Below are 115343 nucleotides of genomic sequence, written 5' to 3'. Positions count from 1 at the left end.
CGCATCCTTATGAAGAAGTCGCTTACGATGTTTATCCGCTTGATAATCAAGGAGAATCATACGGCCTCGGTAGAATTGGACAATTAGAGCACGAGATGACACTACGTGAGTTTGCTCAACATGTGAAAAAATGCTTAGATGTTGATGGTGTTCGCGTAGTAGGAGATTTAGATGATAAAGTGAGAAAAGTAGCTGTTCTTGGTGGAGACGGAAATAAGTATATTACCAATGCAAAGTTTCAAGGTGCAGATACGTATGTTACAGGAGACCTCTATTTTCACGTCGCTCACGATGCGATGATGATGGGATTGAATGTTGTTGATCCAGGTCATCATGTTGAAAAGGTGATGCGACAAGGTGTTGTTCGTGTATTAGAAAATATATTTAAAGAGAAGAACTTTGATTGTACTATTTTTGCATCAGAAGTAGATACTAATCCTTTTACATTCATGTGAAAAGGATGATTATTCGAACTAAAAAAGAAGCCGAATCCAAAGGTTATACACCTGATTCAGCTTCTTTTTTTATGACATTTTTTTTGCTTTTACTTTAGGTAAAATTTTTGAAAGCGGTACATTTCGCTCGCGCTTCCAAGTGGTTTCGTCTTCGTATTCAAATTGATCTAAGAACGAAATAACCTCTTTTGTAATAGGTGTTGGTGTAGATGCACCTGAGGTTACAGCCACTGTTTCTGCGCCTTTTAGCCACTCGATATCAAGTTCGGATAAGTCACTAATACGATAAGCTTTTGTGCCTGCAATTTGTTCTGATACTTGCGCTAGGCGATTTGAGTTATTACTTTTTGGATCTCCAACAACAATGGTTACATCAGCATCGCCAGCTTGCTCAGCCACTGCTTCTTGGCGAACTTGAGTAGCTAAACAAATTTCTTTATGAACTTCTGCATGAGGAAAACGTTCTTTTACCTTTTCCATTACATCAGCAACATCCCACTGGCTCATAGTTGTTTGGTTCGTCACAATGATTTTATTAGCTTTCACAGTTAGCTGTTCAACATCCGCTTCTTTTTCAATTAGATGGACAATATCCGGTGCAACTCCGAGGGCACCTTCAGGCTCAGGGTGTCCTTTTTTACCAATATAGATGACTTCATAGCCTTCTGCTTTTTTCTGACGGATTAGGTCGTGTGTTTTTGTTACATCAGGACAAGTTGCATCTAATGTTGTTAATCCTTTTTCTTTCGCACGTTTCTTTACTTCAGGTGATACGCCATGAGCAGTAAAGATAACAGTTCCACTGTTGATTTGATCAAGGATTTCAAGACGATTTGCTCCATCTAACGTTATAATTCCTTCTTCTTCAAACGCATCGGTCACATGTTTATTATGAACAATCATTCCAAGAATGTAGATCGGTCTAGGCAGTGATTTATCTAAAGCAGCGTTGCGTGCAATGACCATTGCGTCGACAACACCATAACAATAACCACGTGGTGCAATTTTCATTACTTTCATATAATAGCATCCTCCTCATTTTACTCTGAAGAGTAACAATAAACTCTTATCTATTATATAAAAGAGCATTGAATAATACAAAGATTAAATAATGTAGCTAGCCAATCGTGTGTAACACCTAATACATAAGCGGGAGACAAGAGCTTTGTAAGTTCTTGTCTCCCGCTTATGTAAGTAGAGTAATACGTTGTACTCTGAACTTGTTTCTTTAAATATAAAGCTTTGGTGTCGAAGAACCTTTCGAAGGTTGCACAGTGAACTCTTCTTCAAACGTTGCATCAGTGTTATCCATTGGTAACGTGCTGACGATACCTACTGGTGTTGTGTCTTGTTCTGTTTCGTTTGCGTCTTCTGTCACATCAACAGTTTCTGCTTCTAAAACCGTTTCTTCAGAATCATCGCTCGTTCTTAAGGCTTGATAAACTTTAATTAGCGAAGGAAGGTTTCGAACGAGTGGACCATATTGTTGAACCATGGGTCCCATTGATTCTGCTACTTTTAATACTCTTTGAATATTGCCCATCATCGAGCTAATAGAAGAAGGATTGGCTAGGTTTTGTAAGTTGCTTAACATCGAGGTCGATGTGCCAGGGTTCATCATTTGTTGCACTGGTGGTACGGCTCTACCTCCACCGAATATGCGTGATAATAAACCGCCTGGTCCTCTACTCATTCCTTGTGGGTTCATCATTTGCCTAGTTGGGTAAAATGATTGTTGTGGTGGAAAGCCTCTTTGAATATTTGGAGGAAATGGTGGTTGTCGCCTCATCAAAGGTAAGCACCCCCTTATCGTAATAAGATTCATTCATACTATGTTATGCGTGTGAAGCATAAAATGAAACTTATACTTTTTGTAAGTTTCATTCACAATGTATTTACTATATACTATGTGAAAATACAAAGTGCGTAACTTTGTTAGAAGAAATAAGAAGAAAGTGAGTCGGTTATCTCAATTATTATGAATGAGAAGTAGTCATAAAGGCTAAAATCGACTATAATGATATATTGTGCTAAAAAAATTGAACGTGAGCAAGAAAGATAAAGGAGAAGGTTATGAAAAAAACAAATTTTGAACGTTTTGAATTTCAACCGTTTTTAATAGATGCAATTAAACATTTAGGTTTTTATAAACCAACAGAGATCCAAGAGCGTCTAATTCCAACATTATTAAAGGGAGATAGTGCAATTGGACAGTCTCAAACAGGGACGGGTAAGACACATGCGTATTTGCTTCCACTTTTAGAAAAAGTAGATTCAAGCAAGCAAGAAGTACAAGTTGTCATTACAGCTCCTACGAGAGAGTTAGCTTCTCAGATTTATAAAGAAGTGTTAAAAGTCACTCAATTCTGTGAAGAAGACAAGCAAATAACGGCTCGTTGCTACATTGGTGGTACGGATAAACAACGTACGATTGAGAAGTTAAAAACGCAGCCACAAGTAGTTGTTGGAACGCCAGGTCGTATTAAAGATTTAGTACAAGAGAATGCATTGTTTGTTCATACAACATCATCATTAGTTGTTGATGAGGCGGATTTAATGCTTGATATGGGATTCATTGAAGATGTAGACATCGTGGCATCTAGTATGCCTGAAGAGCTACAAATTCTGGTCTTTTCTGCAACAATCCCTGAAAAATTAAAGCCATTCTTAAAAAAATACATGGCAAATCCTAAATATACACATGTTGCTCCAAAACAAGCAACAGCTGCAAAAATTGAGCATGTGCTAGTTCCAACTAGACATCGAAATAAGTTAACCCTCTTGCACAATATGTTGCTATCATATAATCCATATTTAGCGATTGTTTTTACAAATACGAAAAAAATGGCAGAAGAAGTAGCAACTAGCTTAGCGCAAAAAGGCTTACGCGTTGGCCGCATTCACGGAGATTTAGCACCACGTGAGCGTAAGAAAATGATGAAGCAAATTAGTGACTTAGAGTTTCAATATGTAGTAGCAACAGATTTAGCTGCACGTGGAATTGATATTGAAGGGGTCAGTCATGTTATTAACTTTGAGCTACCATCTGATTTAGATTTTTACATTCACCGTGTAGGACGTACAGCACGTGCTGGCTACTCAGGAATCGCTGCGACACTTTATGATTCAAGTGATGAAGATGCAATTGCAAGATTAGAGAAAATGGGAATCGAATTTGTAAATAAAGATTTACAAAAAGAAGAATGGATTAGCCTTGATGATCGTAATCGACGTAAAAACCGTCAAAAACAAGTAGATGAAGTCAGTGTACAAGCACAACGATTCATTCAAAAGCCTAAAAAAGTAAAGCCAGGTTACAAGCGCAAAAGACAAGAAGAAATTAATAAGTTTGTAAAGAGACAAAAGCGTACAAAGCGTAAATAATTAATCGGTTATCTTGTAGAAGAGACTATAAAATCCCTTGCTTTTACCATCCCGTTAAAGTGGATTGTAGGACAAGGGATTTTATGTAGTATGCTCTTAGTTTTGAATCTTGTTATTTGCTTATGGTAAGATAAGCATGTTTTTATTTGATTGTTATTTATGATAGATAGAGGTGTCAAAATGTTGAAAATCGGCTCTCATGTTTCAATGAGTGGAAAGAAAATGTTACTCGGAGCAAGTGAAGAAGCAGCTTCATACGGAGCAAATACATTTATGGTATACACAGGTGCTCCACAAAATACTCGTCGTAAAAAAATTGAAGACTTAAACATTGAAGCAGGACTCAAGCACATGATGGAACATGGCATGAGTGACATTATTGTTCATGCTCCTTATATTATTAATATTGGAAACACAACAAACCCAGCTACATTCGAATTAGGTATAGAATTTCTTGCATCTGAAATCCACCGTACAGCAGCCATTGGTGCAAAACAAATTGTGCTTCATCCAGGAGCGCATGTAGGAGCGGGAGCAGAAGTAGGGATTAAACGTATTATTGAAGGACTAAATGAAGTGCTAATACCTGAACAGGAAGTGCAAATTGCGTTAGAAACAATGGCCGGCAAAGGGTCTGAGTGCGGACGTAGCTTTGAAGAATTAGCTATGATCATTGATGGTGTTACACATAATGAAAAGTTATCGGTTTGCTTTGATACATGCCACGTTCATGATGCAGGATATGACATCGTCAATGATTTTGATGGAGTGTTAAATCAATTCGATAAAATCGTTGGAATTGACCGAATTAAAGTGTTACATGTGAACGATAGTAAGAACGTTTGTGGAGCAAAAAAAGATCGTCATGAAAACATTGGCTTTGGTCACATTGGTTTTGATGCACTTAACTACATTGTTCATCACGATTCTTTAACAAGTGTTCCTAAAATTTTAGAAACACCGTATGTAGGAGAAGATAAAAAGAACAAAAAGCCACCTTACAAACTAGAAATTGAGATGTTAAAAGCTAAAACATTTGATTCCACATTACAAGAAAAGTTAATGCAATAAAAAGGTTGAGCGAAAAAGAAACTAATAAGCTTTTTCGCTCAACCTTTTTTACATAAGCTGTTGAAACAGTTCGTTCACTTTCTTAGCAGTTTCGGGATTTGTCACTTGAGAAATTTTTTTGATGAGTTCTCGGCGTTCGGCTACATTATAAATGTCAATTGGTTTTTCTCTAATCACTGAAACTAATGCCTTTGCTTGTTGTTCTGTAAGGGCAATGTTGTATTGTTTACTATATTTAAGTAATTCTGTTACGTTAATGTTATTAACTTTATGATTCACTACTTTTTGAATGATGTTCATGGTGCGCCTCCTTATGATGTAGATATCACTTGAAAAGTCACGTATAAACATTATATGAAGGCACTAATATTTATGTGCTATAAAATCAGTTAGTTTACATTCTAAGCTGATTGTTGTATACTACATTATTGATTAAATCGTAACAATTCTGATGGATATAACAGGTCATTCATAAAGGTAGCAATGCAAGATGTATGGGCAACGAGATTCTTAGGAACCGTGGCCCATTCTCATTGTTTACATGAAAATTCAATTAAAAGAATGGTGAGGTAAATGAGCGAGAGCGTCATTGAAATCGAAAATGTATCTTTTCGTTATGATCGACAAGTGGTGTTAGAAGATATTAACCTTTCGATCCCAAAAGGTTCTTTCCTTGGTTTAGTAGGCCCAAATGGTTCTGGTAAATCGACACTAATTAAATGTATTTTAGGCTTACACAAGCCATATAAAGGGACAGTTCGATTATTCGGAAAAGACATTCAAAAATTTCGAGATAAAAGTCAAATTGGTTATGTATCACAAAAAGCAAATAGTTTTAATACAGGTTTTCCAGCCACTGTGTTTGAAGTAGTATCTACAGGATTGACATCAAAAATTGGTCTTTTCCGTTTTATGAATAGTGAGCATAAAAAGAAAGTACTAAAAGCAATCGAAGCAGTAGGAATGACTGAATTTGTCAATCGTAATATTGGTGAACTATCAGGAGGTCAACAACAACGTGTATTTATTGCAAGGGCACTTGTGAGTGAACCTGAACTTCTTATCTTAGATGAGCCAACGGTTGGGGTAGATAGCCAAAATGTACACAATTTTTACTCATTGCTGGAGTCTTTAAACAAAGATCATGGCATTACATTATTATTGGTGACGCATGATGTTGGAACAATTACAGAGAAAGTGACGCATGTAGCGTGCTTAAATAAACATCTTCATTTCCATGGAAAAGCAAAAGAGTTTGAACATTTATGCGAGCACGAGCTTTCAATGTTTTATGGCCACCATGTTCATGTTTTAACACATGATCATAACCACGGAGGTCAATTAGTATGATTAGCAGTTTGTTGCAGTTTGAATTTCTACGGAATGCCTTTTTAACAGGTATTTTAATTGGTTTTTTAGCGCCGTTATTAGGTGTATTCATTGTTGTTCGTCGACTTTCACTTATTGCAGATGCGCTAAGTCACGTAACACTTGCTGGTATTTCAGCTAGTTTGCTGTTAAGTCAAAAAATCCCTGCATTACAAGGTCTAAACCCTTTGTATTTAGGGATGGTGTTCTCTGTTGGTGGTTCTTTATTTATCGAGAAGCTAAGAGGCGTTTACAAACATTATCAAGAACTGGCAATTCCCATTATTTTATCGGGTGGAATTGGGTTAGGTGTTATTTTTATTTCTTTGGCAGAGGGCTTTAATAATGATTTATTTAATTATTTGTTTGGAAGTGTGAGTGCGGTAAGTCGTTCTGATTTATATACAATCACTGGGATAGCCGTCTTAGTATTAGGATTAATTGTTGCATTTTATAAAGAACTGTTTATTTTGTCATTTGATGAGGAGCATGCTTCTGCTTCAGGTGTGAAAGCGAAATGGATTCACTTTTTATTTGTTATTATGGTTGCGTTAGTCATTGCCGCCTCTATGCGTGTAGTCGGAATTTTATTAGTTTCTTCGTTAATGACACTACCAGTAGCAGCTAGTATTCGTCTAGCGACAGGATTTAAGCAAACGATCTTTTTGTCCGTCTTATTTGGAGAAATATCTGTACTTGGCGGATTATTCCTTTCTTATTACTTAGATTTAGCTCCAGGTGGTACAATTGTTATGATTGCTGTCTTGATTTTAATTATATCAATTGGTGTAAATAAAGGATGGGGTGGAAAAAGAAAATGAACTTATCAGAAGCCATTCATTTGTTGAAAAACGAAGGGTATAAGCATACGGGAAAACGCGAAGAAATGTTAGCGTTATTTTCGAAAACAAATAAATATTTAACGGCGAAAGACGTATTAGAGTATATGAAGGGTGATTACCCGGGTCTTAGTTTTGACACGATTTATCGTAACTTATCGCTTTTTGTTGATCTTGGAATTTTAGAAATGACAGAACTCTCAAGTGAAAAGCATTTTCGTTTTAAATGTGCCATGTCTGAGCATCATCATCACTTTATCTGCTTAGACTGTGGAAGAACAAAGGAAATCATTACGTGCCCAATGGAAAGTTTGAACGAAGACTTAAAAGGTTTTGATGTAACAGGTCATAAATTTGAAATATATGGAAAGTGCGATGAGTGCAATAAATAAGAGTGAGCATATGTGCTCACTCTTATTTGTGTTCCAGAAGCCAATTATTTACCCATTGTTTCGCTTCTATCCAATTATATACTCTTATGACGTTTTTAGGGATCGGATCGCGGTTATATGGAGTGTCAAATAAAATAACTGGAATCTGACATTCTTCACTAATATCGCAGGCGTTATCATGCTTATCCTCAAAGAAAATATCCACACCAAGACGCTTTGCTGTTTCTACTTTATAATGAGAGCCAATCAATTCGATATGATGAAATGACAAGTTTTGCTTTGTGAACCATTCCTTTGTGACATCTAATAATTTATCGTGACGCGCGCTAATGAAAAAGAGCTCATGTTCAGCTTGCCAATCACTAAGAACCTTTTTTGCATCTTGTGCAAGTGGAGCATTTGAGTAAATATGGGATTCGTTTTCTAAAAACCACTTTCCAAGTTCCTCTTGTGTCACACCGACAAACGGTGTAAGGTCATACTCCGTAATATCGTCTAGTGTTAAGTCTAACTGAAAGGATTCATTTAAATAGGGGATAAATGTAGTCGGACATGTTACTGTTCCGTCAATGTCGATTCCAAAACGTTTAGTCAAGTGTACGCACTCCTTCTAATCTTTTCGTTTTTAGTGTATCATATCTTTTTCACTTTGATGGAGTAAGAAAACATTAACATCTATATTTCTTTACAATTGATTCATACTATAAATGCTCCTTACAATGAAAGCGAGGGATAGCAATGGAGAATGAACGCCATAACAGAGAGTATGATGAAAAGAAATACGAGTCTGATTTTATGGAAGAAACAGCTGCTGAGGTAGCTGTACCTGTGCATCCACGTCATGAACGTATTGAGCGTGAACATGCACATGAACGTGAAGTTGTCGGAAGCGATGAAGGAAAAGGATATGGTCGATTAGCATTAATCTTATCCATTCTTTCGTTATTCTTTCTGCCAATTATTCTAGGTGCTGCTGGAATTATATTAGGATTTATCGCACGTAGAAAAGGGGCAACAACGCTTGGAGCATGGTCGATTGGTATTGGGGTTGTGTCAATATTAATTGGGACATTCATCTTACCGTTCTTTTAAGCATAAAAAAAATCTTGGCATTACGCCAAGATTTTTTTATGGTTGTTGTTCAGCTGCTTGTTTTGCGAAATGTTCTTCCGCAATTTTATCGATTTCTTTTTTCAGTTCTTCAACCATGACTTCTTCAGGTACTTTACGAACAATTTCTCCTTTGCGGAACAGAAGGCCTTCACCACGAGCACCAGCAATTCCGATATCTGCTTCACGAGCTTCTCCAGGTCCATTTACTGCACAACCTAAAACCGCTACTTTAATTGGTGCTTTAATTTTCGAAATATATTCTTCTACTTCGTTTGCGATGCTAATTAAGTCAATTTCAATACGACCACAAGTTGGACATGAAATCAATGTCGCTGCATTAGCAGCTAATCCAAATGATTTCAATAATTCACGTGCAACTTTTACTTCTTCTACAGGGTCTGCACTTAATGAAACACGAACTGTGTTTCCAATTCCTTTAGATAAAATAACGCCTAATCCAGCTGCACTTTTCACAGTTCCAGCAAACAGTGTTCCAGACTCGGTAATACCTAAATGTAAAGGATAGTCAAATGCTTTTGCGGCTTTTTCATATGCTTCAATAGCTAAGTTAACATCTGAAGCCTTCATCGAAACAATAATATCATGGAAGTCAAGATCTTCTAAGATTTTAATATGATGAAGAGCACTTTCGACCATTCCATCTGCCGTTGGATAGCCGTACTTTTCTAAAATGCGTTTTTCTAATGAACCTGCGTTAACACCAATTCGAATTGGAATACCTTTTGCTTTTGCAGCATTTACGACTGCTTCTACTTTCTCACGGCGTCCAATGTTACCAGGATTAATACGAATTTTATCTGCTCCACCTTCAATCGCTTTTAAAGCAAGGCGATAGTCGAAATGAATATCGACAACAAGCGGGATGTTAATACGCTTTTTAATTTCAGCAATTGCATTGGCTGCTCGCTCATCAGGACAAGCTACACGAACAATTTGGCAACCTGCTTCTTCAAGACGGTTAATCTCAGCAACTGTTGCTTCAATGTCATGTGTTTTTGTTGTTGTCATACTTTGAATAACGACTTCATTATTGCCCCCAATTGTTAAGTTTCCAACCTTAACAGGGCGTGTTTTAGTACGATGTATAATTTCACTCACGTGTTAATCTCTCCTTCGAAACGAAATCAAGAAATTGAATTCATTAATAGAATAACGTGTTATTGAGAAAATAACTAGTATAAAATCTTCACTGTTTTTATTTTATCAGTGATTGTATTTAACGTACAACTATTAAGGTTCCATTACTTGTAAGTTGGGAATTTATATTCTTTTCCGACTTGAATAGTTTCTGCTTCAATTTCATTTAACTCCTTAAAATCTTTCACGAGTTGATTAATGGGTACAGGAAGTGGACCTTTTAATTGTTGTTCCATAATAGACAGGACGGTATCTCCAGCACGTACTTTTACAATATTATACGATTTTGTGTTTTCGTCAACTGATTGCTTTGTCATATTCATCACTTCTTGAGCGGGTTGTTCTTCATAACTAGAAGGAATTGTTCCATGTTTAATATCGTAATGACAAATATATCCAATGAAGACAACAGCTGCTAACACTGATAATCGTTTCATTTGTATCCCCCTAAATCGTTCTATTTATTACACCATATGCTTGTCCAATTTAAACTATGAATAAGAATGGAGGACAATATAATGAGGGAAAAAGTAACAATTATGACTCTGGGGCTATTGCCGTTCATTATGGTATTAGGTAATTCAATGTTAATTCCGTTACTCCCAACGATTCAATCCTCGTTAAACTTAAGTACTTTTCAAACTGGGCTTATTTTAAGTTCTTTTTCAGTTCCAGCTGCATTGTTAATCCCATTTGTTGGAATAGCTTCAGATCGGTACGGGAGAAAGCGAATCATTATTCTGTCATTAGTCATTATGATAATTGGCAGTGTATATGCATGCGTAAGTGGTTTTTCAGTAGATCATGAGCAAGCATTTCAGTTATTAATGACAGGTAGAGTGTTGCAAGGGATAGGTGCAGCAGGTACAACGACGTTAGCGATGGTGCTAGCCGGTGATATCTTTCAAAATGAAAAGCGATCCAAGGTATTAGGGGTATTAGAAGTATATAACGGGGTAGGGAAGGTTATTTCTCCAATTCTAGGAGCAACCGCGGCTCTTATAACGTGGTATAGTGCTTTTTTTGTCTATCCGGTTGTTGCGCTCGTTGCTTTAATAGGAATTATTTTATGTGTAGGAGAATCAACAGAGGGCAAGGATGTTATGACATTTAACGTGTATATCCAAAAGGTACGAAAGGTGTTAAAGCGAGAGAAAAGTTGGCTTTTTCCGTTGTTTTCAATTGGGGGATTAGGGTTATTTCTATTGTTTGGCACATTGTATTATTTGTCATTTTTAATTGAAGAAACGTATCACATTGATGGATTCTTTAAAGGAACGGCTTTTGTATTTCCTTTAGGGGCAATGACTTTAACTTCTTATTGGACAGGGAAACGGATCAAGAACAATCACGAATTAATGAATCACTTGATGGTGTTGGGGTTATGTTTGCTGTTAATTATGTTTGCGCTATTGATTTTTCTTCATTCTTTATCGTTTATCATGTTTTTTTTAACCATTGCATTTGGAGGATTAGGTTTTGTACTTCCTTGTCTTAATATGTTCATTACTTCAAGTGTAAAAGATGAAGAGCGAGGCTTTGTTGTTTCGCTTTACGGTACGGTCCGTTTTATAGGGGTAGCGTTAGGGCCGATTGTTTTTGGTTATTGGATGCAAGATACGAAGCTGATGTTTATTTTTAGTTTTATGTTCCTTTGTAGTAGTGCAGGTTGGATAGGGTATGAAATGAGAATGTTTTCGAGGTTACCAATCTTTAGATCTAGAGAAGTGGGAAGGTAATATAGTTCTTTTTAACTAAAATTCACACTCTGTTTACAATCTCTTTACATCTATCTGTCATAATTTGTTGAGGATAGAAAATAGGGGGTTTACCATGAAGTTAAACATAAAGATCAAACATTGGCGTTTTTCTCAACAAAAAAAGAAAAAGAGTGTGTTAAAGATCAAAAAAAATGCAATGATTAAAAACCTGACGAATCACATTTCTTTACAAGTTCGGTTATTGATTCTTGTTTTATCTTTACTCATTCTTTCAACGAGTGTTGTTAGTTTTATTTCATATGGGAAATCAAAAGAAACAACCGTTCAAATTATCGAAAATCGACTAGAGCGAGAAGCGCAAACAACATATGAAATTTCTCAAAATTTAATGTATATGTATGTGAATGATGAAGAGAGTTTTATGAAGCAATTTAATCAATCAATAAAATCACAAGACGCTCAACTCACACAGGATGGATTAAAAGCACATTTTTTTTTGATTCAAAACAATAAAGTAAACCCTTTCTCAGTCAGTGTACATAGTCAATTAGCTTTTTCTAATGACACATTAAAGCAAGTGAACGATAAAAAGCATGGTGTTTTACATATCAATCAACAGCAAACGGCATATACCCTTGCCTTCAAAGAAATTCCAGAATTAAAAGGTATATTCTTAATTGCTGTTCCGTCAGAAAACTACTTAGGTACAATTCAACAGTTAGGTTTATTCATGGTAGCGGTGGTTGTCATAAGTGTAGCCATTACATCCGTAGTCGTTATATTTTTAGTGAGAAGTTTAACAAACCCATTAACTCAACTGCGCCTCACGATGAGAAAAGTGAGGGAAGGGGATTTAAGTCAACAAATAAATATCAAAACCTCTATACCGGAAATTGCATCACTTAGTAAAACGTTCAACTTAATGATTGATCACATGCGTACTATTTTGTCTCAAATCGATCAAACAACAAATGAGTTACATGAAACGGGAACAGAACTGCAGAAAGCTTCTCAAAGCTCTTTGTATTATAATGGTCAATTAGATGAGGCTATTTCCGTTGTGAAACATGGAGCTGAACAAACAGCGGCAAGCTCTGAGAGTAATATTCAAGTATTTCAATCAATGAAACGAGATATTCATTCCATTACCAATTATATGGATTCGATTGTTAACACAGCTGAGCAGATGAATGTAAAAGCATATGAAGGAGAACAAAGTATTTCAAATATTATCGATTCAATGACCACGTTTGAAAAAGAGTTTTTTGATATGACTGAAACGATGAAAGAAGTTGAACAACACTCAAGGTTAATTGCACGTATCGTGAGCTTAATCCAAGATTTTGCGGAACAAACAAAACTGTTAGCGTTAAATGCGACAATTGAAGCAGCTCGTGCCGGAGAAGCAGGAAGAGGCTTTGCGATTGTAGCGAATGAAGTTCGGAAATTGGCAGATCAATCAACGAATGCAACGGAAGAAATAAAAGAATTAATTACATCGATGGAAGATAGTTCATTGAAAGCCTCGGTAGAATTTAATGAGATGCTTCATAAGAGTAAATACAATGTAGAGGTTGCACAAAGATCGAAAATTACATTTAACCACTTACTAAAGGAAATTGGACATGTCAGTAATCAATTAACATTAGTGAAGGAGGAATGTAATGAATTGTACAATATGGTACCAGGAATGGAACAATCTGCAGAAAGCTTTGTTTCGGTGTCACAAGAAACATTAGCAAGTGCCGAACAAATGCTAGGAACTTCAAAAGAGCAAGTTGAACATGTAAATAACACCCATAAAATAGGTGTTCAATTAAGAGAGTTATCAATGTCCCTTACAGCCATTACTAGTCAATTTTATATCAAGAAAAAGTAAAATAAACAGGACTGTCACGTCATCCTCCACAAGGGGAAGAAAACGGACAGTCCTTTTTTACATGTTTGTTTTAGAGGCTTGCTTTCGGATAGGAACACGTTTAATGACGAAAACTAAAAACAGTAAGGTCACAAGCCAGTGAACAAGAAGACTGTAAGATACTTCAATTTGTAAGGCATCTGTTAAAGTAAATAAAATGGTCATAACTGTGCTACTGTAGGCTGACATCACCCAGACGTGTTTGTATGTAAGTGTACGGTTAAGTCCTTTTGCCATTCCTAAAGCTATAAAAGCAAGTAGGCTAATTTCAATAAACTTTACACTTGATGTGACTACATACAATAAACCAATCGCTAATGGAATAAGAATAGTCAGTAGTTGTTTAGCTTGGTCAAATAAAGTAACAAACCGTTCTTTTGTTAACCCATTCATTTGTAAAAGAGAGTAGCTATATGTTTGTGTATTGTGATTTGTTGTAATAAATAGATCATTTTGTAGAAAGCCAATTGCTTGGTTGTAACCGTTCGTATCCTCGGTCGTGATGGAACCTGTTGAGTCAAAAATAAAAGTGGTTTGGTTTTTTGATGTAATGAGTGGTTCGTCTAGTGATGAATCAAGAGTATCATTGTTAATTGTAAATTCATTTACGTCTGTTAATAATGTGGTTTTTGCTTGTTCATAACCAGTTACAATGGTTTGAGTAAGAAAGAATATCGTTGGTAATAATGAAAGAAATGCTAACAAGAATACATATAGTATGGTTTTTCCGATCCCCTGAAAACGTAACATGGCGACCACTTTTGGTGAGTATAAGCTATAAAATAATTGCTGAAATACGTTCACTATTTTCACTCCTTGTCTGTCTACTGTTCATTTTATCGAGAGGGCTAGATGAATACAAGAAGTTTTCAATACAAACAATAAATGAAAGAGCTGAGAAAAAATGTGAAGCTAATGTTAAGAAATTGTAAATGTTGAAATAAAAATATTTACATTAACTTCACTTTAAGTTAATAATGAAAAAGGACTTGTAGATATATGTCGAAAAAACATAGTTAGGGGTTGAATTTTTGTGGAACTTGATGTTCAAAAGATGATATTCGAATTCATTGGTGGCCTTGGGATTTTCCTATTCGGTATCAAGTTCATGGGCGATGGCTTGCAAAAATCAGCAGGTGATAAGCTCAGAGATATATTAGATCGTTTTACAACCAATCCGTTAATGGGTGTACTAGCCGGGATCATTGTAACAATTTTAATTCAAAGTAGTTCGGGAACCACTGTTATTACAGTAGGATTAGTTAGTGCCGGCTTTATGAATTTACGTCAAGCAATTGGTGTTATTATGGGAGCAAATATCGGAACAACGGTTACAGCTTTCATTATTGGAATTAAAGTTTCCGATTATGCATTGCCAATTTTAGCAGTTGGTGCTTTACTATTGTTCTTCTTTAAGAGTCCTAGAATCAATAACTTTGGCCAAATTGTGTTTGGGTTCGGAGCGTTATTCTTTGGGTTAGAATTAATGGGAGAAGGAATGAAGCCATTACGCTCATTACAAGCGTTCCAAGACTTAACAGTTAGCATGAGTGATAACCCAATTTTAGGTGTGTTAATTGGTACTGTATTTACAGTAATTGTTCAAAGTTCAAGTGCCACAATTGGTATTTTACAGGAGCTATTTGGACAAGGTGCAATAGACATTTATGCAGCGTTACCTGTTCTATTTGGTGACAACATTGGTACAACGATTACAGCAATCTTAGCATCCATCGGTGCAAGTGTAGCAGCAAGACGTGCAGCGTTAACACACGTTATGTTTAATGTCATTGGTACAACGCTTTTCTTAATTATCTTACCGCTTTATACAAAGTTAATCATTTATTTACAAGGTGTATTAAGCTTAAATCCAGAAATGACGATTGCGTTTGCACACGGTATTTTTAATACATCAAATACAATTATTCAATTCCCGTTCATCGGATTGCTTGCGTTAATTGTAACAAAGGTTATTCCGGGTGAAGATTCATTAGTGGAGTTTAAAGCGAAGCATTTAGATCCAGTGTTCATTCAACAGTCTCCATCGATTGCATTAGGTCAAGCGAAAGAAGAATTAATTCGTATGGGACAATTTGCAACAATTGGTCTAGATGAAGCTAATAAATATTTAAAAACAAAGCAACATAAACATGCTGAAATGGCACTGCAAGTTGAAGATGCCATTAACAACTTAGATCGTAAAATTACGGATTATCTTGTAATGCTTTCTTCAAGTTCTATGTCTGTATCTGAAAGTGAAGAGCATTCAATGTTCTTAGATTCAGCTCGTGATATTGAACGTATTGGAGATCACTTTGAAAACATTGTTGAGTTAGTGGATTATCAAATTGCAAACAAAGTGAAAATGACAGATGAAGCAAATGCAGATCTAGAAGAAATGTTTGAATTAACAATTTCAACTGTTAAAGAAGCAATGTCTGCTTTAGAAAACAATGATCGTGAAAAAGCAGTAAAAGTAATGCAAAAAGAAGATCAAATTGATAGCATGGAACGCACACTTCGTAAGCAACATATTATTCGTGTAAACGAAGGTTCATGTACAGGTTCAGCTGGTATCGTGTTTGTTGATATCATTAGTAACTTAGAGCGTATTGGTGACCATGCTGTGAATATTGCAGAAGCAGTATTGGGAGATCGTCATTCAAAAGCGAAGTAATTGCAAGAAGCCGCACTTTTTGAAGTGTGGCTTTCTTTTTTTATTTGAATCGATTTCATAATTGCTCTTTTAAAAAAAGCCAATAAAGCGCCTGTTCTCTAAAATCGATATTTTTTAATCTTTCATTTGAAGCTTAAGCAGTTTGTTGATTTGCCATTTCACCTTGTAATAAACGATTAATCCGATCTTTAGATGCATTGAATAAAAGCGTGATCAAGCTTAAATGCAGCTTCGCTTTCTTTCCGGTACGGTGTCTAACATTATTCAACTGAAAAAATTCTTTCAGATAGGCATTTACACGTTCAACAGCGGTTCGTTCGGCAAAAAGTGCTTTCCATTTTTTCGATCCTCTCGCAGGTACTGTATAACGCCTCAGATCGCTTTCGATTTTGAACTTAAATGTTTTCTGGCAAAGCGAATCCTTTGCGAGTGGACAATCGGCACATTCCTTCGGACGTGTGAATTTAATGGTTTTCCAATTTGGATCAAAGCTGTCATACCGATAGGCGTGCTCTCTGACACAGGTTGGGGCAAAGTGTTCATTGAACCCAGGCACTTCCTTTTCACGGCGCTTATTATAAGCGATAACAGATTGAGCATTTATCCGAAACAACTGTTGGTAGATCGCCGGCACATCATAACCTGCATCCATACAGCCAACTTGAATAGGAAGACCAAGCTTTTCAATCCCTTTTAACAAAGGGATCGCTGCTTTACTGTCATGCAGGCTGCCTGAACTCATCAGAGACTGAAAGATATACTGACTCTTTGTTCCAACTGCGAGATGTGCTTTATAACCGAACCAGTAAGCATTTTTCCCTTCACTGTTTTTCTTGACGCCCCACTGTGGCTCGATTGGGATATCAGAACGTAGTTCTTCATAAGTGGCATCCAGTTGTGCAGCGACTTCTTTTTCAAATAGCGTCTGATTCAGTTCAGCTTCTTTCTTTAATTGATCAAACACAGCCTGTTCTTCTTTTGTTTTACGGCCGCGCTTCTTTGGTTCAGACTTTGGCTTTTCTTCTTTCGCTGGTGCCTGATCACGTGCTTCAAAGTGAGAGGCATCAATCGCTACATTTTCATCCGTGATAAATTCTTCGGTAAATGCCTGAAGAATCATGGCGTCATTTTCCTGATCAAATACATCGGAAACTGATAGTTTTTGAATCATTCTTGAATAAGATGCTTCAGGTGGGACGTGATCAGAAATCAAAAAGCCGCAATTCAAACGAAACAGAATATCATATTTTAAACGTTTTAATAAATCTTTAATCGTCGGAATACGCTCGACCAGCCTAACGATTAAAGAACAGACCATGGCAGGATAATTCAGTTCTACCGGGGCACCGCGCCACGATTTCTTTGAAACAACAGCGACGATTTTCTCAAGATCCAGCGCCGAAAAAATGGCTTCGTATCGTTGGGTAGGTTCCAGGTCATATAATTCCTGGATGCCAAACAGGCTCACTTGTCTTATAATAGGCATAAGGGGATTTCCTCCAGTCTGAGTTTGTTTCGTCGCTTACTCTTTTCGACTGTTTGGGGAGGTTCTCCTTTTTTATGCGCTAAAACCCTTAAGAGTGTTGGGCTGAGAATTATGAAATTCATTCATTTACGATAAAATAATAAAAGATCGAAAATATAGGAGTGGCTAAAGAGTAATGGACATCGTGTATTGGAGCTTGATTATTATTGCGTTTATCATCTCGTTCGTAGGGGTGGTTTATCCGATTATTCCAAGTGTGTTATTTATTGCTGTAGGTTTTATTTTATATGGCGTTTTTTATACATTTGGAGAGTTTTCAATTCTATTTTGGATTATACAAGGTTTGTTAATCGTAGCTTTGTTTGCTGCTGATTATGTGGCCAATTTAATGGGTGTTAAAAAGTTTGGTGGAACAAAAGCGGGTATATGGGGAAGTACAATTGGTTTATTGGTGGGTCCTTTTGTTATTCCTGTTCTTGGAATTATTATTGGCCCTTTTATTGGTGCGGTGTTAGGAGAATTACTCGTTCATAAAACATCCTTTCAACAAGCGTTAAAAATTGGGTTCGGTTCTCTTGTCGGTTTCTTTAGTGGTGCAATTACAAAAGGGGTTATTCAATTATTTATGATTGGGTATTTTTTATATGCTGTTCTTTAAGAGATTGTATTGACACGGTAGCGGAATCATGATAAAGTTTCTATGTCGTTAGTTATTGTTTCATTGTTCCACAGTAGCTCAGTGGTAGAGCAATCGGCTGTTAACCGATTGGTCGCAGGTTCGAGTCCTGCCTGTGGAGCCATGGCGGTGTAGCTCAGCTGGCTAGAGCGTACGGTTCATACCCGTGAGGTCGGGGGTTCGATCCCCTCCGCCGCTACCAAATACATATATAGTTTTTCATTCCACAGTAGCTCAGTGGTAGAGCAATCGGCTGTTAACCGATTGGTCGTAGGTTCGAGTCCTACCTGTGGAGCCAGTGGACCCTTAGCTCAGCTGGTTAGAGCAGACGGCTCATAACCGTCCGGTCGCAGGTTCGAGTCCTGCAGGGTCCACCAGTAATGAAAAACAGTACACGGAGGAATACCCAAGTCCGGCTGAAGGGATCGGTCTTGAAAACCGACAGGGGTGTTAAAGCCCGCGGGGGTTCGAATCCCTCTTCCTCCGCCATACATATACATTCAAGCTTCCTTATTATAATAAGGAAGCTTTTTTATGTTTATCTCGAATAGAAGAAGGGAAAACGGTAATTATATAGAAGTAATTAAATGCTTTTTCATTGAAAGAGTAGGGTAAATTTGCTAATCTTAAATTATTGGTGCTTTGCACCATGTATTCAGTCTACATATTTTAAAGGAGGAATTTTCATGGCATACGAATTACCACAATTACCTTATGCATATGATGCACTAGAGCCGCATATCGACAAGGAAACAATGAACATTCACCACACGAAACATCATAACACATATGTAACAAACTTAAACGCTGCAGTAGAAGGCAAAGCTGACTTAGCAAGCAAAAGTGTGGAAGAATTAATTGCTGACTTAGATGCACTTCCAGAAGATATTCGTACAGCAGTACGTAATAACGGTGGAGGCCATGCTAATCACTCTTTATTCTGGACAATTTTATGTCCGAATGGTGGCGGTGAACCAACTGGTGAATTAGCAGATGCAATTAACAGCAAATTCGGAAGCTATGACAATTTCAAAGCAGAGTTTGCAAAAGCTGCTACAACTCGCTTTGGTTCTGGTTGGGCTTGGTTAATCGTCAACAACGGCGAGTTAGAAATTACAAGCACTGCAAACCAAGATAGCCCATTAATGGAAGGTAAAACACCAGTTCTTGGCTTAGACGTTTGGGAGCATGCTTACTACTTAAACTACCAAAATCGTCGTCCAGACTACATTTCAGCTTTCTTTAATGTAGTAAAATGGGATGAAGTGGCAAAACGTTACGCAGAAGCGAAATAATAAGAATCTGACCAGAGAAGGAGTGTATTCCTTTTCTGGTTTTTTCATTATGTACATAACTCCTTTTCTTTTTGACACACTAGGTGATAGAAGAGAAAAGGAGTTTTTTACATGCCTTTATTAAAAAAAGTCGTTGGAGATGTAGAAGTTAATAAAGATTTAGTATTACTCTTATTAATTGGTGGGCTATATGCTCTATCCATTTCAATATCTAATTCATTTGTAAACGTTTATTTGTGGAAGCAATCAGGAGAATTTTCTGATCTTGCTATTTATAACTTAGCGGTTGTGGTGTTACAACCCATTACATTTATCGTAGCAGGAAAATGGGCTAAGAAAATTGATCGAGTCATTGTGTTAAGACTGGGTGTTTCTTTTTTAGCTGTTTTTTATTTAGTCGTCTTGTTTGTTGGAACAAATGCGTCTAAGGTGCTAGTCATTTTAGGAGCGTTGTTAGGGATAGGGTATGGATTTTACTGGTTAGCTTTTAATGTTCTAACATTTGAAATTACGGAACCTGATACACGAGATTTTTTCAATGGATTTCTCGGTGTTCTCAATTCATTCGCTGGCATGATTGGGCCATTGGGAGCAGGTTTGGTGATTTCGACCTTTTATGAGTACATCGGTTATCGAATTGTCTTTGGTTTTTCACTTGCTTTATTTGTCAGTGCTGTGATTCTAAGTTTGTTTCTTCAAAGAAGGCCAGCAGAAGGACAGTATATGTTCAAACAAGTATTGGCTGAGCGAAAACATAATAAGGACTGGCGTCGTATTTTAAATGCTCACTTCTTTCAAGGGTTGCGTGAAGGTACATTCATTTTCGTTGTATCGGTTCTTGTGTTTATTACAACAGATAGTGAATTGGCTCTTGGTACATTTGGGCTTGTAAACTCTGCTGTAGCCTTTGTTGGATATTATGTTGCTTCAAGGTTTATTAAAAAAGAACATCGATTAAAGTTTATTTTAATAGGCGGTATAATCTTATATGGATCTGTCTTTTTGTTAATTTTTGAACTGTCCTATGCAAAACTGATTTTGTATGCGATTTGCATCGCAATTGCTTATCCTATTTTGCTTGTACCTTATATGTCATTAACTTATGATGTCATTGGAAGAGTAAAGGATATTGTTCAAAAGCGGATTGAATACATTGTTGTGAGAGAGTTGTTCTTAAACATTGGTCGAATTGTCTCTATTTCATCTTTTTTAATAGCAGTTACTTTCTTTGATGAACAAAGAAGTATTCCTATTTTATTATCCATTATTGGAATTGGTCATAGTGTTATTTACTTTTGTGTCAAACGAATTCCTCAACATGTTGGTGTGAAAGAAGAGGAAGGACAAAAACCTGTCACTCCTCCAACTTTAAATGAAGGCGATGGAGAATCTCCAGCATGAAGGATTGAAGTTTGTCGGGTGAAAGGATAAACATTTTTTACTATAGAAATCTTCGTTCATTTCTTTTACAATAATAGTTGAGCATGGGATTAGTTAAAAATGTTTTTTTGAGCAGAGCTTTCAAAGTTAGCTCTTTTCAATTTCTTTAAACATTAACAAATGATTTTTCACTAGCAACAAAGTGTGTGAAAGTGATTTAACAATAAATCTTTAAATGTATTTAATAAGAATGGAAGTTAAATAAAGATGGAACGTTGCATCATTCCTTTTGTAATGGAATGGTGTTTACGTTCCTTTTTGCATGATGGACACACTTGGTTATTATTGGATGTGTATTTACAGAGTTCTTACTTTACGAGCAGAAAATAACGTGATATGAATGATTTAGTATCATAAAGTGTAGGTGTTTAAATGAAAAAGAAAAGGAAGAAAAGAACGCATGTGCCGTTTCGGTTGAATTTGTTGTTTTTTGTTGTGTTTTTATTATTCTCTGTTCTGATTTTGCGTTTAGGTCTTGTGCAAATTGTTTATGGAGAAAACTTTCAAAGGGAAGTAGAAAAAACAGAAGATGTAAAAATTAACACGCCTGTTCCACGGGGGCGGATTTACGATCGTTACAATCGTGTCATTGTTGATAATGCACCGTTAAATGCGATTACATATACGCGTTTTCAAGGAACAAACGCAGAAGAACGCCTAGAGGTTGCTAAAAAGTTAGCCAAACTCATTTACGTTCCGCTGTCTGCAGAATTTATTGACATCAAAGGTTCGGGTGATCGAGAAATTAGACAAAAAGAAGTACGATTAACAGAACGAGATCTAAAAGATTACTGGATTTTAACTCGTCCAAAAAAAGCTGAAAAGAAGATTACGAAAGAAGATCGTGATTTGCTTGAAAAGGGCGAACTAACAGATCAAGAGGTATATGATCGCCAACTAAGTCGCATTACGAAAAAAGATTTACTAGAGCTTCAAGATGAAGTGAAAGTGATTGCAATTAAAAGGCAAATGGAAGCGGGGTATGCTCTGACGCCACAAATTATTAAAAGTGGTGTAACAAAAGAAGAGTTTGCTGTTGTCAGTGAAAACTTAGAGCAACTACCAGGTGTTGACACGACAACATACTGGGAACGTTTTTATCCAGAGGACCGTACTCTTCGTACGTTGTTAGGAAACGTTTCGTCTGCAAACGAAGGGTTGCCTCGTGATCGAATTGATTATTACTTATCAAGAGGATATAACCGCAATGATCGTGTTGGAACAAGTTATCTTGAAAAGCAATACGAACATGTATTAAGTGGTCAAAAAGCGCAAGTGAGACATGTGACAAATAAGGATGGAAGCTTGTTAGAGACGATTCAAGTTTCAGAAGGTCAACGAGGTAGTGACTTAGTTTTAACAATTGATGTGGAGCTACAAAAAGAAGTAGAAAAAGTATTAGAGGAAGAGTTATTAAAAACAAAACGCAAGCCGGGCACACAGCATCTAGATCGTGCCTTCGTCGTGTTAATGGACCCTCGCACTGGAGAAATTCTTACGATGGCTGGTAAGCAATATACCATTGATAACACAACAGGAAGACCGAAGATTGATGATTTTGCTTTGGGCAATATTTCAAGTTCTTACACGATGGGATCGGTTGTCAAGGGAGCCACCATTTTAGCTGGTTTTGATTCCGGAGCGATTTCACCAGGAGATGTGTTTGTCGATCAGCCATTAAAGTTTGCTGGAACGAAAGAGAAAAAATCGGTTCGTAATTTTGGTGCTATTAACGATTTAACAGCTTTACAACGCTCATCGAATGTTTATATGTTCAGAACGGTGATGGAGATGGCGGATGTTAAGTATCGTCAAAATGGAACGTTACCGATTAAACCATCTACATTTGCTCAATTACGCTCTTATTATAGTCAGTTTGGACTCGGTATCTCTACTGGAATTGAACTTGATAATGAATCAACTGGTTTTCAAGGTGGCAGTGATATCCCTGGTACCGCACTAGACTTAGCCATTGGACAGTATGATACGTATACACCCTTGCAGTTAGTGCAATATGTATCGACCATTGCAAATGGTGGTTATCGTATTAAGCCACAAATTGTCAAGGAAGTGCGAGAGCCTACAATTCGTGAAGAAGAAATTGGTGGTGTACAGCACTCATTTGAGCCAGAAGTGTTAAACCGAGTAACAATGAGTACAGAAGAAATTAAACGTGTGCAAGAAGGATTTAGACAAGTAATGCAATCTCAAAATGGAACAGCTTACGGTGCTTTTGCGAATGCGCCTTATAAACCGGCTGGAAAAACAGGGACAGCAGAAGCATTCGTTCCAAATAAAGTGAAAGGGGCCAAACCAATTGAAGTCCGTAACTCGACGTTAGTTGGATATGCTCCTTACGACAACCCAGAAGTGGCTTTTGCCGTTGTTGTTCCTTCAGCTTACACACCTAACAGTTCTCATAGTATGAGTCGAGATGTGGGAAGAGCAGCTTTAGATGCATACTTTGATTTGAAGAAACAAGGCGAAGAAGAAGTCATAGAACAAGAAGAGCAAGAAGAATTGCAAAACCTAGAAGAATAGAAAACGAAAAGCGTGGAAGCTCAAGGTGGCTTCCATGCTTTTTTTATGTATGAACTTATAAATAAAACAAAAGATAATAGTGTGTCCTTTTATGTTGTAGATTTATAAGACAAATTTTGCGCCTTTACAAAAGCTTAACATGTGATTAAAACAGCATTAATAGTTAAGCTTTATTCTATAACTCGTAGGACAAAACAACCAAATGTCGTAGGGGGAATTAAAGAATGAAAAGCTTTAAGTTTCTAGCATTATCAGTCATGATCGGAGCAGTATTAGCATTTACAACTGCATGTGGTCAATCTAACGGAGGTAACGGAGCATCTGGACAAGAGCAAGAACAGTCTGGGGAAGAAAACAAACAATTAGAAGGTAACGTTGCAATTGACGGATCATCGACTGTTTATCCAATTATGGAGGCAATTGGTGAAGAATACATGGCTACACAACCAGGTGTAAAAGTAGCAGTTGGATTATCTGGTACAGGTGGCGGATTCGAAAAGTTTACAAAAGGTGAAACAGACTTCAGTAATGCTTCTCGTCCAATTAAAGACGAAGAGAAAAAAGCAGCTGAAGAAGGTGGAATCGACGTTCAAGAATTCCAATTAGCATATGACGGTTTATCAGTTGTTATTAATAAGGAAAATGATTGGGTAGATCACTTAACTGTTGAAGAACTGCAAAAAATGTGGGTGAACAGTGGTGAAAAAGTAAAATGGTCTGACATTCGTGAAGGTTGGCCAGAAGAAGAAGTTAAGTTATATTCTCCAGGTCATGATTCTGGTACATTCGATTACTTTGATGAAGTAATTTTAGACGGTGAAGAAATGAACGAATCAGCAGTTCTTTCTGAAGATGACAACGTATTAGTAAATGGTGTAACAGGTGATAAAAATGCAATTGGTTACTTTGGTTATGCTTACTATGCAGCAAACAAAGATAAGTTAAAGGTTGTTCCAATTGATGGTGGTAACGGACCTGTAGAACCAAATAATGACACTGTAATGTCTGGTGAGTATGCACCATTATCACGTCCTTTATTCACATATGTAAATACAGCTGCAGTTAAAGATAAAGAGCAAGTATATGATTATGCAAAATTCATGCTTGAAAATGCTGGAGCGCTTGCAGAAGAAGTTGGTTATGTAAGCTTGAAGCAAGAAGAGTATGATGAGCAATTAAAAACGCTTGAAGAATTAAAGAAGTAATAGACAAATGAAGATGAGAAGCGTGGATGTGCTTCTCATCTTTCCATGCAATGGAAAGGGGTTACGACATTGGCTTTCGTAAAGAGTGATGAAAAGAAAGTTTCCATTCGAGAAATGATTAAAGAAAACAAATCGAAAAAAGGTGCATCTACAATTATAGAAAAAGTGATGCCCATCATCCTACTGTTAACAGCGATTGTTTCTGTATTAACAACAGCAGGAATTTTATTTACGTTAATCTTTGAAACAGCTACATTTTTTTCAAGAGTACCATTCTTAGATTTTATTACAGGTACAAAGTGGTTACCATTTGTTGATGCAAAAGGAAACTATGGTGTACTACCTTTAGTAACAGGTACATTATTAATCACAGCTATTGCAATGGTTGTGGCAATACCTGTTGGATTAGGGGCAGCTATTTTCTTGAGTGAGTATGCTTCAGATCGTACAAGACGAATTATTAAACCGATTTTAGAGGTTCTTGCTGGGATTCCGACAATTGTCTATGGATTCTTTGCTCTAACGTTTGTTACTCCTATATTGAAACAGTTTATTCCAAGTTTAGGGTTATTTAATGCATTAAGCCCAGGGATTGTTGTTGGTATTATGATTATTCCGATGATTGCTTCCTTATCTGAAGATGCAATGAGCTCTGTACCTAAATCAATGCGTGAAGGTGCATTAGCTTTAGGTGCAACACGCTTTGAAGTAGCCATTAAAGTTGTGCTTCCTGCTGCTTTATCAGGAATTATCGCCTCATTCGTATTAGGTATTTCTCGTGCAATTGGAGAAACGATGATTGTAACAGTTGCCGGTGGAGCAACGCCGACAATGGCGACAGATGTGACATCTTCTGTTCAAACAATGACTGCGTATATTGTTCAAGTAGCAACAGGTGATGCGGGTTATGGTACAACGGTTTATTACAGTATTTACGCTGTTGGAATGACATTATTCGTATTTACTCTTGTGATGAACTTGCTTGCACAGTTTATTACGAAGCGCTTTAGGGAGGAATATTAATCATGTATGTAGATCGACAACAAGTACAAAAGCGAATGGGTGGAAGATTAGTTCAAAATAACATCTTCAGATTCATTTTCTTTTGTGCAACGATTTTTGGATTAGCTGTTTTAGCAATGCTCTTATATCGGATATTGACTCAAGGGTTAGGCTGGTTAAATATTGATTTTCTTCAAAATTACGCATCGAGAAGACCTGAACAAGCAGGTGTTAAAGCAGCACTTGTTGGCTCGTTATGGTTAATGGCGGTTGTTGCTCCTGTATCGTTATTTCTGGGAGTGGGAGCAGCACTTTATTTAGAAGAATATGCAAAGAAAAATAAATTTAATGATTTTATTAAGCTGAATATTTCTAACTTAGCAGGTGTACCATCCATCGTATTTGGTTTATTAGGTTTAACCATTTTTGTTCGAGAACTGTCACTAGGAAGAAGTATTTTAGCAGCAGGTTTAACAATGAGTTTGCTTATTTTGCCTGTTATTGTTGTAGCAGCGCAAGAAGCCATTCGTTCTGTTCCGAAAGAATTACGCGAGGCATCCTTCGGAATGGGGGCGACAAAGTGGCAAACAATTTATCGAGTTGTACTACCAGCAGCGATTCCGGGTATCTTAACAGGAAGTATTTTAGCGTTATCTCGTGCAGTAGGTGAAACAGCACCGTTAGTAGTTGTTGGGTTACCCACATTCATTGCGTATTTACCAGCGGGTGTTTTAGACACAGCGACTGTATTACCAATGCAAATTTACAACTGGACGAGTAGACCGCAAGCTGATTTCCAAAGTGTAGCAGCAGCGGGGATTATCGTATTACTCACATTCTTAATCCTAATGAACTCAATTGCCGTGTTTATTCGAAATAAATTTCAAAAGCGTTATTAATAAAGAAGCGTACCTATTAATTTTCAACTTGGATGAAGGAGGACCATTTTATGGCCATCACAATTGAAACTCAAGATAAAAAAGAGACAACAGGAGTGCAAGGTGTAAAGAAAGACATTGTGTATAACACAAAAGGATTGAATTTATGGTATGGAGAAACTCATGCACTAAAAAGCATTGACTTACCTATTTATGAAAACGAAGTAACAGCCATCATCGGACCATCAGGGTGTGGAAAGTCAACTTATATTAAAACGTTAAACCGTATGGTTGAGATGACACCAACTGTTCGTACATCTGGAGAAATTGAGTATCGAGGTCGTAATATTTTTGATCGTTCATATCGTGTAGAAGATTTACGTACACAAGTAGGAATGGTGTTTCAAAAACCAAACCCATTCCCAAAATCAATTTATGAAAATGTGACATACGGTCCAAAGATTCACGGTATCCGCAATAAAAAGGTACTAGATGAAATTGTTGAAAAAAGCTTAAAAGGAGCCGCTCTTTGGGATGAAGTCAAAGATCGCTTGCATGAAAATGCATACGGGTTATCAGGAGGACAGCAACAACGTTTATGTATCGCTCGTTGTTTAGCTATTGAACCAGATGTTATTTTAATGGATGAGCCAACGTCAGCGCTTGATCCAATCTCTACATTAAAAGTAGAAGAGTTAGTACAAGAATTAAAGAAAGATTTCAGTATTATCATCGTTACTCATAACATGCAGCAAGCTGCTCGTATCTCAGATAAAACGGCGTTCTTCTTAAATGGTGAAGTAGTTGAGTTTGCTGAAACGGATAAAATCTTCTCAAATCCATCAGATAAGCGTACAGAAGATTATATTACAGGTCGTTTCGGTTAAGACAAACATCATTGAGGAGGTACGGGATATGGTCGTACGTGAAAAGTTTCATGGAGAGCTAAAAGTGCTTCGTGAAAAACTATTAGAAATAGGACGCTTAACAGAATTAGCATTAACAAAATCAATTGAAGCTTTAGAAACAAAAGATGTTGATTTAGCTCTACAAGTTATTGATGAAGATTATAAGGTGGATCAGCTTGAAGAAGAAATCAATGATTTAGCAATTTTGTTAATTGCGAAACAACAGCCAGTAGCCATCGATTTACGCCGTGTTGTAGTAGCAATTAAAATCGCATCTGACTTGGAGCGAATGGCTGATTTCGGTGTTAACATCGCCAAGTCTACGATTCGTATTGGAGAAGAGCCGCTTATTAAACCATTAGAGCATATTAAAGAAATGAACAGAATTTCCATTGATATGCTATCTACGTGTTTAACTGCTTATCAAGAAGAAGATGTGTTACTCGCGAAACAAGTAGCGGAAATGGACGACCAAGTTGATGATTTGTACGGTATTACCATTAAAGAATTACTTCGACTTGCTCAAAGTGAAAAGGATTCGATGAATCAAATTACTCAACTAATGTTTATTGGCCGATTTTTAGAGCGTGCAGCAGACCATGCAACAAACATCGGAGAAAGCGTTCTTTATCTTGTAAAAGGTAAACGATATGATTTAAATGAATAACAAAAAAGTGGTTGCACAGTGATGCAACCACTTTTTTTGTATTAGTTATTTTTCGTGAGAATGGCAGCGATTTCTTCGTGTGTCATGTCTGAAGAAAGAGTGTACGTACCAAGTTGGATCTTAGTTGTCAAATCGCGTTTAGTGAGATAAGCATTAAATTCGGTCGAGTTTTTAATAATTTCTGATTCTAAAAGTTGAGAAGCAATATCTATACTTGTCATGCCAGGTTTAATGACTATTTCCTTGTGGACAATTGTTGCTTTGTCTTTTGACTCTTTTTTTATAGGAAGTGTAGACTCTTCTTGTTCTGCTCGTTTCAATTGAAGTAATTGGTTGTATTCGGCTGTTTGAACCGTTACATACCCTTCATTTTGCAATAACTGTTTTGCCTGTTGAAGAGAAAAAGTACGATTATACTCTTGGTTACGATCTCCCGTGTAATAGACAATTCCTAAGACAGAGGTGGCTAGTAATAGCCCAACCGAAAATGCTCGGATAGTTGAACGGTCCAAGTTATTGTTCCTCCCGTCTAACATGGTTTATAAGTAAACGTACTTCTTCAATGGGAATAGCTAATTGCTTCGCAATTTCATCAACTGTCATTCCGCTGTGAAACAACTCAAACACGTGTTGATGAATGGAAGAAGATTTTAAGCTCCTTTTTGGCGAGTGAACGACAGTAGAAGTAGGCGCTAGTCGTTGTTCATATGTAGAAGAAAATAATAGCTCTTCTTCTAGTCGTTCAAAACGTTTATTTGTTTGATATTGTTCCTGTAGGGCGTTTAAAGAGAGTTGTTCAACTTGCTTCTCTATCACTTTTATTTTGTTTTCTTTTAAAAAGGAAACAAAGAGCAGGAAGAGAGAGAGTATCGTCAAACTAATAAATGCGTAAGTCATAATTCACCTCTTAAATAAATGATTCCTTTTATAACGAATCTAGTATACCATTAATCGACAAAATGTGTTCATTGTGGCAACATTTGCTTAATGTTAAGATGATTTTAAATGACAGCAACAGTAAGAAACAATAAGGTGGAAAATAGTGAGTAGGTTTAAAAGAAATAATCAATTTGATGAGTGCGTAATCTTAAGAAAAGGAAGTAATTCTCTTTTGGTTCATTGGTACGTATCTAACATCACCAAAGAGATGGTTAAAGAGAGTTGTGGATTAAAAGTGAATGAAAAAAACATGGTTGTTGTGATTTATGATGTTACGAACATTGCATTTAATGGTCACAATGCTCATAAATTAAAAATATATCGAAATAGGAAACAAAGAAGTAGAGGTTTTATTCCACACCTACCTTTGGGTCGGACATACATTGTGGATGTAGGGATCTATACAAAAAAAGGTCACCTCTTTTCGTTTATTCGTTCAAACGAAATACACTTAGAAGATTCGAAAGGTTTCAGCAGAAACTGTAAGATAAAGTGGTCGTATCCTACTAACCAAACTCCCAAGTGGGAAGAGACATTTAGTGTGTATTCGTGCTATACAATGGACACAAAAATCATAAAACAAAACCGAAGAAATGTAGCGTTACTTAAAAGTCACAGGTATGTGTGAGGGTGAATAAATGGTAAATGAGTATGAAAGTATAACCTCTAAAGGTCATTCAATCGTGATGACTCAATCTTTATCCATTTTAATGTTGTCATGGGAATTTCCGCCGCATGTGATTGGTGGTTTGGCTCGTCATGTTTTTGATTTATCGCGAGCGTTAGCGAGAGCTGGTCATCAAGTTCATGTTATCACTGCATTTGTAGAGGGATTACCAGCTTACGAATGTTTATATGGTGTTCATGTTTACCGTGTGAAAAGTTTGCAGCCGCACCATCAAGATTTTTTAGCTTGGGTCAGTAGCTTAAATATTGCAATGGCACAAAGGGCACTAAAATTAGTTGAGAATATGTCATTTGATTTAATTCATGCACATGACTGGTTAGTAGGAGCAGCTGCTCGTGTCATAAAAAAGCAAATAGATAAACCGTTAATTACAACGATCCATGCAACAGAACATGGAAGGAACAACGGTATCTTTACAGAAATGCAACAATCTATTCATGAGCAAGAGCACTATTTAATTCAACAGTCTGAAGCAATTATTGTGTGTAGTGACTATATGAAAACGGAGATTAACCAGTTATTTCACGTGGAAGAGGAAAGGATATCTGTTTTTCCTAATGGAATTGACATTGATATGATGGTGTCACATACTCGCTCCTTAAAAGTGAAAAATAAATTTCATATTGAGCAAGGTCCTCTGGTGTTTTCGATTGGTAGGATTGTGTATGAAAAAGGATTTGGTACGTTAATTGAAGCAACAGAACATCTTGTTAATGCTTTTCCAACTATACGAATTGTTATTGCTGGAAAAGGTCCGTTGTTACATCATTATCGAACGGTTGTAGAAGAAAAGAACTTGCAACAGCATGTTTATTTTATTGGATATATTACAGACGAAGAGCGTAATCAATTCTTTCACTTATGTGATGTAGCTGTGTTCCCAAGTTTGTATGAACCTTTTGGAATTGTAGCATTAGAGGGGATGGTTGCTGGAAAACCGACTGTCGTTTCAGATACAGGGGGATTAAGCTCGATTGTCACTCATCATGTAACGGGTTTGCTTTGTAAAACGGGAGATGTATCTAGCTTAGCGCACTGTTTAGCGTTTATTTTGTCAGATGAACAGTTAGCCAAAACGATAGGAAATAATGCAAAAGAAGAAGTGACAAGTAAATTTGGATGGGATGAAATTGCTTCTAAAACAAGTGAACTGTTTAAAGAGAAAGCGATAAAAAATCAAATAGGGAAGGAAGAAGCAGATTGAAGGGGATTATATTAGCTGGTGGAAAAGGGACGAGGTTGAAGCCTTTAACGGATGAAGTGCCAAAGCCTATGCTTCCTTTGTGTGGAAAGCCAGTCATGGAATATAGCATTGAACTTCTAAAAGAGCATGGGATTACGGAGATTGGTGTTACGCTGCAACACCTTCATTATCACATCACGTCTTATTTTGGAGATGGAAGTAAGTGGGGGGTGAGACTTCACTATTTTATTGAAAAAGAGCCACTAGGAACCGCAGGTAGTTTGCAAAATGCACATAAGTTTATTGATGACGACTGTGTCATTATTAGTGGAGATGCACTCACATCCATTCATTTAACATCTGCGATAGCCCATCATAATGATCAAAACGCAGTCATGACCATCATTACGAAAGAAGTGAAAAATCCTTTAGATTATGGAATGGTATTACGCAATGCGGCCGGATTCGTTAAAAAATTTGTGGAGAAGCCAAGAAAGCATGAAATAACGAGTAACCTTATTAACACGGGTGTGTACATTATTACAAAAAAGGTACTGAACTATATTGAAGAAAATAAATCAGTTGATTTTAGTTTAGACTTAATCCCTAAATTACTGAAACATAAAGAGAGAGTTTGTAGTTATTTAACAGACGACTACTGGATTGATATTGGTCAAATTCACCATTACCGACAAGCTCACAATGATTTATTGAGCCAAAGGTATACCCTTTCTTCTCTTTCATCTTCCTATGTAGAGGAAGATGTGCTTGTTGAAGAGCAAGTCACCATTCATTCACCTGTTTATATAGGGAAAGGAGCAATAATTCGAAAAGGAGCAGTCATTGGGCCTTATACGACGATTGGATCCGGTAGTGTTGTCGGTGCCTCGTCTTTAATCAGTCATAGTATTTTATCACAAGAGACAGCAGTAGGAAATAATTGTCAAATTCATGAAGCGACGATAGCTCCTCATGTACGTATCCAAAAGGGGACGACGCTGTCAAAGTCCGTGGTAGGAAAGGAATGGGAGAAGACGAAGGAACAAGAGTCCATAGCAGATATGGAACATTCACTATTTGTGAATGGGCGAATGATTATCGATACTCAAGCTAGTATATCTCCTCAAATTATCTTTCGGCTTTGTCAAGCTTTACAAATGAGCTTTCCCTCTTCAAGTACAATTATCGTAGGAAGCGATGAACACATTTGTTCAACGATGTTTAGTCACCTAGTTATATCAGGTCTTCAGGTTCAAAATTTTCAAGTCCATACAATGGGAGCTCTTTCACTTCCATTATTCCGTTATTACAAAGCGCAAAAGAAAGGAGAGTATGCCGTTTATCTTTACAAAGACTCTACAAGAGAAGAACATGAGCTTTCTTTAGAGATTTATGATCAAAAAGGGTGTCTTATTGATACAATGACGGAATGGCGAATTGAAAAGCAGTATAAAAATGTGGCGGAACTAGATATAAAAGTAGATAGGATGAATCCAATTGTAACGATTGAAAGTAATAAAAGTGATTATATTGATTACCTTGTTCATTCAATTGATATTCCTTCTGTCATTGGTGCAAATTCATCTGTTGTCGTCATTTGTCCTCCTTATATGCAAGAAGTTGTTCAACGTGTATGTAATGAGTTACATATAAGAAGGTATGTTACGTGTAAACACGAAATAGAACAAGATGTTGCGATGTTAATCAACCGTTATCGAGCTAGTTTTGCCATGGTTATTGATGATATAGGTGAATCTTTTTTATTGTATGATGAAAATGGTGACCTTTTAACAGAAACGCAAGTGTTAGCACTTTATATTTATAGTGTAAGCTTGACGAAAAAGCTGCCTTTTATTCCGATACCGGTACATTATTCATCATCATTAGAGTTACTTGCTAACGACCTTCACGAAAAGTTGATACGAGTGAAGTCTCAGAAAAGAGACTTGTTAAACGTGCTAGGGCCGACGCATTTTCAAGTAGATGCATTATACGCATTTTGTCAAATGGTTGAATTACTTTCTGTTCAACTTCATTCCATTTCCGCTCTTATAAAGACAGTCCCTAACATTCATGTTGAAAAAGAGAATGTATTTTGTCCATGGGAATCACAAGGTCTTGTGATGAGGAAGTTGGTAGAAGAGTTTGATGATAGACAGATTGAGCTAATAGATGGATTGAAGATTTATCATCCAAATCAAGGGTGGACACTTATTTTACCTCACGGGGAAATACCAGCTCTGACTATTTACTCTGAAGCAACAAACGAAGTATTGGCAAAGAAATTCTCATCAGATGTCATGAAGAAAATCAGAGAATATCAAAAGGTGTAGTTCAAGGTTCATAACATGCTTTTGAATTGGATATACTTTAAAACATGCAACATACCAAACTTACGTTCAAAGTAAAAGCACTGAAATCATTGTTTATCATGCAGAAATGATGATAAAAAACAAATTTAAAGGAAGAAATGATATTCTTCCTAAAAACAGACTAGAATTTCAAAATAAAAAGTGATATTATAGTATAGTCTGATTTATGTTCTTAATGTTTGGAGGGAAAATAGATGCGTGTAAACATTACATTAGCTTGTACTGAAACTGGTGATCGTAACTACATCACAAAGAAAAATAAGCGTAACAACCCAGATCGTCTTGAGTTAAAGAAATACAGCCCAAGACTTAAAAAAGTAACGCTTCACCGTGAAACAAAGTAAGCAGTAGGAAGTCATTCCTACTGTTTTTTTTATAGACTCTTTTCAATTTTTACTAGACAGGAGATGAAGAATTTGGCTACAAAAGCAATTTTACGAATGAAGATAAAAGAAAAATTAAACGAAATAAGTGAGCTTACATATAAAAGGCGTTCAATTGATATTATAAATTTGCTATGTCAATCTTCATATTGGAAAGAAGCGAACACAATTGGTGTAACCATTTCTAGAGGTAGAGAAGTGGAGACAAATGAATTGATTCACCGTGCGTGGAATGAAGGAAAACAGGTTGTTGTCCCAAAATGTGATGCTAAAGAAAAAAAGATGACCTTTTATAAGTTAACATCATTTTCTCAATTAGAGACTGTTTATTTTGGGTTGCAAGAGCCGATTGTACAGCAAACAGAAAGATATTTGCCCACCCAAATTGATCTGATTATTACTCCAGGCATTGTCTTTGATCAAAAAGGCTATCGAATTGGATATGGTGGAGGCTATTATGATCGGTACTTAGCTAGTTATAATGGAGAAGTCATTGCACTTGCTTTCTCGTTTCAAGTCACAAATAAAGTACCTTTTGAAGAACATGACCTTCCGGTAAAAGCCATTATCACAGAAAAGGAGATTATCAACTGTCATGATTGAAGAGATGGTGGTCTTTTTTTGTATAGTTTTCATTTCGCTTATCGGCTATATAGCTCGTTCGTTATCAGCATCAGGAGCTATAGCAGCTTCCTTAGTAGGCATTAGTATTTATGTAGGATATGAAATGAAAGGACTTGTTGTGTTAGGTGTTTTCTTTGGTACATCCACTGTATGGAGTAAGTATAAAAAAGAAAAGAAAGGCACCTTAGAAGATAAAGTGGAAAAAAGCGATAGGAGAGATTGGATTCAAGTGCTTGCAAATGGTGGTATTGCAGCTAGTATTAGCTTGCTTTCTGTTTTTACTGACAATCCGTATTTAGTGTATGGGTTCCTCATTAGCTTAGCTGCAGCTAACTCTGATACGTGGGCTTCTGAAATTGGATCTCTGAGTAAACGTTCTCCGCTTTTTATTTTATCGTTTAAGAGAGTAGACAAGGGAACATCAGGGGCTGTTTCACCGTTAGGCACTCTTGCAGCACTAGGTGGTGCATTAATCATTGCTTACACAGGCTATCTGTTGTTTGACCTTATCGATTTTTATGCATTGTTATTTATCACAGTATTTGGTTTTGTAGGCAATGTATTCGATACATTATTAGGTGCAACGGTTCAAGTTGTTTATCGTTGTTCAGTGTGTATGAGGGAAACAGAAAAGAGATCTCATTGTGGGGTGAATACAGAACAACAGAAAGGTTATCTGTTGTTTAATAATGATGTTGTAAATGTAGCTTCTGTTTTAGCGGCCACAATCATTGGTGGCGGACTTGTTCATATCCTTTGGATTTAAATAGAAAGGATAAAGTGTGATAAATGGAGCAAGTTAATAATAAGGAGGTCGTTACAGTGCAACGTATCTTATTATTACTAGTAGGGCTGTTACTTCTTACTGTGAGCTATCGGATGAGATATCGAGTCGTAAATCTTATTCTAGGAAGTCCAGCAATTAGAAGTTTAGCAATTAGCTCCTTATTAAACATTCCTTATGTGAAAGACAAACTATTAGGGCAAGTATTTCGTTATTCATAATGAAAGAGAGTAAAGGGTGAGTGAAACCTGTTAAAGGGATTGCTCACCCTTTATTCATGAAGTGTAACGGTTGCTTTTTGTGCTGTTTTCTGACATCTTTACATTATATATAAATGGTACTTCTTTTGTATCATAGGTTTAGAGGGACAACCAAAAAAGGATACATGATGTGTAGGTAGTAGCTATTCATGTAGCCAAGCCATTAAAGAAAGAAGGTTTATTGGAAGGGAAATTAACTGAGTGTGGAACATAAGTTAATAAGCTCAAGAACGTAGGTTTACATGCAGCAGCCCGTGCTACTCTATCCATTGGTAGAATCGGATTATAGAAAGGTTGTTAGGGGCTGAGTCGAACATGGGTGGGTGTTTCTTTGTCTTGGTTGTCTCGGTCCTATGAGCACAGTGTGTTCAATTTGAAACAAAGGAGGGGATTAGTGATGAAACAAGATTTTCGTTATTTGCGTATAGTAGATGGGCTATTACAAAATGAATCCTATCAACTATTACAAGCTTCTGAAGATTTAACTCAATTATGGTTTGAAACAAAAGAAAATCGAAAAACAAAGGTACTTCGTATCGCTCGCAAGGACTTTACATGGTCTAACTTGCTTGAAAGGGATATGGAACATGTGCATAGAAGAGTAGCCACATTACGAAAACAGTGGTTGAAAAAAGAGCTATTTATCCAAAATGTATACATAGTAGATGATTACCCATTAAATCAGTGGGAGAGTGTTCTACACTCTTATGAAGAAAGAAAAAAAGTGTTCATTGACACGGTTTTATTAACTGAACAAGAAGACGAAAGCAGCTACGAGCAGTTTGCGCAAAACATTCATATCGACTATGACTCGAGTCCACTAGGTGATGAGGAACTCTCTCTCTATCATGAGAGAGTAAAACAAAACGTTATTTACGTAATGAATAAACAAAAGAAGAAAGAACAAGACATCTTTAATAGAGGAAAGCCGTTTTTTGCTTACATTTTTCTATCAATTCAAGTGGCGATGTTTTTATTTTTGGAACTAAACGGCGGCAGTGAAAATAATTTAACATTGCTTGAGTACGGTGCTAAATACAATCCCTATATAGTAGAAGGAGAATGGTGGAGATTCTTTACACCAATTGTGTTGCACATTGGGTTGCTTCACTTGTTAATGAATAGTTTTGCTTTGTATTATTTAGGTCCTTTAGTTGAAAAGATATATGGCCGTATTCGCTTCTTCTTTATTTATATCTTCGCTGGATTTGCAGGGACATTAGGGAGCTTTATTTTTAGTTCATCGTTATCTGCGGGAGCTTCAGGAGCGATCTTCGGTTGTTTCGGTGCTCTTTTGTTTATAGGTAGAGCTTATCCAAATTTGTTTCTTCGCACAATGGGCTATAACATCATGATGGTAATTGGTATTAACCTTGTGTTTGGTTTCGTTGTTCCTGGTATTGATAATGCAGGACACATTGGTGGCTTAATTGGTGGTTTCCTGGCGGCCAGTATTGTTCATTTGCCTAAACATAAACGCCTAGGGATGCAATTATTGACTTTGTTATTCACAATTACTCTCGTTACATCTTTATTGATATATGGATTTAGTGAAAAAAATATAGAGAAAGATACAAATTCTGCACTAAGCATTGCTTCTCAATATATTGAAAAAGAAAAATATGATGAAGCTAATCGTGCTTTAGCTCCTTTTATTGAAAACAAAAGCAAGGATAGTCGTGTGTACTTTTTAGCGTCTATCGTAAAATTTCAAGAAAATGAGATTGAGCAAGCCAAAAATTATTTAGAGGTTGCAGTGAAATATAATAATCAATTTCATGAAGCATATTATAATTTAGCGCTTATTTATAGAGAGTTAGGTGAATTTGATCAAGCAAAAGATGCAATTAACCAAGCTGTGAAGCTTCATCCGAATGATAATCAATATAATGAGTTATGGCAAAAACTTCACAATAAATCGTCTTGACGTAAGACTAGTTTCCTTTATACTTTATGTATATGTAAACGTTTAATGTAAATAGGTGAAAAGATGAAAACACTATATGATGTTCAACAATTTTTAAAATCTTTTGGCACAATTATATATGTCGGAGATCGTCTTGCAGATCTTGAATTGATGGAAGAAGAGTTAAAAGAGTTATTTCATTCTAAGTTAATGGATAGTCAAGATTTTCAAATGGCTCTCTTATTAGTTCGCCAAGAGTTACAATTACAAAAAGAAAAAAGGATGAGACAGAATGGATGAGAAATGGTTAGTTGGTGTTGATTTAGGTGGTACGACAATTAAAATGGCCTTTATTAATCATTATGGAGAGATTATTCATAAGTGGGAAATCAACACAGATATTAGTGAGCAAGGGCGAAATATTCCAACGGATATCGCGAAATCAATTGATAAAACAGTTACGGAATTAGGTCGTGATAAGAGTCAATTAGTTGGAATTGGAATTGGTGCTCCTGGACCAGTAAACTTTGCTAACGGTTCAATTGAGGTAGCTGTTAATTTAGGATGGGAAAAATTCCCGATTAAAGATATATTGGAAGTAGAAGCGGGATTACCTGTTGTTGTTGACAACGATGCAAATATTGCAGCCATTGGAGAAATGTGGAAAGGTGCTGGAGATGGCGCAAAAGATTTATTGTGTGTAACACTCGGCACAGGCGTAGGTGGCGGTGTTATTGCAAATGGAGAAATCGTTCACGGTGTAAATGGTGCTGCTGGAGAAATTGGTCACATTACCTCTATCCCAGAAGGTGGAGCATCATGTAATTGTGGAAAAACGGGCTGCTTAGAAACAATTGCATCAGCAACTGGGGTTGTTCGATTAGCAATGGAAGAGGTAGCAAATACGACAATTGCAAGCGCATTACGTGATGAATACACTCAAACGGGTCTTATGACAGCTAAAATGATTTTTGATGCAGCAAGAGAAAATGATGAATTAGCGGTTAAAGTTGTAGATAAGCTGGCATTCCATTTAGGTCTTGCATTAGCTAACTCAGCGAACGCGTTAAATCCTGAGAAAATTGTACTTGGTGGTGGCGTATCAAGAGCTGGAGATGTACTTCTTAAACCAGTAAGAGTTTACTTTGATCGATTTGCTTTTCCAAGAGTTGCACAAGGTGTAGAGTTAACAATTGCTACATTAGGAAACGATGCAGGAGTCATTGGCGGAGCGTGGTTAGTGAAAACAAAAATTGCTAGTTTGTAAAAGTGGGTTTGAAATAGCTGAAAGATGGATATATATTAGTAGTCTAAAAGAGTCTTCTTTATAGGAGGCTCTTTTATATGAAGGTTTATAATATTTTTAATATTGCGAATTTAATTTTTGGCGAAACTTTTTTGAGAGATATTCGTCTAAATAATTGTATAAACGAATATCAATAACATTACTATTCTACCTTTTGATTATGAAAAATGATTTGCATTTTTGTAAAAAAAGCATTAAGATTATCTTCGTTATTGTGAAGATATGAAAATAAAACAATCGTTTTTTATGAAGGAATACAGTTTTTAAGGAGGTTTAAGCGTGGCAAACCGATTATTGTTGTCAAAGCTGTCTTTTGTTCTTACAGCAACAATTTTATTATGGATTAAAACGTATATTGTCTATAAAAGTCAATTTGATATTAAGATTGAAAATGCGACACAAGAGTTCATCTTGTTTATTAACCCTTTAAGTTTCTTGCTACTTATTTTTGGAGTAGGGTTATTTTTTAAATCAGCGAAAGGACGTAATCGCTATACAATTATAACGAGTTTTATTATTACCTTTGTTCTATTTGCAAACGTTATGTTTTATCGCTTTTTTAATGACTTTTTAACATTACCGGTTTTATTTCAAACAAGTAATATGGGTGATTTAGGAAACAGTGCATTTGAATTATTTCAATGGACAGACATTTTAATGTTTATTGATGTCATTGCTTTAGTACTAATAGGTAAATTCTTAGTTAAGAAGAATGAAACAGTGGAAGAAGTTCAACAAGGAGTTAGTCGGAAAACGAGATTTGCCTATTATGTAGCAGTAGTAGCAGTGTTTATCTCAAATTTAGCTCTAGCTGAAACAGAGCGACCAGAACTTCTAACACGTGCATTCGATCGTGAAATGCTAGTCAAGAATATTGGTACGTACAATTACCATATTTATGATGCAGTTCTTCAATCAAAAACAAAAGCACAACGAGCACTAGCAGATAGTAGTGAGTTTGTTGAGATTGAAAACTATTTAAAAGCAAATCAAAAGGCTCCAAACGAAGAGTTATATGGAGTGGCAAAGGATAAGAATGTTATTGTTGTTTCACTAGAATCATTGCAAGATTTTGTTATTGGTAATACAGTGAATGGCCAAGAAGTTACACCATTTTTAAATGATTTTATTGAAGAAAGCTATTACTTTGAAAACTTCTATCATCAGACAGGGCAAGGAAAAACATCTGATAGTGAGTTTTTACTAGATAATTCATTGTATCCACTAGGACGTGGCTCGGTATTCTTTACGCATGGTGGAAATGAGTTTAATGGTACGCCAGAAATTCTAAAACAAAGTGGCTACTATAGTGCCGTTTTCCATGCTAATAACCGTAGTTTCTGGAACCGTGATGTTGTGTATCCAAGACTGGGATACGATCGTTTCTTCTCACTAGCAGATTATGAAGTAAATCCTGAGAATTCAGTAGGGTGGGGATTAAAGGATAAGGAGTTCTTTGAACAATCTGTCGAACATATGAAGAACCTACCACAACCGTTCTATACGAAATTTATTACATTAACAAATCACTTCCCATTTGAACTTGATGAAGAAGATAAAATGGTAGATGAATTTGATTCAAATAGCCGAACATTAAACCGATACTTCCCAACGGTTCGTTATATGGATGAAGCATTCAAACACTTCATTGAAGATCTAAAAGCAGAAGGGTTATATGAAGATTCTATCATTGTTGTATATGGTGATCACTATGGTATTTCTCAAAACCATAATGCAGCAATGGAACAGTATTTGGGTAAAGAAGTGACTCCTTACCAATGGACACAATTACAAAAAGTACCGATGATTATTCATATTCCTGGTGAAGAACATAAAGGGAAAAAGATTTCTAAAGTATCTGGTCAAATCGACTTAAAACCAACAATCCTTCATTTGTTAGGTGTAGATACGAAGGATCACGTACAATTTGGTTCAGATATGTTCTCTGAAGAAAAGATGGATTTTGCTGTTTTACGTGACGGTAGCTTCATTACTGATAAGTATGTATACGCAGATAATAAATGCTTCGATAAGGCAACGGAAGAGGAAACTGATTTAGCTGCTTGTGAACCTTATATGGAAAAAGCTAAACAAGAGTTAGATTACTCAGATAAGATTGTATATGGAGATCTTCTTCGTTTTTACGAAGGGAAAAATTATCGACTTGAAAAAGAAGACGATAAAGAGTAATAAAAAGGACTTTGACATTCTAGTGTCAAAGTCCTTTTATTATGTGTCTTTTTGTTTACGAAAAGACAGTAATGGTAAACGTTAGTGCTATTGAGCAAGTAGAGAGGAGTAGAGTAACCACCTTTAGAGAGCTATCTTTTAAGCAATCAAGTTAAAAGCAATTATCTTTTGGAACAGAGCTTACAGAAACGATGTCAAATTCTTCCGTCGTTTACATATATATATAAATGAATTGACATCGTACTTTATCATATTGAGTGCAAATGTTAAAAGAGTGCAAGAAGAGTAGCTGAAAAGTTAAGTTGTAACGCAGTTTATGAAAGCAGTCTTTTCAATCTAAACCTTTAAGGAGGTAAGTGATGAGGATTGTTAACATGCATGTACCATATAATTATGAGCGTATGCAAGAAAATCTAGTAAGGCTGCTTAACCGATATCCGATTGCTTCAATCGAAAGCATTGGTCAAAGTGTGTTAGGGAAGTTGATTCCTCATATCGTAATCGGTGATGGAGATAAGAGCGTACACATGAATGCGTCATTTCATGCAAATGAATGGATTACAACCAATGTTATGATGAGATTTATAGAAGATTACTTACGGGCCATTTATTATGATGAAAATCTAAACGGTATAAGTGCTAGGAAACTGTATCAAGACACTTCTTTATCAATTGTACCTATGGTAAACCCAGACGGCGTGGACCTTGTAGTAAACGGGGTTCCTTGTCTTGAACCTTACTATTCAACTGTTTTAGAAATCAATAAAGAATGTGAAGGTTTCACAGGGTGGAAAGCTAATATAAGAGGTGTCGATTTGAATAATCAATTTCCAGCTAATTGGGCGATTGAGAAAGAGCGGAAAATCCCTAAAAGACCAGCCCCAAGAGACTATCCAGGCCAGTGTCCATTATCCGAACCAGAAGCAATTGCCATGGTAAATCTGACTGAACGATTGCAATTTGATCGAGTGGTAGCACTGCATACGCAAGGAGAAGAGTTTTATTGGGGGTACATGGATTGTGAACCAAAAGACGCGGCTCACCTTGCAAGCGAGTTTGAAAGGGTTAGTGGTTATCGTGCTGTTCGAACAATCGATAGCCATGCAGGTTATAAGGACTGGTTTATTCTTATATATAAGCGACCAGGATTTACACTTGAGCTAGGAAGAGGAATTAATCCATTACCCTTATCTATGATATCTTCTATTTATAAACGAACCCTTCCTATTTTATTAGCATCTATGTATGCGTAATAATCATAAAAAGCGAGATATAACAAAGAGAAGTAATGAAGAGAACGATATTTTACTTGCATTGAGGAAATAGACATAGCATAATTTGATTGAAAGATAAAGGTGATGAAGATGATAAAAAAGGCTATAACGTTCATTTTCGTCATCGTGATGTTAGTTGCTTGTCAGTCAGAGAAAACAAATGATTCTAACAAAGCACAAAAGCAACATGAGGGCGAAAAAGTCGTAATTGAACAGGAAGAAATTCAGCCATTAACCATTGAACAATCTGCTTTTCATGGAATTGGAGATTGGTACGATGATCATCATGTGTTAGTCATAAAAGAAGATAAGCAAGGATTTGTAATTGATAAGTACAACATCTACACAGGAGAAGCCGAACCATTTTTTTATTCTGACGACAAAATTATTTCAGTAAAAGCCAATGATGATGACAAAATGTTTCTTGTGCACATCGCATCATCAGAACAAGAAGCAACGTTGCTAGTTCTTAATCGAGATGGTGAAATTGAAGATACGTTTACGATGGAATCATTTGATGTTCAATACACATGGAATCCTTTTTCAACAGACGAGGTGTTTATAACTAGCTTTTTAGAAGATTGGACATTTCATCTATTTTTAAGAAATACAACAACGAAAGCGCATCAACTATATGATTTACCACAACCTTTTATCCATTGGATAGGAGAAGATGAAATTGCTTATTTAGACTTGGACGATACATTGGAAAACCCATACGCTCCACTTGTTGTGTTAAATTTAAACACAGATGAAGAGCGAGTGGTGAAAGATCAAGTTGTTGGATTGTCGTCGTCAAAGTCACTCATTGTGACAATTGAAGAGAATAACGGTGTTGGAACGTATACCTTCTTTAATAGCGAATTTAAAAAACTAGATAAAATGAAATTGCCTATCATAACGGAGCATGAAGGCTTAATGATTCCTTATAGTCAAATTGATCAAGCTAGCCAGTCTTTTTATACATTTAGCGCAGGTGTAGATAATCAGTTTGACCTGATTGGTTACTCCCTAAAAGATCGTAAAGCACAAGTAATCGTAGAAGATATGGAGAATATGCCGTTAAACCTTTCAATTAATGGAAAACTAAGTTTAGTTGGTTATCAATTTGAACAAATCATTGATATTGAAGAGGGAGACGTAATAGATTTAGTAAATTTCAAGTAAAAAAAGCCATCTGCGAAGGTGGCTTTTTTTGTATACACTATGTACGAATGACATTAGTGAGCAGTTGGATAACCGTGATTTAAGATCGTCATTACCGTAAACCAACCAAAGATTCCAAACGTTAATACTGCAAATCCTAATCCAAGGAAGTTTTTATTTCGCATTGCTGACACAGCACCGAAAATTCCTAGTAATGTTGTTAATGCAAAAATAATCATAAGACCCATCTGCAAAACCCCCCTTACGTTAAAATTTATAAAACCTTTTATAGTAAGGTTTTGGCAATAAAATAGCTAATTTTATTGTAAAGGTTTTCTTATCGTTTGTCGAGATGAAAAAGTGACACTTTAATGGATATATGAAATTATGTGATTATTTTTAAAATAGAGGTTTGTATTGTAGAATAAAACTACAAGCAACACTTATTTTAGCTGAAAGTGGAGGTAAATGAAGATGACATACTATCAAATTCCTTTAGGTCCGTTACAAACGAACTGTTATGTATTTTCGAATGAACAAAACGAATGTTTAATTTTTGACCCTGGTGCTCAAGGAGGGAAACTTATCGAGTTTATTGAAAAGAAGGGTTACAAGCCGTTAGCTATTTTACTGACACATGCTCATTTTGATCATATTGGTGCAGTAGATGATGTGAAGGCACGATATGACATTCCTGTCTACATACATAAAGAAGAACAAGATTGGCTAACCGATCCAGCTTTAAACGGATCGCAGTTCTTTGGAGTTGGTGCTATTTCTGCTGGAGAAGCAACGGATATTATTTCCGAGGAAGGACCGCTAAGTATAGGGTCATTTGACTTACATGTGTTTGAAACTCCTGGACATTCACCAGGGAGCGTATCTTATTATGCTGTAAAAGAGGGAATAGTGTTTTCTGGAGATGCTTTATTTGCAGGAAGTATAGGGAGAACAGATTTACCGGGAGGCAATCACAGGAAACTTTTAGCTAGTATTGATAAAAAGTTAATGCAACTTCCAGAAGCAACGGTTGTATTATCTGGTCATGGTAGTGAAACAACAGTTGGGCAGGAGATGGATCAAAACCCGTTCTTAAATGGATTTTAAACAATGAAACAAGTATTGAAAAAGCAAATAAAAGAGTCATTGCATAAGCGTATTTCTTATAGTGAATATATGAATATCGCTTTATACGGTGAAAACGGCTACTATATGAAAAACAATCGGAAAATAGGAAAGCATGGAGATTTTGTAACAACAAGTGAGTTATCGTCCTCTTTTGGAAGGGCGATGGCTCACCTTTTTGTAAAAGCGGTTGAACATCGTCTAATACCTCCAGTCATTTGTGAGATAGGGGGAGGTAACGGGAAGTTTGCTGAGGCTGTTATAAATGAATGGCGTAAAATTTCTCCAAAAACAGCTAATCAGTTAACGTATTATATGATTGAAAAGAGTTTATATCATCAACAGCTACAAAGACATCATCTCTCTTCCTCAAATGATGTGTTATGTTTTGAAAGTCTAGAAGCATTTGCTTTGCAAGTAGGAAAGTTTGATGGAGTTGTGTTTTCTAATGAATGGTTGGATGCTTTACCGGTAGAAGTGATTGAAAAAAGAGATGGTGTATTGTATGAAGTATGGGTTGCGTTAGAAAATGATGAGTTGGTCGAAACGTATATTCCGATAGATAATCAACAAATCATTGATTATCTATCACAACATCGTTTATCGATAAAAGAAGGTCAGCGCTTTGAGGTTCCGTTGCAGATGCTAAAAGCCATTAAAGATATAAGTGAGATGCTAAACAGCGGTATGGTGGTGACAGTGGATTATGGATATACGTTTGAAGAATGGCAACACCCTGCGCGTAGTAGAGGAAGTCTTAGAGGGTACTTTCAACATCAGTTAATTAAGAATCCACTCTTACATGTAGGAGAAATGGACTTAACGACACATATCCATTTTGATAGTTTAATTGCAGAAGGTCAGCAATACGGATTACACGTGACAACGTTTAAACGCCAGCGTGAATTTTTAATGATGATGGGACTACTCAATCTTTTAGAAGAACATTCTTCAACAAATCCTTTTTCTTCTCAGGCAAAATCAAATCGTTCCATTAGCAGTTTAATGATAGAGGGAAGTATTAGCGATTATTTTCATGTTATCGTCCAGCACAAACACATTGAGATGAGCGAATCTTTTTTAGTGGATGTTATTAAAAAGCGATAGAGTCATAGAAGAAAGCGGAAACAAAAAAGCGATGAAAAATCATCGCTTTTAGTGTCCGCCTTGACCAGGAACCATCATAAAAGTTGTCCAATATGTAAAGGCAACAAAGAAAACAGTTAAATAGGCTCCAAACACATAAATATACATGCGTTCAGAAAGTTTTAAGTAACTTAAAAAGACAAAAAATCCAGTTTGCGCTAAGAAAATTAACGCCGTTGTTGGCATATGACCTAAATAAAACATAACTGCAAAAATACCAGTCCAAAAACCTAACACGCGGTACATGCGTTCCATGTGCATCCCCCTCCTTTTAATCCACATATCAATTATTTATTATAAAGGATATTTTATACAATTGTAAATATTACTTTGTTTCTAGTTTGTGACGGCTACTCGATATGTACAAGTTTCACAACCTGTCGCGATATTGGTTTCAGCTACGAAGTTAATTTCTTTGAATAACAAGTCAAACATCCCTTTTAAGAAAGCGTTATGTGCAACGCAGACTGATTGTTCGTAGATTGCTAGTTCTCTAAATGGACAGTTGTTAATGGTAAAGTGAATGGTGTTACTTTCAGGATAAGATTCAATGATAGGAAGTAAGCCAGCTTCCTTGGCTGCTTGCTGAAGTATCTTTAATTTTTCATCCATGGATAATAAGTGTTCTTCGTTCAAGGCGTACGCATATTTTTGTTTAAAATACGTCATTCCATGATCATAAGCACTTTGATATAAGATATTCAACCCTTCTTCACCAAAGTGTGAAAGAGTCTTTAGCAAGGTTGTTGATAGAAGCTGGTAGTCTCGATAGGGAAAGGACAGTTGTACAGCGTTGCTAGATAGACGATAGACACGGCTAGGTCGACCTCCTTTACCCGTTTTTTTTGTATGAGAAGCCACAAAGTTTATTTCATGAAGCTTTGAGAGGTGTAATCTTGCTACGTTTGGGTGAATGTGAAAGGTTTCTGCAACTTCTTGTACTGTCACATCTGTACCTTTATGAGTCATGTACTCATAAATATGAAATCGAGTTGGATCGGATAACACACCAGTAATTTTAAGTGTATCGGTCATCTATTCTCCCTCCTATTGAATAATTATCGTTTCCATTATAATACAAAAAATCTAAATTCTATAATGAAAGGTTCGTTGTTATAAAAAATTCACAAATCATTAAAGAAAATACTGTACAGAAGTTATACAAAACATGTACAATGTATACAAATAAGTTGAACAACAAATTAGACATTAGGAGGAATCGAGATGGAGAATATTACATTCTTTACATATCCGAGCTGTACTTCTTGTCGTAAAACAAAAAAATGGTTGAAAGCACAAGATGTTCATTTTACAGAGCGTCACTTATTTCGAGATACACCAACGTATGAGGAAATGCTTCAATTGTTAACGATGACAACTGAAGGAATAGATGAATTGTTAGCGAAACGAAGCCAAGAATATAAAAATCTAAACTTAGATGTTGATAATATGTCTCTTTCAGAAGTAGTAAATCTTCTAATGGAACAACCTCGTTTATTAAGACGTCCTATTTTAACGGATGGGAAAAAGTTAGTTGTTGGATACAATGAGTCTGCATTGAAAAACTTAGTCAAACGTAAAAAGCGAGCTTCTTCTTTGGTTGGTTAATAATTCGTTTCTTATGAAGAAGATACACAAATAAAGAGAGTCTGATGCTGAGACAAAAACCGGAAAGAGTTGCTAGTCGTCTCAGCATATCCTTTTTTAAAAAGAAGTTATGTCTCAATTCTTTCACTTTTTTCGGAATATGTAAAAAGAACTATTTTTTGTGGGAATTTAGAAGGTATTTGTAGAACCATGTAGAAATTATGTAGGGTGGTTTAGTAAAACTACGTAGTTCATACTAATAAGGAGGGATTAAAATTGAAAGAAATTGAAACGTTTGCTGATCAACTAGTTAAATATGCAAACAAGTATCATGTATCAGATATTCACATTGTCCCGAGAAAGCAAGATGCTCTCATTCAATTGAGAATGGACCAAGAGCTTGTGCAGAAAGAGATCATTCCTCGCTCCGTGTGTGAACGACTCATTTCTCACTTCAAGTTTTTAGGTGGAATGGATATCGGTGAGCGACGTAAGCCTCAAAACGGTGCACTGACTATCGGACTTGAAGGAAATGAAGTGAATTTGCGTTTATCCACTCTGCCTACCTCTTACGATGAAAGTCTTGTCATTCGCGTTCTCCCTCAAGATAAAATCACTTCAATGTCTCACCTTGCACTTTTTAAAAAAGATACCCAAAAATTAATCTCCTTGCTCAAACACTCTCATGGAATGATTATTTTCACAGGTCCTACTTGTTGAGTCCTTAGGGATAACGTAATATAATTACCGTCAGGAAGGTGATTATATTGCTATTTAACAACGAGAACATAAAACATGTAGCGGTATATTTGCGTCTAAGTCGTGACGAAGAAAATTTAGGAATTGAACAAGTTTTGGCTAATCACAGACAAACACTAATTGAATTATGTAGTCAAAACAAATGGTCATATGAGTTATTTGAAGAAGTTGCGTCCAGTAGTACGATTATAAATCGTGAACAAATGGTTAAGCTACTAGACAGAATTCAGCAAGATCATTTTGATGCTGTTGTTGTAATGGACATAGACAGACTGTCAAGAAACGAATATGACGCTAGTATAATTAAAAGAATTCTTTTTGAAACCCAGACATATATCGTTACACCATACAGACTGTATGATTTATCAAGAGATGATGACAGCTTACTATTAGGAATAACCAGCCTTATTGCGAGTGGTGAATACAAGCAAATTCTAAAGCGTATGAGAAGGGGAAAAGAATACGCACAGAAGCAAGGACATTGGACAAATGGTATTGCACCGTTAGGTTATTCCAAAGACCCTAAAACAAAAAAGCTTGTTCCTAATGATCGTGCTGAGGATATTAAATTTATCTATTCGGAGATTATTAAAGGCACTACAGTACCTGATTTAGTCAGAAGTTTAAATACTATGGGACTAAAAACACGAGAAGGCAACTTGTTTCACTATAACAGCATTTTAAGAATAATTAACAATGAGGCGTATAAAGGCACTATAATAAGTAACCGAACCATTGGAAAATATTCAAGCAACATTCGACCCAAAGAAGAATGGATTATTGTCCATAATGCACACCCAGCAATCATTGACGAGAAGACTTGGGAAACTGCTAATAAGATTGTAAATGAGTACTCTTTTAAAGCCCCAAGAAGTAAGAATAAGATTTATCCAACAAGTAGTCTTATCTATTGTGCAAACTGCGGTAAGGTGCAAGGTAACAACTATCACCCGCATATTGATAAGTATTATATTAAGCACTGCCAGTGTGGTAACAGAAGTTTTTACTACAACTCTGCATTGGAGGTAATTAAAGAAGAGGTTTTAAAGCATAGGGAAACGCTTCTACAGACCCTAGAAACGTTGGAAGAGGGTAAAGAAGTTAATAACACTGAGTATAAAAAAGAAAAGCTTATAAGCCGTTTAAACAAGGCTAAGAGGGCTTTGCAAAGGATTAACTATGCTTTTGAAGAAGGGGATTATGATATTGTTACTTATAGAGAAAGGAAAGCTGAAAGACAGGAAGAAATAAAGCAAATAGAAGAAGAAATATTGGCACTGGAGAAGGAAGATAAAACAGCTAAAATTGACACCTTAAAAGAACAGATAAAAGCTATAGACAACCTTGTTGGAAAGTGGGAATTTCTAGACGGGGAGGGATTGTCTAATGAACAGGTGAATCGTCTGTTACATGGGTTAATTAGCGGTATTTTGTGGTCATATAAAAAAGGTGCAGAATCTCCGACAATGAGGATAGTTTACAAGTAGGGATAATCGTTATGAATATTCCTTTTTATTTTATATATGAAAAAAACCCTCCACCGATCAGCTAGTGACCAGTGAAGGGAATGGGAAGAGATCAGCTGCCATGCTGTTAAAATAAAGAAAGGAGACTAAAAACACTATATAACTATATATAAAACTTAATACTATATTTAACTATATAGTGTCACTATCTATAGAATAATAATTATAGAATTGTTTTTGATACTAATAGTAGTGAGGGCTTAAGCCCGAACACCGAACGGGGTGAGGTTATATTATTTATTGGTTTATTGCTAAATAAACATACTTATCCTTAAGCCTTACGGGCTTTCGCCAATTTCTTAAACAATTATATAAATTATATTTTATAGTTATAGAATCTTTATTATCAGTTTTCTACAGTATATAGTGCATAAAATAGCAGTGATTACAGGTTCAATTCAGAAATTTTTTTTAGGAATTTTTTACAAAACGCTGAAACCCTTGATACGACTGGGTTTTCACCATCTTTTTAAATTGTCTGAATATTTATCTTGAACCTGTATAAGTTTTGGTGTAAATTTTGTTAATCACACCGTCTTGTGACTTTAATTGTGATTATAAAAATAACTAAACCCTTTATATTACTGGGTTTTCTTAGTTTGTTAATCACAAGGTTAGAATTGTGACTAAATACTATATAAATCCTAATAAAACTAAGCTTTTTTGGATTTGTTAGTACCACCATCTTGTGATTATTAAAAAGCAGGAAAAATAAAAAATTATCGAATCATGATATTTTATAATACACCGTCATTTAAATAAGTTTAAGCAGATTGTTAAAAATGGAAAAAATATATTCAAATATAGGGGTAGACTAATTTGGTCAAACTTGTGCATTCAGAATGCTTGTTTGCCCTTTATGCACTTCACTTTCAAAAACTTTCTAATGCATAATACATATAGTTGCTAGCTTTTTTACGATATGTCGTAACAACTAACATTTGGACATTAAAAATCTGTTGCACAATCATAGTTTTATTATCAGTATTTTAGATGATTCTTTAAAAAAGAAATCAAAAAAGGCTAACCCTTTTAGAGTGTAGCCTCGTATTCTTTAAGCTTTTTATAGAAGGTGGCTGGTTTCATTCCAATTTCATTCATAAAATCGGCTTTCTTTATCTTACCTGACTTCCAATCATTATATAGACTTTTCCAACCCTTAGGTAGTTCCTTAGGTGGTCTGCCTACATGCTTACCTTTAGCTTTAGCAACCGCTATTCCTTCAGCTTGTCGCTGTTTTATTGTTTCTCTCTCTTGTTGTGCTATTGTAGTGTAAACCTCAATGATAATGTTGTTGATCATGTCTAAAACCCATTCTTGCCCCTCTGGAACATCTTGCATAGTAGTAGGCAGATCAATAATCTTTACTCTAATACCCTCATTCTTAAAATACTCCAGGTACTTTTTTATTAAAGTTTTATTTCTTCCAAGACGGTCAACAGATTTTATGTAAAGAGTATCTCCAGCCCTCATTGCCTTTAACATATTCTGAAACCCATCACGTTCCATATCCTTGCCACTAGCCTTATCACTGTATATATATTTTTCATCAGTTACATAAGGTTTTAGTGCCTCAAACTGTCTATCTAAGTTCTGTTCTAACGTACTAACACGAGTATAACCAAAAGAAATTCCTGTCACAGCGAATATCCCCTTTACTATTGTTTTGTACTGTTTTTAATAAGCAAAATATACAATAGTTGTCTATAAAGGTCAATGATTTTATAGAAGTCTATAAAGGTTTATATTAGATATAAATAAACAGTGTTTTTATTATATTTTCCGCTGTCTATAAAGGTGTACCTTTTTAGAATTATAATTCTTTAAGTTAGAGTAAGTTAACTTAAATTAAGGTAAAATATTTAATTTTATCATATGTTATATTGTATGTAAATAAAAATATTTACAAATATGAACGGATTTGGTACAAATAAAGGAAGGGTAGGAGGTGGCTTTCATGATAGAAAAATACAGTATCAGTTGCAATCTGGAAGCGGAAGATGAAAAGAAGTTTAATGAACTGATGAAAAAACTTACGAAAGAAACAATAGGTAAATTTAGAAATGCTGATCTTATAAGACTGTGTATTAGATTCACATGGGAAAATTTAGATAAGATAGATCAATTGCAATTAGAGAATAAACGATTAAAAAATCTTGTTCATGAACAGCAACATGAAATTCTTAGAATGGATAATAAGATTAAAAATGGCATTCAAATTCTGCAAGAGTAATTACCCAAAACCTATCAAAACTCAAGACATATGATTGACGTTTTTTAGTGCTGATTTTTCTAGGGTTTACCGCCAATCAAAAGTAACTATCAAAAGTTTGTAGCCAAAAGTGAAGCCAAAAGAGGTACTAAAGAAAATATAAAACTCTAGGAGAAAATAAAGGGTATAGATGGGGATGAAAATTAGGATATATGGGGTAGTATTCAGTTAAATTCTAGCCTCTAAAATACCCTCTAAAATAATTCCCTAGTATAGTACCCACTACTTACAGTACCCCACAGCATAGCACCAGTCCACTGTGACAGGGTAGAAGACACAAGAGACAGCACAGGACAGTACAAGACAGGGAAGGAAAACAGGAAGGAACTGAACAGCAGTGAATACAGCACAGAACAGAAAGAACAACAAAGGAAAGAATGAGAATAGAGAAAGACAAAGAAAAGGATTGACAACACCAATGTAGCACTAACGACTTAACAGCGATCAATAGCAGAAAAGGTAAAATCACAGGAAGGGTAGTAAGGGTGGGGCGGGTATCTCTAAATGGTCGGTCTGGGGTCTGGAACATATACATAATGGTTCAGAATCTTTTGTGGTAAAAATTGGTTTGTAATTAGAAGTCCTTTGTTATTAGCTTTTCTATATTCCGTTTACCCAAAAAATCAAGCGTTGTATAATCGCTTTATAAATACAGTGAGGTGTTTTTTTATGACTAAGCAAACAGACCAAACTAATCAAACTAAACAAACTTATGAATTACTAAATTCCATTATTGAAATGCTGGAGAAAATAGAAACAACTATAGGCGACTTAAGAGAGACTTTTAGAAGTACATCTTTTGAAACAAAGTCAGAATTTAAGGCACTCAATGATCGGTTGGATATAATGATTGACAAGAATAAATCATAGGTGAGGGGTGGTTAAGGATTTTGTTATTCCTGAAAATCAATATTCCTCTAAAAATTTTTGCGGTATTTTTTGAAAACTTTTTACTGGGCTTAAGGAGGAAGAAATAGTGAATATGGCGGAAGTATTTGAACACCAGGTCATGAAGGTAACAGAAGATAAAATGCACAGAAGTTTTGAAAGATTAAAGCATGACGAAGCCCTCAAACGGAAAATTAGGGAATTATCCCATGCTACAAGGAATTTGCAGAGGTTAAATAAGGCTATAAGCCCTCTTAGTGGGAATAATGATTTGCCAAGAGATTGGGTAATAAAAAGGGATGAACTAAGAATAGATTGTAAAAATACATATGTGGAGTTAAATAGTCAAGGATTTGAAGACTGGTGGATAACCACTATTGTCAATCATGAACTAGAAAAGTTAGATTTATTATACAAAGAAACCCGAGATAAAGCGTACATTGAGGCTTTCGGTAAACTGGAAATAAAGGATATTGATATATTGGATGATCGTTGGGAACTAGTAGAACAACAAATAGAACAAATGAAAACTAATTATCTAATGGGTAGGTGAATTTGTTCACTGAATTGCCAAAAGGAAATATCCTTTAATGGTCGAATCCTTCTTAAATAGGAGGGTGGTTATTTTGAAAACTTTAATCACAGTTAAAAAAGTAAAGGAAGAAGTTGAACGACTTCAAAGATACATAACTTTAGTGGAATCATATAAAGCTGATACCGTTGAAAAGCAAATAATTAAAAATTATGCCTGTTCCAATAGTCTGGCGAAGGTTGTAAAGGTAATGACTGATGAGGGTTATTCAGTAGATCATCAATATGTTTCTTCTGTTATAAGCGGAAAGCCGTCTGATGAACTTCACAGGATAATTAGAACCGGCTATATGAAAAGAACTAAGCCTAGTAGGAAAAGTCATAGGAAATCATCGTACTTTTATTCAAACTAAAACGAAAAGCAGTTTATTAAGGAAAGTTACAATTTATTTGATATAGATACATTGCCAGTGACAAAACAAATCCTTTCACAGCAAGGCTTAGTGTCTTGCTTTTTTTATTTAGTTGCCCCAAATATCGGACTAAAATGTTATTATAATATAAGGTACTTTTTTTCAATCGGAGGGGAACCAAATTGCCAATTTTACAATTTAAAGGTAAAAGTCAAGTTAAAAATCATCATATAACAGTAAATTATCATGATCTGATTCCGAATAAAGAGTTAAGTATTACCGAAAATGTTGTTTTAAACAACGATAATTTAATTATTCAAGGCGATAACTTAAAAGCATTAAAAGCATTGCTGCCTACATACGCTGGGAAAGTCGATTGTATTTACATAGACCCACCATATAATACTGGAAATGAACATTGGGTGTACAACGATAATGTTAATTCACCTATGATTCAGGATTGGCTAGGGAAAGTCGTGGATAAAGATGACCTTTGTCGACACGATAAGTGGCTGTGTATGATGATGCCTCGTTTAAAGATGTTGAAGGATTTACTTCATGAAGATGGTGTAATCTTCATCAGTATTGATTATAACGAAGAACATCATTTAAAAAGCTTAATGAATGAAATGTTTGGAGAAGAGAATTATCGTGATTCAATTAGTATCAGAAGAGGGGTAAAAAACGTACAAGCCCAATTTGAAACTATTGATTCATTATCAAGTGGTTATGAAACTGTTTTAGTTTATACCAAAAATCCAGAACGCAGATTTAACAAAGTATATGCTGAATTAGAAGATGTTCAGGATGGTGGATGGAATAATCACTGGAGAGGTACTGACCGGCCAACAATGAGGTATGAATTGTTTGGAATCAAGCCAGAATCAGGTCAGTGGCGTTGGGGCGAAACGAGAAGTATCGAAGCAGTGGAAAATTACGAAAACCTCGTTAAAGAATTTGAAGAGAACGGTATTGAACTGACCCCGGAGAACATTGATTCATGGTATTTGAAATATGTTGAAGAAACTGGTGATGAAATAGATTTATTAAGGTTATCTGTAAACGGTAAACCTGAACACTATATACCGCCAACAGATAAAAAGTTATTGAGTAACATGTGGTATGACTTAAAGCCAAATGGTCAAAACCAATTAAAAACGATTTTCGGTAAAAAGGTATTTGATACACCGAAATCTACTGATCTAATAAAACGGTTAATTAAATTTGCTGTAATGAAGGATGAAGCTATTATACTCGATTCCTTTGCTGGGTCAGGAACAACAGGACATGCTGTTCTAGAGTACAACAGGGAAGAAGGAACAAATCATAAGTTCATCCTCGTTGAAATGGAAGAGTATGCTAATGAATTAACAGCTGAAAGAATGAGACGGGTTATTAAAGGGGTTCCAAAAGCAAAAAGTAAGGAACTAAGGGAAGGTCTAGGCGGAAGCTTCTCATATTTTGAACTTGGTGAGGCTATTGAGTTCGACAAGATATTAAGTGGGGAAAGCTTGCCATCATTTGAAAGCCTTGCAAGATACCTGTTCTATATTGCAACTGGAGAAGAATTCAAGCCAGAACTTGTAGATGAAGAAAACCATTATATAGGTTCTACGGACAAACATGACTTGTTCTTGTTCTATAAGCCTGATTTAGATTATCTAAAAACCACTTCCCTTAGTTTAGATAAAGCAGAAAAAATCGTTTCTTATAAGCCGAACAAGAGTCGAATTGTTTTTGCACCAATGAAATTCCTTGATGAGGAGTATTTAGACAAATATAATATCAGATTTGCCAAACTACCTTATGAAATTTACAGTATTAAGGGTTGATCGCTATGGAGTTAAAGGATTATCAATTAAATGCAATAAAAACGGTAGAAAATTATTTAAACATACTCAAAGCAGAATATGATGATCTTCAAGAACTAAAAGAAGTGAAGCCAAAAATCGCTAGTAAAATTAACTTTACTAGCGAAGCTTGGGACAAGCTTGAGATAAATAAATATAACAATAAGAAAAATGGTTTAGGTGAAGATGTTCCAAATATCTGCCTCAAGGTTCCAACTGGTGGAGGAAAAACATTGCTTGCAACCTATTCCATAGATTTAATAAATACTCACTACCTACGCAAGCAAACTGGTTTTGTGCTATGGATAGTACCTTCAAGTCAGATTTATAATCAAACGCTTGAAGCACTAAAGGATAGAAATCATCCATATAGACAAAAGCTAGATATTTCAAGTGGAGGAAGAACCTTAATCATTGAAAAAAATGATCGGTTCACCCCACAAGATGTTAATGAAAATCTGGTTGTAATGGTACTGATGTTACAATCATCAAACCGTAAAACTAAAGAAACATTAAAAATGTTCCAGGATTCTGGGGGGTATGTAGAATTTTTCCCACCAGAAGACAACATGATTGAACATCAGCAACTTATCGATGCATATCCTAATGTTGATGTTTTTGAGGAAATCCACTCTTTATTCCCTACTAGGCAAGTAAAAACTTCTTTAGGGAACGTTCTCAGAGTATTAAAGCCAATCGTTATAATTGATGAAGGACACAAAGCATATACAGCTAGTGCCCAAAAAACGATATTAGACTTTAATCCAAGAGTGATTGTTGAGTTATCCGCTACCCCTAAAAAAGAAAGTAATATCTTGGTTAACGTTAGTGGGCTGGATTTAGATCGTGAAGAAATGATTAAGCTTGATTTAAACATTATCAACAAATCCAGCGGTGATTGGAAGGATACTGTTCTTGCTACGGTAGAAAAGAGAAAGCAACTGGAAAACCTGGCTAATGACTATCGAAAGGCAACAGGAAAATATATAAGACCTATTTCCTTGATTCAAGTAGAACGGACAGGAAAGAATCAACAAGACGGTAATCACATTCATTCCGAAGATGTTAAGGAGTTTTTAATAAAACAATGTAATATTTCACCGGATGAAATTGCCATTAAATCAAGTGATAAAGATGATATTGAAGGTATTGACTTATTGTCTGGGGATTCTACAATCCGATTTATTATCACTAAACAAGCACTACAAGAGGGGTGGGATTGTCCATTTGCATATACACTGACAATCTTATCTAAATCAAGTTCAGAAACTGGCCTTACCCAATTAGTAGGTCGAATTTTAAGGCAGCCATATGCTAAGAAAACTGGAATACAGGAATTAGATGAAAGCTATGTGTACTGTTACCAACAAGAATCAAGCAAAATCTTGGAGAGTATTCGTGGCGGTCTAAAGTTAGAAGGTATGGGAGACTTAACAAATCGTGTAACAGGGTTATCTGAAAATGAAGATGATAACTCGGATGAGGTTAAGCAAAAGGTTAAAATTAGGGATAAATATAAACACTTAAAAGGGAAAATATTTCTTCCAAGATTCTTGTATGAACAAGAAAATCAAGGTTGGCGTCCTATTAGTTATGAAATAGATATTTTAAGCCGAATTGATTGGAATGAAATAAACCTCGGTAGTATCAAAGACCTTACATTATCCGCTACGGAACGGTCTAAAGATGAAGTTTTTCGTGTCGGAATCGCTGATGGAAATGATCTGATAAATAGATACGATTACCATGAGGAAGAAAACATTGAAACCGACATTGATATTTCGTTAATGACTAGGCAGATTACGGATATAGTACCTAATATGTGGATTGCCTACGATATTTGTAACAAGGTAGTTGAATTATTAACTTCCTCATATGAAAGGCATATAGTTAATGCGAACTTGTCTTATGTGATTGAGGAACTAAAAAAACTACTGGAACAGGAAAAGAACCGTCTAGCCCAAATAATCTTTTATAAGCTGATTGATAGCAACAGAATTCAATTCATCTTAGAAGAAAGAAAGGCTTCAATACCAAACCTAGAATATAAGGTTGGAAAAAATGAAAAAAGACTTCTGCGGTCTAATTATGATCCGATAGAGAAAAGCTTAGTCGAACCTGTTGTGGAAAGTGATTACAATCCGTTAGAAAAAGCATTCGCTATCTGTCTTGATACTCATGAAAAGTTATTGTGGTGGTACAGGAATATTGAACGTGTTGATTATTCTATTCAGGGCTGGAGGAAACAAAAGATTTATCCTGACTTTATTTTCTCTGACATTAAGCCTAAGGAAGACAATGATTTTTCAACTGTTTATGTCATGGAAACTAAAGGTAAGCACTTAATGGGGAACGATGATACAACCTATAAAGAAAATATTTTCAACTTATGTAACGAATTGGGCAAAAAAACTTCCTGGAATGCCTTAGGATTAGAATTTGAGGATAAGGAATTTGTTTTCCAACTAGTGTCACAAGAAGAATGGAAAAAGAGTTTATTAAGTCTGCTTGAATAGGTCAATAGCCTCCATTTTTTTGGGGGCTTTTTGTTTTCTATGACTCTAGTTGTGTTATTATGGAATAGTGTGGAAAATATAGACAAAGGGGGATGAATATGCCAGTAAGTAAAAAGTTAGGTATTGATGATTCAAGTGGATTTGAATTCGCAAAAGAAATGTTAGCTGGCGATGTGACAGCTGCTATCAACTTTGACAGGATTCAAAAGAACTCGGATGATGAGTATGTTATCTTTGAGTATCTGTTATGTGAAGAGGGTCAAACTGTTAATCCTCACACTAGTCATCCGAGAAGATATTGGCACAAAAATAAAAGAAAGTTTATTAGTCTATGTCAAGTTGCTGATGATCTTGATGCCACACTTTATTTAGTTAACTATGCAAAAAAAGGTACAACGCACGAGGATAAGATTCTTCTTATGGAAGTGCTTGACTGGGATGCAGACGGGGTAGAGACAGAAGATACCCAAATGACTAGAAGTGAATTTAGTAAATGGTTTAGGGAACAAAATCAGGCTTGTCTATAACCAACCACTACACAACCCAAGTGTATTATTGCACCTGGGTTTTTCTTTTAAAAGTTAGTGGCTAAGTGAATTGTGTTAAATTAACCCCTCAGATTTAAAGTAATCTTTAATAAGCTTAGGGTTAACTGTTAATTTTTCCGCTATTTGCTTATATGAATAGTCATTCCATATCATTTCATTTAACTGTTCCAAGTTTACTGGTTGCTGTTTCTTTTTAACCTTATGTTTTCCAATAATATGCTGTACTCTCGTTCCATTTCTATCACCGTATGGGTGGTGACATAAATGTCTTTGGTGTTCCTTTCCTACCATATGACTAGGCTTACCAAAGAACTTTAATTGGCACTCTTTACATTGGAATACCATTACAGCACGTTCATTTATATAATTTGTTAAAGGTGTCACAGCACCGCTATAATTATCATTTAATTTAGCCTCAAACTGTTTTCTATTCATGCCTTTATTCATATTCTTACCGCCTATATTAGATTTAGTAGAACAACAGTTAGAAACTGGCTAGGTATTAACCCCTTACCCTTTGATTTTTGACCGCTAAACCCCTTGATATATAAGACTTTATTTAATTCTAACTGTTGTTATTTAGCCCGTTTTTGATTAGCCTTTATAAATGTCTTTTTCCTAGCTGAATGTCTGCAAGTATCAGAACAATAAACAGCCCTGTTAGACACTGAGTTAAAACCTTTTCCACAGCCTTTACATACCTTGTTTAATAATGTTTCCTTGCCATAATAAACAGCCTCTAATGCTTTATTTGTTGGTAGTACAGAATTTTCAAAGTAAGTACAGGAACAATCACTAGCTGGTATCTTTTTACCTCTATACTCACCGCCACTAATTAACGGACAGGGTTTATCTAGCAATATGCAGTTACCGTCTACGAAGTTTGCACATGATGAAATGACTAGTTGTTTAATACCTGATCTCATTTTTAAATCTCCTTTTTATTCAAATAAAAAATCCCACCAGCAAAGCCAGTGGGAATATATTTAAGAGGGAAATTATTTGCTTTCTTGTTTGTACTTCCTTACTAAAAGACCTAACTTTAAAGCTTGGTCAGGTTTAAGCTGTTTAATTAGTTCTAACTTTTCACCTTTTGAAACAGCCTTTATTATTTCTTTAGAGAATTGCATTTAATCACGTCCTTATTTAATTGTTAACGTGGTAATCTGTCATTACGTGGCAGACCAGCCCTTGCACGTTCCACAGCAAGTCTAGTTTGTTCTTTAATAAATTCTTCTCGTGCTTTTTCTTGGCGTTCTCGATTTTGACGATCAATTTCCATTCTCTTTCGCATGGCCTCTCTAACAGCATCATCATCTACATAAGAACTTTTCTTTTGTTCAAATACAGAAAAGTCATTCGACATAGGTATAATGTTTTCATCTCTACGAAGCTTATCGACTTCAATACCTAGTGCCATTCTTACTGGTGTAGGAAGGTTCTGTATCTGTTGAAATGCCCCTTTATCACCGTTAGCTAAAGCCCTTACTAATTCCTTATTAAATTCCATAGATATAACCACCTTTTTAATTTGTTTTTGTCGCTGTCTTTCACAAGAAACAGCGTTATTGCAATACCTTAATTCCGTTACAAGTGTAGTAAGTAAATGATTCTTTCTTTTTACCTTTCTCGTCTATAATCTGAATCAATTTAATGACAATAAGTTTAGATATAAACGATAACAGCATGGCAGTGGAAGTCATGTCACTTATACCCCTTTCTTGTTTTCATTTCTAAAATGTTGCGAATGTTAGCTATTTCAACATTTGAAACCCTTAGACGCTTCATTGCCTTCTTGAACCTTTCCTGATAGGTAGGTGTGAAGGCTAGTTCTCCACGTTCAAGCTTTCCGATTGTACTAGCGTCAACTTCCATGAAATGTTCAAACTCTTTTTGGGTTTTATTACGGATCAAACGCACATGCTTAATAAATCGGTAATCAACTTCCTGATTATATGGAAGACGGTTATTGTTCAATCTGTTCACCTTCTCTTTTTAGGAATCAAAAGTAAATAAAATAGGCATGGCATAAGCCACACCATTTCCTTATATATACTGGGTCAAGAAACTATAGGGCGGTACAGGTAGTTATTTAAAAAAAATTTTTAAAAAAATATTGTCCTGAATCGTTGCCAAATAATCAGTACCTAATTGAGAGGTACATAACCAAAGGTCGGACGAATAAAATAATTTTTCGTTGTCCTTAAAATATATATAAATTGCATGTACCTCTTTGAAAGAAAAATTTCAGGGGGTACTAAAAATGAAAAACAAAACTAAAAAGAACAAAACAGTTAAAATAAATGTAATAGTAGTCAATCAACCATCTCAGGAAGCAATTCTAAATACAGCGAAGATATTAAGGACTTTAGGCACTTCTGCTTAAAGTCTTTTTTTATGTCGAAAAAATTATCCCTAAATACTAGACAAACAGGGTCAGGAAAAACGACCACACTCTATACATTGTTAAACGAAACAAAGAAATTATTAAATCGTAATATTATCACGCTTGAAGATCCCATTGAAAGAAAAACAGAAAATGTCATGCAAGTACAAGTAAACGAACGAGCAGGTATTACCTACTCCACAGGCTTAAAGGCAATTTTACGACATGACCCTGATATTATTATGGTTGGTGAAATACGTGATGATGAAACGGCGAAAATTGCCATTCGTGCTGCTTTAACAGGACATTTAGTTTTGACGACCATGCATACAAAAGATACGAAAGGAGCGATTTATCGCCTGTTAGAGTTTGGGATTAGTTTACAGGAAATTGAACAAACATTAATTGCTGTTGCGGCTCAACGGTTAGTGGAAATCAAGTGCCCTTATTGCGAAGAGAAGTGTCATCCGTTATGCCGAAAAATGCGTGAATATCGACAGGCAAGTGTATATGAATTGTTATATGGTAGAGCATTAAATGGAGTAATAAAAGAAGCGAAGGGTGAAGAAGGATTTTATGATTATAAATTGCTTCGGGATGTTATCAAAAAGGGCGTAGCATTAGGGTATTTATATTCGTCTTCCCTCGAAAATTGGGCGTATGACGAGTAAGAGACCAAAGAAAAAATGGACACTAAAGCAGCAATCGAAATTTTTAATTCAACTTTCAAAGCTACTAGAAAAAGGTTATACACTCTCTCAAGCATTAGAATTTTTACAGTTTCAACTTCCTCCATACCTTCGTGAACAAATTGATTATGTATCTCTCCAATTAAAGTCTGGCGATTCTCTTCATACTGCTTTTCGTGCATTGGGCTTTCACAAAGATGTTTTAAGTTATCTCTATTTTGCTGAACAACATGGGGATGTGTATTTTGCTTTGAGAGAAAGTGGAAACATGCTTCATCAAAAAGTTGTGCATATGAAAAAGTTTCAAAAGCTTGCTCAGTACCCAGCCATGTTATTGTTCTTTATGATGGTGATTTTATTTTTGTTAAGTACCGTTTTGCTGCCACAGTTTCAAAGTTTGTACGAATCAATTGGCCACAGTCAGTCCACAGGTTTCATGCTCTTCATGAGTGTAATCTCCTTATTCCCTTATGTTCCTCCTTTTGCTTGTGTACTTCTTCTACTCATTTACTTCAGTTATTGGCAACTTCGTAAGAAACTTTCACCCACAAAACAAGTAAAGCTTTTATTGAGAATTCCAATCGTAAGGCGTATTGTGCCGTTGTTCAATGCTTATTTTTTTGCGATTCATCTCAGTAACCTCTTAAAAGGAGGGCTTTCTATCTATAGTTGTTTGAAACTATTTGAAAAACAACAACATTACCCGTTTTTTTGTGAAGAAGCCTCGTATTTAATGAAACAGCTATCAGCAGGGTTTCAACTAGGAGACATGATAAAAGAAAGACCCTATTTTGATCGTGAATTTGCAAGTGTCATTAAGCATGGAGAATTAAATGGTAACCTTCCACAAGAGCTATACGATTACGCTGCTTTCATGATTGAAAAAATTGAACAAATCATTCATAAAAGTTTACAGATTGTTCAACCTGTTATGTTTTCATTGATTGGGCTTGTTATTTTACTTATGTACTTAGGGGTGATGGTCCCTATGTTTAATGTGATGTCTAGTTTATAAGCAGATGCCATATGAAAAGGAGATGTTTATGTGAAGAAAAATGGTTTTACTTTAATAGAAATGTTAGTCGTGATGCTCGTCATTACGGTTTTACTACTCATTACAATTCCAAATGTACTGAAGCATAACAACGCTATTAATTCTAAAGGGTGTGATGCTCTTATACAGACTGTTCAAGCACAAGTACAAGTGTACAAGATTGAAAACAATGATGTGACACCAACAATTGAACAATTAACCTCAGATAAATATTTAAAAGATGAGCCATCTTGTGCTGGAGGTAAAAAGATTGTCATTAGCACAGATGGGGAGGTTACGGTTGCAAAGTAGTTTGAAGTCGTATAAAAGGAACCAACGTGGCTTTACGTTAGTAGAAATGCTCATTGTATTAGGAGTTATTCAAGTTATGACGAGTATTAGTTTATTAGTTGTTCAACCATTAATTGAACAGTATCGTATTCAATTTTTTTTAAAGCAACTACAAACAGATTTGTTTTACATGCAACAAGTTGCAATGACTCAAACAGATCGAGCGACTTTTACATTTGATTCTACTACGTCTACTTATTATGCCGTTCAACGCAACGAAATTCTTTTTGAAAAGTCATATGATTCAAGTATTATCATTTCGAGTGTGAGTGGACCCAATCGTGTACGATATAACTCCCGGGGAAATATTTCGCAGGGAAAGACATTTTTTGTTCGTTCAGGTGATACATCTTATCGGTTAGTGTTCCAAATAGGAAGAGGACGATTTTATGTGGAGAAATTGTAAAGGCTATACCATGCTAGAAGTGGTTGTTGCTTTTGGTATTCTATTGTTTGTTGTTTATAGTACGCTTCCTTTGTATGTATCAATTGTACAAGAAAGGAAGAACCAAAAAATTCTTAATCAAGCAAACACTCTTTTACATGAAGAGTTGATGAAGTATAAGTATAGTAAATCGTATGAAGAAGGAGAAGAGTATGTTGTAAATAAGATAAGCTATCGTTTCCATTGGGAAAATCATGTACAGGGATTAAAGAAGGTTTGCGTTCAGTGGGTAGACTTATCAGATCGTGAGAAAACGAGGTGTGATTTTATTCGAAAATGATTAAGAAAAATGGCTTTACTTTAGTGGAAATGTTAATCAGTTTTGCTTATCTCCTACTCATCGTTTCGTTCATTCCTATCATTATGACGATTATAAAAGAAACGCACAATGAAACGCTAGCTTTAACGAACATCGAATGGGAAATCTTTGTTTCTCAACTAACGTTTGAGTACCGAGAAGCACAAGATGTACGTGTGGACCCTTCGACACTGACGTTTATAACATTTGATCATAAACAAGTGACTTATGAGAGGTATCAAGATAAAGTAAGAAGGCGTGTAAATAAGTTAGGGCACGAAGTATTGTTGCAAAAGATTGATCAAATAAAGTACAAACAAACAGATAATCTGTTACATGTTGAAGTCATCGATCAAAAACAAAATAAATATAGAAGTAAAATAAGTAAGTTTGATGAGTAAGTTGTATGTTATGATTAATAACCAAAGAGGCACAGCTTTGCCACTTGTGTTAGTCATTAGCTTACTATTAATCTTCCTCACTGTACACCAGCTTTCTTTATATGTGTCAGAAGCGAAGCTCTACAAAGAAGTGGAATCGTTTTATGAGGTAAACCACTTGTTAGAAAGTGGAGTAGTAGAAGCGATGTCTTTGATAAGAACGGCAGAGGAACCCCATCTTTTAACGAACATTCAATCTACTTATCCAAACGGTCAAATCATTTATACCTTTGCAAAAATGAGTGATGAGATTGGCTCCGTTGTCATTGAGTGCCAAACGTCATCAAATCGTTATTATAAAGGACAAGCTTACTTTCAATATGAGGATGGGAAGGTTATTCAATGGATCGAATATAGATAAGGAGTGATAAGCGTGAAAGCATTATATCTTGTAGGTTTTATGGGAGCCGGTAAGACAACGATTAGCGAAGAATTATCAACGAAACTCAACATTCCAGTTATTGATACCGATCATTATATTCAACAGAAGACCGGCAAATCGATCTCAGATATTTTTCAAGAAAGTGGAGAATTATCATTTCGTCAACTTGAAAAAGAGTGTTTAAAAGAGTTACCGACAAATGATGTTATTATCGCTACAGGAGGAGGAATGTTCATTCAAGAAGTAAATCGAACTTGGATGAATGATAAAGGAGTATCCATTTATTTGAAATGTAGATGGGAAGATTTATCACAAAGGATTGCCGGTGACACTTCTCGTCCTCTTGTTCAAAAAAATGAGCTTGAACAATTAAAAGCTTTATTTGAACAGCGTCGCTCTATGTATGAACAAGCAACTTATTGCATTGATACAACGGATAAATCCATTAGTGACATTTGTTTAGAAATTATCGGAGTGATTAAGTAATCAATACCCCGGTCATAATAAGACTGAGGAGTTGATGACAATAAAAACAAACGACTACGTTAAATTTGTCACACAACAGTTTGTGCGATATATGGATCAACCAAAAACGGAACGAAAAATGAAACGAATTCAACGAAAAGAAGAACGTACACCTTTCCCGAGTCGGTGGTTTGGGATGTTACCTCTAGCTTTTATGCTTTGGTATCGAAAAAAACGTTCTTAAAAAAAGGCATGTTCGATAAGGAGTTTTTAGCACTCGTCGAACATGCTTTTTTTATATTAAGCAAATTTTTGTGAAGCGGTTTGTTCAGATAAGTAAAAGAGTCCGCCATTCACAATCTTAATGATGATGGTGGGTTCATATTGCTCTTGTAATGCTTGTTTTTCTGTTTCGTAACTTTCAGGTACTTCTTCTGCCGTTTCATAAAAATGATCAAGTAATGCAAGATCATCATACCAGCGTTTTCTAGCTTCCTCAGCCCATTGGTGATCATCTTGTTTAATGGCACTTGCAAGGTAATCTTGTAAGCGACTGATACCACTTTTGGGTTTAATTAATGGTGAAAGTGTAAAGCAATAATCCGATATTTTAGGAGACATTGCTTGTTGTTCAAGCACGCCTTGAAAGTTTTCTACAATTTTTCCTGAAATAAGATGTAACCCTAATGACACTATGTAATCACGTTTTCGATCACATTTGTACGATATCTTTACGTTTAGGCCAAGCCAAGGGTGTAACGCTTTACTAGTAGAAGGAACTGACGGCAGGCTTTCATACAAATGAGTAAAACTACCAAACTTCTGAGTAGAAGCGAAAATTTGATGTAGTCGTGGTGAACCAAAATGAATGCGTTCGCCTTTTACATCTTTGTCTTCAAAGCTAGGGTCTGTAATAAAGGTTAAACAAGCTGGGCTAGGAGTGCCACCTGTCTTTTCAACATAATGCCAATAAAATGGGCGGTTCATCAGTTCTTTATCCATTTCAATTGTGAGCTGAAACGTTAAATAAGAGGGGTGTTCTTGAACAACCTCACAGTCATTTGTTTTAAAGTATTGTTTTAAAAAGTGATGAATATCAGTTTGCTGCATGTTGATCCTCACCTTCGTTCATTTGCTCTGCATATTCAATAATGGAAGTTAAGTTATCCATTTTAATTCGTATCTCTCCTTCACTGTTGGAGTGAAATAAGATGTCTTGGATATGCTCTTCGATATTGCCGAAATCAAGCTTTGTTAAGATTTCATCTAATTCGCCAATCACTCGCTCGAATAGATTAATTTTCTCGTAAAGCAATTTTAGGATATGTTCTTCGACCGTGTCTTTTACGGCAAGGTTATAAATGTGTACATCACTTTGTTGGCCGAGTCGATGAACGCGTCCAATTCGTTGTTCTAGTCTCATTGGATTCCACGGTAAATCATAATTAATAATATGGTGGCAAAATTGAAGGTTAATTCCTTCTCCACCTGCTTCTGTTGCAATAAAAACTTGTGCGTGATGTTCAAATAATTGCTTCATCCAATCTTTTTTTCCTCGCTTAAACCCACCTCTGAAAGGAACCGATGTGATACCATGTTGCTTGAGAAACCATTGTAGATAGAGCTGGGTAGCTCGATATTCTGTGAAAATGATTACTTTATCATTGATGTTTTGAATGAGTTCTAATACTTTCTCTGCTTTTGCATTTTGCTTCACTTGCTCAATTTTATTCATTAATGGATTAATCATTGTATTTGGTATCGAACTACCTTCTTCTTGACGCTCCATCATATTTTTTAGTGTCATGTATACCGCTTCTCGACTGCTACACGCTTCACGTTGTAGGGTTAAAATTGAAAACGCACTAGCTGAACCCATTCCGTGCTTTTTAAAAGATGTGATGGATTCATATAACTCTCTTTCTGCTGTTGAGAATTCAATTGGAACAGTTTGTACAACCCGTTTTGTCCACTCAATCCCCGTATCGCCTCGTCGGTTACGAATCATCACTTTACTAATAAGTTCACGTAACTTCTCATCGTTTTGTAATGTTCTCTTTTTCGCAGAAAAAATCTCTTCAAAAATGGCTTTATTCCCTAAGTGTCCAGGCTTTAATAAGGAAACCAAATTGAAAATTTCTTCAATTCGATTTTGAACAGGTGTCGCCGTAAGAAGTAAACAAAATTTCTTCTTTAGGTTTTGAACGAATTCATAGTTTTTGGTTTTATTGTTTTTCAGTTTGTGAGCTTCGTCAATAATAATAAGGTCGTAATCTTGTTCCAGAACAATATCCCGGTGTGGAGGCCGTTTTGCTGTATCAATTGATGACACAACCACATCGCATTGCTCCCACACATACGATTTCTTTTGAGCAACGGCAGGAATATAAAACTTTTGATTTAACTCTATCGTCCATTGTGAAACAAGAGAAGCAGGGACTAGAATTAATACTTTTTTCACTAGACCGCGAATCATGTATTCTTTTAGAACGAGGCCTGCTTCAATTGTTTTTCCAAGACCTACTTCATCAGCTAAAATGGCTTTTCCGTTCATGTTTTCCACGACTTGTTTTGCCACTTCTAACTGATGAGGAAGAGGAGTCAGATTTGGTAAATAATTAGGGCATTTAAGACCTTCAAACTCATCGATGACCGTTTGTTTTTCAATGTTGAAAGCTAATTTATAAAGATCCCAGTTAGACCAAGGCCCCTCTTCTTCAACGCGAGATAAAAATTGATTTGTCCACTCATAATCGAAGTTCATGGTTACTTTCATGATAAACGCACCCCTTTCAGAAAGTTTTTTATTGAACTAATGTAAAGATTCATGTAGGATGAAAATGTAATTTAGAAAATTTTAAATAAAGAGCATATTGCCACTTTGCGAAACTATTTGTTAATAATCGTAAAATCATTATTTTTATGTAGTATGCCCAAAAATAAAAACTTTATAGAAGCGGATGATGATAAGAGGAGAGACTACTTTAGTGTAGCGCCGAAGGAGCAAGCGAATATGTGAATCTCTCAGGCAAAAAGACTCTTGTTGGACGCATCTCTGGAGAGTGTCATCATGACCACCCACGAGGCAAACCTAACACAGTCAAAACAAACGTATGGGGAAACTTTCAGGTGAAAGGACAGAGACTTCCTAAATGTATTAGGGAGAACTCTGTCCTTTTTTTGATTAGTAAGTGGGGTAAAATCATTTAAACCGAATATAAGGGGGATTTATTTTCATGACTGACTTAAAACAAACACCGCTTTACGATACATACAAAGAATACGGAGCAAAGATTATTGACTTTGGTGGGTGGGCTTTGCCTGTTCAATTTTCTTCCATTAAAAAAGAACATGAAGCCGTTCGTACAAAAGCTGGGTTGTTTGATGTTTCTCATATGGGAGAAATTGAAGTGACAGGTTCAGATAGTCGGGCGTTTTTACAAAAGATGATGACTAATGACGTATCTGTGTTAAAAGACAATAAAGCACAATATACGGCGATGTGTTATGAAAATGGTGGAACCGTAGATGATCTACTCATTTATCAAAAGAGCGAGCAACACTATCTACTCGTGGTCAATGCAGCAAACATTGAAAAGGATTTTGATTGGTTAGTACAGCATGAGTTTGGCGATGTGACACTTAAAAATGTATCGGAAGAGATGGGTCAATTAGCATTGCAAGGACCTATTGCTGAAAAAGTGTTACAAACATTAACATCAGAAGATTTATCGAATATTAAATTTTTTAATTTTAAAGATCGCGTCGAACTAGCTGGTGTAGAGGTATTGGTCTCACGTACTGGCTATACAGGGGAAGATGGATTTGAACTTTATTGTGATGCAAACGATGCTGCGATGCTATGGAAGAAAATCTTAGAAGCTGGAGAAAGTGAAGGGATTATTCCTTGTGGACTGGGTGCTCGTGATACGTTACGCTTTGAGGCAACCTTAGCTCTGTACGGTCAAGAGTTATCAAAAGACATTACGCCAATCGAAGCTGGAATCGGCTTTGCTGTGAAGGTCAATAAAGATGATTTTATTGGTCAATCGATATTAAAGAAACAAAAAGAGGAAGGACCTAGTCGAAAGCTTGTTGGGATTGAAATGATTGAGAAAGGCATTCCTCGTCATGGATACGACGTTTATAGCGGGGACGAGCGAATTGGCTTTGTGACAACGGGAACACAATCGCCTACATTACAGAAAAACATTGGTTTAGCACTAGTGGATGCAAATTACGCAAGTATGGAAATGGAAGTTGAAGTTCAAGTTCGTCAAAAACGATTAAAAGCAAAAGTGGTATCAACGCCATTTTATAAGCGTTCTAAATAAAGAGTTAGCCTATCCAATAAGAATGATAAAAAATAGAGATGTTCACTTGAGAGAGGAGCAATGTAACATGATGCATCGTTATTTGCCAATGACAGAACAAGATAAAAAAGAAATGTTAGAAACGATTGGTGTCTCATCAGTTGATGAGCTGTTCCATGATATTCCAGAACGTGTTCGTTTTAAAGGAGAATATAAGATTAGAAAAGCAGCATCTGAATCACAGCTTATAAAAGAATTGACGACGTTAGCTGCTAAAAATGCAAACGTAAAAGAGTATGCTTCTTTTTTAGGTGCTGGTGTGTACGATCATTACATGCCAATCATTGTTGATCATGTTATTTCTCGTTCTGAATTTTACACCGCGTATACACCGTATCAGCCTGAAATTTCACAAGGGGAATTGCAAGCGATTTTTGAATTTCAAACGATGATTTGTGAATTAACAGGAATGGATGTCGCGAACTCTTCCATGTACGATGGTGGAACAGCGTTAGCAGAAGCAGCTATGTTAAGTGCTGGTCAAACCAAAAAGAAGAAAGTTTTAGTTTCTCAAACTGTGCATCCTGAGTCAAGAGACGTACTTAAAACGTACGCAAATGGTCAATACATTGAAGTGGTTGAAATTCCATCTGTAAACGGTGTAACAGATCTTGAAGCTTTAAAAGGTGAGATGAGTGGAGACGTTGCAGCGGTCATTGTTCAATATCCAAACTTCTTTGGACAAATTGAACCACTCAAAGACATTGAGCAAATTGCTCATCAAGAAAAAGGAATGTTTGTTGTTTCAAGTAACCCATTAGCTTTAGGTTTGCTTACGCCCCCAGGTCAATTAGGAGCAGACATTGTTGTAGGAGACGCACAACCATTTGGTATTCCCGCACAGTTCGGTGGTCCACATTGTGGATATTTTGCAACGACATCCAAGTTAATGCGCAAAATTCCAGGGCGTCTTGTTGGGCAAACCGTAGATGAAGAAGGTAAGAGAGGATTTGTTTTAACATTACAAGCACGTGAGCAACATATTCGTCGTGATAAAGCAACATCTAATATTTGTTCGAACCAGGCGCTTAATGCGCTAGCTGCCTCTGTAGCGATGACTGCACTTGGGAAAAAAGGTGTAAAAGAGATCGCGGTACAAAATATTACAAAAGCTCACTACGCATTTAACGCTTTAAAAGATGCTGGATGCAAAGTAACGTTTGAGGGGCCTTTCTTTAATGAGTTAGTGGTTGAGCTTCCGTTATCGGTGAAAGAAGTAAATGAACGCCTTTTAGATAGAGGAATCATTGGTGGTTATGACCTTGGTCGTGATTATCTAGGACTTCAACATCATATGTTACTTGCGATAACAGAACTTCGTACAAAAGAAGAAATTGATCAACTTGTAAAGGAATTGGGGGATCTTCATGAATAATCACAATCAATCACTTATTTTTGAGCTAAGTAAAGAAGGTCGTGTTGGTTATTCGTTGCCGGATTTAGATGTACCTGAAGTGGTAGTAGACGAGATTTTGCCAGCTGATTATATTCGTCAAGAAGAACCAAATCTACCAGAAGTGTCAGAGCTTGATATTATGCGTCATTACACTGCATTGTCTAAACGTAATCACGGTGTGGATTCAGGTTTTTATCCGCTAGGCTCTTGTACGATGAAATATAATCCGAAAATTAATGAATATACAGCGCGCATTCCAGGTTTTGCACATGTTCATCCATTACAAGAGGAAACTACAGTCCAAGGTTCAATGGAACTAATGTATGATTTACAAGAGCATTTAAAAGAAGTTACAGGCATGGATGAAGTGACGCTACAACCTGCTGCAGGAGCTCATGGTGAGTGGACTGGATTAATGATGATTCGTGCATACCATGAAGCAAACGGTGATGTGGCACGTACAAAAGTAATTGTGCCTGATTCAGCACATGGAACAAATCCAGCTTCTGCAACAGTAGCAGGCTTTGAAACGGTAACGGTTAAGTCAAATGAAGATGGATTGGTTGACTTAGATGATTTACGTCGTGTTGTAGGTGAAGACACAGCGGCACTTATGCTAACAAATCCAAATACACTTGGATTATTTGAAGAAAATATTTTAGAGATGGCTCAAATCGTCCATGAAGCAGGTGGAAAGCTTTATTATGATGGAGCAAACTTAAATGCAGTATTAAGTAAAGCACGACCAGGTGATATGGGGTTTGATGTGGTTCATTTAAATCTTCATAAAACATTTACAGGTCCTCACGGTGGAGGAGGCCCTGGTTCAGGTCCAGTTGGGGTGAAAGAGGACCTAATTCCATACTTACCTAAACCTATATTAGTGAAAACAGAAGATGGTTATCATTTTGACTATAATCGTCCTAAATCGATTGGTCGAGTCAAACCTTTTTATGGTAACTTTGGGATTAATGTTCGTGCTTATACGTATATCCGTTCCATGGGGCCAGATGGATTGAAGGCCGTAACCGAACATGCCGTGTTAAACGCTAATTATATGATGCGTCGATTAGCAGAATATTACGATTTACCATTTGATCGTCATTGTAAACATGAATTCGTGTTATCAGGAAAGCGTCAAAAGAAACTAGGTGTACGTACGTTAGATATTGCAAAACGCTTGTTAGACTTTGGTTATCATCCACCAACGATTTACTTCCCACTTATTGTGGAAGAATGTATGATGATTGAACCAACTGAAACGGAGTCTAAAGAAACATTAGATGCGTTCATTGATGCAATGATTCAAATCGCAAAAGAAGTAGAAGAAAATCCAGAGGTTGTCCAAGAAGCACCTCATACAACAGTGGTCAAGCGCCTTGATGAAACATTGGCTGCACGTAAGCCAGTTCTTCGTTATCAGCAAGCATAAAGAAAGGGAGAGTGACTGTCACTCTCCCTTTTGTCTTTTAATAAGCTTTTTGTTTTGTTTTAATCTTGCCATTCCAGTTTTTAAATCCACCTTTTAATTGATAGATCTCTTTTATGCCTTGACGTTTTAGCATTTGAGCCGCACGGCCTGCGCGAATACCATTTTGACAGTACAAATAAACTGGTTGGTCTTTGCGGAACTCTTTAATACGCATGCGCATTTGAGAAACAGGAATGTTACGAGCTCCTAAAATATGGCCGCCTTCATATTCATTCGGTTCACGAATGTCTACTAGTTGTGCTTTGCGGTAGCCTGCGCGAAACTCCTCTTCGGTTAATGTTTTCATGATGCTACGTTGGTAGAAGAACATGATTACCGAGTATACGACAATCGCTCCTACAGCAATAAGGATAAATGTCATGCTGAATCGTTCCTTTCTTCGACTAAATACATACGACTATTATATAAGATATACTGCTTGTCGTAAATCATTTGAGGGAGTGTTCTTTCAGGTTGGTAAATTTTCTAAGTCATACCTCTTTGCTTTTCCTTGGCTCAATATTTTGATAGACTAAAAAGCAGATTTTATTTTAGGTTGATTGGCACATGTAGAACGTGCTTATTACATAGTTGAGGATGAGAGAAATGAAAGACACTTGGAGATTTATTGATTCACAAAATCGTTCCCCGTACTATAACATGGCATTAGACGAAGCTCTTCTAGATTGGCATAGTCAAGGAGAAATTCCACCAACTATTCGTTTTTATGGATGGAATCCGCCAACTTTATCAATTGGTTATTTTCAAAAAGCAGAAAAAGAAATTGATTTAGACAAAGTAAAAGAACTTGGTTTAGGGTTCGTACGCCGTCCTACAGGAGGACGTGGAGTACTTCATGAACATGAACTAACATACAGTGTCATTGTGTCTGAGTCCCATCCAGACATGCCTCATACGGTAACAGAAGCTTACCGTGTGATTTCAGAAGGTTTATTAGAAGGTTTTCGCAAACTAGGACTAGAAGCATATTTTGCAATTCCTCGCACAGAGGAAGAAAAAAGTAGTTTGAAAAATCCTCGTTCATCTGTTTGTTTTGATGCACCTTCATGGTATGAGCTCGTTGTTGAAGGAAGAAAAGTAGCAGGAAGTGCTCAAACGAGACAAAAAGGTGTTATTTTACAGCATGGTTCAATTTTACTTGATCTTGATGAAGATAAGTTGTTTAGTGTATTTAAATACTCAAGTGATCGCTTAAAAGAACGTATGCAACGAGCGTTTCGTGAAAAAGCGGTGGCGATTAACGCAATTGCTAATCGAACAATTGGTCTAGATGAAGCAAAAGAAGCATTTAGAGAAGGATTTGCTAAAGCACTAGATATTGATTTACAGCCATATGAATTATCTGAGGAAGAAGAAGCGTATGTACAGCAATTAGCAGATGAAAAATATGCTTCTGATGATTGGAACTTTAGAAGGTAAGAAAAGCGTTATGTGACATGAACAGTAGAATTTTTTTAAAACAAATCTTTTTGAGCAGTTGGTCTTTTTACATATCAAGATATAGTGTCTACTTTTTACAAGTTTAGCCTAAATCTTGAAATAATAAGAGACTAGCTGTTTTCTTTTGAGACTGAATTTTGGCGGAAGTGATACAAAAAAGTTGATTCGAAAGGAAGAGGCAGAATTAAATAAAAGTCAATGCATTTATTTTTTTAAATTTAAATTTTTCTCTTGACAATACCTATATATAGGTATTTTTAAATGTTTGGACACTACATGTTGATTTAGATTGTGACGTGTGATAAGTTATGTTTATCTGACTAACAAGATATTTTCTAAAATGTGGAAAAATGATAGCTGTTTTGTCAAGAAAAGCTTATGTGATAAGGGAGTTGTAAGAATGACTGTTGCGCTAAATGAAAAAGTAAATATCAACGTCGAAAAGTTGAATGAAGATATTCGCCTTTTCCCTCAAGTTCATCCAATTACACCGGATATGAAAACAACTCATAAAGGTGTTTCGAAACTTGTTATGCTAGATCGTTATTCGTTTAAGGATACCGAGAAGCTGACATTGTCTGAAGGTGACTTTGTCGTCTTGACCGTAAAAGAAGATCCGAAATTCCCTGCTAGAGGTCTAGGTTACATTCAACATATAGATTTAGAAAAGAAAGTGGCATCGGTAAAAGTAGAGGAAGAGTTTCGTGGAGTATTAACAGAAAAAGAAGCGGAAACAGGAATCATCACTCGTTCTTTAGATGTGATTGAAAAACCTCTTGAGGTTTACTATGAACAGATTGCTAAGCGTAATGCGACAGGGCTTGCATCTGTAGAAACAACAGAGGAAAAGCGTCAAGAGTGGTTTGAAAAGTTTTATAAAGAGCTTGTGGAAATGAATTTTGTACCAGCTGGTCGTGTACTGTATGGAGCTGGAGCAAATACGGATGTAACATACTTTAACTGTTATGTGATGCCTTATGTAAAAGATTCAAGAGAAGGTATTTCTGAGCACCGTAAACAAGTAATGGAGATTATGAGCCGCGGTGGTGGAGTTGGAACAAACGGCTCAACCCTTCGTCCACGTAACACATTAGCACGGGGTGTGAACGGAAAATCGTCTGGTTCCGTTTCATGGTTAGACGATATTGCAAAATTAACGCACTTAGTGGAGCAAGGTGGTTCACGTCGTGGTGCACAAATGATTATGCTAAGCGATTGGCATCCTGACATCATTGAATTCATTATTTCAAAAATGCAAAACCCAAGAATTTTACGTTTCCTAATCGAAAACACGAATGATGAAACAATCAAACGGTATGCAAACGATAAATTAAAATTCACGCCGCTAACTGAGCAAGAAGAAGCGATGTATCAAGGGATTGTCAATTACAAACAAATTCCTGGATTAGGCGGATTTAACGAAAAAATTATCAAAGATGCGGAAGAAAAGCTACGTATAGGCGGAACATATAGTGTTCATAACTCCGAATTCTTAACAGGAGCGAATATCTCGGTTTGTTTAACAAAAGAATTTATGGATGCTGTTGAGAAAGATGAAGAATATGCACTGAGATTCCCAGACGTAGAAAGTTACTCTGCAGAAGAAATGGCAAAATACAACGAAAAATGGCATGAAATTGGTGATGTACGTGAATGGGAAAACCTTGGTTACAAAGTACGTATGTACCGTAAAATTCGTGCAAAAGAACTTTGGAACTTAATTAACATTTGTGCAACATATTCAGCAGAGCCAGGTATTTTCTTCTTTGATAACGCAAATGACATGACAAACGCGCAAGCTTACGGTCAGCGTGTTGTTGCAACGAATCCGTGTGGTGAGCAACCACTTGCGCCATTTTCTGTCTGTAATTTAGCTGCGGTTAATTTAGCGAAGATGGCAGATAAAGAAACGAAAACAGTTAACTTTGAGAAATTAAAAGCAACAGTTGAAACAGGTGTACGTATGCAAGATAACGTAATTGATGCGACACCATATTTCTTAGAAGAAAATAAGAAGCAAGCATTAGGTGAACGCCGTGTTGGATTAGGTGTAATGGGCTTACATGACCTGCTTATTTATTGTGAAACCGAGTACGGTTCTGAAGAAGGAAATACGTTGATTGATCAAGTATTCGAAGTCATTGCGACTACAGCTTACCGCGCATCTGTGAAACTTGGAAAAGAAAAAGGTAGCTTCCCGTTCTTAATTGGAGACACAGAGGAAGAAACAGCACGTTTACGTGAAGCCTTTACAAATACAGGCTATATGAAAAAGATGCCAGAAGATATTCGTGAAGATATTAAAGCGCATGGTATTCGTAACTCTCACTTATTAACAGTTGCGCCAACAGGTTCGACAGGTACAATGGTTGGGGTATCAACTGGACTAGAACCATACTTCTCGTTCTCTTATTTCAGAAGTGGTCGTCTTGGAAAGTTCATCGAAGTAAAAGCTGATATTGTACGTGAATATTTAGAGGAAAATCCAGATGCAGATCCAGATCATTTACCAAATTGGTTTATCTCTGCTATGGACTTAGCACCAGAAGCACATGCTGACGCACAGTGTGTGATTCAACGTTGGATTGATAGCTCGATTAGTAAAACAGTAAATGCTCCGCGTGGCTATACAGTTGAGCAAGTTCAAAAAGTATACGAGCGTCTTTATAACGGCGGTGCTAAAGGTGGAACGGTTTACGTAGACGGAAGCCGTGATGCGCAAGTTTTAACGTTAAAAGCCGAAGAAAACACATTTGACGAAGAAGCTGAGGAAGTAAAACCAAAAATAGAGTCAAGAAAAGCACATGTGGTCCTTGTTGACACGATTAGCGATGTGCGTTCCACAGACGTTACAATTGGATCAGAAGTTGGAAACACGTGTCCAGTTTGTCGTCAAGGGAAAGTAAAAGAAATTGGTGGTTGTAATACGTGTACAAACTGTGGCGCACAGTTAAAATGCGGCCTTTAATCATATAAGAAAGAGCATGAATAGTTGTATTCATGTTCTTTTTTGCTTATACTAAGTAAGCGCACTTAACAGCTTGCTTGTCAATTGTTAGGATGTATAGTAGAATTTTAATGATTGTCTTTTGTAAAAGAAATACATAAATTATTGGGGGAGATGTCATGCCTACGCCAAGTATGGAAGATTACATTGAACAAATATACATGCTCATAGAAGATAAAGGATATGCACGTGTATCCGATATCGCTGAAGCATTGGCAGTTCATCCCTCGTCCGTAACGAAGATGGTGCAGAAACTAGACAAAGATGAATATTTAATTTATGAAAAATATAGGGGTCTTGTTTTAACAGCGAAAGGGAAAAAAGTAGGTAAGCGCCTTGTATATCGACATGAATTGTTAGAACAACTTTTGCGTATAATTGGTGTGGATGAAAGTAACATCTACGAAGATGTGGAAGGTATTGAGCATCATTTAAGTTGGAACGCAATTGATCGAGTCGGTGACTTGGTTCAATTTTTTGAAGAAGATGAAAAGCGCATTGAAGCGTTACGTGCAGTTCAAAAACGTAATGAAGAAGAGCAGACGACATAACAGAGCAGGCGATTACCGCCTGTTTTTTGTTTTGTTCTATCATAAATTAATACATGACAGACTAAAGATGTAAAAGGGGATGGGAGAATTAGGAGGGAACACATGTGTATATAGACGGTGTGTTTTCTGGTGGTGGGATAAAAGGATTTGCATTAATTGGTGCACTTCAAGCAATTGAGGAGAGAGGCCTTGTTTTTCGAAGGCTTGCTGGAACAAGTGCAGGTGCTATTATTTCGTCTTTTATTACAGCTGGATATACGAGTAACGATATAGTGGATATGATGAATGAAATGGATTTGAAGATGTTTCTTGATACCCGAACAAAATTTTTACCTTCTGCGTTAACAAAATGGCTCTTCCTTTATTGGAAGTTAGGACTATACAGAGGTGAAAGGTTAGAGAAGTGGGTGAAAGAGAAATTAGAAGCACGAGGAGTTCGGACATTTGGCGATTTGCCACCTCATTCGTTACGAATTGTTGCTTCGGATTTAACGAATGGAAGAATGGTGGTTATACCTGATGATCTGCTTCGATATGGCATTTCTCCAGAAACATTTTCAGTCGCTAAAGCAGTAAGAATGAGTTGTAGTATTCCATACTTTTTTGAACCGGTAAAGTTAAAGTCGAAAGATAAAACGAACCTAATTGTAGATGGGGGCGTGTTGAGTAACTTTCCTATTTGGTTGTTTGATGATGATAAACGTCCTAAAGTCCGGCCAGTTCTTGGTGTAAAGTTAAGTTCAAAAGATGAAGAAAGGGAAATTAATCATATAAAAAATGCAATTGAGCTGTTTGGTGCGTTGTTTGATACGATGAAAGATGCTCATGATGCTCGTTATATTTCAAGAAGACACGAACGAAACATTATCTTCATCCCTACTGATCACGTATTAGCAACAGAGTTTACGTTAACGGATGAAAGGAAAAAGGAACTTTTAGAATTAGGCAAAAACAGAGGAAGAGAGTTTCTAATGAAGTGGAGCTATTAAAAAGCAGAATGAGTAAAATAGCAAGAAAAAGCTCCATCAAGCCATCCTGTTCTGAGTATGAGGATTGGGTGATGGAGCTTTTTTTAGAAGAAGGCTCTATTTTTCTTCTTTCCTTTTTTTCCTTCAATCACAGTTAAATGAGAGTTGCTTTTTTTCTTTTTAGGTGCAGTAGATTTTGATGACAATTTTGTCGTTGGTTGTTTGGTTCTTTTATTCACTGTGCTATATGGCTTCGCTTCAGCTCTTGGTTGTCCGCGCTCTTTAAGACGACGCTTAGACTGTTTAACAGCTCGAAGGTATTCTTTGTCTTGACCCTTTGTTTGTGAAGGACGTAAGACAAAACGGTATAACAAGTAAAACAAAATGAAGAATAGAAATACATAACCAGCTTGACGCAATAAACTAGATGGATTGGTAAAAAGAGTATAAATAAAACCAAAAGCACCTAGCCCAAACAACACATATAAAAGTGGTTTGATGAACGAACGTCTCATTTTGTTCACCTCCTAAATTGTTAACAATCCTTATACTTACACAACTTTATCTTCAGTCGTTGGAGAACTCGCTTCTTCAACTTTTAACAATTCTTTAAATGAAGCGATCGCTACTTCTACTTGCTTGTCATCAGGTTCTTTTGTAGTCAGTAATTGTAACCATAGCCCAGGGTATCCTAAGAAACGTAGAACAGGGATATCGCGTACTTTATTTGTTAGTTGTAATACTTCAAAAGAAATACCGATTACAACTGGGATGAGTGCTAGACGATTTACAACTCTGACCCAAAGAGGATCTGTCGGTACTAACAAGTAAACAAATACACCGACAAGGACCGTAAAGATAATAAAGCTACTTCCACAACGATAATGTAAACGAGAATGAGATTGAACAGAATGAACAGTTAGTTCTGCATTATTTTCATAAGCGTTAATTACTTTATGTTCAGCACCATGATATTGGAACACTCGTTTAATAAGTGGTGTTTGGGAAATGACATAGATGTAAATAAGCAATAACAAAAGCTTAAATATGCCTTCAATTAAGACCTGAGCAAGATTGGAAGAAAAAACAGGTCTTGTTAACTCAGCTAAAAACACCGGAATGAGTGTAAACAGTACTTTTCCAAATAGGAATGATAAAACGCCGATTGTCGCTACACCTAAAATGAGTGTAAGTTTTGATTCTTTCTTTTCTTCTTCAATTTGACTATCTTCATCTGGATGTAAATCATATCGCTCAGATGAAAAATTTAAATGTTTGGTTCCGTTCATACTTGCTTCCGTAATTGCTGCAATTCCACGCAAGAATGGAATCTTTTTCAAAGCTGTTAAAAATTTATTAGACTTTCGAGGTGAATGAAAGAATTCAATTGAATCATCTTTTCTTCGAATGGCGGTAACAGCTTGCGTTTTTCCACCAAACATAACACCTTCCATAACTGCTTGCCCACCGTATGCAGGCTTTTTCAATTCAGACATGTCAAACACCAACCTAACTCATACTAGTTACCCTTATTATTCTATATTCTACAGTAATTTCAAATAAACCTCTAGGTCGATGTATGTTATCTATTGTAGCCAATATTTTTCAGTATCACACACGGATTTTCATTATTTTCCATGTGCTATACATTAGCAATGTTTATGTTCAATTGTTTTAATCATTCATCTGCTTTTTACTATCTACATGTGCTAGGTCACTGTCTTCGATTGGGGTTTAGCTCTAGGTTTCTTACGTAATCAATGGCCATTAAATTATGACTTTGACAAGTGAAGTTAAAACGATGATAGAAAATATCTTTATTTGAAGAAGAGACATATAGACGTGGTGAAAAATGAAATAAAAACAAAAAATGAGTTCATACTAAGCGATAGAGGTGAGATAAAATGGCAAATGAGAAGCAAGAGAGCAAGGAAAAAACACCCCAACAAACGAATCGTGATCGAGAAACATCATTTTTGGCGAAGACGGTTGTTATTGGATTAGTAGGAGGTATTTTCTGGAGTATAATTGGTTATATAACCTATCTATTTAACTTTAGTGAAGTGAGTCCTAATATGATTCTCCAACCATGGGCTTTAGGTGATTGGAAAGAAAAATGGATAGGGACAATGGTAAGCATTATCGTTCTTGGCGTTTTATCTATTGTTGTTGCCCTTCTTTATTATGCAGTTTTGAAAAGATTTAAATCGATGTGGATTGGTATTGGATATGGGTTATTATTATGGGCTCTCGTTTTCTTTGTGTTAAATCCAATTTTTCCAAATGTAAAAGGGTTATGGGAGTTGAAGAGTAATACAATTATCACAACTGTATGCGTTTATCTTTTATACGGTGTATTTGTAGGATATTCGATTTCGTTTGAAGCAGCAGAGCTAGATTCGCAAAGTGGATAATAAAATAGATCAAAATGGAATAGTAATATAATGATTTACATGAAGGAAGTGTTAATAGAAGTTTTCTTTTATTTTATGGTAGAATGTTCTAAGTAATGAACATTCTTTTTCTACTTTTCAGAAAAAAGTGAGCTGGTTGAGGGAGAGGAAATATGAAAAAGATTTTAATCATCAATGGCCCAAACTTAAATCGTTTAGGTATACGCGAACCAGGGGTTTATGGGAAGGAAACATTACAAACATTAGAGAAAAAGTTACAAGTATTTGGTAAGGAACAGTGTGTAGATATTGAATGCGTTCAATCCAACCATGAAGGTGTATTGATTGACTCTATCCATGAAGCAGATGCAACATTTGATGGAATTGTGATTAATCCAGGAGCATTTACTCATTACAGCTATGCAATTAGAGATGCCATTGCAAGTATTTCTATTCCTGTTATTGAAGTACATATCTCAAATGTCCATGCTCGTGAACAGTTTCGCCATCATTCAGTGACGGCGCCTGTAACAAAAGGACAAATTGTAGGACTTGGGCTACACGGATACGAGCTCGGGATAGTAGCACTTTTAAGATTAAACGAGGGGGAATCGTAATGAAAGTAACAAAGCTTCGTGAACAATTTTCTTCATTAAATATTGATGGAATGTTAATTACAAGTTCGTATAACCGCCGTTATTTAACTAGTTTTACAGGCAGTGCAGGTGTAGCGGTCATTTCAGAAGACCGCGCCGTTTTTATTACAGATTTTCGTTATGTTGAACAAGCAGCAAAACAAATTCAAGGCTTCGAGATTGTTCAGCATAAGGCTTCATTGATTGATGAGGTAGCAAAAGTTGCAGCTGATTTAGGAATTACTCGACTAGGGTTTGAGCAAGATCACATGATGTATTCTCAGTATCAAGCTTATGACCAAAAAGTCGAAGGAGAGCTCTTGCCAGTCTCTAATACAATTGAAAAGTTACGCTTGATTAAGAGCGAGTCAGAGATTAAGATATTAAAGGAAGCTGCAAAAATTGCGGATGCAGCATTTGAACATATTTTGACGTTCATTCGTCCTGGTGTAACAGAATTAGAGGTTTCTAACGAATTAGAGTTCTTCATGAGAAAGCAAGGTGCAGCGTCTTCTTCTTTTGATACTATTGTTGCATCTGGTTATCGTTCTGCATTGCCACACGGTGTAGCTACAGACAAAACCATTGAAAAAGGTGAATTTGTTACGCTTGATTTTGGGGCATATTATAAAGGGTATTGCTCTGATATTACTCGTACATTGGCTGTAGGAGAAGTGAACGATGAGCTAAAAAAGATTTATAACATCGTCTTACAAGCTCAGTTAAAGGGCATGGATGGAATAAAGCCAGGCATGACAGGAAAAGAAGCGGATGCATTAACCCGTGATCACATTGCCGCGCATGGCTATGGTGAGTATTTTGGTCACTCTACCGGTCATGGACTTGGAATGGAAGTTCACGAAAGTCCTTCTTTATCTATGAAGTCTGATATGAAGCTAGAGCCAGGAATGGTCGTTACAGTAGAACCAGGTATCTACATAGCAGGTCTTGGCGGTGTTCGTATTGAAGATGACACAGTCATAACAAAAGACGGGAATGAGTCGTTAACATACTCAACAAAAGAGTTAATTATTTTATAAAAGTGTAGGAGGATTTTCTTCATGATTTCAGTAAATGATTTTCGTACAGGTTTAACAGTAGAAGTAGATGGAGGTATTTGGCGTGTTGTTGATTTCCAACATGTAAAGCCAGGTAAAGGTGCTGCGTTTGTTCGCTCTAAATTACGTAACTTACGTACAGGGGCAATTCAAGAGAAAACGTTCCGTGCTGGAGAAAAAGTAGGGAAAGCTCAAATCGATAACCGTAAAATGCAATATTTATATGCAAACGGTGACCAACACGTATTCATGGATACGGAGTCATACGAGCAAATTGAACTACCAGAGGCTCAAATTGAGTATGAACTAAAATTCTTAAAAGAAAACATGGAAGTTTCAATTATGATGTATCATGCTGAAACAATTGGCGTAGAGCTTCCGAACACGGTAGAATTAACTGTAACAGAAACAGAGCCAGGTATTAAAGGTGATACAGCTTCAGGTGGTACAAAGCCAGCGATTCTTGAAACGGGCTTAAGTGTACAAGTACCATTCTTTATTAATGAAGGTGATGTACTTGTTATTAATACAACAGATTCAAGCTACGTATCACGCGCATAATCAGTAATTCGAAAGCCTCCTGCTAGGAATTTTCCTAGCAGGAGGCTTTTTTGTTTAAGGCTTTTTTATGCATCGTATTAAACGTTAACAAGTGGAAGTTAGTTAAAGGCAGCGTACGAAAACATCAATTGTTTATCTTGTTTTGGATATAACAACCAAATTGGCCGAAATAGTTTTCTTTAAAAGTGTGAAGAAGAGAGAATCTACTAACTATTAGTGCTAACGATACACATCACAGCATAGGTTTGTACTAGACTTATACTTTTTATAGTGGACAACAAAAGAGCGTATAACAGACAGATTACTTATAGGAGAGGACGATATGAAGCAATGGTTGGAAACGATTAACGGTTCAGTTTTAACGATGGCGTGTTTAAGGTTTGTTTCTTCATTCATTGAATTAACAGTGGCCATCTTAATTCTACTGAACAACGATGTAAAAAAAGCATTAATGTTTAATGGGTTACTAGCACTTGTGGGTCCGTTTATTATGATTGCATCTTTTACCATTGGACTCGTCTCCGTGGCGGATCAATTATCTTTTGCAAAGCTTGCTTTTATTGTCTTAGGAGTACTCTTTATTTTAATTGGTATTTTTAAATAGGAAGCAGAGAGTAGCTGTCATAAAGTAAACAAGCTCGCATACATTTGAAGTAATGAAAAAACGCGAGGGGATTCGTATGTTAAACGAAGTGGTTCAAGTGTTACCAAATTCAATAAGAGAAGTAGCTTCTCGATATATTGCGTCTTCAGTTAATCATTTAGAAGAGATTCGCATTCGGATTAACCGCCCCATTGAATTTATTATAAACAGCCATCCTTATTTTGACTCGTATACTGCCACAAAAGAAGATGCCCTCTTTATTTTAAATAAACTCAGTCAATTTTCAATCTATATGATTGAAGAAGAGTTAAGGAAGGGATATGTGACGATTGAGGGTGGGCATCGGGTAGGGTTAGCGGGAAAAGTCATTACGGAAAATGGTCAAGTAAAAGTTATACGTGATGTCACATCATTTAATATTCGAGTTGCAAAGGAGAAAATTGGGATTGCAGACCGATTACTACCATTTCTATACGAGCAAGAATGGATGAATACGATTTTAATTGGTCCTCCGCAAACTGGCAAAACAACGATGATTCGTGATTTGGCTCGAATGATGAGCTTTGGTGTTCGGGACAAGAATATTTCACCAATTAAAGTTGGGATTGTAGATGAACGCTCTGAAATTGCAGGATCAGTTAAAGGGGTTCCTCAACATACATTTGGCACAAGGCTGGATGTGTTAGACAGTTGTCCTAAAGCAGAAGGAATGATGATGATGATTCGGTCGATGAGCCCGGATGTCATCATTGTAGATGAAATAGGAAGGCAAGAAGATTGCGATGCTGTTGTAGAAGCGGTAAATGCAGGTGTTCGTGTTGTTATGACCGTTCATGGATATGACATCGAAGATTTAAAAAGGCGACCAACGTTAAGCGGTTTATTACAATTGGGCGTATTTAAGCGGTTTATTGTTTTATCAAATGAGAATGGACCAGGAACAATTAAAAGCATTTACAACGAAACGCATAAACGAATGCATAGTCAGCGCGCTATCGAAGGTGGTGTCATATGAAAGTATTTGGAGCCATTTTTATTTTGCTTGCATCAACATGGACGGGCTTTGAAATGGCTAAGCAATTAAGTGAACGTCCAAGACAATTAAGACAACTAAAAGCAGCATTACGATCATTAGAAGCTGAAATTATGTATAGTCATCGACCTTTGCAGGAGGTATCATTGATTCTTTCATCACAAATACCAAAGCCATTATCGTGGTTATTTAAACGATTCGCAGCTAAGCTTCAAAAAGGAAATCAAAATGTAAAGCAATGTTGGGATGACAGCATTGATGAAATATGGAAGATGACAGCATTTAAACAAGGTGAGTTGGAAGTGCTGAAACAGTTTGGTGAAACATTAGGTCAGCACGATCGGTATTCTCAACAAAAACATATTGTGCTCGCACTCAATCATCTTGAACGAGAAGAAAGTGATGCGATCGAAAAACAACATCGATATGAAAAGATGGTAAAGAGTTTAGGATTTCTTTCGGGATTACTACTTGTCATCTTATTGATGTAGTGATTGGAGGAGTAAAGAGTGAATGTAGACATGAACACAATCTTTCAAATAGCGGGTATTGGAATTGTTGTAGCTTTTCTTGTCACGATATTAGAACAAATTGGAAAGAAAGACTACGCAAATTGGGTTACGTTGATGGGATTTATTTATATTTTGTTTATGGTTGCTTCAATTGTTGAAGATTTATTTAAAAAAATTAAAGCAGTCTTTCTGTTTCAAGGCTAAAGGAGGGGTTAGCGATTGAGATTATCCAAATTGTTGGTTTAGGATTAGTCGCGACATTTTTAGCGTTAATTTTAAAAGAACAAAAACCTTCTTTTGCGTTTTTACTTGTTGTATTTGTTGGTTGTGTCATCTTTTTATTTTTAATTGATCAAGTCTATGAAATTATTCGCATGATTGAAAAGTTATCCGTAAATGCACATGTGAATATGATTTATGTTGAAACCATACTTAAAATTATCGGAATTGCCTATATTGCAGAATTCGGTGCACAAATTACAAAAGATGCAGGTCAAGGTGCCATTGCCTCAAAAATTGAGCTTGGAGGAAAGATTCTTATCTTAGCCATGGCAATTCCAATTTTGACAGTTATTATTGAAACGATCATCTCAATGCTGCCAACCTAAAAAACACGTTATAACCATGGGGTGACAAAATGAAGTGGGTAAATCTAAGGTTTTATCGTCTCATTCTTTTCTTTTTGCTCTTTTTTTTCTTGCCGGAACAAGTACAAGCTTCTCCCCCCCAACAACTTGTAAACAATCAACTTGAAACAATGGGAGTAGATGAGATAAAAGCATTTTGGGATGATATTTTGACGCAATACGGAGGTTTTCTCCCGGAAAGTCAAAAAGGTAGTTTAGTTGATTTTTTGAATGGGGAAAAAGAGTTTTCAATAAAAGAGTGGTTTGTTGGATTTATGAAGTTCTTTTTACACGAAATTATTGCGAATGGAAAGCTTTTGGGAACGTTAATTATGCTCACCATTTTTAGTGTGTTTTTACAAACGTTGCAAAATGCTTTTGATCAAAAAGCAGTTAGTAAAGTGGCGTATGCCCTTGTCTACATGGTGTTAATCATTATAGCCCTTAACAGCTTTCAAGTGGCAATTTCCTATACGCAACATGCCATTCAAACGATGACACAGTTTATTTTAGCACTAGTCCCTTTACTGCTAGCGTTAATGGCCACATCTGGAGGTATCATCTCTGCTGCTTTCTTTCATCCAATGATTATCTTCTTAATGAATACAAGCGGGTTATTGATTCAATATGTTGTCATGCCGCTTTTGTTTTTATCTGCTTTATTAAGTATCGTAAGTACACTTTCAGATCAGTATAAAGTCACGCAACTTGCCCAATTACTTCGAAATGTAGCCATTGGTTTATTAGGGATTTTTCTAACTGTATTTCTAGGTGTGATTTCTGTTCAAGGTGCGGCATCTGCTGTGGCAGACGGTGTTACAATTCGTACGGCAAAGTTTATTACAGGGAATTTTATTCCAGTCGTAGGGAGAATGTTTACCGACGCAACTGATGCAGTGATTGGGGCGTCATTGCTACTTAAGAATACAGTTGGCATTGCAGGAGTAGCAGTTCTCTTATTAATCGTCGCTTTTCCAGCTTTAAAAGTTTTATCGCTAGCCATTATTTATAAGTTAGCCGCGGCATTGCTTCAACCAATTGGTGGTGGGCCAGTTATTACATGTTTAAGTATTATTAGTAAAAGTGTTATTTATATCTTTGCTGCATTAGCGATTGTATCACTGATGTTCTTTTTATGTTTAACCGTGATTATTACAGCGAGTAATGTCACCATGATGGTTCGTTAAAGGTAGGGAGTGAAGGGATGGCTGCCTTAACAGGTTGGATTACGAATATTGTGTTGTTCATTTTACTTGCCACAATTATTGATTTATTACTGCCAAATTCAAATTTGCAAAAATACGCAAAACTTGTGATTGGTTTATTGCTGATGCTAATTATTATTACACCAATTTTTCAAGTTTTTAAAGTGGATGTAGACAAGCTTTTAGTTTCAATGAATTTGACAAGTAAAGAAGAAGAACAAGAAATGAAAAATTTAATTGAATTAAAGAAAAAAGAAATACAAGCCTCTAATCGTGCATATACATTAGAACAAATGGCTGTCCAAATGGAGACAGGCGTCAAAGAGGAGTTGATGGAACAATATGGTGTAGCAATTAATCATATTCACATCGAAACAAAAGAGACAACTGATCAGCAAACACCTGAAAATGTTAATGAAAGTATTCATTCTGTTCAAGTGATTGTAAGTGAGGAAACGCAAAAGTCAGAGTCAGAAGTTGTTTCGGCTGTGAAAGTCGTGTCCATCGATACCTCCAAACCGATACAAACTGAAAAACAACAAAAAGAAACGTCACACATCTCGGCGTATCTCGCAAATAAATGGGGCATTGATTTTAACAAAGTTACTGTGAACGTGGAGGGGGGATTAGAACAAAATGAGTAAAAATCATGATAGCCCGTCCTTTTTGCGGCGGTTCTTTTCAAACAGAAAGAAGGAAGAAGATAAAGACGATCAAAAGTCAGATAAAAAACCACCTAAATTAGCATATATGGGTGTATTGTTAGCTGCTGGTATTGTCATTATGTTAGTCAGTAATTTAAAGATATTAAATGAACCGCAAGCACCAAGTGGTGGTACTATTCAAGTGAATAGTACAGAGGAAGATACACCTGCTTTCAGTCAGAAGAAGTCAGCTCAATCCGGATCAATGGCCAATTATGAAGCGCACTATGAATCTCAATTAAAAGATGTATTACAAGCCATTGTTGGAGTAGACGATGTTGAGGTCATTGTAAATCTTGATGCGACTGAATCAAAAGTATATGAGAAAAATAGTGTGACTCAATCACAAACAACAGAGGAAACAGACAGAGAAGGGGGCACACGAAAAGTACAAGATAGTTCAACGGATGAGCAGTTAGTAATTGTGCGCACCGATAATCAAGAAAAACCTGTTGTTGTAAAAACGAAAAAGCCTGAGATTCGCGGGGTACTTGTTGTTGCACAAGGTGCTAATAACATTGAAGTGAAAAAGTGGATTGTTGAAGCGGTAACGAGAGTACTAGATGTGCCAAGTCACCGAGTTGCTGTTTTACCTAAAAAGTCTAAGGGGGACTAAAAATGTTACTTAAAAAACAAACGGTTTGGTTATTAACAATGTTAAGTTTAGTCGCTGTCTTATCAGTCTATTATATTACATCACCGGAAACACCACCAAGCAATATGGCGGTAGCACCAGAAGAGGATAAAGAATCAACAAAAGATGAAAAACCAAATGAAGGCAAAGAAGAGCAACCTGCTGAAGGTGAAGAAGAAAAGCCGAGTGGAGATGGTGCAAAAGATGAAAAAGAAAGCAATGATCCAAAAGAACAAAGTGATGCAAAAGAAACAACTGTTGTATCTAGTGTAGATAGTGACGAGCTATTCACAGCACTTCGTCTGGATATTACAGATGAGCGTAGCAAATTACGTCAAGAATTAACAGATGCAACTGCAGCAAAAGGAGCAACAGCTGAACAAGTGAGTGAAGCAATGGATAAAATCCAAGAACTATCGCAAATCGAAGAGAAAGAACTCGTACTTGAAACATTAATTAAATCAAAAGGATACGGAGATGCACTTGTACGAGCAGATGGAGGAAAAGTAAAAATTACAGTTAAAGCAAAAGAGCATTCGCCTACTCGTGCAAATGATATCATTCAGTTAGTCAGAGGAGAGTTAGGGACGAATAATGTAGCAGTAGAATTCCAGCCAGAAAAATAATCGATCTATAGTAAGGGGATGGGACAAAAAAGTGTCCCATCCCCTGTTTGTTGCGTGCTTAAGCTGTAGTCACTTACGTCAAAATAGTTCTAAAGAAGTGATTTTTCGTACGATAGTATTTATTGAGCAGCATCAAGTGAAAAATTAACATAGCGCTCTAGATAGAGATAAGTTATAATAGGTTATATATTCTACTTTTAGCACTAAGTAATAATGCTCTTTTTATTATTACTGCCCTTTTAATACATATAAGAACTGAAGATGGTTCTTAAAAAGAATAAAGTGACTGACTATAAAAAGTTTGACAACTTAAATGCTGTGAGTAGAAAGTACAAAAAATTATATAAGAAAAGTAATAAGTGTGATGATATGACATAAGTAACAAAAAATAATGAAAGTGATTTCAATATTTTTTCTGAATTATTGAATTAAAGCCACTACGTGTCGTATCATTATGATAAGTTTAAAAAGTATAATTTATTAGACAGGAGTGTTTTGTTTGTTAAAAATTCAAGAAATTCGCGAAATCATCAAATTAGTAGATCAATCAACAATTGAAGAATTTGTTTATGAACACTCAGATTCAAAAATTAAACTAAAGAAAAAAGGTGCGATTACAGGAAAGCAAGTAGCGACTCCTCAAGTCGTGGTAGAAGAATTACGCCAGCCAGCTGTTGAAGCAGCTCAACCAGTGGCAGCAGTTCAACAAGCACCAAAAGCAGTTGAAAATCAAGGTGTTGAAAAAGAAGAGGCTACAAGTCAAGATGAGTCATTACATAAAATTACGTCTCCTATGGTAGGGACATTCTATGCATCTTCTTCTCCAGATGCAGATCCATACGCAAGAGTTGGGGATAAGGTAAACAAAGATAGTGTGGTATGTATTGTAGAAGCAATGAAACTATTTAATGAAATTGAAGCAGAAGTAAACGGTGAAATCGTTGAAGTATTAGTTGAAAACGGACAGCTTGTAGAATACGGACAACCACTTTTCTTAGTGAAAGCTCAATAAGGGGAGTATTTAGATGATTAAAAAGTTACTAGTTGCCAATCGTGGAGAAATTGCTGTCCGTATTATCCGCGCTTGTAAGGAACTGGGAATTGAAGCTGTCGCTGTTCATTCTGAAGCAGACCGTAACTCTTTGCATGTTCAATTAGCAGATGAAGCTTATTGTATTGGTCCAACCGCTTCAAAAGATAGTTATTTAAATTTTACGAACATTATCAGTGTAGCGACATTAACAGGGTGCGATGCGATCCATCCAGGATATGGATTTTTAGCTGAGAATTCTGACTTTGCTGAGCTATGTCGAGAGTGTAACATTACATTTGTAGGTCCAAGTCCTGAAGCTATTTCAAAAATGGGAACAAAAGATGTTGCTCGTGAAACGATGAAAGCGGCAGGAGTGCCGATTGTACCTGGTTCAACAGGAATTGTTGATTCTATTGAACAAGCACTTGATATTGCAAATGACATTGGTTACCCAGTGATTATTAAAGCAACTGCAGGTGGTGGCGGTAAAGGAATTCGTATTGCTCGTAATGAAAAGGACCTTGAAAAGGGAATTAAAATTACGCAACAAGAAGCAGCGACAGCCTTTGGAAATCCAGGGGTTTATTTAGAAAAGTACATTGAAGATTTTCGACACGTTGAAATTCAGGTGTTAGCTGATACACATGGTAACACGGTCCATTTAGGTGAACGTGATTGTTCCATTCAACGTCGACTTCAGAAGTTAGTAGAAGAAACACCATCTCCTGCACTAGACGGTGAAACACGTCAAAAGATGGGAGACGCTGCAGTGAGAGCTGCTGAAGCAGTTAACTATACAGGTGCTGGAACGGTCGAGTTTATTTATGATCATATTGAAAATAAATTTTACTTTATGGAAATGAATACGCGTATTCAGGTAGAACATCCTGTTACAGAAATGGTAACAGGGGTAGATTTAATTCAAGAACAAATTAAAGTAGCAAATGGAGACAAACTATCCTTTAAACAAGAAGAAATTACATTCAACGGTTGGGCAATTGAGTGTCGAATCAATGCAGAGAATCCAGAGAAGAACTTTATGCCTTCTCCAGGGACAATCAGTATGTATTTAGCTCCAGGTGGATATGGGGTTCGTGTTGACTCAGCAGTGTATCCAGGATATGCTATTCCTCCATACTATGATTCAATGGTTGCGAAATTAATTGTTCATGCTCCAACGCGTGAAGAAGCCATTGCTCGTATGAGACGAGCACTAGATGAATTCGTAATTGAAGGGGTAGCCACAACTATACCGTTTCATTTAAAATTATTAAATCATGAAAAGTTCATAGACGGTGATTTTAATACAAAGTTCCTTGAACTACATGATGTCATGAATTCGTAGTATAGTATAAGTATAGGAGGTGCTGTACATGAATGAGAATCATGTATTAGAAATGGAAGAACATCAAAGTTCTCTTGGAAGAGTTGAAATTGCACCAGAAGTCATTGAAGTGATTGCTGGCATTGCAGCATCAGAGGTTGAAGGTGTAACAGCGATGCGAGGTAACTTTGCAACAGGTGTTGTGGAAAAGTTAGGTAAGAAGAATCATGGAAAAGGTGTAAAAGTAGAATTGAGCGAAAGTGGCATTAAAGTGGATGTGTATTGCATGATGAAGTTTGGTGTATCGATCCCTGTAATCGCTCAAAAAGTTCAAGATAATATTCGTCAAGCATTAAAAAACATGACAGCAATTGAACTAGAAGAAGTGAACATTCATATTGTAGGCGTACAATTTGATGCACCAAAACAAGAAGTAGAACAACCTGAATAATAACCACGAAAGTTTGTTTCTTTTCCAAGCAAGCTGTGGTAAAGTGAAAAAGACTGTCTATGATAGACAGTCTTTTTTCATGCTTAGAAACTATGTTATGATTTTGTTATAATAGAACGATAAGGATAGATAAAGGAGAACGTGTAAGATGAAAAGACGTACAGCACGCGAAAAAGCGTTACAAGCATTATTTCAATATGACTTAGGACAAATTGATCCAGTAGAAGCTATTCAAAATGTAGCTCCTCAACAAGAAATGGATGGTTTTTTAAAACAACTAGTATTAGGGACAGTTGAGCACAAAGAGGAAATCGATCAGATGATTCGTACTCATTTAGAGAAATGGACGTTAGAGCGTGTGGCAACAGTTGATCGCTCCATTTTACGATTAGCCGTCTATGAAATGAAATATGAAAACGACATCCCAACAAATGTAACATTAAATGAAGCGATTGAATTGGCTAAAAAGTTCAGTGATGAACAATCTAGTCGCTTTATTAATGGTGTACTTTCAAAAGTAGTAATGGAGCTATCATAAATAGCAGCTTGAGAACTTCTCGATTTTGGTAAAAGGAAGAAAAGGAAAAGAAATAGGAGAGAAAGAACCATTCATCTTCTGTTTCTTTTCCTTTTCTTCCAATCAGCCAAATGTAGAGTATGGTAAAGTTCTCACGGGTTAATGATGGTAACTAATTGGGCCTTTTTAAAAGGAGACGATGGGTATGAGTGAAGTCCGATATTTAACAGTCACAGCTTTAACAAGGTATATTAAACGAAAATTCGATGTGGATCCCCACCTTCAAGATATATGGATAAAGGGTGAGATTTCTAATTTCAAGTTTCATAGTCGCGGTCACATGTATTTTACACTTAAAGATGCAAACGCCCGTATTCAATCTGTGATGTTTGCTGGACAGAATCGTCAGCTTACTTTTCGCCCTGAAGAAGGGATGAAGGTGTTAATTCGAGGAGAAATTTCTGTTTATGAACCGAATGGTAACTATCAAATGTATGTAAAAGAGATGCAACCAGATGGTGTAGGTAGTTTATACTTAGCATATGAACAGTTAAAAGCAAAACTTGAACAAGAAGGTCTTTTTTCCTCTATACATAAAAAAACAATTCCGGCTTACCCCAACTATATAGGGGTTGTTACATCTCAAACAGGTGCAGCGATACGAGATATTATCACAACATTGAAACGTAGATATCCGGTTGCACAAATCATTGTCATCCCAGCGCTTGTTCAAGGTGTTCATGCAGCGCCATCTATTGTGCAAGCAATTGAAAAAGCAAACAATCTTGGCTACTTAGATGTATTAATTGTAGGTCGCGGTGGTGGCTCAATTGAAGAGTTGTGGGCATTTAATGAAGAAAGTGTAGCTCGAGCTATCTTTAAATCAACTACACCTATTATTTCAGCTGTAGGGCACGAAACAGACTTTACCATTGCAGATTTTGTTGCAGATTTAAGAGCGCCTACACCAACGGGTGCCGCAGAGTTAGCCGTTCCTCATATTCTAGAAGTAAAAGAGCGCCTGAACCAGCGAAACATACGTATGTCACGAGCGATAAAGGAAATGATGACGCTTCAAAATAAGCGCTTAGAACGTCTCAAACAGTCATATGCTTTTCGTTATCCCAAGAAGCTTGTGGAGCAAAAAGAGCAACAACTTGACCAATTAATGGAACGTCTTTATCGTGAGAGTAGAAGGTATATCGAAGTAAAGCGTACGCAATATAAGCAACAGAGTGCGTTATTATTGCGTAATCATCCAAAGAAGAAGGTAGAGCAAGCGCGTGAAAAGCAACAAGTGTTAACAAAAGATTTGCAACGAGAAATGCTTAGAGTGTTAAAACAAAAGCAACTTCTATTTTCTTCTGCCACTTCCAAACTCCATGCGCTTAGCCCTTTAAAAACAATGGAGCGAGGTTATAGCCTTGTTTATAATGAGCAACAAACATTGATTAAAACAACCAATCAAGTATCAAAAGGTGATTCTCTCACTGTACAGTTAACAGATGGACAAATACAATGTGAGGTATTACAAGTAGAGGAGCGAGAAAAATGAGCGACAAGCAACAGCATTCATTTGAAGAAGCAATGAATCAATTAGAAGAAATTGTAGACAAGCTAGAAGAAGGAGATGTTCCTTTAGAACAAGCTATCGAGCAGTTTCAAAAAGGAATGGAACTTTCTAAGTTTTGTCATGATCGCTTAAAGCAAATCGAAAATCAAATGGAACAAATTTTACGTGAAGATGGTCAATTAGAGCCTTTTGTTGTACAGGAGGAAGAGTAATTGTGAATAATACTCAATTTCAACAGTATCTTAGTACAATGAAAGAAAAGGTTGAAGCGCAACTTCCTCGAGTTGTGAATGAGCTATCGGCACCTACTAAACTAAAGGAGTCGATGTTATATTCATTAACAGCGGGTGGGAAAAGGTTGCGCCCTCTTCTTATTTTTGCCACGTTAAAGGCTTTTCAAAAAGATGAAGAAATGGGAATGGCGGCAGCTTGTGCGGTTGAGATGATTCATACATACTCACTAATCCACGATGATCTTCCTAGTATGGATAATGATGATTTACGAAGAGGAAAGCTGACCAATCATAAGGTATTTGGAGAAGCCATTGCAATTTTAGCAGGAGATGCGCTTTTAACAAATAGCTTTCAAGTATTAATTAGTAACAACCATCCAGATATAACGTCTGACATGAAGCTAAAGCTAGTGTCGGAATTAGCAATAGCAGCAGGGACAGAAGGGATGGTTGGTGGCCAAGTGGCAGATTTAGAAGGTGAAAATAAGCGATTATCTCTTGATGAATTAGAATATATTCATATACATAAAACAGGTGCGTTGTTGCGGTTTTGTGTAAAAGCGGGAGCTATTTTATCGCAAGCTTCTGATCAACAAATGGCTAATTTAGAAGCATTTAGTAAGCATATTGGTCTAGCGTTTCAAATCCAAGATGACATTTTAGACATTGAAGGGATAGAAGAAAAGTTAGGTAAACCAATTGGAAGTGATGCAACAAATGAGAAAACGACTTATCCAGCTCTTTTGGGCATGAATGAAGCAAAAGAAAAGCTCGTTTATCACATTGATCAAGCATTACAAGCGTTGTATGAAGCGAATATTGATCATGATCTGTTAGAACAAATTTGTTTGTATATAGCAAATCGAGAGAATTAACAGGCGAATAGTGAAAGTAACGTTGTTTAAATCAAATTTTAATTGAGTCAGCAAAATGCATATGATATAATCTAAACACTACTATTTAAAAAAGGTAGTGCATAGGTTTTTACACGATTATAGTTTTTTTGGTCGCCGTTATCACATCTGTGTTAGCGGCTCTTTTTTCATATAAGAAGGTACCTTCATTAAGTGTAATGTCTTTTTCTTTGGGTAGAGTAGTACTAAAGGCGAGGAATTAAGCTTGTTATGAAAAATGTCTACGTTAGAGAAGACTTTATAGACGTCTAACATAGATTTGTTGACTGTTTATTGGTAAAATATCAAAAGTATTATGAGATAGAAGAAATACTAAAGGTTGACGTCTATGCATAAAACATTACACAATGTATTAAGGTATATTTATAATATGTGCGAAAGTGAGTGATCCATGTTGGATCTTACAACGATAAAGAATCCTGCGTTTTTGAAAACGATGTCTAGAGAACAACTCGAGGCATTAAGTGAAGAAATTCGCCAATTTCTAATTACAAAGTTAGCTGTAACGGGTGGGCATATTGGGCCAAACTTAGGTGTCGTAGAATTAACCGTTGCTTTACATACAATATTTGATAGTCCAAAAGATAAATTTATTTTTGATGTAGGACACCAATCTTATGTTCACAAAATTTTAACAGGTCGTGCTTGTGATTTTGAAACGATACGTCAATATAAAGGACTGTGTGGGTTTCCTAAGCGAAATGAAAGTGAACACGATGTATGGGAAACAGGACATAGCTCTACCTCTCTTTCAGCGGCAATGGGAATGGCTGTTGCGAGAGATTTAAAGAAAACTGACGAATACATTATCCCGATTATTGGTGATGGGGCTCTTACAGGTGGAATGGCACTTGAAGCATTGAATCATATTGGGCATGAACAAAAAGATATGATTGTGATTTTAAACGATAATGAAATGTCAATTGCACCGAATGTAGGCGCGCTTCACAGTGTGTTAGGTCGTCTCCGTACAGCTGGAAAATACAATTGGGTAAAAGATGAATTAGAAGTATTACTCAAAAAAGTGCCAGCTGTTGGTGGGAAGTTGGCTTCAACGGCTGAACGTGTAAAAGATGGTTTAAAATATATGTTCATTTCTGGGATGTTTTTTGAAGATTTAGGCTTCACCTATTTAGGGCCGGTAGATGGTCATAATTATGAAGAATTGTTTGAAAATCTTCATTATGCGAAAAAAACAAAGGGTCCGGTCATCGTTCACGTAATTACGAAAAAAGGAAAAGGGTATTTACCGGCAGAGTCTGATAAAGTTGGCACCTGGCATGGAACAGGCCCTTATAAAATTGAATCTGGGGACTTTATTAAGCCGAAAACGACACCTCCAATTGCTTGGAGTAAGCTAGTGAGCGAAACTGTACGAACAATTGCTCGTGAAGATTCACGTGTTGTAGCAATTACCCCAGCAATGCCGGTTGGTTCAAAATTAGAAAGTTTTCAAAAAGAGTTTCCAGAACGTATGTATGATGTAGGAATTGCTGAACAGCATGCTACTACGATGGCAGCAGGACTTGCCACGCAGGAGATGAAACCATTTTTAGCTATTTACTCTACATTCTTACAAAGAGCGTATGATCAAGTTGTTCACGATATTTGCCGTCAAAATCTAAATGTATTTATTGGAATCGATCGTGCAGGCCTTGTTGGGGCAGATGGTGAAACGCATCAGGGTGTCTTTGACATTGCATTCTTGCGCCATTTACCGAACATGGTGCTCATGATGCCCAAAGATGAAAATGAAGGTCAACATATGGTGAAAACCGCTCTAACCTATGATGGACCAATCGCCCTTCGATATCCAAGAGGAAATGGTCTAGGCGTTCCGTTAGATAAAGAGCTTAAGGCAATTCCTATTGGAACGTGGGAAGTACTTGAAGAAGGAACAGATGCAACGATTTTGACATTTGGTCCTACTTTGCAGATGGCCTTTGAAGCAGCTACACTATTAAAAGAACAAGGTATTTCGGTGGAAGTAGTTAACGCTCGCTTTATTAAGCCGATGGACGAAAACATGCTTCACTCTATTTTTAAATCACAAAAACCAATCCTTACTATGGAAGAAGCAGTTTTACAAGGTGGTTTTGGTAGTGGTGTACTTGAGTTCGCCGCTGAGCATGGTTACTATACTGCTAAAATTGAGCGAATGGGAATCCCAGACTATTTTATCGAGCATGGGAGTGTCAATGAATTACTACAAGAAATCGATTTTACAACTGAAGAAGCGGTAAAACGTATAATAAAATTAATGCAATTAAAACATAAAGGGCTTGAGGTACGTTGACAAAAAAAGAACGAGTAGATGTTTTATTAGTTGAAAGAGGTTTAGTAGATACAAGAGAAAAGGCCAAGCGTACAGTAATGGCTGGTCTTGTGTATTCAGATGGGAATCGCTTAGACAAACCAGGAGAAAAGGTACAGAGAGATATCCCCTTATCTATTAAAGGAGCTGTTATGCCTTATGTCAGTCGTGGAGGGTTTAAGCTTGAAAAAGCATTAAATGAATTTGATGTTGATGTAACAGGGAAAATCATGATTGATATTGGAGCGTCAACAGGTGGATTTACAGATTGTGCCTTACAAAATGGAGCAGTCATGTCGTATGCGCTTGATGTAGGATATAACCAGTTAGCCTGGAAATTAAGGCAAGATGAGCGAGTGGTGGTTATGGAGAGAACGAACTTTCGTTACGTAACCCCAGCCGATCTTGAAAGAGGTATGCCTGAATTTGCATCAATTGATGTATCGTTCATCTCGCTCCGCTTGATTTTACCGGTCTTAAAAACATTGTTAGTCTCAACTAGTGATGTGGTAGCGCTTGTTAAGCCACAATTTGAAGCAGGAAGAGAACAAGTTGGTAAAAAAGGGATTGTTCGAGATGAAAAAGTCCATGAAGAAGTATTGCAACAAATGGTCGATTTTTCACTGAAACAAGGATACAATGTACAAGATATGTCATTTTCACCAATTACGGGTGGAGATGGAAATATCGAATTTTTGCTTCACTTACGATGGTTAGGTGAAAGAGAAGTCGGAGAGAATGTATCTCATAAAAGTGTAGAACAGACCGTAAAAGAGGCACATGAGACGTTAAAAGCAAAAAAACAGGAACAATAATGAAATCACCAATGTCAGTAGGCATGACGTGTGCTGACATTGGCAATTTGATCATCTTTCTTTTTAGAGGTGAAGGAGATATGATCAAGTTGATACGATTGCTTTCATTTTTTCGTAACGATTATAACTGTAAAGAACGATGGTTCAGCTGAAATATGAGTTGATTCTTCTACACATTCATTCATAGTTGTAAGGGACAATTATTTTATTAAATAAAATTGAAATTTTGATAAAAGCGTGAGGTGCCAAGATGAATAAAGGACAGAGACATATAAAAATTCGTGACATTATTACAAACAACGACATTGAAACTCAAGATGAATTAGTTGATATTTTAAAAAATCAAGGGTTTAATGTTACACAAGCAACTGTATCTCGTGACATTAAAGAATTACACCTAGTGAAAGTGCCTTTAATGGATGGAAGGTATAAATATAGTCTACCTGCTGATCAACGCTTTAACCCGCTTCAAAAACTAAAACGATCTTTAATGGATGCGTTTGTTAAAATTGATGCGGCTGGTCACATGCTTGTAATGAAAACACTCCCAGGTAATGCTAATGCGATTGGTGCGTTAATTGATCACTTAGATTGGGAAGAAATTTTAGGGACAATCTGTGGAGATGACACGTGTTTAATTATTTGTCGCACTCCTGAAGATACAGAAGTCATTTCAAATCGTTTCTTAGAGATGCTTTAACGTAAGCTCCCTTAATAGGGGGTTTTTCGATTTTCTTGGTAACGATAAACAACTCAAACATAACTTGAACTAAAATACCTCAAACAGATGTTGAGTGACAAACATCTTTTTTGAGTGCAATAAAGGTGCGTGAATCTTGTTGTTAGCAGAGTTATCAATTAAGAATTTTGCAATTATTGAATCCTTGTCTATTTCGTTTGAAAAAGGTTTGACTGTTTTGACTGGTGAAACAGGGGCAGGAAAATCCATTATTATTGATGCTATTCATTTGCTTGTTGGAGGTAGAGGTTCTTCAGAGTTTGTTCGTCACGGAACGAACCGAGCAGAAATTGAAGGACTTATTTTAATTGAGGACAACCATCCATGTTATGAGAAAGCTGCACAAGTAGGTGTGGAAGTTGATGATGGTATGATGGTGCTAAGACGTGAAATTACAACAAACGGAAAAAGTATTTGTCGTGTAAATGGTAAATTAGTAACGCTAGCTGTTTTGCGCGAAATTGGACAAACACTTGTTGATATTCACGGACAACACGAGCATCAAGATTTAATGAACCAAGATCGTCATTTAATGCTGTTAGATCAATATGGTGGGGAAAACATTGAACGTGCATTAAGTGAGTATCGTCAATTATTCCAGAAATATACGAATTTAAAAAAGCAACTAGAACAGTTAACAGATAATGAACAAAAGATGGCCCATCGTCTTGATTTAATTCAGTTTCAACTAGATGAAATTCAAACAGCTGATTTGCAACCACAAGAAGACGAGCGGCTAACAGAAGAACGAATGAAAATTGCTAATTTTGAAAAGATATACTCTTCCTTAAATGATGCATACAATGCGCTACATGGTGAGCACAAAGGATTAGATTGGGTCAGCTTAGCAATGAACAACACAGAAGATATTGCCAACATCGAAAGAGAATATGAAGAGATATCTGAAACCGTATCTAATTGTTTCTATCAATTAGAAGATGTGTCATATAAAATCAGGCAGCAATTAGACTTGTTAGAATATGATCCTAAAAGGTTAGATTTTATTGAAACCAGATTGAATGAAATTAATTATCTAAAGCGTAAATATGGGCAGTCCGTTGAAGAAATTCTAGCGTATGGTGCGGCAATTGAAGATGAAATTGATAAAATTAAAAATCGCGATACACATGTTAGCAAAATGAAAGAGCAATTAGATAGCATTGCGCATGACTTGTTAGTAGAAGCTATGAATGTTTCTGCTGCTCGAAAGAAATTAGCGCACCAACTAACCGAACAAATCCATTACGAATTAAAAGAATTGTACATGGCGAAGACGGTATTTGAAATCAAAATAAATCAAATCAATGCATCTGCAACCGACTTAATCATTGATAATAAACCAGTTAAGTTTACGAAAGATGGGATTGATCACATAGAATTTTATATTTCAACCAATCCAGGAGAACCGTTAAAACCACTAGCTAAAGTCGCATCAGGTGGAGAGTTATCGCGTATTATGTTGGCGTTAAAAAGTATTTTCTCTCAACACCAAGGCGTGACGTCCATTATTTTTGATGAAGTAGACACAGGCGTAAGTGGACGAGTGGCTCAATCGATTGGAGAAAAGATTTATCATATTGCGGTGAACTCACAAGTATTATGTATTTCTCATTTACCACAAGTGGCTGCCATGGCAGATACTCATTTATTTATATCTAAAACAGTCAAAGAAAACCGAACGACGACCAGTGTAGATCCGTTAACTAATGAACAGAAAATCAAAGAGATTGGTCGCATGATTGCTGGTGTTGAAATAACGGATTTGACAAAGGAACATGCAAAAGAATTGCTATTACTAGCTGAAAAAATAAAACAAGTATAATGATGACAAGTAAATAAGAATAAGGAGTGTGTTAAAGAGGGAAAAAATAACTCATTCCATTTAGGTCATAAAAGCCCTTGCCTATAAAGTCCAGTGAAATATCGATGGATAAACAGGCAAGGGTTTTTGTGCAAGAATATTTTGGTGTCGGTTTGCTGTCGGATTTTTTAGCCTTTGTTTAGTATGTAAAGGAAATGAATTAAATTCTAAATGAAATTCAAGAGTTTTTTCTCGATGCAGTTATAAATGAAGTGCAAGAAGGTAAAAGTAAAGATGTAGCCATAAAGTTATGGTGTGGATAGGAAGCGAGGAGAGTGGAAAATGATATGCTAAACAGATATAGATATATAACAGGCGTAATTCTCCTTGTTTCACTCATTATGGTAGGTTTTTTCCCGAAGTTACAACAGTATGTAAATATCCCAAAGAAAATCGTTGTGTTTGAAAATCAAACCGTTGAAATGGATACGGCTTTACCTGTGTCGTCTATGGACGAAGAATCAAGTATTTATGATATTCATCAAGCTGATTCAAAGCTAACAATCGCAGGAAAAGAAATTGGAAAAGAAGAACTTATGCTTCATTTTGCAGGTGTTCCTGTTAAACAAGTGGATGTGCAAGTTCTCTCTGATTTTAAAGTTATTCCCGGTGGACAATCAATAGGTGTAAAACTGAATTCGCGTGGTGTGCTAGTCGTAGGATATCATCAAGTTGATACAAAAGAAGGTAAACAATCTCCAGGAGAAATTGCAGGTATTCAAGTTGGAGATATGATTACAAAAATCAATGGTACAACAATCGAAAAGATGAGTGATATTACACCGTTTATTCAACAATCAGGTAAAACAGGTGACCCTTTGCATTTAGAACTCATCCGTGAGAAAAACAAATTTCAAACGAAGTTAATTCCTCTAAAAGATAAACAAGACTATGCTTATCGAATTGGACTTTATATTCGTGATTCAGCTGCAGGAATTGGGACTATGACTTTTTATGATCCAAAGTCTCAAAAATACGGTGCTCTAGGTCATGTTATTTCTGATATGGACACGAAAAAGCCAATTGTTGTAGAGAATGGTCAAATTGTAAGGTCAACTGTTACATCCATTGAAAAAGGAACAAATGGTGTACCAGGAGAAAAGTTAGCTCGATTTTCAGAAGATAAAGAAATCATTGGCAATATTACTCGAAATAGCCCGTTTGGTATCTTTGGAAGACTTTCTTCAAAAATTGAAAACGGCGTCATGGATAAGCCGTTACCTATTGCCTTATCTCATCAAGTAAAAGAAGGGCCCGCAAAAATTCTCACTGTTGTCGATGACGATGAAGTTGAAGAATTTGATGTCGAGATTGTCAGTACAATCCCGCAAAAATTCCCAGCAACAAAAGGAATGGTTATTAAGATTACGGATTCTGAACTGTTAGATAAAACAGGAGGAATTGTGCAAGGGATGAGTGGAAGTCCAATTATTCAAGATGGAAAAGTAGTAGGAGCTGTTACACACGTATTCGTAAATGATCCAACATCAGGATATGGTGTGCACATTGAATGGATGCTAAGTGAAGCAGGAATTAATATTTATGAAAGTAGTCAAAAGAAGGCGAGCTAACTATACTAGTTCGTCTTTTCTTTTGTAGTAATATAAGTTAATAAGTTGAAAAACCAGGTTTTAAACCCCTTAGAGTAGAATGGTGTCAGTTCTTAACTCGTTCATCATTTTAGGAAATAACTCAGTTTATGTAAATTGGTTAACTTGAACATAAAAAAAATACAATTGTCAACTTGTAATCCGAGTCGAAAAAAGAAGAATAAAGAAGAAAATAATAGATTTTCCAGTAATTTGAGTTTTTTTCAAAAAAATAAAGGAAAACTTGTTGCATTGTCGAAATCATTCATTAGAATAAAGGATAGGAATCGTTTATGAATCGATATATAACTTTAAGGGATTGAGGAGGAATCTGTTGTGAAGAAGATCAAAGTTTGTTTAGTTGACGACAACAGAGAGTTAATAGGCTTACTAGAGGATTATATTTCAGATCAAGATGACATGGAAGTAATTGGCGTAGCTTATAATGGACAAGAATGTTTGTCAATGTTGAAAGAAAAAGATCCTGATGTTCTTGTTTTAGATATTATTATGCCTCACCTTGATGGACTAGCCGTATTAAGTCAGCTTAAAGACATGAAGAAAGATAACTACCCAAATGTCATTATGCTTACGGCGTTTGGACAAGAAGATGTAACGAAGAAAGCTGTAGATTTAGGAGCAGCGTACTTCATCTTAAAGCCATTTGATATGGAAAACTTAGTCGATCATATTCGTCAAGTAAGTGGAAAATCATCTTCTGTTATTAAGCATCATTCATCTTCTATGAGAACGCAGCGTGAAACGAAATCTAATAACTTAGATGCCAACATTACCAGCATTATTCACGAAATTGGTGTGCCGGCACACATTAAAGGTTATTTGTATTTACGTGAAGCGATTTCGATGGTATATAAAGATATTGAGTTGTTAGGCTCTATTACAAAAGTGTTATATCCAGACATTGCAAAAAAATATAACACAACTGCAAGTCGTGTAGAGCGTGCAATTCGACATGCTATTGAAGTGGCGTGGAGCCGTGGTAACATTGATTCGATCTCTTCCCTTTTTGGATACACAGTTAGCATGACAAAAGCAAAACCAACAAACTCTGAATTCATCGCCATGGTTGCTGATAAATTACGTTTAGAGCATAAAGCCTCTTGAAGGGCTGATGAATAACGTTATATAGTAAAATGCCTTGCCTCGCTATCTAGTCACTCCTAGATGTTGCAGGCAAGGCATTTTGCGATTTTAGTCGTTTTTGTCTTCATTTAATTGTGCTAATTTTTGTAATAAAATATGCTGAGGCATGTGCATGAGTTGTTCAAGAGGAACATTTAACTTTTCTGCTAACTTAACCGCTGTTTCGGGTGAAATTTGTAAAGGTTTCATACATAACAACTTCCTTTCAAATGTAAAATGTATGTGTAAGTATAGCAAAAATAATGTAAAAAGACAGGCTTTTTTCTTAAATAATGTTATGGTAAGAAAAACGAGAAAAAGGAGTTGTGGGCATTGCGTATATTTGGACATAGAGGTGCGGCTGGCACGCACCCTGAAAACACGATGATTTCTTTTAAAGAAGCGATTCGAGTAGGAGCAGATGGCATTGAGTTAGATGTACATATGACAAAAGATAATGAGCTTGTTGTCATTCATGATGAAAAAGTAGACCGAACCACAAATGGAAAAGGGTATGTAAAAGACTTAACGTATGCAGAAATAAAGAAGTTAGATGCTAGCTATAAATTTAAAAAGCGATATGGAGTGTGTCCGATTCCAACTTTAGAAGAAGTACTACAATGGGCCAGTGAACAATTAACAGAAGTAAACATTGAGTTGAAAAATAATATTTTTGAGTATGCATATATGGAAATGAAGGTTATTGATCTTATCTACAAATATAATATGCAGAATCGAGTCATTATCTCATCATTTAATCATAATAGTTTAGCAAGAGTAATATCGTTAGACTCAAACCTTGAAACGGCTGTCTTGTATTCATACCCGTTATTTGAGCCATGGATATATGCGCAGCACCTAGGAGCCAAAGCGCTGCACCCTAACTATCGCACCGTTAATGAAGTGAATGTCGATGTATCTCGTGATTTCTCATTAAAAGTAAGGCCGTATACAATCAATGATGTGAATATAGCGAAACAAATGTATAAATATGGATGCGAGGCCGTTATTACTGACTATCCAGAAAAAATGGTACAAACATTTAAAGTGTCTTTTTAATCAATTTAAAATAAAGCCAAATAAAAAAGCTATCTCATATGTGCATGAGGTAGCTTTTGTTATTTTTGAATAGGTGTTGCTTGTTTTTTTTGTTGAAAACGAGCTTGTACTTTATTTCGCTTACGATCACGGTGCAAGATAAAGCCAGCGACAAACCCTAACCCAGCTAAAAACAAGAGTAATCCTGCTGAGAATTGAACAAAAAGGGATGTGAAAGGCGGTTGTAATACACCAAAAACCATGTCACGCATAAGTTTAATGCCGTAACCTGCTAATGCTCCAGGAATAAGTAAAATTAGTAAAGCAATTATACGTATCATTTGAACGCCCTTTCTAGATTCATTTCTATAATTAAAATGATAAAACAATGAAAAAAATTGTCAAGACACTTTGTTATTCATTATGATAATACTATGCAAAAAGTTGCAAACATGCTTTTGAAGAAGTAAACGTTTTTAAAGAGGGGGAACATGATGCAAAATGTGTTAATTGTTGGAGCTGGAAAAGGTGGACTAACGGTTTTAAAGATGGTGATGGAAGCAGACATATTAAATATCTATGCCATTGCTGATAAAAACGAACATGCACCTGGTATGATTTTTGCGAAAAAAAATGGTATCCAGACGAGTACAAACTGGCGTGATTTTATGCAGCAAAACATTGATATCATCATTGATGCTACAGGTAATCAATCAATGTTTTATGAATTATATCAAGAAAAGCCGGAGGGAGCTGTGTTAGTTCCTGGAGCTGTAGCTCATATGACATCTGAGTTGATGGATGAAAAAGAAGAATTGGTAAATCGCTTTAAAAATGAATCGTATAAGTACGACTTAATTTTTAATTCTACTCATGACGGCATGATTGTCATTGATGAAAAAGGGATTATTACTTTATTTAATCGTAGTGCGGAAAGAGTAACGGGTTTACAAAAGGGAGTTGTGATTGGTAAACATATTCACGATGTCATTCCAACCAGTCAGTTGCCGCTCACGTTACAAACAAGAAAGACAGATCGCAACCAAAAGTTCTTGTTGCAAAATGGTCGAAAAATCATAACATCTCGAATTCCAATGTTAAATGAAGCTGGAGAATTATTTGGTGCCTTTTCCATCTTTAAAGATATTACAGAAGTGGTGGACTTAGCAGAAGAGGTAACAAATTTAAAAGAAATCCAAACGATGTTAGAAGCAATTATTCAGTCATCAGAAGAAGCAATTTCAGTGGTAGATGAAAAAGGAAGAGGGCTATTAATTAACCCAGCGTACACGAAGCTAACGGGGTTGAAAGAAGAAGATGTCATTGGGAAACCTGCGACAGCTGATATCTCGGAAGGCGAAAGTATGCATATGAAAGTGTTACAAACAAGAAGGCCTGTTCGTGGAGTCAGTATGAAAGTAGGACCAAATAAGAAAGCCGTAATTGTTAATGTAGCACCAGTTATTGTTGATGGAAAGTTAAATGGAAGTGTAGGGGTCATTCATGACATGTCTGAAATTCAACAATTAACAGTTGAATTAAATCGAGCAAGGCAAATTATTCGTACCTTAGAAGCGAAATACTCGTTTGATGATATTATCGGCAAATCAGAAGAGTTTCAGTTAGCTATTGAACAAGCGAAACTTGGAGCAAAAACACCAGCAACTGTGTTGTTAAGGGGAGAATCTGGGACAGGAAAAGAGTTATTTGCTCATGCTATTCACAATGCAAGTAATCGGAAATATAACAAATTTGTTCGTGTTAATTGCGCTGCTTTATCAGAATCTTTATTAGAAAGTGAATTATTTGGTTATGAGGAAGGAGCTTTTTCCGGGGCAAAGCGTGGCGGGAAACGAGGGTTATTTGAGGAAGCGAATAATGGCAGTATCTTTTTAGATGAAATTGGTGAGTTATCAGCTAGTATGCAAGCAAAATTATTACGCGTTTTACAAGAAAAAGAAATTGTTCGAGTCGGCGGAACGACGCCAATTCCGATTAACGTGCGAGTGATTGCTGCGACAAATGTAAATCTAGAGAAAGGAATTGTGAGCGGGAAAGTAAGGGAAGACTTATATTATCGATTAAATAAAATCCCCATTCAAATTCCTCCGCTTCGTTATCGAAAAGAAGATATTAATTCACTAGCGCAACACTTGATCACAAAAATTAATCAAGATTACGGTCGGAATGTGGAAGGTTTAACAGCAGATGCGCTTGCTGCCTTACGATCATATCATTGGCCGGGAAATGTGCGAGAGTTAGAAAACATTTTAGGGCGAGCTATTATTTATATGAACTATAGCGAAGTGTTGATTGATCTTCACCATTTACCGACGCTAGAAGGGGATCAAGTGAAAAACACAATTCAACAAGAAGAAAATGGATTCCTTAATAATAAGGACTTGTCGAATTTATTAGAGGAGTATGAAGCGAAAGTATTAAAACAAGCACTAATGGTAAACAAATATAACAAAACAAAAACAGCCAAGCAATTAGGGATATCACTTAGATCGTTATATTATAAAGTGGAAAAATTTAAAATTGCAAAAGATGGCATGCAATAATTTGCGTAGTGTGCAATTTATTGCATATTCATTTTTGTAAAAGTGTGATTTTACATATCGTTAAAGTTGGCACGATACTTGCAAGTAATAATAGTGGATGATGAATATAGATGAAAGGTAGAGTCGAACATGAAGCTAGCAGCATTAGTAGAACAAGCAACGAGTGTGAATCTGTTAACAGTAGCTGTTGCAGCAGCGGATGATCGTGAAACAATTGAAGCTGTATATGAAGCCATTTCGAGAAAGCTGGCACAATTTATTTTGTTTGGGAATGAACAAAAGATAAACAACATGATTCTCCAGTATTGCCCTTCTCTATTAGAGAATTCTTCTGTGCAGATTGTTGATGCACAAAGTGTGCAAGAAGCTGCTTCTCTTGCAGTGAAAGCTGTTTATAATCAGGAAGCACAGTTGTTAATGAAAGGTCATCTTTCGACATCCGTTATATTAAAAGCAGTTTTAAATAAAGAGTATGGATTGCGTACAGGAAATATTCTTTCTCACGTAGCAGTTTTTGAAGTGCCAGATTACAAGAAACTTGTTTTTGTAACGGATGCAGCGATGAATATTCAGCCTACGTTACAAGAAAAAGTGCAAATTACGCAGAACGCAGTTCAAGTTGCAAGAGCATTAGGAGTCAACACACCGAAAGTGGCTCCGATTGCTGCTGTAGAAGTAGTAAATGAAAAGATGCAAGCAACAACGGAAGCTGCATTGCTAACACAAATGAATAAAAGAGGTCAAATTATAAATTGCATCATTGATGGTCCTCTTGCATTAGATAATGCAATTAGTAGTCAAGCCGCTCATCATAAAGGGATTACAGGGGAAGTGGCTGGTCAAGCTGATATCCTACTCGTTCCAGCGATTGAAGTTGGCAATGTTTTATATAAATCTCTTGTGTATTTTGCAAAAGCGAAAGTAGGAGCTGTTATTGCAGGTGCGAAGGCCCCTATTGTGCTAACATCTCGTGCAGATTCGTCAGAAAGTAAGTTGTATTCTCTTGCTTTAGCGATATGTGTTGCAAATTACCAGTCATACTAGGAGGAATAAAAAATGGAAATCTTTAAATACATGGAAACGTACGATTATGAGCAATTATTATTCTGTCAAGATAAAGAGTCAGGTTTAAAAGCAATTATTGCTATCCATGATACAACAATTGGTCCTGCTTTAGGTGGAACAAGAATGTGGACTTATGATACAGAAGCATCTGCAATTGAAGATGCATTGCGCCTTGCTAAAGGAATGACCTATAAAAATGCAGCTGCAGGACTGAATTTAGGTGGAGGAAAAACGGTTATTATTGGAGATCCTCGTAAAGATAAAAATGAAGCAATGTTCCGTGCATTTGGTCGTTTCATCCAAGGGTTAAATGGTCGTTACATTACAGCAGAGGATGTAGGAACAACAGTTGAAGACATGGATATTATCTATCAAGAAACGGATTACGTAACAGGTGTTTCTCCTGCCTTTGGTTCATCAGGTAACCCTTCACCTGTAACAGCATATGGTGTATATCGCGGGATGAAAGCGGCAGCGAAAGAAGCATTTGGTACAGATTCACTTGAAGGGAAAGTCATTGCTGTACAAGGTGTTGGAAACGTCGCATATAACTTATGTCGTCATCTTCATGAAGAAGGTGCAAAGTTAATTGTCACAGACATTAATAAAGAAGCGGTGCAACGTGTTGTGGAGCAGTTTGGTGCACAAGCTGTAGATCCAAGTGATATTTATAGTGTGGATTGTGACATTTACGCTCCTTGTGCATTAGGCGCCACAATTAATGATGAAACCATTCCCCATTTAAAAGCAAAAGTTATTGCAGGAGCAGCGAATAATCAATTAAAAGAAACGAGACATGGCGATCTTATTCACGAGTTAGGCATTGTGTATGCTCCCGATTACGTCATCAATGCCGGTGGTGTTATTAACGTAGCAGATGAATTAATTGGCTACAATCGTGAGCGTGCATTGAAAAAAGTAGAAGGAATCTACGATAATATTGCAAGTGTATTTGACATCTCAAAGCGTGACGGTATTCCAACTTATTTAGCGGCGGATCGTTTAGCAGAGGAACGTATTGAAACACTTCGCCGTTCACGTAGTCAGTTTCTACAAAACGGACAGAACATTTTAAGTCGCCGTCAATCTCGTTAATAAAGGAATGATTGATTATTGTTTATATAGAAAAGGGTGTTGGCATTCATTTGTGTCAAGCGGGGTGTCGTTTGCCTTGCTTTGATACAGAGCTTCCCTTTTCTTTCATTCTTTACATGTAGGAGGATTTTACGTTGGAAATGCAAGACTACCGGATTGTTGTCATTAACCCTGGATCTACCTCTACAAAAATTGGTGTGTTTCATAATGAAAAACCTATTTTTGATCGTACCATTCGTTATGATGCGGATGTTTTAAATCAATATAAAACAATTTATGATCAATACGAGTTTCGAAAACAATCCATTTTACAAGCACTTGATGAAGAAGGAATTAATTTATCAAAAGTGAGTGCAGTATGTGGAAGAGGAGGTTTACTACGTCCGATTGAGGGAGGTACATACGCTGTTAATGACTTAATGCTTCAAGATTTGAAAGATGGGTATGCAGGTCATCATGCTTCAAATTTAGGTGGCATTCTTGCATACGAAATTGCTTCAGGACTTAACATTCCTTCTTACATTGTAGACCCTGTCGTAGTAGATGAATTAGATGATATTGCTCGTATTTCCGGTTTCGCTTTAATTGAGAGAAAAAGTATTTTTCACGCGTTGAATCAAAAAGCAGTTGCGCGTAAAGTAGCAAAGCAGCTAGATGGTAAATATGAAGAGCTTTCATTAATTGTAACGCATATGGGTGGAGGCATTACAGTCGGTGTTCATGACAAGGGAAAAGTTATTGATGTAAACAACGGTTTACACGGTGACGGGCCTTTCAGTCCTGAAAGAGCAGGAACGGTTCCGGTCGGAGATCTCATCAAACTTTGCTTTTCTGGGCGTTATTACCGTGAAGAAATCATGAAAATGGTTGTTGGAAAAGGTGGGCTTGTCGGATACCTTAATACTTCTGATGCTCAAAAAGTAGAAACACTCGCTAATAAAGGGGATGAAAAAGCGAAGCTCGTTTATGAGGCTATGGCTTATCAAGTAGCGAAAGAAATTGGTGCAGCTAGTGCCGTATTAGCAGGTAAAGTAGATGCCATTATTTTAACAGGAGGATTAGCTTACTCTAAAACATTTGTAGAAAACATTGTGAAGCGAGTTAATTGGATTGCTGATGTAATCGTCTCACCCGGAGAAGATGAACTACAAGCGTTAGCTGAAGGAGCTTTGCGTGTCTTATCGGGAGAAGAGCAAGCTAAAGAGTACCCTGGAAAACAAATAAAGACGACAGCTTTTTAAGAAGAAAGGTGGGAGAGTATGGCTACAGAATACGATTTAGTAATACTAGGAGGCGGCACAGGGGGATATGTAGCGGCGATTCGTGCCTCACAACTGGGGTTAAAAGTTGCGGTCGTGGAGAAGAAAAAGCTAGGGGGTACATGCTTGCATGCAGGTTGTATTCCAAGTAAAGCGCTATTAAGAAGTGCCGAAGTATACGCATCAACAAAAGAAAGTAGTGAATATGGCGTTGTGACAAGTGACGTTACCTTAAACTTTCAACGAGTACAAGAACGCAAAAATAAAATTGTGTCTCAATTATATAATGGTGTTCAAGGGTTAATGAAGAAGGGGAAAATTGATGTATACGAAGGGATTGGGCGCATTTTAGGTCCATCGATTTTTTCGCCAATGCCTGGAACCATTTCGGTGGAATTAAACAGTGGCGAAGAGAACGCAATGTTACTTCCGAAAAATGTGATTATCGCAACTGGTTCAAGACCGAGAACACTGCCAGGTATGAAAGTAGATGGGGAGTTTGTTGTGACATCTGATGAGGCGTTACAGATGAAAGATTTACCGAAGTCGATGGTGATTGTTGGTGGGGGAGTTATTGGTATTGAATGGGCATCAATGTTAGCTGACTTTGATGTAGAAGTAACCGTATTAGAATATAGCGACCGCATTTTACCGACAGAAGATGTAGAAATTTCAAAAGAAATGACACGTTTACTAGCGAAAAAAGGTATTACCGTTGTCACATCAGCACAAGTGTTACCAGACTCATTAACCATTAATCAAGGAATTGAAATTTCAGCGGAAATTGACAATGGCACGAAAGTATTTATGGCTGAGAAGCTTTTATTATCTGTAGGAAGACAGGGGAATGTAGAAGGTATTGGACTAGAGAATACAGATATTAGGTTTGATAAAGGTGTCATTGAAACAAATGAATACTATCAAACGAAAGAATCACATATTTATGCAATTGGTGATGTGATTGGTGGACTGCAGCTTGCGCATGTTGCTTCTCATGAAGGAATCATTGCTGTAGAACATCTAGCAGGGCAGAATCCTGACCCTATAAATTATCAAACTATTTCAAAATGTGTGTACAGTAGTCCCGAAGTTGCAAGTGTGGGACTAACTGAAAAAGAAGCAAAAGAACAAGGACATGATGTAAAGATTGGTAAATTTCCTTTTAAAGCAGTTGGGAAAGCACTTGTATATGGTAAATCAGAAGGCTTTGTAAAAATCATTGCTGATTGTCAAACAGATGATGTACTAGGTGTACATATGATTGGACCACATGTAACAGATATGATTTCAGAAGCTGGATTGGCAAAGGTATTAGATGCAACACCTTGGGAAATTGCTCATACAATTCACCCTCATCCTAGTCTTTCAGAAGCGATTGGTGAAGCGGCATTAGCAGTGGATGGAAAGGCATTACACAGTTAAAGAGGAAAATAAAAGGAGGCCCGTCAAAATGAAAATGACAGAAAACCGTCACGCGTCTTTAGGGTTAAGCGATGAACAAGTAGTCGAAATGTATAAAACAATGCTGTTAGCTCGTAAGTTAGATGAGCGTATGTGGCTGTTAAATCGTGCTGGAAAAGTTCCGTTTGTCATCTCTTGTCAAGGTCAAGAAGCTGCACAAGTAGGAGCAGCATTTGCTTTAGATCGTGAAAAGGATTATGTATTACCATACTACCGTGATATGGGAGTCGTGTTAACATTTGGGATGACAGCTCGAGACTTAATGTTATCCGGATTTGCTAAAGCAGAAGATCCTAACTCAGGTGGACGTCAAATGCCTGGTCACTTCGGGAGCAAAGCTCGACGTATTGTAACTGGTTCTTCTCCAGTAACAACTCAAGTACCTCATGCGGTCGGTGTTGCATTAGCGGGACGTATGGAAGGGAAAGATTTAGTCACATTTGTGACGTTTGGTGAAGGTTCCTCTAACCAAGGTGATTTTCATGAGGGAGCAAATTTTGCTGGTGTACACAAACTACCTGTTATTTTCATGTGTGAAAATAATAAATATGCCATTTCGGTTCCAGTTGAAAAACAGCTTGCGTGTGAAAATGTATCAGATCGTGCAATTGGCTATGGCATGCCAGGATATACAGTAGACGGAAATGACCCGCTAGAAGTATATAAAGTCGTAAAAGAAGCAGCTGATCGAGCTCGAAAAGGAGAAGGACCAACGCTTGTTGAAACTGTTTCTTATCGTCTTACAGCGCATTCGAGCGATGACGACGATCGTATTTACCGTGGTCAAGATGAATTAACAGAAGCTCGTCAAAATGATCCAATTATTAAATTTGCTACGTATTTAGAAGAAATTGGCGTGCTAAGTGATGAGATGGCAGAGCAGATTAATGCAGAAATCATGGAAGCTGTTAACGAAGCAACAGAATACGCTGAAAATGCACCATATGCAAATGCTGAAGATGCATTAAAATACGTTTACGGAGAGTAAGGAGGAACACTCTATGCCAGTAATTTCATACATTGACGCTGTGACAATGGCTATTCGTGAAGAAATGGAACGTGATTCTCGTGTGTTTGTATTAGGAGAAGATGTAGGTCGAAAAGGCGGCGTATTTAAAGCAACAAATGGTTTATATGAGCAGTTTGGGGAAGAAAGAGTGATTGATACGCCATTAGCTGAATCAGCAATTGCAGGTGTTGGTATTGGTGCAGCGATGTACGGAATGAGACCCATTGCTGAGATGCAGTTTGCAGATTTTATTATGCCTGCTGTTAACCAAATTATTTCTGAAGCTTCTAGAATCCGTTATCGATCGAATAATGATTGGAATTGTCCAATTACAATTCGTGCTCCGTACGGCGGGGGTGTACATGGGGCGTTGTATCATTCTCAGTCGGTTGAAGCTGTTTTTGCTAATCAACCTGGATTAAAGATTGTCATGCCTTCTACTCCGTATGACGTAAAAGGGTTATTAAAATCAGCGGTTCGTGATGAAGACCCTGTTTTATTCTTTGAACATAAGCGTGCTTATCGCTTAATTAAAGGAGAAGTTCCAGAAGACGATTATGTACTGCCTATTGGTAAAGCGGACGTAAAGCGTGAAGGAGATGATATTACCGTCATTACATACGGACTTTGCGTGCATTTTGCTCTTCAAGCGGCAGAAAAACTGGCCGCAGATGGGATTTCTGCTCATATCTTAGACTTGCGAACCATTTATCCGTTAGATAAAGAAGCCATTATTGAAGCAGCTTCTAAAACAGGTAAAGTGTTATTGGTTACGGAAGATAATAAAGAAGGTAGCATTATTGGAGAAGTAGCAGCGATTATTGCAGAGAATTGTTTATTCGATTTAGATGCTCCCATTAAGCGCTTAGCAGGCCCTGACATTCCAGCAATGCCTTATGCACCAACAATGGAGAAGTATTTTATGGTCAACCCTGATAAAGTTGAAAAAGCGATGCGAGAATTAGCTGAATTTTAAAGGAGGTTATCACATTGGCGATTGAAAAAATTACGATGCCACAGCTAGGTGAAAGTGTGACAGAAGGAACGATTAGTAAATGGCTTGTATCTGTAGGAGATAAAGTAAATAAATATGACCCGTTAGCTGAAGTGATGACTGATAAAGTAAACGCTGAAATTCCTTCGTCTTTCAGTGGGATCATAAAAGAATTAATTGTAAACGAAGATGATACATTACCAGTTGGAGAGGTTATTTGTTTGATTGAAGTTGAAGGTCAAAGCAGTCAAGCTAATTCGTCTGGGGATTCAAAAAAAGTAGAACGAAAAGTTGAACAAACAATGAATGTTGATCAATCCAATAAACGTCGTTATTCTCCAGCAGTTCTGCGTTTAGCTCAAGAAAATGATATTAATTTAGAGCAAGTGAACGGAACGGGTGCAGGTGGTAGAATTACGCGAAAAGATATTTTAGCATTCGTGGAAAGTGGTAACACTTCACAATCAAAATGTGAAGCATCGACTCAAGAAACAAAAGTGGTAGAGGAAAGAACGATTGAAACGGTCTCTACTATCACAAGTCAACCAGCTCCACCAGCGATTGAAACTGCATTGGGAGATATTGAAATCCCAATTTCAGGTGTACGTAAAGCGATCGCGGCAAACATGAAGCGTAGCAAGCACGAAGCTCCCCATGCTTGGACAATGGTGGAAGTTGATGCTACAAATTTAGTTGCCTATCGTGACTCGTTAAAAGAAAGTTTCAAACAAAAAGAAGGATTCAATTTAACGTACTTTGCTTTTTTTGTAAAAGCAGTTGCGCAGGCGCTAAAAGAATTTCCGCAAATTAATTCGATGTGGGCGGGAGATAAAATCATTCAAAAGAAAGAGATTAATATTTCCATTGCTGTAGCAACAGACGATGCATTGTTTGTTCCAGTTATCAAGCAAGCAGATGAAAAGACTATCAAAGGCATTGCCCGTGAAATTTCAGAGTTAGCAGCGAAAGTAAAACAAGGTAAGTTGAGAGCTGAAGATATGCAAGGTGGTACGTTCACTGTCAACAATACAGGCTCATTTGGATCTGTTCAATCTATGGGGATTATTAATTATCCGCAAGCAGCCATTCTACAAGTAGAATCGATTGTAAAACGTCCTGTGGTGATGGATCATGGAATGATTGCGGTGCGAGACATGGTGAATTTATGTTTGTCATTAGATCATCGTGTACTAGATGGTTTAGTTTGCGGGAAATTCTTAGCAAGAGTCAAAGAAATTATTGAAACCACATCAAAAGAGCATACATCCATTTATTAAGAATATTTATTCTAGGTGATTGTTGAGAGTGGTTTAAAATAGAGCTTTATACTTGTTAACAAGCAACACCGTCTATGAAAACAACGATTAAAAAAGAAAGGGTGAATCAAAGAGGAAAAAGTCTCTCTATTTGATTCATCCTCTTTTTCTTTTATTGATAGGTGATAGCCTTTTATATTAAGATAAAAAGAGGGAATATTTTTAATAGTTAATACAATTTCATACAAGCAAAGGGGTAGTGGAATGAAAATAAAAGATCAATCATTTCATGAGTTTTCGAATGTCCATCTGGAGCATTGGGTTCAAGAAGTAGAAAGAACGCTGAAAGGTAAGTCTATTCAATCTCTTGAAAAAGAAA

General features: G+C 36.4%; 122 protein-coding genes, 5 tRNA genes, 1 pseudogene and 2 riboswitches (2 of these 130 cut by a window edge). Of the genes and pseudogenes, 102 read left to right on the top strand and 26 right to left on the bottom strand.

Annotated features, from left to right (window positions below; genetic code table 11):
* On the top strand, nucleotides 1–455 hold the 3' portion of the coding sequence (locus tag DIS06_RS00930) for a Nif3-like dinuclear metal center hexameric protein (RefSeq protein ID WP_110111367.1). 667 nt of this gene lie to the left of the window's left edge; the window shows 455 of its 1122 coding nt (coding positions 668–1122); its start codon lies off the left edge, out of view; the stop codon is at nucleotides 453–455.
* A 69-nt stretch (nucleotides 456–524) separates the two neighbouring features.
* On the opposite strand, the gene DIS06_RS00925 is transcribed toward DIS06_RS00930, so the two are convergent.
* Nucleotides 525–1475, bottom strand: a complete 951-nt coding sequence (locus DIS06_RS00925; protein ID WP_110111366.1) for a 4-hydroxy-3-methylbut-2-enyl diphosphate reductase — start codon at nucleotides 1473–1475, stop codon at nucleotides 525–527.
* 208 nt (nucleotides 1476–1683) lie between these two features.
* Complete coding sequence (locus DIS06_RS00920) at nucleotides 1684–2244, bottom strand: YqfQ family protein (RefSeq protein WP_239421762.1); 561 nt, start codon at nucleotides 2242–2244, stop codon at nucleotides 1684–1686.
* Nucleotides 2245–2528: 284 nt separating this feature from the next.
* Between DIS06_RS00920 and DIS06_RS00915 the strand changes: the two genes are divergently transcribed.
* On the top strand, nucleotides 2529–3839 hold the full coding sequence (locus DIS06_RS00915; RefSeq protein ID WP_110111364.1) for a DEAD/DEAH box helicase: 1311 nt from the start codon (nucleotides 2529–2531) through the stop codon (nucleotides 3837–3839).
* A 180-nt stretch (nucleotides 3840–4019) separates the two neighbouring features.
* Nucleotides 4020–4910, top strand: coding sequence for a deoxyribonuclease IV (locus DIS06_RS00910; protein WP_110111363.1), 891 nt, complete (start codon nucleotides 4020–4022; stop codon nucleotides 4908–4910).
* 48 nt (nucleotides 4911–4958) lie between these two features.
* On the opposite strand, the gene DIS06_RS00905 is transcribed toward DIS06_RS00910, so the two are convergent.
* Nucleotides 4959–5210: a DUF2624 domain-containing protein gene (locus DIS06_RS00905; protein ID WP_110111362.1), complete on the bottom strand. Its 252-nt coding sequence runs from the start codon at nucleotides 5208–5210 to the stop codon at nucleotides 4959–4961.
* A 273-nt stretch (nucleotides 5211–5483) separates the two neighbouring features.
* On the opposite strand from DIS06_RS00905, the gene DIS06_RS00900 reads away from it, so the two are divergent.
* Genes DIS06_RS00900 through DIS06_RS00890 form a run of 3 tightly spaced genes read left to right on the top strand, consistent with a single transcriptional unit; the run spans nucleotide 5484 to nucleotide 7509 of the window.
* Nucleotides 5484–6260, top strand: a complete 777-nt coding sequence (locus DIS06_RS00900) for a metal ABC transporter ATP-binding protein (RefSeq protein WP_110111361.1) — start codon at nucleotides 5484–5486, stop codon at nucleotides 6258–6260.
* Nucleotides 6257–7099, top strand: a complete 843-nt coding sequence (locus tag DIS06_RS00895; protein ID WP_110111360.1) for a metal ABC transporter permease — start codon at nucleotides 6257–6259, stop codon at nucleotides 7097–7099. The genes DIS06_RS00900 and DIS06_RS00895 overlap by 4 nt, the downstream gene beginning before the upstream one ends.
* Nucleotides 7096–7509, top strand: coding sequence for a Fur family transcriptional regulator (locus DIS06_RS00890; RefSeq protein WP_110111359.1), 414 nt, complete (start codon nucleotides 7096–7098; stop codon nucleotides 7507–7509). Before DIS06_RS00895 ends, DIS06_RS00890 begins: the two co-directional genes overlap by 4 nt.
* 22 nt (nucleotides 7510–7531) lie before the next feature.
* Here DIS06_RS00890 and DIS06_RS00885 read toward each other — a convergent pair whose 3' ends face one another.
* Nucleotides 7532–8104, bottom strand: coding sequence for a hypothetical protein (locus tag DIS06_RS00885; protein WP_110111358.1), 573 nt, complete (start codon nucleotides 8102–8104; stop codon nucleotides 7532–7534).
* A gap of 143 nt (nucleotides 8105–8247) precedes the next feature.
* Here DIS06_RS00885 and DIS06_RS00880 point away from each other — a divergent pair, with 143 nt between their 5' ends.
* Entirely contained in the window at nucleotides 8248–8601 is a 354-nt protein-coding gene (locus tag DIS06_RS00880) for a DUF4190 domain-containing protein (RefSeq protein ID WP_110111357.1), read from the top strand.
* 36 nt (nucleotides 8602–8637) lie between these two features.
* On the opposite strand, the gene ispG is transcribed toward DIS06_RS00880, so the two are convergent.
* Nucleotides 8638–9741 (bottom strand): flavodoxin-dependent (E)-4-hydroxy-3-methylbut-2-enyl-diphosphate synthase, encoded by a 1104-nt coding sequence (gene ispG / locus DIS06_RS00875; RefSeq protein ID WP_110111356.1) that lies wholly within the window; start codon nucleotides 9739–9741, stop codon nucleotides 8638–8640.
* Nucleotides 9742–9884: 143 nt separating this feature from the next.
* The gene (locus DIS06_RS00870) at nucleotides 9885–10217 is read right to left on the bottom strand and encodes a hypothetical protein (RefSeq protein ID WP_110111355.1); all 333 of its coding nucleotides are present in this window, start codon (nucleotides 10215–10217) and stop codon (nucleotides 9885–9887) included.
* A gap of 81 nt (nucleotides 10218–10298) precedes the next feature.
* Here DIS06_RS00870 and DIS06_RS00865 point away from each other — a divergent pair, with 81 nt between their 5' ends.
* Nucleotides 10299–11519, top strand: a complete 1221-nt coding sequence (locus DIS06_RS00865) for an MFS transporter (protein ID WP_110111354.1) — start codon at nucleotides 10299–10301, stop codon at nucleotides 11517–11519.
* Nucleotides 11520–11613: 94 nt separating this feature from the next.
* Nucleotides 11614–13380, top strand: a complete 1767-nt coding sequence (locus DIS06_RS00860) for a methyl-accepting chemotaxis protein (RefSeq protein ID WP_110111353.1) — start codon at nucleotides 11614–11616, stop codon at nucleotides 13378–13380.
* A 57-nt stretch (nucleotides 13381–13437) separates the two neighbouring features.
* On the opposite strand, the gene DIS06_RS00855 is transcribed toward DIS06_RS00860, so the two are convergent.
* Complete coding sequence (locus tag DIS06_RS00855) at nucleotides 13438–14223, bottom strand: DUF1189 domain-containing protein (protein WP_110111352.1); 786 nt, start codon at nucleotides 14221–14223, stop codon at nucleotides 13438–13440.
* Between the two features lie 229 nt (nucleotides 14224–14452).
* Between DIS06_RS00855 and DIS06_RS00850 the strand changes: the two genes are divergently transcribed.
* The gene (locus DIS06_RS00850) at nucleotides 14453–16096 is read left to right on the top strand and encodes a Na/Pi cotransporter family protein (protein ID WP_204166729.1); all 1644 of its coding nucleotides are present in this window, start codon (nucleotides 14453–14455) and stop codon (nucleotides 16094–16096) included.
* Nucleotides 16097–16229: 133 nt separating this feature from the next.
* Here the strand turns inward: DIS06_RS00850 and DIS06_RS00845 are convergent, their stop codons facing one another.
* The gene (locus tag DIS06_RS00845; protein ID WP_110111351.1) at nucleotides 16230–17582 is read right to left on the bottom strand and encodes a transposase; all 1353 of its coding nucleotides are present in this window, start codon (nucleotides 17580–17582) and stop codon (nucleotides 16230–16232) included.
* A 175-nt stretch (nucleotides 17583–17757) separates the two neighbouring features.
* Between DIS06_RS00845 and DIS06_RS00840 the strand changes: the two genes are divergently transcribed.
* The 14 genes from DIS06_RS00840 (at nucleotide 17758) to phoU (ending at nucleotide 28194) form a co-directional block, all read left to right on the top strand.
* Nucleotides 17758–18240: a DUF456 domain-containing protein gene (locus DIS06_RS00840; RefSeq protein ID WP_110111350.1), complete on the top strand. Its 483-nt coding sequence runs from the start codon at nucleotides 17758–17760 to the stop codon at nucleotides 18238–18240.
* Between the two features lie 67 nt (nucleotides 18241–18307).
* Nucleotides 18308–18382, top strand: a tRNA-Asn gene (locus DIS06_RS00835).
* Between the two features lies 1 nt (nucleotide 18383).
* Nucleotides 18384–18460: transfer RNA gene (locus DIS06_RS00830), tRNA-Met, on the top strand.
* 21 nt (nucleotides 18461–18481) lie between these two features.
* Nucleotides 18482–18556: transfer RNA gene (locus DIS06_RS00825), tRNA-Asn, on the top strand.
* Between the two features lie 2 nt (nucleotides 18557–18558).
* A tRNA-Ile gene (locus tag DIS06_RS00820) sits at nucleotides 18559–18635 on the top strand.
* Nucleotides 18636–18654: 19 nt separating this feature from the next.
* Nucleotides 18655–18747, top strand: a tRNA-Ser gene (locus tag DIS06_RS00815).
* A 197-nt stretch (nucleotides 18748–18944) separates the two neighbouring features.
* The gene (gene sodA, locus DIS06_RS00810) at nucleotides 18945–19553 is read left to right on the top strand and encodes a superoxide dismutase SodA (protein WP_110111349.1); all 609 of its coding nucleotides are present in this window, start codon (nucleotides 18945–18947) and stop codon (nucleotides 19551–19553) included.
* Nucleotides 19554–19664: 111 nt separating this feature from the next.
* Entirely contained in the window at nucleotides 19665–20954 is a 1290-nt protein-coding gene (locus DIS06_RS00805; protein WP_110111348.1) for an MFS transporter, read from the top strand.
* Between the two features lie 411 nt (nucleotides 20955–21365).
* Complete coding sequence (locus tag DIS06_RS00800; protein WP_110111347.1) at nucleotides 21366–23534, top strand: peptidoglycan D,D-transpeptidase FtsI family protein; 2169 nt, start codon at nucleotides 21366–21368, stop codon at nucleotides 23532–23534.
* A gap of 224 nt (nucleotides 23535–23758) precedes the next feature.
* Nucleotides 23759–24739: a PstS family phosphate ABC transporter substrate-binding protein gene (locus tag DIS06_RS00795; protein WP_110111346.1), complete on the top strand. Its 981-nt coding sequence runs from the start codon at nucleotides 23759–23761 to the stop codon at nucleotides 24737–24739.
* A 45-nt stretch (nucleotides 24740–24784) separates the two neighbouring features.
* The gene (gene pstC / locus DIS06_RS00790) at nucleotides 24785–25762 is read left to right on the top strand and encodes a phosphate ABC transporter permease subunit PstC (RefSeq protein WP_110111345.1); all 978 of its coding nucleotides are present in this window, start codon (nucleotides 24785–24787) and stop codon (nucleotides 25760–25762) included.
* 2 nt (nucleotides 25763–25764) lie between these two features.
* The gene (gene pstA, locus DIS06_RS00785) at nucleotides 25765–26640 is read left to right on the top strand and encodes a phosphate ABC transporter permease PstA (protein ID WP_204166728.1); all 876 of its coding nucleotides are present in this window, start codon (nucleotides 25765–25767) and stop codon (nucleotides 26638–26640) included.
* 50 nt (nucleotides 26641–26690) lie between these two features.
* Entirely contained in the window at nucleotides 26691–27506 is an 816-nt protein-coding gene (pstB, locus tag DIS06_RS00780) for a phosphate ABC transporter ATP-binding protein PstB (RefSeq protein ID WP_110111343.1), read from the top strand.
* A gap of 28 nt (nucleotides 27507–27534) precedes the next feature.
* Nucleotides 27535–28194: a phosphate signaling complex protein PhoU gene (phoU, locus tag DIS06_RS00775; protein ID WP_110111342.1), complete on the top strand. Its 660-nt coding sequence runs from the start codon at nucleotides 27535–27537 to the stop codon at nucleotides 28192–28194.
* A 41-nt stretch (nucleotides 28195–28235) separates the two neighbouring features.
* On the opposite strand, the gene DIS06_RS20465 is transcribed toward phoU, so the two are convergent.
* Together DIS06_RS20465 and DIS06_RS00765 are read right to left on the bottom strand one after the other, a co-directional pair.
* Nucleotides 28236–28706, bottom strand: a complete 471-nt coding sequence (locus DIS06_RS20465; RefSeq protein WP_239421752.1) for an endolytic transglycosylase MltG — start codon at nucleotides 28704–28706, stop codon at nucleotides 28236–28238.
* 1 nt (nucleotide 28707) lies between these two features.
* A complete protein-coding gene (locus DIS06_RS00765; RefSeq protein WP_110111341.1) occupies nucleotides 28708–29091 on the bottom strand; it encodes a DUF6115 domain-containing protein in 384 nt (127 codons plus the stop codon).
* Between the two features lie 145 nt (nucleotides 29092–29236).
* Here DIS06_RS00765 and DIS06_RS20855 point away from each other — a divergent pair, with 145 nt between their 5' ends.
* The 13 genes from DIS06_RS20855 (at nucleotide 29237) to DIS06_RS00700 (ending at nucleotide 43270) form a co-directional block, all read left to right on the top strand.
* Complete coding sequence (locus tag DIS06_RS20855; RefSeq protein ID WP_162595823.1) at nucleotides 29237–29761, top strand: DUF4912 domain-containing protein; 525 nt, start codon at nucleotides 29237–29239, stop codon at nucleotides 29759–29761.
* A gap of 10 nt (nucleotides 29762–29771) precedes the next feature.
* Complete coding sequence (locus tag DIS06_RS00755) at nucleotides 29772–31025, top strand: glycosyltransferase family 4 protein (protein WP_110111339.1); 1254 nt, start codon at nucleotides 29772–29774, stop codon at nucleotides 31023–31025.
* On the top strand, nucleotides 31022–33337 hold the full coding sequence (locus tag DIS06_RS00750; RefSeq protein WP_110111338.1) for a sugar phosphate nucleotidyltransferase: 2316 nt from the start codon (nucleotides 31022–31024) through the stop codon (nucleotides 33335–33337). The genes DIS06_RS00755 and DIS06_RS00750 overlap by 4 nt, the downstream gene beginning before the upstream one ends.
* A 233-nt stretch (nucleotides 33338–33570) precedes the next feature.
* Complete coding sequence (gene rpmG / locus DIS06_RS00745) at nucleotides 33571–33720, top strand: 50S ribosomal protein L33 (protein ID WP_110111337.1); 150 nt, start codon at nucleotides 33571–33573, stop codon at nucleotides 33718–33720.
* A 72-nt stretch (nucleotides 33721–33792) separates the two neighbouring features.
* The gene (locus DIS06_RS00740; RefSeq protein ID WP_239421750.1) at nucleotides 33793–34362 is read left to right on the top strand and encodes a 5-formyltetrahydrofolate cyclo-ligase; all 570 of its coding nucleotides are present in this window, start codon (nucleotides 33793–33795) and stop codon (nucleotides 34360–34362) included.
* The gene (locus tag DIS06_RS00735) at nucleotides 34355–35149 is read left to right on the top strand and encodes a DUF92 domain-containing protein (RefSeq protein WP_110111335.1); all 795 of its coding nucleotides are present in this window, start codon (nucleotides 34355–34357) and stop codon (nucleotides 35147–35149) included. Before DIS06_RS00740 ends, DIS06_RS00735 begins: the two co-directional genes overlap by 8 nt.
* A 56-nt stretch (nucleotides 35150–35205) precedes the next feature.
* A complete protein-coding gene (locus tag DIS06_RS00730; RefSeq protein ID WP_110111334.1) occupies nucleotides 35206–35388 on the top strand; it encodes a hypothetical protein in 183 nt (60 codons plus the stop codon).
* Between the two features lie 436 nt (nucleotides 35389–35824).
* Nucleotides 35825–37354, top strand: coding sequence for a rhomboid family intramembrane serine protease (locus DIS06_RS00725; RefSeq protein ID WP_110111333.1), 1530 nt, complete (start codon nucleotides 35825–35827; stop codon nucleotides 37352–37354).
* Between the two features lie 63 nt (nucleotides 37355–37417).
* Nucleotides 37418–37633 carry a YqgQ family protein gene (locus DIS06_RS00720; RefSeq protein ID WP_110111332.1) on the top strand — a complete coding sequence of 72 codons (216 nt, stop codon included), beginning with the start codon at nucleotides 37418–37420 and terminating at the stop codon, nucleotides 37631–37633.
* A complete protein-coding gene (locus DIS06_RS00715; protein ID WP_110111331.1) occupies nucleotides 37626–38600 on the top strand; it encodes an ROK family glucokinase in 975 nt (324 codons plus the stop codon). Before DIS06_RS00720 ends, DIS06_RS00715 begins: the two co-directional genes overlap by 8 nt.
* A 318-nt stretch (nucleotides 38601–38918) precedes the next feature.
* Nucleotides 38919–40829 carry an LTA synthase family protein gene (locus DIS06_RS00710; RefSeq protein ID WP_239421748.1) on the top strand — a complete coding sequence of 637 codons (1911 nt, stop codon included), beginning with the start codon at nucleotides 38919–38921 and terminating at the stop codon, nucleotides 40827–40829.
* Between the two features lie 359 nt (nucleotides 40830–41188).
* Nucleotides 41189–42082: a M14 family metallopeptidase gene (locus DIS06_RS00705; RefSeq protein ID WP_110111330.1), complete on the top strand. Its 894-nt coding sequence runs from the start codon at nucleotides 41189–41191 to the stop codon at nucleotides 42080–42082.
* A 111-nt stretch (nucleotides 42083–42193) separates the two neighbouring features.
* Nucleotides 42194–43270 (top strand): YqgU-like beta propeller domain-containing protein, encoded by a 1077-nt coding sequence (locus DIS06_RS00700; RefSeq protein ID WP_110111329.1) that lies wholly within the window; start codon nucleotides 42194–42196, stop codon nucleotides 43268–43270.
* A gap of 53 nt (nucleotides 43271–43323) precedes the next feature.
* Here the strand turns inward: DIS06_RS00700 and DIS06_RS00695 are convergent, their stop codons facing one another.
* The gene (locus DIS06_RS00695; RefSeq protein WP_110111328.1) at nucleotides 43324–43497 is read right to left on the bottom strand and encodes a DUF2759 domain-containing protein; all 174 of its coding nucleotides are present in this window, start codon (nucleotides 43495–43497) and stop codon (nucleotides 43324–43326) included.
* A 226-nt stretch (nucleotides 43498–43723) separates the two neighbouring features.
* Here DIS06_RS00695 and DIS06_RS00690 point away from each other — a divergent pair, with 226 nt between their 5' ends.
* Nucleotides 43724–44356 carry an MBL fold metallo-hydrolase gene (locus DIS06_RS00690; protein WP_110111327.1) on the top strand — a complete coding sequence of 211 codons (633 nt, stop codon included), beginning with the start codon at nucleotides 43724–43726 and terminating at the stop codon, nucleotides 44354–44356.
* Nucleotides 44357–44359: 3 nt separating this feature from the next.
* On the top strand, nucleotides 44360–45481 hold the full coding sequence (locus tag DIS06_RS00685; RefSeq protein WP_110111326.1) for a class I SAM-dependent methyltransferase: 1122 nt from the start codon (nucleotides 44360–44362) through the stop codon (nucleotides 45479–45481).
* 48 nt (nucleotides 45482–45529) lie between these two features.
* On the opposite strand, the gene DIS06_RS00680 is transcribed toward DIS06_RS00685, so the two are convergent.
* Together DIS06_RS00680 and DIS06_RS00675 are read right to left on the bottom strand one after the other, a co-directional pair.
* Nucleotides 45530–45775 (bottom strand): DUF2626 domain-containing protein, encoded by a 246-nt coding sequence (locus tag DIS06_RS00680; RefSeq protein ID WP_110111325.1) that lies wholly within the window; start codon nucleotides 45773–45775, stop codon nucleotides 45530–45532.
* Nucleotides 45776–45856: 81 nt separating this feature from the next.
* Nucleotides 45857–46555 carry a helix-turn-helix transcriptional regulator gene (locus DIS06_RS00675; RefSeq protein ID WP_110111324.1) on the bottom strand — a complete coding sequence of 233 codons (699 nt, stop codon included), beginning with the start codon at nucleotides 46553–46555 and terminating at the stop codon, nucleotides 45857–45859.
* A gap of 189 nt (nucleotides 46556–46744) precedes the next feature.
* On the opposite strand from DIS06_RS00675, the gene DIS06_RS00670 reads away from it, so the two are divergent.
* The 3 genes from DIS06_RS00670 (at nucleotide 46745) to DIS06_RS00660 (ending at nucleotide 49353) form a co-directional block, all read left to right on the top strand.
* On the top strand, nucleotides 46745–47128 hold the full coding sequence (locus tag DIS06_RS00670; RefSeq protein WP_110111323.1) for a Spx/MgsR family RNA polymerase-binding regulatory protein: 384 nt from the start codon (nucleotides 46745–46747) through the stop codon (nucleotides 47126–47128).
* A gap of 255 nt (nucleotides 47129–47383) precedes the next feature.
* The gene (locus DIS06_RS00665) at nucleotides 47384–47827 is read left to right on the top strand and encodes an ATPase, T2SS/T4P/T4SS family (protein ID WP_110111322.1); all 444 of its coding nucleotides are present in this window, start codon (nucleotides 47384–47386) and stop codon (nucleotides 47825–47827) included.
* A gap of 47 nt (nucleotides 47828–47874) precedes the next feature.
* Nucleotides 47875–49353, top strand: a complete 1479-nt coding sequence (locus DIS06_RS00660) for a recombinase family protein (protein WP_110111321.1) — start codon at nucleotides 47875–47877, stop codon at nucleotides 49351–49353.
* A 1071-nt stretch (nucleotides 49354–50424) separates the two neighbouring features.
* Here the strand turns inward: DIS06_RS00660 and DIS06_RS00655 are convergent.
* The gene (locus DIS06_RS00655) at nucleotides 50425–51033 is read right to left on the bottom strand and encodes a recombinase family protein (protein ID WP_110111320.1); all 609 of its coding nucleotides are present in this window, start codon (nucleotides 51031–51033) and stop codon (nucleotides 50425–50427) included.
* 316 nt (nucleotides 51034–51349) lie between these two features.
* Between DIS06_RS00655 and DIS06_RS00650 the strand changes: the two genes are divergently transcribed.
* From DIS06_RS00650 to DIS06_RS00620, 7 genes are all read left to right on the top strand, one after another.
* A complete protein-coding gene (locus tag DIS06_RS00650; RefSeq protein ID WP_110111319.1) occupies nucleotides 51350–51625 on the top strand; it encodes a hypothetical protein in 276 nt (91 codons plus the stop codon).
* 708 nt (nucleotides 51626–52333) lie between these two features.
* Entirely contained in the window at nucleotides 52334–52534 is a 201-nt protein-coding gene (locus DIS06_RS00645; protein ID WP_110111318.1) for a hypothetical protein, read from the top strand.
* A 106-nt stretch (nucleotides 52535–52640) separates the two neighbouring features.
* Nucleotides 52641–53105, top strand: a complete 465-nt coding sequence (locus DIS06_RS00640) for a hypothetical protein (protein ID WP_110111317.1) — start codon at nucleotides 52641–52643, stop codon at nucleotides 53103–53105.
* Nucleotides 53106–53178: 73 nt separating this feature from the next.
* Nucleotides 53179–53496: a hypothetical protein gene (locus DIS06_RS00635; RefSeq protein ID WP_110111316.1), complete on the top strand. Its 318-nt coding sequence runs from the start codon at nucleotides 53179–53181 to the stop codon at nucleotides 53494–53496.
* Between the two features lie 182 nt (nucleotides 53497–53678).
* The gene (locus DIS06_RS00630; protein WP_110111315.1) at nucleotides 53679–55328 is read left to right on the top strand and encodes a site-specific DNA-methyltransferase; all 1650 of its coding nucleotides are present in this window, start codon (nucleotides 53679–53681) and stop codon (nucleotides 55326–55328) included.
* 5 nt (nucleotides 55329–55333) lie between these two features.
* Nucleotides 55334–57862, top strand: a complete 2529-nt coding sequence (locus DIS06_RS00625) for a DEAD/DEAH box helicase (RefSeq protein WP_110111314.1) — start codon at nucleotides 55334–55336, stop codon at nucleotides 57860–57862.
* A gap of 98 nt (nucleotides 57863–57960) precedes the next feature.
* Entirely contained in the window at nucleotides 57961–58389 is a 429-nt protein-coding gene (locus DIS06_RS00620) for a hypothetical protein (protein ID WP_110111313.1), read from the top strand.
* A gap of 75 nt (nucleotides 58390–58464) precedes the next feature.
* Here DIS06_RS00620 and DIS06_RS00615 read toward each other — a convergent pair whose 3' ends face one another.
* The 5 genes from DIS06_RS00615 to DIS06_RS00600 all read right to left on the bottom strand — a co-directional run bounded on the left by DIS06_RS00615 (nucleotide 58465) and on the right by DIS06_RS00600 (nucleotide 60387).
* Nucleotides 58465–58857: an adenylate kinase gene (locus DIS06_RS00615; RefSeq protein WP_239421745.1), complete on the bottom strand. Its 393-nt coding sequence runs from the start codon at nucleotides 58855–58857 to the stop codon at nucleotides 58465–58467.
* A 128-nt stretch (nucleotides 58858–58985) separates the two neighbouring features.
* On the bottom strand, nucleotides 58986–59336 hold the full coding sequence (locus DIS06_RS00610; RefSeq protein WP_110111312.1) for a cysteine-rich VLP protein: 351 nt from the start codon (nucleotides 59334–59336) through the stop codon (nucleotides 58986–58988).
* A 72-nt stretch (nucleotides 59337–59408) separates the two neighbouring features.
* Nucleotides 59409–59540 (bottom strand): hypothetical protein, encoded by a 132-nt coding sequence (locus DIS06_RS20685; protein WP_275425404.1) that lies wholly within the window; start codon nucleotides 59538–59540, stop codon nucleotides 59409–59411.
* Between the two features lie 23 nt (nucleotides 59541–59563).
* Entirely contained in the window at nucleotides 59564–59920 is a 357-nt protein-coding gene (locus DIS06_RS00605) for a hypothetical protein (RefSeq protein ID WP_110111311.1), read from the bottom strand.
* A 194-nt stretch (nucleotides 59921–60114) separates the two neighbouring features.
* Nucleotides 60115–60387, bottom strand: a complete 273-nt coding sequence (locus DIS06_RS00600) for a helix-turn-helix domain-containing protein (RefSeq protein WP_110111310.1) — start codon at nucleotides 60385–60387, stop codon at nucleotides 60115–60117.
* A 286-nt stretch (nucleotides 60388–60673) separates the two neighbouring features.
* Between DIS06_RS00600 and DIS06_RS20680 the strand changes: the two genes are divergently transcribed.
* The 10 genes and pseudogenes from DIS06_RS20680 to DIS06_RS00555 all read left to right on the top strand — a co-directional run bounded on the left by DIS06_RS20680 (nucleotide 60674) and on the right by DIS06_RS00555 (nucleotide 65143).
* Nucleotides 60674–60796, top strand: a complete 123-nt coding sequence (locus DIS06_RS20680) for a hypothetical protein (RefSeq protein ID WP_275425403.1) — start codon at nucleotides 60674–60676, stop codon at nucleotides 60794–60796.
* A gap of 35 nt (nucleotides 60797–60831) precedes the next feature.
* Nucleotides 60832–61467 (top strand): annotated as a pseudogene (locus DIS06_RS00595) (ATPase, T2SS/T4P/T4SS family); the annotation flags it as partial.
* Nucleotides 61457–62500 carry a competence type IV pilus assembly protein ComGB gene (gene comGB, locus DIS06_RS00590; RefSeq protein WP_239421744.1) on the top strand — a complete coding sequence of 348 codons (1044 nt, stop codon included), beginning with the start codon at nucleotides 61457–61459 and terminating at the stop codon, nucleotides 62498–62500. The pseudogene DIS06_RS00595 and the gene comGB, both read left to right, overlap by 11 nt.
* A gap of 30 nt (nucleotides 62501–62530) precedes the next feature.
* The gene (gene comGC / locus DIS06_RS00585) at nucleotides 62531–62830 is read left to right on the top strand and encodes a competence type IV pilus major pilin ComGC (protein WP_204166727.1); all 300 of its coding nucleotides are present in this window, start codon (nucleotides 62531–62533) and stop codon (nucleotides 62828–62830) included.
* Nucleotides 62820–63275, top strand: a complete 456-nt coding sequence (comGD, locus tag DIS06_RS00580) for a competence type IV pilus minor pilin ComGD (RefSeq protein ID WP_162595822.1) — start codon at nucleotides 62820–62822, stop codon at nucleotides 63273–63275. The genes comGC and comGD overlap by 11 nt, the downstream gene beginning before the upstream one ends.
* A complete protein-coding gene (comGE, locus tag DIS06_RS00575) occupies nucleotides 63259–63594 on the top strand; it encodes a competence type IV pilus minor pilin ComGE (protein WP_110111306.1) in 336 nt (111 codons plus the stop codon). Before comGD ends, comGE begins: the two co-directional genes overlap by 17 nt.
* Entirely contained in the window at nucleotides 63591–64013 is a 423-nt protein-coding gene (gene comGF / locus DIS06_RS00570; RefSeq protein WP_110111305.1) for a competence type IV pilus minor pilin ComGF, read from the top strand. The genes comGE and comGF overlap by 4 nt, the downstream gene beginning before the upstream one ends.
* Entirely contained in the window at nucleotides 64006–64413 is a 408-nt protein-coding gene (gene comGG / locus DIS06_RS00565) for a competence type IV pilus minor pilin ComGG (RefSeq protein ID WP_110111304.1), read from the top strand. Before comGF ends, comGG begins: the two co-directional genes overlap by 8 nt.
* 12 nt (nucleotides 64414–64425) lie before the next feature.
* Nucleotides 64426–64920, top strand: a complete 495-nt coding sequence (locus DIS06_RS00560; RefSeq protein WP_110111303.1) for a shikimate kinase — start codon at nucleotides 64426–64428, stop codon at nucleotides 64918–64920.
* A 40-nt stretch (nucleotides 64921–64960) separates the two neighbouring features.
* The gene (locus tag DIS06_RS00555; RefSeq protein WP_110111558.1) at nucleotides 64961–65143 is read left to right on the top strand and encodes a YqzE family protein; all 183 of its coding nucleotides are present in this window, start codon (nucleotides 64961–64963) and stop codon (nucleotides 65141–65143) included.
* A 56-nt stretch (nucleotides 65144–65199) separates the two neighbouring features.
* Here the strand turns inward: DIS06_RS00555 and DIS06_RS00550 are convergent, their stop codons facing one another.
* Together DIS06_RS00550 and DIS06_RS00545 are read right to left on the bottom strand one after the other, a co-directional pair.
* On the bottom strand, nucleotides 65200–66009 hold the full coding sequence (locus DIS06_RS00550) for a YqhG family protein (RefSeq protein WP_110111302.1): 810 nt from the start codon (nucleotides 66007–66009) through the stop codon (nucleotides 65200–65202).
* Nucleotides 65996–67675, bottom strand: a complete 1680-nt coding sequence (locus tag DIS06_RS00545; RefSeq protein WP_110111301.1) for a DEAD/DEAH box helicase — start codon at nucleotides 67673–67675, stop codon at nucleotides 65996–65998. The genes DIS06_RS00550 and DIS06_RS00545 overlap by 14 nt, the downstream gene beginning before the upstream one ends.
* 184 nt (nucleotides 67676–67859) lie before the next feature.
* A riboswitch (glycine riboswitch) is annotated at nucleotides 67860–67949 on the top strand.
* Between the two features lie 2 nt (nucleotides 67950–67951).
* Nucleotides 67952–68043: riboswitch (glycine riboswitch) on the top strand.
* 92 nt (nucleotides 68044–68135) lie between these two features.
* Between DIS06_RS00545 and gcvT the strand changes: the two genes are divergently transcribed.
* The 3 genes from gcvT (at nucleotide 68136) to gcvPB (ending at nucleotide 72100) form a co-directional block, all read left to right on the top strand.
* Nucleotides 68136–69233 carry a glycine cleavage system aminomethyltransferase GcvT gene (gcvT, locus tag DIS06_RS00540; RefSeq protein WP_110111300.1) on the top strand — a complete coding sequence of 366 codons (1098 nt, stop codon included), beginning with the start codon at nucleotides 68136–68138 and terminating at the stop codon, nucleotides 69231–69233.
* 67 nt (nucleotides 69234–69300) lie between these two features.
* Nucleotides 69301–70647 (top strand): aminomethyl-transferring glycine dehydrogenase subunit GcvPA, encoded by a 1347-nt coding sequence (gcvPA, locus tag DIS06_RS00535; protein ID WP_110111299.1) that lies wholly within the window; start codon nucleotides 69301–69303, stop codon nucleotides 70645–70647.
* On the top strand, nucleotides 70640–72100 hold the full coding sequence (gene gcvPB / locus DIS06_RS00530) for an aminomethyl-transferring glycine dehydrogenase subunit GcvPB (RefSeq protein WP_110111298.1): 1461 nt from the start codon (nucleotides 70640–70642) through the stop codon (nucleotides 72098–72100). The genes gcvPA and gcvPB overlap by 8 nt, the downstream gene beginning before the upstream one ends.
* A 37-nt stretch (nucleotides 72101–72137) precedes the next feature.
* On the opposite strand, the gene DIS06_RS00525 is transcribed toward gcvPB, so the two are convergent.
* Nucleotides 72138–72521, bottom strand: coding sequence for a rhodanese-like domain-containing protein (locus tag DIS06_RS00525; RefSeq protein ID WP_110111297.1), 384 nt, complete (start codon nucleotides 72519–72521; stop codon nucleotides 72138–72140).
* 224 nt (nucleotides 72522–72745) lie between these two features.
* Between DIS06_RS00525 and DIS06_RS00520 the strand changes: the two genes are divergently transcribed.
* The 4 genes from DIS06_RS00520 (at nucleotide 72746) to DIS06_RS00505 (ending at nucleotide 78147) form a co-directional block, all read left to right on the top strand.
* Nucleotides 72746–73579 carry a lipoate--protein ligase family protein gene (locus DIS06_RS00520; protein ID WP_110111296.1) on the top strand — a complete coding sequence of 278 codons (834 nt, stop codon included), beginning with the start codon at nucleotides 72746–72748 and terminating at the stop codon, nucleotides 73577–73579.
* 421 nt (nucleotides 73580–74000) lie between these two features.
* Complete coding sequence (locus DIS06_RS00515; RefSeq protein ID WP_110111295.1) at nucleotides 74001–76568, top strand: vitamin B12-dependent ribonucleotide reductase; 2568 nt, start codon at nucleotides 74001–74003, stop codon at nucleotides 76566–76568.
* A gap of 158 nt (nucleotides 76569–76726) precedes the next feature.
* Nucleotides 76727–77158, top strand: coding sequence for a transcriptional regulator MntR (mntR, locus tag DIS06_RS00510; RefSeq protein WP_110111294.1), 432 nt, complete (start codon nucleotides 76727–76729; stop codon nucleotides 77156–77158).
* Nucleotides 77159–77262: 104 nt separating this feature from the next.
* Nucleotides 77263–78147: a patatin-like phospholipase family protein gene (locus tag DIS06_RS00505; RefSeq protein WP_110111293.1), complete on the top strand. Its 885-nt coding sequence runs from the start codon at nucleotides 77263–77265 to the stop codon at nucleotides 78145–78147.
* 83 nt (nucleotides 78148–78230) lie between these two features.
* Here DIS06_RS00505 and DIS06_RS00500 read toward each other — a convergent pair whose 3' ends face one another.
* Both DIS06_RS00500 and DIS06_RS00495 read right to left on the bottom strand, forming a co-directional pair.
* On the bottom strand, nucleotides 78231–78641 hold the full coding sequence (locus DIS06_RS00500; RefSeq protein WP_110111292.1) for an SA1362 family protein: 411 nt from the start codon (nucleotides 78639–78641) through the stop codon (nucleotides 78231–78233).
* Between the two features lie 36 nt (nucleotides 78642–78677).
* A complete protein-coding gene (locus tag DIS06_RS00495) occupies nucleotides 78678–79622 on the bottom strand; it encodes a DUF1385 domain-containing protein (protein ID WP_110111291.1) in 945 nt (314 codons plus the stop codon).
* A gap of 408 nt (nucleotides 79623–80030) precedes the next feature.
* Here DIS06_RS00495 and DIS06_RS00490 point away from each other — a divergent pair, with 408 nt between their 5' ends.
* From DIS06_RS00490 to spo0A, 26 genes are all read left to right on the top strand, one after another.
* Entirely contained in the window at nucleotides 80031–80540 is a 510-nt protein-coding gene (locus tag DIS06_RS00490; RefSeq protein WP_110111290.1) for a YqhR family membrane protein, read from the top strand.
* Between the two features lie 152 nt (nucleotides 80541–80692).
* Nucleotides 80693–81136, top strand: a complete 444-nt coding sequence (aroQ, locus tag DIS06_RS00485; protein WP_110111289.1) for a type II 3-dehydroquinate dehydratase — start codon at nucleotides 80693–80695, stop codon at nucleotides 81134–81136.
* A complete protein-coding gene (locus DIS06_RS00480) occupies nucleotides 81136–82194 on the top strand; it encodes a M24 family metallopeptidase (RefSeq protein ID WP_110111288.1) in 1059 nt (352 codons plus the stop codon). The genes aroQ and DIS06_RS00480 overlap by 1 nt, the downstream gene beginning before the upstream one ends.
* A gap of 21 nt (nucleotides 82195–82215) precedes the next feature.
* The gene (efp, locus tag DIS06_RS00475; protein WP_110111287.1) at nucleotides 82216–82773 is read left to right on the top strand and encodes an elongation factor P; all 558 of its coding nucleotides are present in this window, start codon (nucleotides 82216–82218) and stop codon (nucleotides 82771–82773) included.
* Nucleotides 82774–83095: 322 nt separating this feature from the next.
* Nucleotides 83096–83377: a YqhV family protein gene (locus DIS06_RS00470; protein WP_110111286.1), complete on the top strand. Its 282-nt coding sequence runs from the start codon at nucleotides 83096–83098 to the stop codon at nucleotides 83375–83377.
* 76 nt (nucleotides 83378–83453) lie between these two features.
* A complete protein-coding gene (gene spoIIIAA, locus DIS06_RS00465) occupies nucleotides 83454–84392 on the top strand; it encodes a stage III sporulation protein AA (RefSeq protein WP_110111285.1) in 939 nt (312 codons plus the stop codon).
* The gene (gene spoIIIAB / locus DIS06_RS00460; protein ID WP_110111284.1) at nucleotides 84389–84901 is read left to right on the top strand and encodes a stage III sporulation protein SpoIIIAB; all 513 of its coding nucleotides are present in this window, start codon (nucleotides 84389–84391) and stop codon (nucleotides 84899–84901) included. Before spoIIIAA ends, spoIIIAB begins: the two co-directional genes overlap by 4 nt.
* Before the next feature lie 18 nt (nucleotides 84902–84919).
* Nucleotides 84920–85126: a stage III sporulation protein AC gene (gene spoIIIAC / locus DIS06_RS00455; protein WP_110111283.1), complete on the top strand. Its 207-nt coding sequence runs from the start codon at nucleotides 84920–84922 to the stop codon at nucleotides 85124–85126.
* Between the two features lie 20 nt (nucleotides 85127–85146).
* The gene (gene spoIIIAD, locus DIS06_RS00450) at nucleotides 85147–85530 is read left to right on the top strand and encodes a stage III sporulation protein AD (protein ID WP_110111282.1); all 384 of its coding nucleotides are present in this window, start codon (nucleotides 85147–85149) and stop codon (nucleotides 85528–85530) included.
* Between the two features lie 29 nt (nucleotides 85531–85559).
* Nucleotides 85560–86735 carry a stage III sporulation protein AE gene (spoIIIAE, locus tag DIS06_RS00445; RefSeq protein ID WP_110111281.1) on the top strand — a complete coding sequence of 392 codons (1176 nt, stop codon included), beginning with the start codon at nucleotides 85560–85562 and terminating at the stop codon, nucleotides 86733–86735.
* 17 nt (nucleotides 86736–86752) lie between these two features.
* Nucleotides 86753–87397 (top strand): stage III sporulation protein AF, encoded by a 645-nt coding sequence (spoIIIAF, locus tag DIS06_RS00440; protein WP_110111280.1) that lies wholly within the window; start codon nucleotides 86753–86755, stop codon nucleotides 87395–87397.
* Nucleotides 87390–88073, top strand: a complete 684-nt coding sequence (gene spoIIIAG, locus DIS06_RS00435; protein ID WP_110111279.1) for a stage III sporulation protein AG — start codon at nucleotides 87390–87392, stop codon at nucleotides 88071–88073. Before spoIIIAF ends, spoIIIAG begins: the two co-directional genes overlap by 8 nt.
* Nucleotides 88074–88075: 2 nt before the next feature.
* Entirely contained in the window at nucleotides 88076–88717 is a 642-nt protein-coding gene (locus tag DIS06_RS00430; protein WP_110111278.1) for a SpoIIIAH-like family protein, read from the top strand.
* 499 nt (nucleotides 88718–89216) lie between these two features.
* Nucleotides 89217–89729, top strand: coding sequence for an acetyl-CoA carboxylase biotin carboxyl carrier protein (gene accB / locus DIS06_RS00425; RefSeq protein ID WP_110111277.1), 513 nt, complete (start codon nucleotides 89217–89219; stop codon nucleotides 89727–89729).
* A gap of 13 nt (nucleotides 89730–89742) precedes the next feature.
* On the top strand, nucleotides 89743–91095 hold the full coding sequence (gene accC / locus DIS06_RS00420) for an acetyl-CoA carboxylase biotin carboxylase subunit (protein ID WP_110111276.1): 1353 nt from the start codon (nucleotides 89743–89745) through the stop codon (nucleotides 91093–91095).
* Nucleotides 91096–91123: 28 nt separating this feature from the next.
* Nucleotides 91124–91525: an Asp23/Gls24 family envelope stress response protein gene (locus DIS06_RS00415; RefSeq protein WP_110111275.1), complete on the top strand. Its 402-nt coding sequence runs from the start codon at nucleotides 91124–91126 to the stop codon at nucleotides 91523–91525.
* A 148-nt stretch (nucleotides 91526–91673) separates the two neighbouring features.
* Complete coding sequence (gene nusB / locus DIS06_RS00410; RefSeq protein WP_110111274.1) at nucleotides 91674–92063, top strand: transcription antitermination factor NusB; 390 nt, start codon at nucleotides 91674–91676, stop codon at nucleotides 92061–92063.
* A gap of 184 nt (nucleotides 92064–92247) precedes the next feature.
* Nucleotides 92248–93597 (top strand): exodeoxyribonuclease VII large subunit, encoded by a 1350-nt coding sequence (gene xseA / locus DIS06_RS00405; protein ID WP_110111273.1) that lies wholly within the window; start codon nucleotides 92248–92250, stop codon nucleotides 93595–93597.
* Nucleotides 93594–93827, top strand: a complete 234-nt coding sequence (locus DIS06_RS00400) for an exodeoxyribonuclease VII small subunit (RefSeq protein WP_110111272.1) — start codon at nucleotides 93594–93596, stop codon at nucleotides 93825–93827. Before xseA ends, DIS06_RS00400 begins: the two co-directional genes overlap by 4 nt.
* 38 nt (nucleotides 93828–93865) lie before the next feature.
* Nucleotides 93866–94723: a polyprenyl synthetase family protein gene (locus tag DIS06_RS00395; RefSeq protein WP_110111557.1), complete on the top strand. Its 858-nt coding sequence runs from the start codon at nucleotides 93866–93868 to the stop codon at nucleotides 94721–94723.
* Between the two features lie 430 nt (nucleotides 94724–95153).
* Nucleotides 95154–97058 (top strand): 1-deoxy-D-xylulose-5-phosphate synthase, encoded by a 1905-nt coding sequence (gene dxs / locus DIS06_RS00390; protein WP_481746832.1) that lies wholly within the window; start codon nucleotides 95154–95156, stop codon nucleotides 97056–97058.
* A complete protein-coding gene (locus DIS06_RS00385) occupies nucleotides 97055–97891 on the top strand; it encodes a TlyA family RNA methyltransferase (protein WP_110111271.1) in 837 nt (278 codons plus the stop codon). Before dxs ends, DIS06_RS00385 begins: the two co-directional genes overlap by 4 nt.
* Nucleotides 97892–98141: 250 nt before the next feature.
* Nucleotides 98142–98591, top strand: coding sequence for a transcriptional regulator AhrC/ArgR (ahrC, locus tag DIS06_RS00380; protein ID WP_110111270.1), 450 nt, complete (start codon nucleotides 98142–98144; stop codon nucleotides 98589–98591).
* A gap of 139 nt (nucleotides 98592–98730) precedes the next feature.
* On the top strand, nucleotides 98731–100452 hold the full coding sequence (gene recN, locus DIS06_RS00375) for a DNA repair protein RecN (protein WP_110111555.1): 1722 nt from the start codon (nucleotides 98731–98733) through the stop codon (nucleotides 100450–100452).
* A 326-nt stretch (nucleotides 100453–100778) separates the two neighbouring features.
* On the top strand, nucleotides 100779–102062 hold the full coding sequence (gene spoIVB / locus DIS06_RS00370) for a SpoIVB peptidase (protein WP_110111554.1): 1284 nt from the start codon (nucleotides 100779–100781) through the stop codon (nucleotides 102060–102062).
* A 354-nt stretch (nucleotides 102063–102416) separates the two neighbouring features.
* Nucleotides 102417–103205: a sporulation transcription factor Spo0A gene (gene spo0A, locus DIS06_RS00365; protein ID WP_110111269.1), complete on the top strand. Its 789-nt coding sequence runs from the start codon at nucleotides 102417–102419 to the stop codon at nucleotides 103203–103205.
* Between the two features lie 87 nt (nucleotides 103206–103292).
* Here the strand turns inward: spo0A and DIS06_RS00360 are convergent, their stop codons facing one another.
* Nucleotides 103293–103433 carry a YycC family protein gene (locus DIS06_RS00360; protein WP_110111268.1) on the bottom strand — a complete coding sequence of 47 codons (141 nt, stop codon included), beginning with the start codon at nucleotides 103431–103433 and terminating at the stop codon, nucleotides 103293–103295.
* A gap of 123 nt (nucleotides 103434–103556) precedes the next feature.
* Between DIS06_RS00360 and DIS06_RS00355 the strand changes: the two genes are divergently transcribed.
* Entirely contained in the window at nucleotides 103557–104282 is a 726-nt protein-coding gene (locus DIS06_RS00355; protein WP_110111267.1) for a glycerophosphodiester phosphodiesterase, read from the top strand.
* 59 nt (nucleotides 104283–104341) lie between these two features.
* Here the strand turns inward: DIS06_RS00355 and DIS06_RS00350 are convergent, their stop codons facing one another.
* On the bottom strand, nucleotides 104342–104602 hold the full coding sequence (locus DIS06_RS00350; RefSeq protein ID WP_110111266.1) for a DUF2627 domain-containing protein: 261 nt from the start codon (nucleotides 104600–104602) through the stop codon (nucleotides 104342–104344).
* A 153-nt stretch (nucleotides 104603–104755) separates the two neighbouring features.
* On the opposite strand from DIS06_RS00350, the gene DIS06_RS00345 reads away from it, so the two are divergent.
* The 9 genes from DIS06_RS00345 to DIS06_RS00305 form a co-directional block, all read left to right on the top strand.
* On the top strand, nucleotides 104756–106825 hold the full coding sequence (locus DIS06_RS00345; RefSeq protein ID WP_110111265.1) for a sigma-54 interaction domain-containing protein: 2070 nt from the start codon (nucleotides 104756–104758) through the stop codon (nucleotides 106823–106825).
* 129 nt (nucleotides 106826–106954) lie between these two features.
* Nucleotides 106955–107869, top strand: coding sequence for a phosphate butyryltransferase (gene yqiS, locus DIS06_RS00340; RefSeq protein ID WP_110111264.1), 915 nt, complete (start codon nucleotides 106955–106957; stop codon nucleotides 107867–107869).
* Nucleotides 107870–107881: 12 nt separating this feature from the next.
* Complete coding sequence (gene bcd / locus DIS06_RS00335) at nucleotides 107882–108985, top strand: branched-chain amino acid dehydrogenase (RefSeq protein ID WP_110111263.1); 1104 nt, start codon at nucleotides 107882–107884, stop codon at nucleotides 108983–108985.
* A gap of 134 nt (nucleotides 108986–109119) precedes the next feature.
* Nucleotides 109120–110226 (top strand): butyrate kinase, encoded by a 1107-nt coding sequence (gene buk, locus DIS06_RS00330; protein WP_110111262.1) that lies wholly within the window; start codon nucleotides 109120–109122, stop codon nucleotides 110224–110226.
* An 18-nt stretch (nucleotides 110227–110244) separates the two neighbouring features.
* Nucleotides 110245–111666 (top strand): dihydrolipoyl dehydrogenase, encoded by a 1422-nt coding sequence (lpdA, locus tag DIS06_RS00325; protein ID WP_110111261.1) that lies wholly within the window; start codon nucleotides 110245–110247, stop codon nucleotides 111664–111666.
* Between the two features lie 34 nt (nucleotides 111667–111700).
* Entirely contained in the window at nucleotides 111701–112693 is a 993-nt protein-coding gene (locus DIS06_RS00320; protein ID WP_110111553.1) for a thiamine pyrophosphate-dependent dehydrogenase E1 component subunit alpha, read from the top strand.
* A 13-nt stretch (nucleotides 112694–112706) separates the two neighbouring features.
* Nucleotides 112707–113690, top strand: coding sequence for an alpha-ketoacid dehydrogenase subunit beta (locus tag DIS06_RS00315; RefSeq protein ID WP_110111260.1), 984 nt, complete (start codon nucleotides 112707–112709; stop codon nucleotides 113688–113690).
* 14 nt (nucleotides 113691–113704) lie between these two features.
* Nucleotides 113705–114985 (top strand): dihydrolipoamide acetyltransferase family protein, encoded by a 1281-nt coding sequence (locus tag DIS06_RS00310; protein ID WP_110111259.1) that lies wholly within the window; start codon nucleotides 113705–113707, stop codon nucleotides 114983–114985.
* A 243-nt stretch (nucleotides 114986–115228) separates the two neighbouring features.
* Nucleotides 115229–115343, top strand: the beginning of a protein-coding gene (locus DIS06_RS00305; RefSeq protein ID WP_110111258.1) for a methylmalonyl-CoA mutase family protein. It continues 1961 nt past the right edge of the window; the window shows 115 of its 2076 coding nt (coding positions 1–115); the start codon lies at nucleotides 115229–115231; its stop codon lies beyond the right edge, outside the window.

The sequence above is a fragment of the Bacillus sp. CGMCC 1.16541 genome (assembly GCF_003184905.1).
Taxonomy (GTDB): domain Bacteria; phylum Bacillota; class Bacilli; order Bacillales; family Bacillaceae_H; genus Priestia.
This window is presented reverse-complemented; position numbering and strand designations above follow the sequence as displayed.

Bases quoted from the DNA above. Each gene is read 5' to 3' on its own strand.
- DIS06_RS00925 (WP_110111366.1), bottom strand. From the start codon at position 1,475: ATGAAAGTAATGAAAATTGCACCACGTGGTTATTGTTATGGTGTTGTC.
- DIS06_RS00920 (WP_239421762.1), bottom strand. From the start codon at position 2,244: ATGAGGCGACAACCACCATTTCCTCCAAATATTCAAAGAGGCTTTCCA.
- DIS06_RS00915 (WP_110111364.1), top strand. From the start codon at position 2,529: ATGAAAAAAACAAATTTTGAACGTTTTGAATTTCAACCGTTTTTAATA.
- DIS06_RS00910 (WP_110111363.1), top strand. From the start codon at position 4,020: ATGTTGAAAATCGGCTCTCATGTTTCAATGAGTGGAAAGAAAATGTTA.
- DIS06_RS00905 (WP_110111362.1), bottom strand. From the start codon at position 5,210: ATGAACATCATTCAAAAAGTAGTGAATCATAAAGTTAATAACATTAAC.
- DIS06_RS00900 (WP_110111361.1), top strand. From the start codon at position 5,484: ATGAGCGAGAGCGTCATTGAAATCGAAAATGTATCTTTTCGTTATGAT.
- DIS06_RS00895 (WP_110111360.1), top strand. From the start codon at position 6,257: ATGATTAGCAGTTTGTTGCAGTTTGAATTTCTACGGAATGCCTTTTTA.
- DIS06_RS00890 (WP_110111359.1), top strand. From the start codon at position 7,096: ATGAACTTATCAGAAGCCATTCATTTGTTGAAAAACGAAGGGTATAAG.
- DIS06_RS00880 (WP_110111357.1), top strand. From the start codon at position 8,248: ATGGAGAATGAACGCCATAACAGAGAGTATGATGAAAAGAAATACGAG.
- DIS06_RS00870 (WP_110111355.1), bottom strand. From the start codon at position 10,217: ATGAAACGATTATCAGTGTTAGCAGCTGTTGTCTTCATTGGATATATT.
- DIS06_RS00865 (WP_110111354.1), top strand. From the start codon at position 10,299: ATGAGGGAAAAAGTAACAATTATGACTCTGGGGCTATTGCCGTTCATT.
- DIS06_RS00860 (WP_110111353.1), top strand. From the start codon at position 11,614: ATGAAGTTAAACATAAAGATCAAACATTGGCGTTTTTCTCAACAAAAA.
- DIS06_RS00845 (WP_110111351.1), bottom strand. From the start codon at position 17,582: ATGCCTATTATAAGACAAGTGAGCCTGTTTGGCATCCAGGAATTATAT.
- DIS06_RS00840 (WP_110111350.1), top strand. From the start codon at position 17,758: ATGGACATCGTGTATTGGAGCTTGATTATTATTGCGTTTATCATCTCG.
- sodA (WP_110111349.1), top strand. From the start codon at position 18,945: ATGGCATACGAATTACCACAATTACCTTATGCATATGATGCACTAGAG.
- DIS06_RS00805 (WP_110111348.1), top strand. From the start codon at position 19,665: ATGCCTTTATTAAAAAAAGTCGTTGGAGATGTAGAAGTTAATAAAGAT.
- DIS06_RS00800 (WP_110111347.1), top strand. From the start codon at position 21,366: ATGAAAAAGAAAAGGAAGAAAAGAACGCATGTGCCGTTTCGGTTGAAT.
- DIS06_RS00795 (WP_110111346.1), top strand. From the start codon at position 23,759: ATGAAAAGCTTTAAGTTTCTAGCATTATCAGTCATGATCGGAGCAGTA.
- pstC (WP_110111345.1), top strand. From the start codon at position 24,785: ATGCAATGGAAAGGGGTTACGACATTGGCTTTCGTAAAGAGTGATGAA.
- pstA (WP_204166728.1), top strand. From the start codon at position 25,765: ATGTATGTAGATCGACAACAAGTACAAAAGCGAATGGGTGGAAGATTA.
- pstB (WP_110111343.1), top strand. From the start codon at position 26,691: ATGGCCATCACAATTGAAACTCAAGATAAAAAAGAGACAACAGGAGTG.
- phoU (WP_110111342.1), top strand. From the start codon at position 27,535: ATGGTCGTACGTGAAAAGTTTCATGGAGAGCTAAAAGTGCTTCGTGAA.
- DIS06_RS00765 (WP_110111341.1), bottom strand. From the start codon at position 29,091: ATGACTTACGCATTTATTAGTTTGACGATACTCTCTCTCTTCCTGCTC.
- DIS06_RS00755 (WP_110111339.1), top strand. From the start codon at position 29,772: ATGGTAAATGAGTATGAAAGTATAACCTCTAAAGGTCATTCAATCGTG.
- rpmG (WP_110111337.1), top strand. From the start codon at position 33,571: ATGCGTGTAAACATTACATTAGCTTGTACTGAAACTGGTGATCGTAAC.
- DIS06_RS00735 (WP_110111335.1), top strand. From the start codon at position 34,355: ATGATTGAAGAGATGGTGGTCTTTTTTTGTATAGTTTTCATTTCGCTT.
- DIS06_RS00725 (WP_110111333.1), top strand. From the start codon at position 35,825: ATGAAACAAGATTTTCGTTATTTGCGTATAGTAGATGGGCTATTACAA.
- DIS06_RS00720 (WP_110111332.1), top strand. From the start codon at position 37,418: ATGAAAACACTATATGATGTTCAACAATTTTTAAAATCTTTTGGCACA.
- DIS06_RS00715 (WP_110111331.1), top strand. From the start codon at position 37,626: ATGGATGAGAAATGGTTAGTTGGTGTTGATTTAGGTGGTACGACAATT.
- DIS06_RS00705 (WP_110111330.1), top strand. From the start codon at position 41,189: ATGAGGATTGTTAACATGCATGTACCATATAATTATGAGCGTATGCAA.
- DIS06_RS00700 (WP_110111329.1), top strand. From the start codon at position 42,194: ATGATAAAAAAGGCTATAACGTTCATTTTCGTCATCGTGATGTTAGTT.
- DIS06_RS00695 (WP_110111328.1), bottom strand. From the start codon at position 43,497: ATGGGTCTTATGATTATTTTTGCATTAACAACATTACTAGGAATTTTC.
- DIS06_RS00690 (WP_110111327.1), top strand. From the start codon at position 43,724: ATGACATACTATCAAATTCCTTTAGGTCCGTTACAAACGAACTGTTAT.
- DIS06_RS00685 (WP_110111326.1), top strand. From the start codon at position 44,360: ATGAAACAAGTATTGAAAAAGCAAATAAAAGAGTCATTGCATAAGCGT.
- DIS06_RS00680 (WP_110111325.1), bottom strand. From the start codon at position 45,775: ATGGAACGCATGTACCGCGTGTTAGGTTTTTGGACTGGTATTTTTGCA.
- DIS06_RS00675 (WP_110111324.1), bottom strand. From the start codon at position 46,555: ATGACCGATACACTTAAAATTACTGGTGTGTTATCCGATCCAACTCGA.
- DIS06_RS00670 (WP_110111323.1), top strand. From the start codon at position 46,745: ATGGAGAATATTACATTCTTTACATATCCGAGCTGTACTTCTTGTCGT.
- DIS06_RS00650 (WP_110111319.1), top strand. From the start codon at position 51,350: ATGATAGAAAAATACAGTATCAGTTGCAATCTGGAAGCGGAAGATGAA.
- DIS06_RS00645 (WP_110111318.1), top strand. From the start codon at position 52,334: ATGACTAAGCAAACAGACCAAACTAATCAAACTAAACAAACTTATGAA.
- DIS06_RS00625 (WP_110111314.1), top strand. From the start codon at position 55,334: ATGGAGTTAAAGGATTATCAATTAAATGCAATAAAAACGGTAGAAAAT.
- DIS06_RS00620 (WP_110111313.1), top strand. From the start codon at position 57,961: ATGCCAGTAAGTAAAAAGTTAGGTATTGATGATTCAAGTGGATTTGAA.
- DIS06_RS00615 (WP_239421745.1), bottom strand. From the start codon at position 58,857: ATGAATAAAGGCATGAATAGAAAACAGTTTGAGGCTAAATTAAATGAT.
- DIS06_RS00610 (WP_110111312.1), bottom strand. From the start codon at position 59,336: ATGAGATCAGGTATTAAACAACTAGTCATTTCATCATGTGCAAACTTC.
- DIS06_RS20685 (WP_275425404.1), bottom strand. From the start codon at position 59,540: ATGCAATTCTCTAAAGAAATAATAAAGGCTGTTTCAAAAGGTGAAAAG.
- DIS06_RS00605 (WP_110111311.1), bottom strand. From the start codon at position 59,920: ATGGAATTTAATAAGGAATTAGTAAGGGCTTTAGCTAACGGTGATAAA.
- DIS06_RS20680 (WP_275425403.1), top strand. From the start codon at position 60,674: ATGAAAAACAAAACTAAAAAGAACAAAACAGTTAAAATAAATGTAATA.
- comGB (WP_239421744.1), top strand. From the start codon at position 61,457: ATGACGAGTAAGAGACCAAAGAAAAAATGGACACTAAAGCAGCAATCG.
- comGE (WP_110111306.1), top strand. From the start codon at position 63,259: ATGTGGAGAAATTGTAAAGGCTATACCATGCTAGAAGTGGTTGTTGCT.
- comGF (WP_110111305.1), top strand. From the start codon at position 63,591: ATGATTAAGAAAAATGGCTTTACTTTAGTGGAAATGTTAATCAGTTTT.
- comGG (WP_110111304.1), top strand. From the start codon at position 64,006: ATGAGTAAGTTGTATGTTATGATTAATAACCAAAGAGGCACAGCTTTG.
- DIS06_RS00550 (WP_110111302.1), bottom strand. From the start codon at position 66,009: ATGCAGCAAACTGATATTCATCACTTTTTAAAACAATACTTTAAAACA.
- DIS06_RS00545 (WP_110111301.1), bottom strand. From the start codon at position 67,675: ATGAAAGTAACCATGAACTTCGATTATGAGTGGACAAATCAATTTTTA.
- gcvT (WP_110111300.1), top strand. From the start codon at position 68,136: ATGACTGACTTAAAACAAACACCGCTTTACGATACATACAAAGAATAC.
- gcvPA (WP_110111299.1), top strand. From the start codon at position 69,301: ATGATGCATCGTTATTTGCCAATGACAGAACAAGATAAAAAAGAAATG.
- gcvPB (WP_110111298.1), top strand. From the start codon at position 70,640: ATGAATAATCACAATCAATCACTTATTTTTGAGCTAAGTAAAGAAGGT.
- DIS06_RS00525 (WP_110111297.1), bottom strand. From the start codon at position 72,521: ATGACATTTATCCTTATTGCTGTAGGAGCGATTGTCGTATACTCGGTA.
- DIS06_RS00520 (WP_110111296.1), top strand. From the start codon at position 72,746: ATGAAAGACACTTGGAGATTTATTGATTCACAAAATCGTTCCCCGTAC.
- DIS06_RS00515 (WP_110111295.1), top strand. From the start codon at position 74,001: ATGACTGTTGCGCTAAATGAAAAAGTAAATATCAACGTCGAAAAGTTG.
- mntR (WP_110111294.1), top strand. From the start codon at position 76,727: ATGCCTACGCCAAGTATGGAAGATTACATTGAACAAATATACATGCTC.
- DIS06_RS00500 (WP_110111292.1), bottom strand. From the start codon at position 78,641: ATGAGACGTTCGTTCATCAAACCACTTTTATATGTGTTGTTTGGGCTA.
- DIS06_RS00495 (WP_110111291.1), bottom strand. From the start codon at position 79,622: ATGTCTGAATTGAAAAAGCCTGCATACGGTGGGCAAGCAGTTATGGAA.
- DIS06_RS00490 (WP_110111290.1), top strand. From the start codon at position 80,031: ATGGCAAATGAGAAGCAAGAGAGCAAGGAAAAAACACCCCAACAAACG.
- aroQ (WP_110111289.1), top strand. From the start codon at position 80,693: ATGAAAAAGATTTTAATCATCAATGGCCCAAACTTAAATCGTTTAGGT.
- DIS06_RS00480 (WP_110111288.1), top strand. From the start codon at position 81,136: ATGAAAGTAACAAAGCTTCGTGAACAATTTTCTTCATTAAATATTGAT.
- efp (WP_110111287.1), top strand. From the start codon at position 82,216: ATGATTTCAGTAAATGATTTTCGTACAGGTTTAACAGTAGAAGTAGAT.
- DIS06_RS00470 (WP_110111286.1), top strand. From the start codon at position 83,096: ATGAAGCAATGGTTGGAAACGATTAACGGTTCAGTTTTAACGATGGCG.
- spoIIIAA (WP_110111285.1), top strand. From the start codon at position 83,454: ATGTTAAACGAAGTGGTTCAAGTGTTACCAAATTCAATAAGAGAAGTA.
- spoIIIAB (WP_110111284.1), top strand. From the start codon at position 84,389: ATGAAAGTATTTGGAGCCATTTTTATTTTGCTTGCATCAACATGGACG.
- spoIIIAE (WP_110111281.1), top strand. From the start codon at position 85,560: ATGAAGTGGGTAAATCTAAGGTTTTATCGTCTCATTCTTTTCTTTTTG.
- spoIIIAF (WP_110111280.1), top strand. From the start codon at position 86,753: ATGGCTGCCTTAACAGGTTGGATTACGAATATTGTGTTGTTCATTTTA.
- spoIIIAG (WP_110111279.1), top strand. From the start codon at position 87,390: ATGAGTAAAAATCATGATAGCCCGTCCTTTTTGCGGCGGTTCTTTTCA.
- DIS06_RS00430 (WP_110111278.1), top strand. From the start codon at position 88,076: ATGTTACTTAAAAAACAAACGGTTTGGTTATTAACAATGTTAAGTTTA.
- accC (WP_110111276.1), top strand. From the start codon at position 89,743: ATGATTAAAAAGTTACTAGTTGCCAATCGTGGAGAAATTGCTGTCCGT.
- DIS06_RS00415 (WP_110111275.1), top strand. From the start codon at position 91,124: ATGAATGAGAATCATGTATTAGAAATGGAAGAACATCAAAGTTCTCTT.
- nusB (WP_110111274.1), top strand. From the start codon at position 91,674: ATGAAAAGACGTACAGCACGCGAAAAAGCGTTACAAGCATTATTTCAA.
- xseA (WP_110111273.1), top strand. From the start codon at position 92,248: ATGAGTGAAGTCCGATATTTAACAGTCACAGCTTTAACAAGGTATATT.
- DIS06_RS00400 (WP_110111272.1), top strand. From the start codon at position 93,594: ATGAGCGACAAGCAACAGCATTCATTTGAAGAAGCAATGAATCAATTA.
- DIS06_RS00395 (WP_110111557.1), top strand. From the start codon at position 93,866: ATGAAAGAAAAGGTTGAAGCGCAACTTCCTCGAGTTGTGAATGAGCTA.
- dxs (WP_481746832.1), top strand. From the start codon at position 95,154: ATGTTGGATCTTACAACGATAAAGAATCCTGCGTTTTTGAAAACGATG.
- ahrC (WP_110111270.1), top strand. From the start codon at position 98,142: ATGAATAAAGGACAGAGACATATAAAAATTCGTGACATTATTACAAAC.
- spoIVB (WP_110111554.1), top strand. From the start codon at position 100,779: ATGCTAAACAGATATAGATATATAACAGGCGTAATTCTCCTTGTTTCA.
- DIS06_RS00360 (WP_110111268.1), bottom strand. From the start codon at position 103,433: ATGAAACCTTTACAAATTTCACCCGAAACAGCGGTTAAGTTAGCAGAA.
- DIS06_RS00350 (WP_110111266.1), bottom strand. From the start codon at position 104,602: ATGATACGTATAATTGCTTTACTAATTTTACTTATTCCTGGAGCATTA.
- DIS06_RS00345 (WP_110111265.1), top strand. From the start codon at position 104,756: ATGCAAAATGTGTTAATTGTTGGAGCTGGAAAAGGTGGACTAACGGTT.
- yqiS (WP_110111264.1), top strand. From the start codon at position 106,955: ATGAAGCTAGCAGCATTAGTAGAACAAGCAACGAGTGTGAATCTGTTA.
- bcd (WP_110111263.1), top strand. From the start codon at position 107,882: ATGGAAATCTTTAAATACATGGAAACGTACGATTATGAGCAATTATTA.
- lpdA (WP_110111261.1), top strand. From the start codon at position 110,245: ATGGCTACAGAATACGATTTAGTAATACTAGGAGGCGGCACAGGGGGA.
- DIS06_RS00320 (WP_110111553.1), top strand. From the start codon at position 111,701: ATGACAGAAAACCGTCACGCGTCTTTAGGGTTAAGCGATGAACAAGTA.
- DIS06_RS00315 (WP_110111260.1), top strand. From the start codon at position 112,707: ATGCCAGTAATTTCATACATTGACGCTGTGACAATGGCTATTCGTGAA.